This is a genomic window from Pseudomonas sp. FP1740 (genome assembly GCF_030687165.1).
GTDB lineage: Bacteria > Pseudomonadota > Gammaproteobacteria > Pseudomonadales > Pseudomonadaceae > Aquipseudomonas.
Genome location: NZ_CP117461.1, coordinates 4,382,157 through 4,497,499, shown reverse-complemented (window position 1 = coordinate 4,497,499; position 115,343 = coordinate 4,382,157). Strand labels below are relative to the sequence as shown.

At 60.6% G+C, this 115,343-nt stretch carries 82 protein-coding genes, 1 other RNA gene and 6 pseudogenes (2 of these 89 cut by a window edge); 40 read left to right on the top strand and 49 right to left on the bottom strand.

The window, feature by feature from the left end; all coding sequences use genetic code 11:
* From PSH69_RS19970 to PSH69_RS19945, 6 genes and pseudogenes are all read right to left on the bottom strand, one after another.
* A protein-coding gene (locus PSH69_RS19970) for a hypothetical protein (RefSeq protein WP_305409549.1) crosses the window boundary here: on the bottom strand, positions 1-652 show its start. The gene continues 791 nt to the left of window position 1, outside the view; 652 of the gene's 1,443 nt are visible here — the first part of the coding sequence; the start codon lies at positions 650-652; its stop codon lies beyond the left edge, outside the window.
* A gap of 338 nt (positions 653-990) precedes the next feature.
* Positions 991-1,137: a hypothetical protein gene (locus tag PSH69_RS19965; protein WP_305409548.1), complete on the bottom strand. Its 147-nt coding sequence runs from the start codon at positions 1,135-1,137 to the stop codon at positions 991-993.
* Positions 1,121-2,668 (bottom strand): hypothetical protein, encoded by a 1,548-nt coding sequence (locus PSH69_RS19960; RefSeq protein ID WP_305409547.1) that lies wholly within the window; start codon positions 2,666-2,668, stop codon positions 1,121-1,123. The genes PSH69_RS19965 and PSH69_RS19960 overlap by 17 nt, the downstream gene beginning before the upstream one ends.
* A gap of 462 nt (positions 2,669-3,130) precedes the next feature.
* Complete coding sequence (locus PSH69_RS19955; RefSeq protein WP_305409546.1) at positions 3,131-4,540, bottom strand: hypothetical protein; 1,410 nt, start codon at positions 4,538-4,540, stop codon at positions 3,131-3,133.
* Between the two features lie 582 nt (positions 4,541-5,122).
* Positions 5,123-5,260, bottom strand: a pseudogene (locus PSH69_RS19950) (IS630 family transposase); the annotation flags it as partial.
* 294 nt (positions 5,261-5,554) lie between these two features.
* Entirely contained in the window at positions 5,555-6,994 is a 1,440-nt protein-coding gene (locus tag PSH69_RS19945) for a hypothetical protein (RefSeq protein WP_305409545.1), read from the bottom strand.
* An 837-nt stretch (positions 6,995-7,831) separates the two neighbouring features.
* Here PSH69_RS19945 and PSH69_RS19940 point away from each other — a divergent pair.
* Positions 7,832-8,047 (top strand): annotated as a pseudogene (locus PSH69_RS19940) (IS3 family transposase); the annotation flags it as partial.
* On the opposite strand, the pseudogene PSH69_RS19935 reads toward PSH69_RS19940, so the two are convergent.
* Positions 8,036-8,774 (bottom strand): annotated as a pseudogene (locus PSH69_RS19935) (IS5 family transposase). The pseudogenes PSH69_RS19940 and PSH69_RS19935 sit on opposite strands and share 12 nt — an antisense overlap.
* Before the next feature lie 501 nt (positions 8,775-9,275).
* Here PSH69_RS19935 and PSH69_RS19925 point away from each other — a divergent pair.
* The gene (locus tag PSH69_RS19925; RefSeq protein ID WP_305409544.1) at positions 9,276-9,650 is read left to right on the top strand and encodes a hypothetical protein; all 375 of its coding nucleotides are present in this window, start codon (positions 9,276-9,278) and stop codon (positions 9,648-9,650) included.
* Positions 9,651-9,705: 55 nt separating this feature from the next.
* Positions 9,706-9,990 carry a 50S ribosome-binding protein YggL gene (locus tag PSH69_RS19920; RefSeq protein WP_305412856.1) on the top strand — a complete coding sequence of 95 codons (285 nt, stop codon included), beginning with the start codon at positions 9,706-9,708 and terminating at the stop codon, positions 9,988-9,990.
* A gap of 50 nt (positions 9,991-10,040) precedes the next feature.
* On the opposite strand, the gene PSH69_RS19915 is transcribed toward PSH69_RS19920, so the two are convergent.
* Complete coding sequence (locus PSH69_RS19915; protein ID WP_305409543.1) at positions 10,041-11,231, bottom strand: benzoate/H(+) symporter BenE family transporter; 1,191 nt, start codon at positions 11,229-11,231, stop codon at positions 10,041-10,043.
* 260 nt (positions 11,232-11,491) lie between these two features.
* Between PSH69_RS19915 and PSH69_RS19910 the strand changes: the two genes are divergently transcribed.
* Complete coding sequence (locus tag PSH69_RS19910; protein WP_105339602.1) at positions 11,492-12,256, top strand: GntR family transcriptional regulator; 765 nt, start codon at positions 11,492-11,494, stop codon at positions 12,254-12,256.
* 164 nt (positions 12,257-12,420) lie between these two features.
* Here PSH69_RS19910 and guaD read toward each other — a convergent pair whose 3' ends face one another.
* The 4 genes from guaD to xdhA form a co-directional block, all read right to left on the bottom strand.
* A complete protein-coding gene (gene guaD, locus PSH69_RS19905) occupies positions 12,421-13,719 on the bottom strand; it encodes a guanine deaminase (protein ID WP_305409542.1) in 1,299 nt (432 codons plus the stop codon).
* A gap of 61 nt (positions 13,720-13,780) precedes the next feature.
* A complete protein-coding gene (gene xdhC / locus PSH69_RS19900) occupies positions 13,781-14,626 on the bottom strand; it encodes a xanthine dehydrogenase accessory protein XdhC (RefSeq protein WP_019579882.1) in 846 nt (281 codons plus the stop codon).
* A gap of 124 nt (positions 14,627-14,750) precedes the next feature.
* Positions 14,751-17,147, bottom strand: a complete 2,397-nt coding sequence (gene xdhB / locus PSH69_RS19895) for a xanthine dehydrogenase molybdopterin binding subunit (protein ID WP_305409541.1) — start codon at positions 17,145-17,147, stop codon at positions 14,751-14,753.
* Positions 17,140-18,594 (bottom strand): xanthine dehydrogenase small subunit, encoded by a 1,455-nt coding sequence (gene xdhA / locus PSH69_RS19890; RefSeq protein WP_305409540.1) that lies wholly within the window; start codon positions 18,592-18,594, stop codon positions 17,140-17,142. Before xdhA ends, xdhB begins: the two co-directional genes overlap by 8 nt.
* Before the next feature lie 266 nt (positions 18,595-18,860).
* Between xdhA and PSH69_RS19885 the strand changes: the two genes are divergently transcribed.
* The 6 genes from PSH69_RS19885 to ffs all read left to right on the top strand — a co-directional run bounded on the left by PSH69_RS19885 (position 18,861) and on the right by ffs (position 28,232).
* Positions 18,861-19,520: a GntR family transcriptional regulator gene (locus tag PSH69_RS19885; protein WP_305409539.1), complete on the top strand. Its 660-nt coding sequence runs from the start codon at positions 18,861-18,863 to the stop codon at positions 19,518-19,520.
* 2 nt (positions 19,521-19,522) lie between these two features.
* A complete protein-coding gene (smc, locus tag PSH69_RS19880; RefSeq protein WP_305409538.1) occupies positions 19,523-23,011 on the top strand; it encodes a chromosome segregation protein SMC in 3,489 nt (1,162 codons plus the stop codon).
* A gap of 258 nt (positions 23,012-23,269) precedes the next feature.
* The gene (zipA, locus tag PSH69_RS19875; RefSeq protein ID WP_105339596.1) at positions 23,270-24,118 is read left to right on the top strand and encodes a cell division protein ZipA; all 849 of its coding nucleotides are present in this window, start codon (positions 23,270-23,272) and stop codon (positions 24,116-24,118) included.
* A 213-nt stretch (positions 24,119-24,331) separates the two neighbouring features.
* The gene (gene ligA, locus PSH69_RS19870; protein WP_305409537.1) at positions 24,332-26,689 is read left to right on the top strand and encodes an NAD-dependent DNA ligase LigA; all 2,358 of its coding nucleotides are present in this window, start codon (positions 24,332-24,334) and stop codon (positions 26,687-26,689) included.
* A 127-nt stretch (positions 26,690-26,816) separates the two neighbouring features.
* Complete coding sequence (locus tag PSH69_RS19865; protein WP_305409536.1) at positions 26,817-27,980, top strand: putative zinc-binding metallopeptidase; 1,164 nt, start codon at positions 26,817-26,819, stop codon at positions 27,978-27,980.
* A gap of 155 nt (positions 27,981-28,135) precedes the next feature.
* Positions 28,136-28,232: signal recognition particle sRNA small type (ffs, locus tag PSH69_RS19860), an RNA gene on the top strand.
* Positions 28,233-28,417: 185 nt separating this feature from the next.
* Here ffs and PSH69_RS19855 read toward each other — a convergent pair.
* The gene (locus PSH69_RS19855) at positions 28,418-28,732 is read right to left on the bottom strand and encodes a helix-turn-helix domain-containing protein (protein ID WP_007933342.1); all 315 of its coding nucleotides are present in this window, start codon (positions 28,730-28,732) and stop codon (positions 28,418-28,420) included.
* Positions 28,733-29,140: 408 nt separating this feature from the next.
* Between PSH69_RS19855 and PSH69_RS19850 the strand changes: the two genes are divergently transcribed.
* Positions 29,141-30,841 (top strand): bifunctional diguanylate cyclase/phosphodiesterase, encoded by a 1,701-nt coding sequence (locus PSH69_RS19850; RefSeq protein ID WP_305409535.1) that lies wholly within the window; start codon positions 29,141-29,143, stop codon positions 30,839-30,841.
* Positions 30,842-30,871: 30 nt separating this feature from the next.
* On the opposite strand, the pseudogene PSH69_RS19845 reads toward PSH69_RS19850, so the two are convergent.
* A pseudogene (locus tag PSH69_RS19845) lies at positions 30,872-31,395 on the bottom strand (hypothetical protein).
* 145 nt (positions 31,396-31,540) lie between these two features.
* On the opposite strand from PSH69_RS19845, the gene dnaX reads away from it, so the two are divergent.
* From dnaX to recR, 4 genes are all read left to right on the top strand, one after another.
* Complete coding sequence (dnaX, locus tag PSH69_RS19840) at positions 31,541-33,628, top strand: DNA polymerase III subunit gamma/tau (protein WP_305409534.1); 2,088 nt, start codon at positions 31,541-31,543, stop codon at positions 33,626-33,628.
* 67 nt (positions 33,629-33,695) lie between these two features.
* Positions 33,696-34,034, top strand: coding sequence for a YbaB/EbfC family nucleoid-associated protein (locus PSH69_RS19835; RefSeq protein WP_018925290.1), 339 nt, complete (start codon positions 33,696-33,698; stop codon positions 34,032-34,034).
* A 276-nt stretch (positions 34,035-34,310) separates the two neighbouring features.
* A complete protein-coding gene (locus PSH69_RS19830; RefSeq protein WP_305409533.1) occupies positions 34,311-35,348 on the top strand; it encodes an NADP-dependent oxidoreductase in 1,038 nt (345 codons plus the stop codon).
* A gap of 74 nt (positions 35,349-35,422) precedes the next feature.
* Complete coding sequence (gene recR / locus PSH69_RS19825; RefSeq protein ID WP_007933351.1) at positions 35,423-36,025, top strand: recombination mediator RecR; 603 nt, start codon at positions 35,423-35,425, stop codon at positions 36,023-36,025.
* Between the two features lie 36 nt (positions 36,026-36,061).
* On the opposite strand, the pseudogene PSH69_RS19820 reads toward recR, so the two are convergent.
* The 8 genes and pseudogenes from PSH69_RS19820 to ccoG form a co-directional block, all read right to left on the bottom strand.
* Positions 36,062-36,610: pseudogene (locus tag PSH69_RS19820) on the bottom strand (adenine phosphoribosyltransferase).
* 79 nt (positions 36,611-36,689) lie between these two features.
* Positions 36,690-37,424: a fumarate/nitrate reduction transcriptional regulator Fnr gene (gene fnr, locus PSH69_RS19815; protein ID WP_258670165.1), complete on the bottom strand. Its 735-nt coding sequence runs from the start codon at positions 37,422-37,424 to the stop codon at positions 36,690-36,692.
* Positions 37,425-37,517: 93 nt separating this feature from the next.
* Entirely contained in the window at positions 37,518-38,900 is a 1,383-nt protein-coding gene (hemN, locus tag PSH69_RS19810) for an oxygen-independent coproporphyrinogen III oxidase (protein WP_305409532.1), read from the bottom strand.
* A 117-nt stretch (positions 38,901-39,017) separates the two neighbouring features.
* Positions 39,018-39,701: a sulfite exporter TauE/SafE family protein gene (locus PSH69_RS19805; protein ID WP_007933361.1), complete on the bottom strand. Its 684-nt coding sequence runs from the start codon at positions 39,699-39,701 to the stop codon at positions 39,018-39,020.
* Positions 39,694-39,912 carry a cbb3-type cytochrome oxidase assembly protein CcoS gene (gene ccoS, locus PSH69_RS19800; protein ID WP_019579896.1) on the bottom strand — a complete coding sequence of 73 codons (219 nt, stop codon included), beginning with the start codon at positions 39,910-39,912 and terminating at the stop codon, positions 39,694-39,696. The genes PSH69_RS19805 and ccoS overlap by 8 nt, the downstream gene beginning before the upstream one ends.
* A gap of 22 nt (positions 39,913-39,934) precedes the next feature.
* Positions 39,935-42,385, bottom strand: a complete 2,451-nt coding sequence (locus tag PSH69_RS19795; RefSeq protein WP_305409531.1) for a heavy metal translocating P-type ATPase — start codon at positions 42,383-42,385, stop codon at positions 39,935-39,937.
* 147 nt (positions 42,386-42,532) lie between these two features.
* Entirely contained in the window at positions 42,533-43,072 is a 540-nt protein-coding gene (locus PSH69_RS19790; RefSeq protein WP_105339584.1) for a FixH family protein, read from the bottom strand.
* Between the two features lie 11 nt (positions 43,073-43,083).
* On the bottom strand, positions 43,084-44,499 hold the full coding sequence (ccoG, locus tag PSH69_RS19785) for a cytochrome c oxidase accessory protein CcoG (RefSeq protein WP_007933370.1): 1,416 nt from the start codon (positions 44,497-44,499) through the stop codon (positions 43,084-43,086).
* A 486-nt stretch (positions 44,500-44,985) separates the two neighbouring features.
* Between ccoG and PSH69_RS19780 the strand changes: the two genes are divergently transcribed.
* The gene (locus PSH69_RS19780; RefSeq protein WP_305409530.1) at positions 44,986-45,990 is read left to right on the top strand and encodes a metallophosphoesterase; all 1,005 of its coding nucleotides are present in this window, start codon (positions 44,986-44,988) and stop codon (positions 45,988-45,990) included.
* Positions 45,991-46,045: 55 nt separating this feature from the next.
* Here PSH69_RS19780 and ccoP (PSH69_RS19775) read toward each other — a convergent pair whose 3' ends face one another.
* The 8 genes from ccoP (PSH69_RS19775) to ccoN (PSH69_RS19740) form a co-directional block, all read right to left on the bottom strand.
* Positions 46,046-47,029 (bottom strand): cytochrome-c oxidase, cbb3-type subunit III, encoded by a 984-nt coding sequence (gene ccoP, locus PSH69_RS19775; RefSeq protein WP_018925300.1) that lies wholly within the window; start codon positions 47,027-47,029, stop codon positions 46,046-46,048.
* Complete coding sequence (locus PSH69_RS19770; protein ID WP_003175465.1) at positions 47,026-47,211, bottom strand: CcoQ/FixQ family Cbb3-type cytochrome c oxidase assembly chaperone; 186 nt, start codon at positions 47,209-47,211, stop codon at positions 47,026-47,028. The genes ccoP (PSH69_RS19775) and PSH69_RS19770 overlap by 4 nt, the downstream gene beginning before the upstream one ends.
* Before the next feature lie 5 nt (positions 47,212-47,216).
* Entirely contained in the window at positions 47,217-47,825 is a 609-nt protein-coding gene (gene ccoO / locus PSH69_RS19765; protein WP_018925301.1) for a cytochrome-c oxidase, cbb3-type subunit II, read from the bottom strand.
* A complete protein-coding gene (gene ccoN, locus PSH69_RS19760) occupies positions 47,825-49,267 on the bottom strand; it encodes a cytochrome-c oxidase, cbb3-type subunit I (protein ID WP_019579901.1) in 1,443 nt (480 codons plus the stop codon). Before ccoN (PSH69_RS19760) ends, ccoO (PSH69_RS19765) begins: the two co-directional genes overlap by 1 nt.
* Before the next feature lie 482 nt (positions 49,268-49,749).
* On the bottom strand, positions 49,750-50,703 hold the full coding sequence (ccoP, locus tag PSH69_RS19755) for a cytochrome-c oxidase, cbb3-type subunit III (protein WP_111454685.1): 954 nt from the start codon (positions 50,701-50,703) through the stop codon (positions 49,750-49,752).
* Positions 50,700-50,900 (bottom strand): cbb3-type cytochrome c oxidase subunit 3, encoded by a 201-nt coding sequence (locus PSH69_RS19750; RefSeq protein WP_018925303.1) that lies wholly within the window; start codon positions 50,898-50,900, stop codon positions 50,700-50,702. Before PSH69_RS19750 ends, ccoP (PSH69_RS19755) begins: the two co-directional genes overlap by 4 nt.
* A 3-nt stretch (positions 50,901-50,903) precedes the next feature.
* Positions 50,904-51,512: a cytochrome-c oxidase, cbb3-type subunit II gene (gene ccoO / locus PSH69_RS19745; RefSeq protein WP_007942211.1), complete on the bottom strand. Its 609-nt coding sequence runs from the start codon at positions 51,510-51,512 to the stop codon at positions 50,904-50,906.
* Positions 51,513-51,522: 10 nt separating this feature from the next.
* A complete protein-coding gene (ccoN, locus tag PSH69_RS19740; RefSeq protein WP_007942213.1) occupies positions 51,523-52,947 on the bottom strand; it encodes a cytochrome-c oxidase, cbb3-type subunit I in 1,425 nt (474 codons plus the stop codon).
* A gap of 111 nt (positions 52,948-53,058) precedes the next feature.
* On the opposite strand from ccoN (PSH69_RS19740), the gene PSH69_RS19735 reads away from it, so the two are divergent.
* Positions 53,059-53,733 (top strand): alpha/beta family hydrolase, encoded by a 675-nt coding sequence (locus PSH69_RS19735; RefSeq protein ID WP_305409529.1) that lies wholly within the window; start codon positions 53,059-53,061, stop codon positions 53,731-53,733.
* Positions 53,734-53,846: 113 nt separating this feature from the next.
* Here the strand turns inward: PSH69_RS19735 and PSH69_RS30320 are convergent.
* The 6 genes and pseudogenes from PSH69_RS30320 to acnA all read right to left on the bottom strand — a co-directional run.
* Positions 53,847-53,951, bottom strand: a pseudogene (locus tag PSH69_RS30320) (aerotaxis receptor Aer); the annotation flags it as partial.
* Positions 53,952-54,046: 95 nt separating this feature from the next.
* Positions 54,047-54,379: a type II toxin-antitoxin system YafO family toxin gene (locus tag PSH69_RS19730; RefSeq protein ID WP_305409528.1), complete on the bottom strand. Its 333-nt coding sequence runs from the start codon at positions 54,377-54,379 to the stop codon at positions 54,047-54,049.
* A gap of 6 nt (positions 54,380-54,385) precedes the next feature.
* The gene (locus tag PSH69_RS19725; protein WP_007942217.1) at positions 54,386-54,532 is read right to left on the bottom strand and encodes a hypothetical protein; all 147 of its coding nucleotides are present in this window, start codon (positions 54,530-54,532) and stop codon (positions 54,386-54,388) included.
* Between the two features lie 235 nt (positions 54,533-54,767).
* Complete coding sequence (locus PSH69_RS19720) at positions 54,768-56,333, bottom strand: PAS domain-containing methyl-accepting chemotaxis protein (RefSeq protein WP_018925305.1); 1,566 nt, start codon at positions 56,331-56,333, stop codon at positions 54,768-54,770.
* A gap of 104 nt (positions 56,334-56,437) precedes the next feature.
* Positions 56,438-57,232, bottom strand: a complete 795-nt coding sequence (locus PSH69_RS19715) for a CPBP family intramembrane glutamic endopeptidase (RefSeq protein WP_305409527.1) — start codon at positions 57,230-57,232, stop codon at positions 56,438-56,440.
* A gap of 185 nt (positions 57,233-57,417) precedes the next feature.
* Positions 57,418-60,159: an aconitate hydratase AcnA gene (acnA, locus tag PSH69_RS19710; protein ID WP_305409526.1), complete on the bottom strand. Its 2,742-nt coding sequence runs from the start codon at positions 60,157-60,159 to the stop codon at positions 57,418-57,420.
* 222 nt (positions 60,160-60,381) lie between these two features.
* Here acnA and rlmM point away from each other — a divergent pair, with 222 nt between their 5' ends.
* On the top strand, positions 60,382-61,455 hold the full coding sequence (gene rlmM, locus PSH69_RS19705) for a 23S rRNA (cytidine(2498)-2'-O)-methyltransferase RlmM (protein ID WP_305409525.1): 1,074 nt from the start codon (positions 60,382-60,384) through the stop codon (positions 61,453-61,455).
* A gap of 77 nt (positions 61,456-61,532) precedes the next feature.
* On the top strand, positions 61,533-61,784 hold the full coding sequence (tusA, locus tag PSH69_RS19700) for a sulfurtransferase TusA (protein WP_007907805.1): 252 nt from the start codon (positions 61,533-61,535) through the stop codon (positions 61,782-61,784).
* A gap of 48 nt (positions 61,785-61,832) precedes the next feature.
* Here the strand turns inward: tusA and PSH69_RS19695 are convergent, their stop codons facing one another.
* The gene (locus PSH69_RS19695; protein WP_230174135.1) at positions 61,833-63,242 is read right to left on the bottom strand and encodes an MATE family efflux transporter; all 1,410 of its coding nucleotides are present in this window, start codon (positions 63,240-63,242) and stop codon (positions 61,833-61,835) included.
* 209 nt (positions 63,243-63,451) lie between these two features.
* Between PSH69_RS19695 and pdxB the strand changes: the two genes are divergently transcribed.
* Positions 63,452-64,594, top strand: coding sequence for a 4-phosphoerythronate dehydrogenase PdxB (gene pdxB / locus PSH69_RS19690; protein WP_305409524.1), 1,143 nt, complete (start codon positions 63,452-63,454; stop codon positions 64,592-64,594).
* Between the two features lie 91 nt (positions 64,595-64,685).
* Here the strand turns inward: pdxB and PSH69_RS19685 are convergent, their stop codons facing one another.
* On the bottom strand, positions 64,686-64,865 hold the full coding sequence (locus PSH69_RS19685) for a PA1571 family protein (RefSeq protein WP_305409523.1): 180 nt from the start codon (positions 64,863-64,865) through the stop codon (positions 64,686-64,688).
* Between the two features lie 268 nt (positions 64,866-65,133).
* Between PSH69_RS19685 and PSH69_RS19680 the strand changes: the two genes are divergently transcribed.
* A complete protein-coding gene (locus PSH69_RS19680; protein ID WP_370695212.1) occupies positions 65,134-66,918 on the top strand; it encodes an ABC transporter transmembrane domain-containing protein in 1,785 nt (594 codons plus the stop codon).
* 78 nt (positions 66,919-66,996) lie between these two features.
* Here PSH69_RS19680 and PSH69_RS19675 read toward each other — a convergent pair whose 3' ends face one another.
* Positions 66,997-68,925 (bottom strand): transglycosylase SLT domain-containing protein, encoded by a 1,929-nt coding sequence (locus PSH69_RS19675; protein ID WP_305409520.1) that lies wholly within the window; start codon positions 68,923-68,925, stop codon positions 66,997-66,999.
* A 213-nt stretch (positions 68,926-69,138) separates the two neighbouring features.
* Here PSH69_RS19675 and PSH69_RS19670 point away from each other — a divergent pair, with 213 nt between their 5' ends.
* Complete coding sequence (locus PSH69_RS19670; protein ID WP_305409519.1) at positions 69,139-71,061, top strand: ATP-binding cassette domain-containing protein; 1,923 nt, start codon at positions 69,139-69,141, stop codon at positions 71,059-71,061.
* A 78-nt stretch (positions 71,062-71,139) separates the two neighbouring features.
* Here the strand turns inward: PSH69_RS19670 and PSH69_RS19665 are convergent, their stop codons facing one another.
* Entirely contained in the window at positions 71,140-71,577 is a 438-nt protein-coding gene (locus tag PSH69_RS19665; RefSeq protein WP_105339564.1) for a universal stress protein, read from the bottom strand.
* 104 nt (positions 71,578-71,681) lie between these two features.
* Between PSH69_RS19665 and PSH69_RS19660 the strand changes: the two genes are divergently transcribed.
* The 7 genes from PSH69_RS19660 (at position 71,682) to PSH69_RS19630 (ending at position 80,107) form a co-directional block, all read left to right on the top strand.
* On the top strand, positions 71,682-72,119 hold the full coding sequence (locus tag PSH69_RS19660) for a hypothetical protein (RefSeq protein WP_305409518.1): 438 nt from the start codon (positions 71,682-71,684) through the stop codon (positions 72,117-72,119).
* A gap of 514 nt (positions 72,120-72,633) precedes the next feature.
* The gene (fadB, locus tag PSH69_RS19655) at positions 72,634-74,781 is read left to right on the top strand and encodes a fatty acid oxidation complex subunit alpha FadB (RefSeq protein WP_305409517.1); all 2,148 of its coding nucleotides are present in this window, start codon (positions 72,634-72,636) and stop codon (positions 74,779-74,781) included.
* 30 nt (positions 74,782-74,811) lie between these two features.
* The gene (fadA, locus tag PSH69_RS19650; RefSeq protein WP_007933190.1) at positions 74,812-75,987 is read left to right on the top strand and encodes an acetyl-CoA C-acyltransferase FadA; all 1,176 of its coding nucleotides are present in this window, start codon (positions 74,812-74,814) and stop codon (positions 75,985-75,987) included.
* A 99-nt stretch (positions 75,988-76,086) separates the two neighbouring features.
* Positions 76,087-76,323: a DUF1653 domain-containing protein gene (locus PSH69_RS19645; RefSeq protein ID WP_007933188.1), complete on the top strand. Its 237-nt coding sequence runs from the start codon at positions 76,087-76,089 to the stop codon at positions 76,321-76,323.
* A gap of 114 nt (positions 76,324-76,437) precedes the next feature.
* On the top strand, positions 76,438-79,065 hold the full coding sequence (gene topA / locus PSH69_RS19640; protein WP_018925317.1) for a type I DNA topoisomerase: 2,628 nt from the start codon (positions 76,438-76,440) through the stop codon (positions 79,063-79,065).
* Positions 79,066-79,207: 142 nt separating this feature from the next.
* Positions 79,208-79,732: a DUF6586 family protein gene (locus tag PSH69_RS19635; protein WP_105339558.1), complete on the top strand. Its 525-nt coding sequence runs from the start codon at positions 79,208-79,210 to the stop codon at positions 79,730-79,732.
* Between the two features lie 141 nt (positions 79,733-79,873).
* A complete protein-coding gene (locus PSH69_RS19630) occupies positions 79,874-80,107 on the top strand; it encodes a hypothetical protein (protein ID WP_007933173.1) in 234 nt (77 codons plus the stop codon).
* Positions 80,108-80,201: 94 nt separating this feature from the next.
* Here the strand turns inward: PSH69_RS19630 and sulA are convergent, their stop codons facing one another.
* Positions 80,202-80,675, bottom strand: a complete 474-nt coding sequence (sulA, locus tag PSH69_RS19625) for an SOS-induced cell division inhibitor SulA (protein WP_018925320.1) — start codon at positions 80,673-80,675, stop codon at positions 80,202-80,204.
* Positions 80,676-80,685: 10 nt separating this feature from the next.
* Positions 80,686-81,294, bottom strand: a complete 609-nt coding sequence (gene lexA / locus PSH69_RS19620) for a transcriptional repressor LexA (protein WP_007933171.1) — start codon at positions 81,292-81,294, stop codon at positions 80,686-80,688.
* A 229-nt stretch (positions 81,295-81,523) separates the two neighbouring features.
* Between lexA and PSH69_RS19615 the strand changes: the two genes are divergently transcribed.
* The 4 genes from PSH69_RS19615 (at position 81,524) to PSH69_RS19600 (ending at position 84,584) form a co-directional block, all read left to right on the top strand.
* Positions 81,524-82,231, top strand: coding sequence for a TetR/AcrR family transcriptional regulator (locus PSH69_RS19615; protein ID WP_018925321.1), 708 nt, complete (start codon positions 81,524-81,526; stop codon positions 82,229-82,231).
* Between the two features lie 158 nt (positions 82,232-82,389).
* Positions 82,390-83,400: a beta-N-acetylhexosaminidase gene (gene nagZ / locus PSH69_RS19610; RefSeq protein ID WP_305409516.1), complete on the top strand. Its 1,011-nt coding sequence runs from the start codon at positions 82,390-82,392 to the stop codon at positions 83,398-83,400.
* 12 nt (positions 83,401-83,412) lie between these two features.
* Positions 83,413-84,150 (top strand): S-methyl-5'-thioinosine phosphorylase, encoded by a 738-nt coding sequence (locus PSH69_RS19605; RefSeq protein WP_105339555.1) that lies wholly within the window; start codon positions 83,413-83,415, stop codon positions 84,148-84,150.
* Positions 84,151-84,329: 179 nt separating this feature from the next.
* Positions 84,330-84,584: a DUF1652 domain-containing protein gene (locus PSH69_RS19600; RefSeq protein ID WP_305409515.1), complete on the top strand. Its 255-nt coding sequence runs from the start codon at positions 84,330-84,332 to the stop codon at positions 84,582-84,584.
* A 48-nt stretch (positions 84,585-84,632) separates the two neighbouring features.
* On the opposite strand, the gene PSH69_RS19595 is transcribed toward PSH69_RS19600, so the two are convergent.
* Positions 84,633-84,989, bottom strand: coding sequence for a hypothetical protein (locus tag PSH69_RS19595; protein ID WP_019579919.1), 357 nt, complete (start codon positions 84,987-84,989; stop codon positions 84,633-84,635).
* Positions 84,990-85,350: 361 nt separating this feature from the next.
* Positions 85,351-85,752 carry a lysozyme inhibitor LprI family protein gene (locus PSH69_RS19590; protein ID WP_305409514.1) on the bottom strand — a complete coding sequence of 134 codons (402 nt, stop codon included), beginning with the start codon at positions 85,750-85,752 and terminating at the stop codon, positions 85,351-85,353.
* 208 nt (positions 85,753-85,960) lie between these two features.
* Between PSH69_RS19590 and PSH69_RS19585 the strand changes: the two genes are divergently transcribed.
* Complete coding sequence (locus PSH69_RS19585) at positions 85,961-86,449, top strand: SRPBCC family protein (RefSeq protein WP_018925328.1); 489 nt, start codon at positions 85,961-85,963, stop codon at positions 86,447-86,449.
* 561 nt (positions 86,450-87,010) lie between these two features.
* Here PSH69_RS19585 and PSH69_RS19580 read toward each other — a convergent pair.
* Positions 87,011-88,336, bottom strand: coding sequence for a PLP-dependent aminotransferase family protein (locus PSH69_RS19580; protein WP_305409513.1), 1,326 nt, complete (start codon positions 88,334-88,336; stop codon positions 87,011-87,013).
* 89 nt (positions 88,337-88,425) lie between these two features.
* Here PSH69_RS19580 and PSH69_RS19575 point away from each other — a divergent pair, with 89 nt between their 5' ends.
* A complete protein-coding gene (locus tag PSH69_RS19575) occupies positions 88,426-89,055 on the top strand; it encodes a LysE family translocator (RefSeq protein WP_305409512.1) in 630 nt (209 codons plus the stop codon).
* Between the two features lie 26 nt (positions 89,056-89,081).
* Entirely contained in the window at positions 89,082-89,411 is a 330-nt protein-coding gene (locus PSH69_RS19570; protein WP_305409511.1) for an antibiotic biosynthesis monooxygenase, read from the top strand.
* 37 nt (positions 89,412-89,448) lie between these two features.
* Here the strand turns inward: PSH69_RS19570 and inhA are convergent, their stop codons facing one another.
* Positions 89,449-90,135 carry an isonitrile hydratase gene (gene inhA, locus PSH69_RS19565; RefSeq protein WP_305409510.1) on the bottom strand — a complete coding sequence of 229 codons (687 nt, stop codon included), beginning with the start codon at positions 90,133-90,135 and terminating at the stop codon, positions 89,449-89,451.
* 90 nt (positions 90,136-90,225) lie between these two features.
* Between inhA and PSH69_RS19560 the strand changes: the two genes are divergently transcribed.
* The gene (locus PSH69_RS19560) at positions 90,226-91,218 is read left to right on the top strand and encodes a GlxA family transcriptional regulator (RefSeq protein WP_305409509.1); all 993 of its coding nucleotides are present in this window, start codon (positions 90,226-90,228) and stop codon (positions 91,216-91,218) included.
* Here PSH69_RS19560 and PSH69_RS19555 read toward each other — a convergent pair.
* From PSH69_RS19555 to PSH69_RS19545, 3 genes are all read right to left on the bottom strand, one after another.
* Positions 91,187-92,077 (bottom strand): alpha/beta fold hydrolase, encoded by an 891-nt coding sequence (locus tag PSH69_RS19555; RefSeq protein WP_305409508.1) that lies wholly within the window; start codon positions 92,075-92,077, stop codon positions 91,187-91,189. The two genes, PSH69_RS19560 and PSH69_RS19555, sit on opposite strands and share 32 nt — an antisense overlap.
* Before the next feature lie 59 nt (positions 92,078-92,136).
* Positions 92,137-92,526 carry a hypothetical protein gene (locus tag PSH69_RS19550; RefSeq protein WP_305409507.1) on the bottom strand — a complete coding sequence of 130 codons (390 nt, stop codon included), beginning with the start codon at positions 92,524-92,526 and terminating at the stop codon, positions 92,137-92,139.
* A 507-nt stretch (positions 92,527-93,033) separates the two neighbouring features.
* Positions 93,034-94,857 (bottom strand): glycoside hydrolase family 15 protein, encoded by a 1,824-nt coding sequence (locus PSH69_RS19545; RefSeq protein WP_305409506.1) that lies wholly within the window; start codon positions 94,855-94,857, stop codon positions 93,034-93,036.
* Between the two features lie 192 nt (positions 94,858-95,049).
* Between PSH69_RS19545 and PSH69_RS19540 the strand changes: the two genes are divergently transcribed.
* The 3 genes from PSH69_RS19540 to PSH69_RS19530 all read left to right on the top strand — a co-directional run.
* Positions 95,050-95,787, top strand: coding sequence for a thioesterase II family protein (locus PSH69_RS19540; RefSeq protein ID WP_305409505.1), 738 nt, complete (start codon positions 95,050-95,052; stop codon positions 95,785-95,787).
* A 183-nt stretch (positions 95,788-95,970) separates the two neighbouring features.
* A complete protein-coding gene (locus PSH69_RS19535; RefSeq protein WP_305409504.1) occupies positions 95,971-108,342 on the top strand; it encodes a non-ribosomal peptide synthase/polyketide synthase in 12,372 nt (4,123 codons plus the stop codon).
* Positions 108,342-115,343, top strand: partial view of a non-ribosomal peptide synthase/polyketide synthase gene (locus PSH69_RS19530; RefSeq protein WP_305409503.1) — the 5' portion only. Its footprint extends 6,516 nt past the window's final position; 7,002 of the gene's 13,518 nt are visible here — the first part of the coding sequence; it begins with the start codon at positions 108,342-108,344; the stop codon falls past the right edge of the window. The genes PSH69_RS19535 and PSH69_RS19530 overlap by 1 nt, the downstream gene beginning before the upstream one ends.

The following is a 115,343-nucleotide window of genomic DNA, read 5'->3' as shown; positions in this document are numbered from 1 at the left end:
TCGCCCGGGACTTTTGCCAGTCTTCGGCCAGGCCGAGGGCGGCGGTGACCAGAGCCTGCTGCTGCGACTCGATCAGGTGCTCCAGCCCGGCGCCCAGTCCGGCGATCGCCTGGGTCTTGTCCGAGTCGTAGGCCAGGCCGAGGGCGGCGGTGACCAGCTCCTCGCGCTGCGACTCGCTCAGGTGCGCCAGCCCGGCAGCCAACCCGGCGATCGCCTCGGACTTTTGCCAGTCGTCGGCCAAGCCGAGGACGGCCGTGACCTGCTCCTGGCGCTGTTTAGGCCCCATCAACGCCAACATGTGGCTATTTATCCGGTGAATCGCCAGCTGGGGTTTGAGCGCTTTGAAGGCGCCGATCAACGGTTGCAGAAAAAGGTAATGCTCCTTGACCGACGTCTCAGCCAATACTGACGCCTTTAAATACTTGTTGCTCAACATGATGGCATGCAGCCCCGCGGCCGCATCACCCGCTGAGCCACTGGCGACCTGACGGCTAATAGCCTGTAGCAACTCCACGGGAAGGTCCTGGAATCCGCTCTTGGGCGATGTGCCCGATCGATCAAGGGCCGCCTCAAGGGCCGCCTGGGACAACGAAGTTTTTTGTGAGGCGCTGCCCGCCTGAATCAGTGCCCCGTTCGCATCCGTGCGATCCATACGCTTCTTGGGTGGCTCTGGTGTCGCTGTCGTTGAAGTCGAAATGGGGGCGACTGCAGAGGGTGTCGTGTCTACCTCCACAGGGCCGGGTGACCAGCAGCAGCTTAAAATAGAGAGTTTCATCGATATAGACCCTTATTGGAGACGGCCGGGCACACGGAAGCCGGTAGCGTAACCGTGGATTGACTCACGGCCCTGTGTGTCGAGAGTCTTGAGTGGTCTGAGCGCGGTTTGAGTTCCGGCTACAGCTACCCGACCCATGGGGAAATCACCCTGGCTCATGAAGCGCAGGGGCGAATGTATGGGGTCGTCATGAACTGAATACTGGCGAGGGCTATTTACGCGTCGTCGCGCAAATAGCCTTGAGGGGTGGTGTTCGCCAGGCGCCCGCGGAGGGTATCGCCCTTGTTCATGAAGCGCAGAAGTGGATGTATTGGCGCCAGCTTGCGCAGGGTATCGGTCAGCCCCTCAGCGAAGATAGCCACGAACCCTCGAAGCTTGATAACCATTGACCAGCCCGGCGATCGCCCGGGCCTTGTGCCACCCATCGGCCAGTCCGAGGGCTGCCGTGACCAGCGCCTGCTGCTGCGACTCGCTCAGGTGCGCGAGCCCGGCGCCCAGCCCGGCGATCGCCCAGGTCTTTTGAAACCCTTCGGCCAGGCCGAGGGCGGCCGTGACCAGCTTCTGCTGCTGCGGCCGTTCGAGAGCCGCCAGCCCGGCGCCCAGTCCGGCGATCGCCTGGGCCTTTAGAAGCTCGCTGGTCAGGTCGAAGGCGGCCGTGACCAGCGCCTTTTGCTGCGACTCGCTCAGGTGCGCCAGCCCGGCACCCAGCCCGGCAATCGCCTGGGCCTTGCGCCCCTCGTCGGACAGGCCGAGGGCGGCCGTGATCAGCTCCTCGCGCTGCGACTCGCTCAGGTGCGCCAGCCCGGCACCCAGTCCGGCAATCGCCCCGGCCTTGCGCCCCTCGTCGGACAGGCCGAGGGCGGCGGTGATCAGCTCCTCGCGCTGCGACTCGCTCAGGTGCGCGAGCCCGGCGCCCAGCCCGGCGATCGCTTCGGCCTTGCGCCCCTCGTCGGCCAGGCCGAGGGCGGCCGTGACCAGCTCCTCGCGCTGCGACTCGCTCAGGTGCGCCAGCCCGGGGCCCAACCCGGCGATCGCCTCGGACTTTTGCCAGTCTTCGGCCAGGTCGAGGACGGCGGTGACCAGCGCCTCCTGCTGCGACCGTTCGAGAGCCGCCAGCCCGGCACCCAACCCGGCGATCGCCTGGGCCTTGTTCCTGCTGCTGGTCAGGCCGAGGGCGGCCGTGACCAGATCCTCCTGCTGCGACCGTTCGAGAGCCGCCAGCCCGGCACCCAACCCGGCGATCGCCTGGGCCTTGTTCCTGCTGCTGGTCAGGCCGAGGGCGGCCGTGACCAGATCCTCCTGCTGCTTCGGTTCGAGAGCCGCCAGCCCGGCACCCAGTCCGGCGAGCGCCCAGGCCTTGTGCCTCTCGTCGGTCAGGCCGAGGGCGGCGGTGACCAGTGCCTCCTGCTGCGACCGTTCGAGAGCCGCCAGCCCGGCGCCCAACCTGGCGATCGCGTAGGCCTTTTCAAGCTCGTGGGCCAAACCGAGGACGGCCGTGACCTGCTCCTGGCGCTGTTTAGGCCCCATCAACGCCAGCATCTGGCTATTTATCTCATGAATCGGCAGTTGGGGTTTGAGCGCTTTGAAGGAGCCTATCAACGGTTGCAGAAAAAGGTAATGCTCCTTGACCGACTTCCCATTCAATACCGACGCCTTTAAAAACCTGTTGCTCAACATGAGGGCGTGCAACCCCGCGGCCGTATCACCCGCCGAGCCACTGGCGACCCGACGGATAATCTCCTGTAGCAACTCCGCGGGAAGGTTCCGGAGCCCGGTCTTGGTCGATGTGCCCGATCGGTCAAGGGCCGCCTCAAGGATCGCCGAGGACAACGAAGTTTTTTGTGAGGACTTGCCCGGTTTGATCGGTGTCCCTGTCGCATCCGTACGATCCATGCGCTTCCCGGGTGGCTCTGGTGTCGCTGTCGTTGAAGTCGAAATGGAGGCGACTGCAGAGGGTGTTACATCTGGCACAACAGCGGGTGGCGGCGGGCTGGCAAAGGAAATACGCGTCATTGGTTATAGATTCCTTGCGGTACAGTTGACGGCCGGCACACGGAAGCCGGCAGCGTAACGGTGGATTGACTCACGGCCCTGTGTGTCGAGTGTCTTGAGTGGTCTGAGCGCGGTTTGAGTTCCGGTCACAGCTACCGACCCGAGGGGAAATCACCCTGACTCATGAAGCGCAGGGGCGAATGTATGGGGTCGTCATGAACTGAATACTGGCGAGGGCTATTTCCGCGTTGTCGCGCAAATAGCCTTGAGGGTCGGTGTTCGCCAGACACCCGCGGAGGGTGTCGTTCTTTTCGCGGACCCAGTGATTAACCGGCGTGTCCTCGCCTGGGATCGGCCAGCCCCTCAATGAAGATAGTCACGAACCCTCGAGGCTTGATAACCATTGACCAGTCCGGCGATTGCCTCGGCCCTGGGCAACCCGAGGGCCAGGCCGAGGGCGGCGGTGACCAGCGCCTGCTGCTGCGGCTGTTCGAGAGCCGCCAGCCCGGCACCCAGCCCGGCGATCGCATAGGACTTGTACCCCTCGCCGGCCAAGCCGAGGGCGGCGATGACCAGCGCCTGCTGCTGCGGCCGTTCAAGAGCCGTCAGCCCCGCGCCCAGCCTGGCAATCGCATAGGCCTTGGGCCCCTCGTCGACCAGGCCGAAGGCGGCCGTGACCAGCGCCTGTTGTTGCGACCGTTCGAGAGCCGCCAGCCCGGCGCTCAACATGGCGATCGCGTGGGCCCTGTACCCCTCGCCGGCCAGACCGAGGGCGGCCGTGACCAGCGCCTGCTGCTGCAACCGTTCGAGAGCCGCCAACCCGGCGCCCAAGCCGGCGATCGCATAGGCCTTGTGCCACTCGTCGGTCAGGTCGAGGGCGGCCGTGACCAGCGCCTGTTGCTGCGGCCGTTCGAGAGCCTCCAGCCCGGCGCCCAGTCCGGCGATCGCCAGGGCCTTGTCCTCTTCACCGGCCATGCCGAGGGCGGCCGTAACCAGCGCCTGCTGCTGCAGCCGTTCGAGAGCCACCATCCCGGCACCCACCCCGGCGATCGCCAGGGCCTTGTTCCAGTCGCCGGCCAGAGCGAGGGCGGCCGTGACCAGCGCCTGCTGCTGCGTCCCTTCGAGAGCCGTCAGCCCGGCACCCAGCCCGACAATCGCCTTGGTCTTGTACCCGTCGTCGGCCAGGCCGAGGGCGGCCGTGACCAGCGCCTGCTGCTGCGACCGTTCGAGAGCCGCCAGCCCGACACCCAAGCCGGCGATCGCCCGGGCCTTGTCCCCCTCGTCGGCCAAGCCGAGGGCGGCCGCGACCAGCGCCTGCTGCTGCGACCGTTCGAGAGTCCCCAGTCCCGTGCCCAACGCGACGATTGCCGTGGCTTTCATCGTCTCGGGCAGGCCGAGGGCGGCCGCGACCAGCACCTGCGGTTGCGGTCGTTCGAGAACCCCCAGACCGGCGCCTAACGCGACAATCGCTTTGGCCTTGTTCCAGGAGTTGGACAGGTCGAGGGCGGCCGTGACCAGCTTCTGGCGTTGTTTAGGCCCCATCAACGCCAGCATGTGGCGATTCATCTGGTGAATCGCCAAGTGGGGTTTGAGCGCGTTGAAGGCGCCCATCAACGGTTGCAGAAATTCGTAATACTTCTTGACCGACTGCTCACCCAATACCGACGCCTTTAAAAACTTGTTGCTCAACATGAGGGCACGCAGCCCTCCGGCCGCATCACCCGCCGAGTCATTGGCTGCTACCTCACGGATAATACCCTGTACCAACTCCACAGGAAGGTCCCGGAGTCCGGTCTTGGGCGAGGTGCCCGATCGGTCAAGGGCCGCCTTAAGGGCCGTCTGGGACAACGAAGTTTTTTGTGAGGCGCTGCCCGCCCGAATCAGCGCACCGTTCGCATCCGTACGTTCCGGATTGCGGGGAGTCAAGGTGTGTGTGGGTGATGTGGGCGCAGAGGCAGGTGTCGGTTGTGACACTGTGGAGAGAGACGCCATGAACTCAGGCCTCATTATGTCTCGTGAAATACAGCCACCCATTTATATCCCCTTGCATTTGATATCAAATGGCTTTAACTGCCATAAATGGTGATAACCGGGTTGATGTTAAAATTTCAAAGTGGTTACTTGGTTTAGTGCTGCTTCCAGCCAGCCTGGTTCCCATACGCTTGAGCTTTCATCAACATGAATGGCTACAGCAGGTTATTGGGCAGCCCTATAAATCCGTGATCACCGTATCCGTCTGGCCAAGGCACTTAGTGTGCCGTTCTCGAAATAATCTACCCATTAGTTTGTAAGGCCATTGCCTCACGGGCGCGCTGAATTGTATTCAAGATTTTCGCCTTTTGCGTTCCAGAGATACTGAATGCTGCTGATCAAGCGTTCCTGAAGATAGTTCAGAGCCATGAACAGCGTGATGCTGCCGTGGCGCATATAATCGTGCGACTTCGTGCGGGTATGACCGATCCCCAGCGGCAACCCCGGCTGGGTACGTTCAATGCGCGACGACCGTCGCGCTGGTTGATGGTGAACGTACACGCCGGCTTAGTTCGGCCTGTTTCTGGGTTAAGGACAATGTCGAGTGCGTTCACCTTCGTCTCTCCAAACGCTGGATTCGAGAACAGCACACTAGCTGCCTGACGGCATATCCTACTAAGTGGGCATTATACGTTTCACAACGACGGCAAAGTGATCGACCCTGGAGGCACTTGTGGCCGGGGTTAAATCTGGGATGACGGAATTTTCTGGGGGCCGGCTTAGTCCCCCAGCTTGCGCGGGGCATCGGCCAGCCGCTCAACGAAGATAGTCACGAACCCTCGAAGCTTGATAACCATTGACCAGTCCGGCGATCACCAGGGCCTTGTACCCGTCGTCGGCCAAGCCGAGGGTGGCCTTGACCAGCGCCTGCTGCTGCGACGGTTCGAGAGCCGCCAGCCCGGCGCTCAGCCCGGCGATCGCCAGGGCCTTGTACCCCACGCTGGCCAGGTCGAGGGCGGCCGTGACCAGCGCCTGCTGCAGCGGTGGTTTGAGAGCCGCCAGCCCGGCACCCAACCCGGCGAGCGCCCTGGCCTTGGCCCCCTCGTCGATCTGGCCGAGGGCGGCCGTGACCAGTGCCTGCTGCTGCGTCCTCTCGAGAGCCGTCAGCCCGGCACCCAATCCGGCGATTGCCTCGGCCTTGTGGCTGTCGTCGGCCAGGTTGAGGGCGGCGGTGGCCAGCGCCTGCTGTTGCGACCGTTCGAGAGCCGTCAGCCCGGCGCCCAACCCGGCGATAGCCCAGGCCTTGTGCCAGTCGTCGGCCAGGTTGAGAGTGGCCGTGACCAGCGCCTGCTGCTGCGTCCTCTCGAGAGCCGCCAGCCCAGCACCCAGTCCGGCGATCGCCTCGGCCTTGTAGTCGTCGTCGTCCAGATTGAGGGCGGCCGTGATCAGCGCCTCCTGCTGCGACTGGTCGAGAGCCGCCAGCCCAGCACCCAGTCCGGCGATCGCCTCGGCCTTGTAGTCGTCGTCGTCCAGATTGAGGGCGGCCGTGATCAGCGCCTCCTGCTGCGACTGGTCGAGAGCCGCCAGCCCGTCGCCCAACCCGGCGATAGCCTCGGCCTTGTGCTCCTCGTCGTCCAGGCCGAGGGCGGCCGTGATCAGCGCCTCCTGCTGCGACCGGTCGAGAGCCGCCAGCCCGGCGCCCAGCCCGGCGATCGCCTCGGCCTTGTAGTCGTCGTCCAGATTGAGGGCGGCCGTGATCAGCGCCTCCCGCTGCCGCGGTTCGAGAGCCGCCAGCCCGGCGCCCAACCTGGCGATCGCCTCGGACTTTTGACGCTCGTCGGCCAAGCCGAGGACGGCCGTGACCTGCTCCTGGCGCTGTTTAGGCCCCATCAACGCCAGCATCTGGCTATTTATCTCATGAATCGGCAGGTGGGGTTTGAGCGCTTTGAAGGCGCCTATCAACGGTTGCAGAAAAAGGTAATGCTCCTTGATCGACTTCCCATTCAATACCGACGCGTTTAAAAACCTGTTGCTCAACATGAGGGCGTGCAACCCCGCGGCCGTATCACCCGCTGAGCCACTGGCGACCCAACGGCTAATCTCCTGTAGCAACTCCGCGGGAAGGTTCCGGAGTCCGGTCTTGGGCGATGTGTCCGATCGATCAAGGGCCGCCTCAAGGACCGCCGAGGACAACGAAGTTTTTTGTGAGGACTTGCCCGGTTTGATCAGTGTCCCTGTCGCATCCGTACGATCCATGCGCTTCTCGGGTGGCTCTGGTGTCGCTGTCGTTGAAGTCGAAATGGAGGCGACTGCAGAGGCTGTTACGTCTGGCACAACAGCGGGTGGCGGCGGGCTGGCAGAGGAAATACGCGTCATCGGTTATAGATTCCTTGCGGTTCAGTTGACGGCCGGCACACGGAAGCCGGCGGCGTAACCGTGGATTGACTCACGGCCCTGTGTGTCGAGAGTCTTGAGTGGTCTGAGCGCGGTTTGAGTTCCGGCTACAGCTTACCCGACCCATGGGGAAATCACCCTGGCTCATGAAGCGCAGGGGCGAATGTATGGGTTTGTCATGAACTGAATACTGGCGAGGGCTATTTCTGCGTTGTCGCGCAAGCAACCTTGAGGGACGGTGTTCGCCAGATACCCGCGGAGAGTGTCGCCCAGCCCCTCACCGAAGATAGTCACGAACCCTCGAAGCTTGATAACCATTGACCAGTCCGGCGAGCGCCCCGGCCTTGTTCCCCGCGCTGGCTAGGTTGAGGTCAACGCCAGCTTGTGGCTATTCATCTGGTGAATCGTCAGGTGGGGTTTAAGCGCTTTGAAGGCGCCTATCAACGGTTGCAGAAAAACGTAACGCTCCTGACCGACTTCCCACCCAATACCGACTTGTTAAAAAAACTGTTGCTCAACGGTTGGCTGATTCCATTCTTAGTGAAGAGGATTCTGATCGAAGTGAAAAGCCATAGCCGGTTCTCTCCGCCGGAGGGGCGCATGTCGACGCTTGCCAAGGGATGTTGCTCATTTGGATCAATAAGTTGTCAGTTACGGTCATTAGGCAACCCTCGTGTCGATGGTGCAGGAATACGGCGAGAAATCGGACGGTTCAAGGTACGTGGCTTGATGCGGGAGCTTGAATTAGTCAATAAACAACCTGGCTCACATGCCTAAAAACAAGCAACGGTCGAGCACCCAGATATTCCGAGTATATTGAATCGAGAGTTTGAGGTGCCGACACTCAATCTAGTGTGGTGTGGCCACATCACCTACATCTGGGCGCAGGGGAAATGGCATTACCTAGGCACTGTACGAAAAGTAATGTCGTAAACACCGCATGGCACAAGCCAGTGAGACCATCGCCGCATAACTTTTCGCGAGCTTGTCGAAGCGCGTAACGATGCGGCGGTCTCCGGTTGCATCCGGTAGCGGTCGCAGTAACGACGTAGAGCCTCGGCGTCATAGCCCTTGTCGGCCAACAACCAACGGCAGCGTTTGCGGGGACGCCCGCGCAGGCTTAGGACGTAAGCCTCATCCAGCAGCGGTTGAGCATAGGCGATATCGCTGGCCTGACCGCCTGAAAGCAGGAAGTGCAAAGGCACGCCATTGGCATCGCACAGCATGTGAATCTTGGTTGTCAGGCCACCCCGGCTGCGTCCGAGCGCGTGGTCTTGCGGTTCTTCAGCCCCCCTTTTTTCCCAGCACCAGAAGAGGCCTGGGTTGCGCGTACCGCCGTGGAGTCAATCATCCAGGTATCCAGATCAATCAACCCTGGCTCGTTCAACCTGATGTGAAGCCGTTTGAGCATCAGGTTGAATGCCCCGCGATTATGCCAATCTCGAAACCGCTGATAGACCGTGGACCATGGGCCAAAGTACTCGGGCATATCGCGCCAGGCGGCTCCCGAGCAGAGCACCCAGAGTATGCCGTTGAGCATCAGGCGATCATCTGCGCGAGGCCGGCCGTTTCGACGACTTTCCATAAAGAGATCAGCGACCAAATCCCAGGCCGCATCGGAGAGTTCATACCGCTTTGCCATCCATGGATTCCTTTCCTTCAATGGCTGCGAACTCTACCGAATCTCAGCGCCCAAGAGCCCTCCGTGAGATTTCAAGGGATTTCGTACAGTACCTAGCTAATGTCTTGGATCTCTGTACACGACGAATTGTCGGCTGAGCGTTGTCGAGCCGGATGCGGATCTGGTCATCAAGGCGCCGGGAATGGCTTACGAGTTGCGTGACAGACCTCAAGGACTGCTGTCCCAGGTAGTCGAACATATAGTTCCATTCAGCGCGAAAAGCCTTGGCTCTATTGCGGTAATGCATCTCTAGGGCACGATATATCTTTTTAACAAAATCCTGCTCATAAGGCTTGACCAGTTGTGCCAGTCGAAGATGGATGCCGGGATGTCTCTGCCACTGAATCGTCCACCCCTTCCAATACCACCGGTGAAAGTCGCTAGCTGCTGCCATCTTGGTATATTCGGTCGCACTTGGAGCGAACATTGAGGATTCCCACTCAACGATGCGGGCGCGGGCAGATGGGTCTGCGCCATAGCAAGGGCCTGAAAAAGGTGTCTGTAGTGCACCCTAGACAGGTCGCCTTTCAGTTCCACAAATTCCTTCCCAGCCATCGCAGCAGTAAAGCCGCGGAGAACTCTCTCGATGGCAGGAGTCTTAAGCGTGTCCATGCTTATCCTCTGGCCCGTGATATCGCAATAGGCTTCAAGTATCTGCAGTGGGGGACGGATGGCATGGTTCGCCACGCCGCAGATGAGCTGATGTTCAGCGGCGCCTTTAATGATCAGATCCGCCACGTTTTCGTCGATCGCAGTGAGCGGATGGTGACGTATAGAATAAGTGTTTTTGATAATTGTCATTTCTTATTTTGCTTGCCATTAGATTTAGATGGCTGAAATAGAGCTATGCAAGCGATAGTGACAGTCGTCGCTAAATAGTCAAAGCAAGGAGCTGGGTTTCGAACTGAACCTGTATTTCAAAGAAGATTTGGCTGATGAAGCCATTGATGCTTTCCTCGACGCGTTCCTGAAAGAAGCCATGGAAGCCAACGGTCTGGGTTATGTAGGCGGCGATGACTTCGGTCTGGTTTGCCTGCAGAAGCGTGGCTCGGTGACCGAAGCACAGCGTGCCGCTGTTGAAGCCTGGCTCAAGGGCCGTAGCGGATTGACCAGCGCTGAAGTCAGCCCGCTGATCGACGTCTGGTACCCGGAAAAGCCGATCAATCCGGTAGCCTGATGTTCTAAAAAACGGCGACCCCAAGGGTGCCCCAAGGGTCGCCGTTTTTTTCAGGCCTTGCGCCAATTCAGAATCACCAGCGTCAACACCCCCGCGACAATCCCCCAGAACGCCGAACCGATGGAAAACAGCGTCAGCCCCGATGCCGTCACCATAAAGGTAATCAGCGCCGCTTCCCGTTCCTGCACTTGCGCCATGGCAATGCTCAGACCGTTGATGATCGAGCCGAACAGCGCCAGCGCGGCAATCGACAGCACCAGTTCTTTAGGCAACGCGGCAAACAACGCCGCCAGTGTCGCGCCGAACACTCCGGCAATCCCGTAGAAAATCCCGCACCAGACCGCTGCCGTGTAGCGCTTGTTGCGATCCTCATGGGCGTGCGGCCCGGTGCAGATCGCTGCGCTGATGGCAGCCAGGTTGATCCCGTGGGAGCCGAACGGTGCCAACAGCAGCGAGGCGATGCCGGTGGTGGTGATCAGCGGCGAGGCCGGCACGTTGTAGTCGTCGGCGCGCAAAACGGCGATGCCCGGCATGTTCTGCGAGGTCATCGCCACCACGAACAACGGGATGCCGATGCTGATGGTCGCGGCCAGGGAGAAATGCGGCGTGGTCCAGACCGGCGTCGCGACTTCCAGGTGAAAGCCACTGAAATCCAGCAACCCCATGAAACCGGCCAGCGCGGTGCCGATCAACAGCGCCGCAAGCACGGCGTAGCGTGGCGACAGGCGCTTGACCAGCAGATACGTGAAGAACATCCCCAGGACCAGCGCGGTGCGGTGCTGGGCGGCGACGAAAATCTCGCTGCCGATCTTGAACAGAATCCCCGCCAGCAACGCCGCCGCCAACGAGGCCGGAATCTTTTTCACCAGCCGTTCGAAACTGCCCGTCAGGCCGCACACGGTCACCAACACTGCACAAGTAATGTAGGCGCCGATGGCCTCGCCGTAGCTGACACCGCCCAGGCTGGTGATCAGCAACGCCGCGCCGGGGGTCGACCAGGCAATGGTAATCGGGGTGCGATAGCGCAAGGACAGGCCGATCGAGCACACCGCCATGCCGATGGAGATCGCCCAGATCCACGACGAAATCTGCCCGCTGCTCAGGCCCGCCGCTTGCCCGGCCTGGAACATCAGCACCAGCGAACTGGTGTAACCGGTCATCATGGCGATGAACCCGGCGACGATGGCCGAGGGCGACGTGTCGGTCAGGGGACGAAGCTGTGTGTGCGTGGCGTCGGTCATGACAGCTGTGTTCCTTGTTCTGATAAAGATGTCCGTAGCAACACCACCCACATGTAGGAGCTGCGGATTCTGCGTTCAAGCCTAAACTGAAACGTAACCGGTCGTTGCGATACAGCAAAGGCGACAAACAGCCGTACAGTCGTGTTGCCACCCGCCATTGTGTACAATTGCAGTGTTTTTTACGCGATACTTGCCAGCGACCCACTGTGCCGTATTACAGTCACGGTCAATTCGCCGCAGTTCTCCCGACTCGAGTGCCCATGAACGAACAGTTGCAACCCCTCAAGAAACAACCGCGAGCAGGCAAAGCCGGCCGTAGCGGTACCCAGGACGATATTGTCTACGCGCATATCTTCGAGGCCATCCTCGAACAGCGTCTGGCGCCCGGCACCAAGTTGAGCGAAGAAGCGCTGGGGGAAATTTTCGGGGTCAGTCGCACCATCATTCGCCGCGCGCTGTCGCGTCTGGCCCATGAAGGCGTGGTGTTGCTGCGTCCGAATCGCGGCGCTGTCGTTGCCAGCCCGAGTGTCGAGGAGGCTCGCCAGGTGTTCATGGCGCGGCGTCTGGTGGAGCGGGCGATCACTGAACTGGCGGTGCAGCACGCTACTGCCGAGCAGATTGCCGACTTGCGGCAGATGGTCAACGACGAGCGCGACAGCTTCTCCCGTGGCGATCGCGGTGCCGGTATTCGTCTGTCGGGCGAGTTCCACTTGAAACTGGCCGAAGCGGCGAAGAACGCGCCGCTGATCAGCTTCCAGCGCAGCCTGGTGTCCCAGACATCGCTGATCATCGCCCAGTACGAGAGCGGCAACCGTTCCCACTGTTCCTACGATGAACACACCCAGCTGATCGACGCCATCGAAGCACGGGACGCGACGCTGGCAGTGGATTTGATGATGCATCACATGGACCACATCGACAGCAAACTCAACCTCGACGAAGAAAGCGCGTCGGATGATTTGCATGCGGTGTTTTCGCATTTGTTGCAGACCAAGAAACCGGGGCGGCCTGTCGCCAAACTCTGATTTGTTGGGGCCGCCGAAAAGATCGCAGCCTTCGGCAGCTCCTACATGGGAATGCGTACATCTGTAGGAGATGCCGAAGGCTGCGATCTTTTGTGATTCTGACAGGCGATAAAAAAATCCCCCGCAACCAACGATTGCGGGGGATTTTTTATGCCCGGAAGATCTTAACGCTGATGCACCAGATTCCCCGCCGCATACGTCTGCAATACCGTCCGGTCATCCCCCAGCGTCATCAACACAAACAACGTCTCGGCAATGTTATTGGCCTGCTTCAGGCGATAACTCAGCAACGGCGTCGCGTTGTAGTCCAGCACCAGGAAGTCCGCGTCGGTGCCCGGATGCAGGGTGCCGATCTGGTCTTCCAGCCGCAGCGCGCGGGCGCCGCCGAGGGTGGCGAGGTACAACGACTTGAACGGGCTCAGCCGCGCACCCTGCAGCTGCATGACCTTGTACGCTTCGTTCAACGTTTGCAGCAGCGAGAAACTGGTGCCGCCGCCGACGTCCGTGCCCAGTCCGACATTCAGTTTGTGCTTCTCGGCCATCGGCAGGTTGAACAAGCCGCTGCCGAGGAAGAAGTTCGAGGTCGGGCAGAAGGCGATAGCCGAACCGGTTTCCGCCAGGCGCGCGCATTCGTCGTCGCACAGGTGCACGCCATGGGCGAACACCGAGCGCTCGCCGAGCAGTTGGTAGTGATCGTAGACGTCCAGGTAGCCCTTGCGCTCCGGGAACAATTCCTTGACCCACTCGACTTCCTTGAGGTTTTCGCTGATGTGGGTCTGCATGTACAGATCCGGGTATTCGCTGAGCAACTGGCCGGCGAGGGTCAGTTGCTCCGGGGTGCTGGTCGGGGCGAAGCGCGGGGTGACGGCGTAATGCAGGCGGCCCTTGCCGTGCCAGCGCTCAATCAGCGCCTTGCTTTCGACGTAGCTCGATTCGGCGGTGTCGGTCAGGTAGTCCGGCGCGTTGCGATCCATCATCACCTTGCCGGCGATCATCCGCAGATCCAGTTGCTCGGCCGCCTCGAAAAACGAGTTCACCGATTGCGGATGCACGCTGCCGAAGACCAGTGCGGTGGTGGTGCCGTTGCGCAGCAGTTCCTTGATGAAAATATCCGCCACTTCGTCAGCGTGAGCCTTGTCGGCGAACTGGCTTTCGCACGGGAAGGTGTAGGTGTTCAGCCAGTCCAGCAGTTGCTCGCCGTAGGCGCCGACCATGCCGGTTTGCGGCAGGTGAATGTGGGTGTCGATGAAACCGGAGGTGATCAGTGCGTCCTGGTAATGGGTGATCTCGATGTCGGCCGGCAGCGCTGGCAGCAATTCGCTGGCGTGGCCGATGGCGTTGATCTGGCCGTTCTCGACCACCAGCAGGCCGTCTTCGAAATATTCGTAAGAGGCTTCGATGCCCACTTCGGCAGGGTCGGCGATGCTGTGCAAAATGGCGGCGCGGTAGGCTTTGCGAGTCATTGGCTTGGGTTCTCAATTAGTTCGAAGCTTTTCAATTCGAGGCTTTTCAATTCGAAGCTCTTCAGTTAGAAGCTTGGCTGCGGCGCGAAGCAGGCAGCAGTTTGGCGATCGACGATCCGGCGCTGGCGGTGTGCTGGCCGAAATTCGCGTTATAGGTGGCGATGATTTCGCCAGCGATGGAGATGGCGATTTCCACAGGTAACTTGCCTTTGACTTCGCCCAGCCCCATCGGGCAGCGCATGCGTTGCAGCACGGCGCTGTCGAAACCACGATCACGCAGGCGGTGTTCGAACTTCACCCGTTTAGTCTTCGAACCGATCAGGCCGAAGTAGGCGAAGTCATTGCGCTTGAGGATCGCGGCGGTGAGTTCGAGGTCGAGCTGGTGGTTGTGAGTCATGACAATGCAGTAGCTGCCAGCGGGCAGGTCATCGACTTCATCCAGCGGTTCTTCGGTGACGATTTTGCGCACACCGTGGGGGATCTGTTCGGGGAATTCGGCTTCCCGCGAATCGATCCAGCGCACCCGGCAGGGCAGGCTGGCGAGCAGTGGCACCAGCGCCCGACCGACGTGGCCGGCACCGAATACAGCAATCTGCGCTTGCACCTGGCCCATCGGTTCGAACAGCAACACGGTCACGCCGCCGCAGCACTGGCCCAGGCTGGCGCCGAGGCTGAAGCGCTCCAGATGGGTGTCCTGCCGGCCGCTGGCAAGCATCTCGCGGCCGATCTGCATGGCCTTGTATTCCAGATGCCCGCCACCAATGGTGTCGAACGTTTGCGTGGCGCTGATGACCATCTTCGAGCCGGCATTGCGCGGCGTCGAGCCGAGCTCTTCGATGATGGTCACCAACACACAGGGTTCACCCCGGTTTTGCAGGTCGGCGAGGGCGTCGATCCAGTTGTACATGTTCACCTCTCAAGATCGTTCCCACGCTCGGTGTGGGAGTGCATCTCTGGACGCTCCGCGTCCGCTGTTCACAATGCGACGCAGAGCGTCGCGGGCTGCATTCCCACGCCGAGCGTGGGAACGATCAAACCACTACCTCCGACTCAGTTTCGACGGCCTTCACCGCCTTCAACTGACGCATCTGCTCACAGCCCCACAACACCCGCTCCGGCGTCGCCGGCGCGTCGATTTTCGGTTGATGCCGGTAGTCGCCCAAACTCGCCACGGCGTCCTTGATCGCGCACCAGACGGCGATGCCAAGCATGAACGGCGGCTCACCCACAGCCTTGGAATGGAACACCGTGTCTTCCGGGTTCTTGCGGTTTTCCACCAGCTTCACCCGCAGGTCCAACGGCATGTCTGCCACGGCCGGGATCTTGTAGCTGGCCGGGCCGTTGGTCATCAGTTTGCCTTTGTCGTTCCACACCAGTTCTTCCATGGTCAGCCAGCCCATGCCCTGGATGAAGCCGCCCTCGACCTGACCGATGTCGATGGCCGGGTTCAGCGAAGCGCCGACGTCGTGGAGGATATCGGTGCGCAGCATCTTGTACTCGCCGGTCAGGGTGTCGACGATCACCTCGGCGCAGGCCGCGCCGAAGGCGTAGTAGTAGAACGGCCGGCCGCGAGCCTGACTGCGGTCGTAGTAGATTTTCGGAGTCTTATAGAAGCCAGTGCTCGACAACGACACCTGGGCGAAATACGCCTGCTGGATCAGCGCTTCGAACGTCAGGATGTGATCGCGAACCCGCACATGCCCGTTGTGGAATTCCACGTCTTCTTCGCTGACCTTATATTGCCGCGCGGCAAATTCCACCAAGCGTTTCTTGATGATTTCCGCGGCGTTCTGTGCGGCTTTACCGTTGAGATCGGCACCGCTCGAAGCAGCTGTCGGCGAGGTGTTCGGCACTTTGTCGGTGTTGGTCGCGGTGATCTGCACCCGGTCCATTTCCACCTGGAATACTTCAGCCACGACTTGCGCAACTTTGGTGTTCAAACCCTGGCCCATCTCGGTGCCGCCGTGGTTCAGGTGGATGCTGCCGTCGGTGTAGACGTGGATCAGCGCACCGGCCTGGTTGAGGAAACTGGCGGTGAAGGAAATACCGAATTTCACCGGGGTCAGCGCCAGGCCTTTTTTCAGGACCGGGCTGTTGGCGTTGTAGCGACGGATCGCTTCGCGGCGCTCGGCGTACTGGCTGCTGGCTTCCAGTTCGGCGGTCATTTCCTCGAGCATGTTGTGCTCGACGGTCTGGTAGTAATGGGTGACGTTGCGCTCGGTCTTGCCGTAGTAGTTGGCTTTGCGCACCGCCAGCGGATCGAGGGCCAGATGACGGGCGATGGCGTCCATCACTTCTTCGATCGCAACCATGCCTTGCGGGCCACCGAAGCCACGGTAAGCGGTGTTCGACGCGGTGTTGGTCTTGCAGCGGTGACCATTGATGGTCGCATCGCCCAAGTAGTACGAGTTGTCGGCATGGAACATCGCACGGTCGACAATCGACGCCGACAAATCCGGCGAGCAACCGCAGTTACCGGCCAACTCCAGGGCGATACCGTGCAGGCGGCCGGTGCTGTCGAAGCCCACGTCGTACTCAACGTAGAACGGGTGACGCTTGCCGGTCATCAGCATGTCTTCAACACGCGGCAGGCGCATTTTGGTGGGTTGACCGGTCAGGTGCGCGATCACCGCGCACAGGCACGCCGGGCTTGCCGCCTGGGTTTCCTTGCCGCCGAAACCACCGCCCATGCGGCGCATGTCGACGACGATCTTGTTCATCGACACGTCCAGCACTTCCGCCACCAGTTTCTGCACTTCGGTGGGGTTCTGGGTCGAGCAGTAAACGATCATCCCGCCGTCTTCAGTCGGCATCACCGAAGAGATCTGGGTTTCCAGATAAAAGTGTTCCTGGCCGCCGATGTGCAGCGTGCCCTGGATACGATGCTCGGCAGTGGCCAAGGCGTTGGCCGAATCGCCGCGCTGGTGGGTATGGCTGTCGAGCACGAAATGGCGTTTGCGCAGGGCTTCGACCACGTCCAGAACCGGTTCGAGGTCTTCGTATTCGATGATCGCCGCCATCGCGGCTTTGCGCGCGGTTTCCAGGTCTTTCGCCGCGACGGCGAGCACCGGTTGACCGACGAACTGCACATCATCGATGGCCAGCAGCGGATCGCCCGGCAACAGTGGGCCGATGTCTTTCAGGCCCGGCACGTCTTCGTGGGTGATGGCGATGCGCACGCCTTCAAAGGCGTAGCAGGGCTTGGTGTCGATGCTGATGATTTTCGCGTGGGCGCGGTCCGAAAGCCGTGCATAAACGTGCAGCTGATTGGGGAATTCCAGCCGATCGTCAATGTACTGCGCTTCTCCGGACACATGCTTGGCGGCGCTGTCGTGCTTGACGCTGCGGCCGACGCCGGTGGTCAGGTCCTTGGCGAACAATTCAGCCAGTTCGGCTTGGGTCTTCTCTACGGCGTGATGATTAGACATAAGCGGTCACCCGAGTCTCGATGTGCGGTGTTTGCAGTTCGATGAAGTATTTGCGCAGCAGGTTCTGCGCGCTGAGCAGGCGGTATTCCTTGCTGGCGCGGAAGTCCGAGAGCGGTGTGAAATCTACGGCCAGCGCGGCGCAGGCGCGTTCAATGGTGGCGTTGTTGAACGGTGCGCCAACCAGCGCGGCTTCGCAGTTCTTTGCGCGTTTGGGGATGGCCGCCATGCCGCCGAAAGCAACGCGGGCGTCGGCGACTACGCCATTGTCGATGCGCAGGTTGAAGGCTGCGCAGACTGCGGAAATGTCGTCGTCCAGACGCTTTGACACCTTGTAGGCGCGGAACAGTTGTTCAGCGCTGGCGCGGGGCACGATGATCTTCTCGATGAACTCGCTTTCCTGGCGCGCGGTGACCCGGTAATCGATGAAGTAATCTTCCAGGGCCAGGGTGCGGCGAGTCTCGCCTTTGCACAGCACGATCTGCGCGCCAAGGGCGATCAGCAGCGGTGGAGAGTCACCGATCGGCGAGGCGTTGCCGATGTTGCCGCCGAGAGTGCCCTGGTTGCGAATCTGCAACGAAGCGAAGCGCTGCAGCAATTCGCCGAAGTCCGGGTACTCGGCCTTCAAAGCGTCGTAACAGTCGGAGAGGGCGGTGGCGGCGCCGATTTCCAGGCGATCGTCGAAGCGTTCGATGCGCTTCATTTCGGCGACGTTGCCGACGTAGATCATCACCGGCAAGGTGCGGTGGAATTGCGTGACTTCCAGCGCCAGGTCGGTACCGCCGGCCAGCAGGCGGGCCTGTGGATAAGCGTCGTAGAGGTCGGCCAGATCGGCCACGGTCAACGGCACCAGGCAGCGTTTGTCGCCACTGTTGAGTTCACCGATGTCGGTGGGGGCGATGGCTTTCAGGCGAGCGATGGTTTGCGCTTCGCGAGCATCGAACTGATCCGGTTGCTTGTCGCAGCAGGATTGCTCGGCGGCGGCCAGGATCGGCCGATAACCGGTGCAGCGGCAGAGGTTGCCGGCCAGGGCTTCGTGGGCCTTGTGGGAGTCCGGTTGATCGCTGTTCTTTTGCAGGGCGAACAGCGACATGACAAAGCCCGGTGTGCAGAAGCCGCATTGCGAGCCGTGGCACTCGACCATGGCTTTTTGCACGCTGTGCAGTTGGCCTTGGTGCTTGAGGTCTTCGACGCTGATCAGTTGCTTGCCGTGCAGCGACGAAACAAAGGTCAGGCACGAGTTGAGGCTGCGATAGCGAATGTGTTCGCGGCCGCTTTCGTCTGTTTGCAGTTCGCCGACCACCACAGTGCACGCGCCACAGTCACCGCTGGCGCAGCCTTCTTTGGTGCCGGGCTTGCCCACATGTTCGCGTAAGTAATTGAGCACAGTCAGGTTCGGGTCCAGGGCGTGCTCGCTACGGAGTTCCTGGTTGAGTAAAAACTGGATCACGGATGGCCTCGCAAACTCATTATTGTTGTTAACCGACATGAGCCGAATTTATCAGGTCTGACTTTTCGGTCAATGATTTTCTGACTTAAAGGTCAGGAAATGGCATTTTGTCGATCAACGACTCGTTCCTTCATTATTGACCCTCACGGGATAGCCTGCTTTCTGCTTGAATCGTGCCAAAAACCGCTGGGTGGGCACTCCGCCATGACGCCTCAATTGCGCTACACTGCGCCGCTTGTGCAGATCGAAGAGTTTGAAGGACAACCATGACGTTCAAGGCGCCGGACAGCCTCGCCGAGCAAATCGCTCACCACCTCGCCGAACGTATCATTCGCGGCGAAATGAAGCCGGGGGAGCGCATCCAGGAACAGAAGGTCACGCTGGCCCTCAATGTCAGCCGCGGTTCAGTCCGTGAGGCCTTGCTGATCCTCGAACGCCGCCACTTGATCGCGATTTTGCCGCGACGTGGCGCCCACGTGACCGAACTGACGGCGCATAAGGTGAAGAGCCTGTGCACGCTGATGAGCGAGTTGTACATCTTGCTCGGCAACGCCGTGGCCAGCGGTTGGCAAGTCCAGGCCGACATGGCGCCGTTCGTGCAGATCCAGCAGCGCCTGACCGCCAGCTACGAACGCCAGGACATCCGCACGTTCGTCGACGACAGCTTCAGCGTGATGCGTGCCGCGTATCCGTTCGCCAACAACCCGTACTTGCAGGAAACCGTCGAGAATCTGCAGCCGGCCATGAGCCGCGCGTATTTCCTCGCGCTGGACCAACGCAAGGCCTCGATGAGCGAGTTCCTGGAACTGTTCGAACGCCTGCTGGCCGCCGTGCTGGCCCGTGATTTTGCGCAGATCCGCGTGGTGCTGACGGCGTATGCCCAGCGCAGTTGCGATCTGGTGATTTCTGCCCTGACGGTCGCTTAAGCGTGCGCCTCAAGTGCATCAAGCTGGCGGGGTTCAAATCCTTCGTCGACCCGACCACGGTGAACTTCCCCAGTAACATGGCGGCGGTGGTCGGGCCCAATGGTTGTGGCAAGTCGAACATCATCGACGCCGTGCGTTGGGTGATGGGCGAGAGCTCGGCCAAGAACTTGCGCGGCGAGTCGATGACCGACGTCATCTTCAATGGCTCCACCAGCCGTAAGCCGGTGAGCCAGGCGAGCATCGAGCTGGTGTTCGATAACTCCGACGGCACCTTGCTCGGCGAATGGGCGGCCTATGCGGAAATTTCCATTCGCCGCAAAGTGACCCGCGACAGCCAGACCACCTATTACCTCAACGGCACCAAATGCCGCCGCCGCGATATCACCGACATTTTTCTGGGTACCGGCCTCGGACCGCGCAGCTATTCGATTATCGAGCAGGGGATGATCTCCAAGCTGATCGAATCCAAGCCCGAAGACCTGCGCAATTTCATCGAAGAAGCCGCCGGTATTTCCAAGTACAAGGAGCGCCGGCGCGAAACCGAAAACCGCATCCGCCGCACCCACGAAAACCTGGCTCGCCTGACCGACCTGCGCGAAGAGCTCGAGCGTCAGCTTGAACGCTTGCACCGCCAGGCCGAGGCTGCCAAGAAGTATCAGGAATACAAGGGCGAAGAGCGTCAGCTCAAGGCTCAGTTGTCGGCCCTGCGCTGGCAGGCGTTGAACGAGCAGGTCGGCCAGCGCGAGGCGATCATCGGCACTCAGGAAATCACCTTCGAAGCCCTGGTAGCCGAGCAGCGCAATGCCGATGCGGCCATCGAACGCCTGCGTGACGGTCATCATGACCTGTCCGAACGCTTCAATCTGGTGCAGGGGCGCTTTTATTCGGTCGGCGGCGACATCGCCCGGGTCGAGCAGAGCATCCAGCACGGTCAGCAGCGCTTGCGTCAATTGCAGGACGACCTGAAAGAAGCCGAGCGTGCTCGACTGGAAACCGAGTCACACCTGGGCCACGACCGCACCTTGCTGCTGACCTTGGGTGAAGAGCTGGACATGCTCACGCCGGAACAGGAGGTCACCAGCGCCGCCGCCGAGGAAGCCGCCGCCGCGTTGGAAGAGTCCGAAACCACCATGCACGGCTGGCAGGAGCAGTGGGACACCTTCAACCTCACCGCCGCCGAGCCACGTCGTCAGGCTGAAGTTCAGCAGTCGCGGATCCAGCAGCTGGAAACCAGCATGGAGCGATTGGCCGATCGTCAGAAGCGTCTGGCCGAAGAGCGCGCGCTGCTTTCGGCGGACCCGGAAGACGCGGCGATCATGGAACTCAGCGAGCAGTTGGCCGCGTCCGAGGCGACGCTGGAAGACTTGCAGGCCAGTGAAGAGGCGCAAGTCGAACGTCTTGAGCAACTGCGCCAAGAGTTGCAGCAAGCGTTGTCGGCGCAGCAGCAAGCCCAAGGTGATTTGCAGCGGCTCAACGGTCGGCTGGCGTCGCTGGAAGCCTTGCAGCAAGCCGCGCTCGATCCGGGCACCGGCACCGCCGAATGGCTGCGCGAGCAGCATCTGGCGGATCGTCCGCGCCTGGCCGAAGGCCTGAAAGTTGAAGCGGGTTGGGAGCTGGCGGTGGAAACCGTGCTCGGCGCCGACCTGCAAGCGGTGCTGGTGGACGACTTTGGCGATTTCGATCTGGCCGGGTTTGCCCAAGGCGATTTGCGCCTGCTCAGTCCGGCCAGCGATGGCGTGCGCATGCCCGGCAGTTTGCTCGACAAGGTCGAGGCGCAGATCGATCTGTCGCCATGGCTGGGGCAGGTCAAGCCGGTCGGCAGCCTTGAACAGGCCTTGGCCTTGCGCGGGCAATTGGCCGTCGGCCAAAGTCTGATCAGCCGCGACGGTTACTGGGTCGGCAGGCACTTTTTACGCGTGCGTCGGGCCAGTGAAGCGGAAAGCGGCGTGCTTGCTCGCGGCCAGGAAATCCAGCGCCTGGGCCTTGAGCGCGAAGAGCGCGAAGCCACGGTCGAAACCCTGGAAACCCAGCTTCAGAATCTCAGGGCGCAACAGCGTCAGCAGGAAAACGGCCGCGAACACTTGCGCCGTCTGCTGCAAGACGAAGCGCGTCAGCAGGGCGAACTGAAAGCCCAGTTGTCGGCCGGTAAAGCCAAGGTCGAACAGTTGACCCTGCGCCGCAGCCGTCTGGATGAAGAGCTCACCGAGCTCAGCGAACAGCGTGCCCTGGAGCACGAAAACATCGGCGAAGCGCGCCTGCAATTGCAGGAAGCCCTCGACAGCATGGCGGTGGATACCGAGCAGCGCGAGTTGCTGCTGGCCCAACGCGACAGCCTGCGCGAACGCCTCGACCGGGTGCGCCAGGAAGCCCGGCAGCACAAGGACCATGCGCATCAATTGGCGGTGCGCATGGGTTCGCTGAAGGCGCAGCACGATTCCACCCGTCAGGCCCTTGAGCGGCTGGAAATGCAGGCAGAGCGCCTGACCGAGAAGCGCGAACAACTGAGCCTCAATCTGGAAGAGGGCGAGGCGCCGCTGGAAGAGCTGCGGCTGAAGCTCGAAGAGTTGCTCGACAAGCGCATGACCGTCGACGAAGAGCTCAAGACCGCGCAAATCGCCATGGAAGACGCCGACCGCGAACTGCGCGATGCGGAAAAGCGCCGCACCCAGGCCGAGCAGCAATCCCAGTTGATTCGCAGCCAGCTCGAACAGCAACGCATGGAATGGCAAGCGTTGACGGTGCGGCGCAAGACCTTGCAGGATCAATTGCTTGAAGACGGCTACGACCTCAATGGCGTGCTCGCCACCCTGGTGGCCGGAGTCAGCGAGAAAGACGCCGAAGAAGAACTCGAGCGTATTGCCGCGCGGATTCAGCGCCTCGGCGCGATCAACCTCGCGGCCATCGACGAATACCAGCAACAATCCGAGCGTAAACGTTATCTGGATGCCCAGAACGACGATCTGGTGGAAGCACTGGACACTCTCGAGAACGTGATTCGCAAGATCGATAAGGAAACCCGAAACCGCTTCAAAGATACCTTTGATCAGATCAATGGCGGTTTACAGGCCCTTTTTCCAAAAGTTTTCGGTGGAGGACGCGCGTATTTGGAACTGACGGGCGAAGATCTACTCGATACAGGGGTAACGATCATGGCGCAGCCGCCTGGAAAGAAGAACAGCACCATCCATTTGCTCTCCGGTGGCGAAAAAGCCCTGACCGCATTGGCCCTGGTATTTGCCATCTTCAAGTTGAATCCGGCGCCGTTCTGCATGCTCGATGAAGTTGACGCGCCATTGGATGACGCTAACGTTGGACGCTACGCGCGGCTGGTCAAAGAGATGTCGCAGACGGTGCAGTTCATCTATATCACCCACAACAAGATCGCCATGGAAATGGCCGATCAGTTGATGGGGGTGACGATGCACGAACCGGGTTGCTCGCGTCTGGTGGCAGTGGATGTGGAGGAGGCGATGGCCATGGTGGACGCCTGAGTCATTGGGTGTAGGGCAAGTAATTTTGAGCTGTAGGGCTTTTTTACCTGCCTTGATTTGATGGCTAATCGACATATTCGCGCCAGCCAATGTGACAGACGGTGTAAAGTTATCTTTGGTCGTGCTAGTTTAATGTCAATTTTTCGTATACGTGGGCAAAACGCCTGTCAGAACATAGAGTTGGCGCCACGTTTTAAAGCGGTTTACACAATGTAAACCCCTTATTTTTCAGCATTTTTTATAGAGGCACGGGATTACATGGAAATCGGTCTGCGCGAGTGGCTGATCGTCATCGGCATTATTGTCATTGCCGGTATTCTTTTCGATGGCTGGCGTCGCATGCGCGGCGGCAAGGGAAAACTGAAATTCCGTCTCGACCGAAGTCTGTCCAACCTGCCGGACGAGGACACCAGCGCCGAGCTGTTGGGCCCGCCCCGCGTGCTGGACACCCAGAAAGAACCGCAACTGGACGAGCACGACCTGCCGTCGGTGAGCATGCCTGCCCGTGAACCGCGCGAGTCGGGTTCCAAGCGTGGCAAGCGTGGCCATGGCGAGCCGTCGCAAGGCGATATGAACCTCAGCCTGGACCTGGACGGCGGCCCGAGCTTCAGCAGCCGTGACGATTTCCCGGATGACACCAAGTCCGCCAGCCCTGCCGACAAAGAGCAGCCGCAAGCCGAAGAAGTGCTGGTAATCAGCGTGATCTGCCGCGACCCGGCCGGCTTCAAGGGCCCGGCGCTGCTGCAGAACATTCTGGAAAGCGGTCTGCGTTTCGGCGAGATGGACATTTTCCACCGCCACGAAAGCATGGCTGGTAACGGCGAAGTGCTGTTCTCGATGGCCAACGCGGTCAAGCCGGGCGTCTTCGATCTGGACGATATCGATCATTTCAGCACTCCAGCGGTGAGCTTCTTCCTCGGTCTGCCAGGCCCGCGTCATCCGAAGCAAGCCTTCGACGTGATGGTGGCGGCGGCGCGTAAACTGTCCCAGGAGCTGAACGGCGAGCTGAAAGACGACCAGCGCAGTGTGCTGACCGCTCAGACGATTGAGCACTACCGTCAGCGTATCGTTGAGTTTGAACGCCGCGCATTGACCCAGAAGCGCTAAACGAATGACTGGGGCAGGCTTCTGTGGCGAGGGAGCTTGCTCCCGCTGGGCAGCGAAGCAGCCCCATCCAGATGCACCGCATTCACTGGTTTTACGACGGCTTCGCCGCCGAGTGGGAGCAAGCTCCCTCGCCACCGTGTCCACAGCTTTGCGCTACCGTATTTAAAAGATTGAGCAGCCTCGGCTGCTCTTTTGCTTTATGAGAGAACACCCATGACTGCCGCCGAAACCCGCATTCTAGAGCTGCGCGCCGAGCTCGATCAGCACAACTATCGCTACCACGTGCTGGATGAACCGAGCATTCCGGACGCCGAATACGATCGCTTGTTCCATGAGCTCAAGGCGCTCGAAGCAGCCCATCCCGAACTGATCACCAGTGACTCGCCGACCCAGCGCGTCGGCAGTGCGGCGCTGTCGGCGTTCACTCAGGTGCGTCATGAAGTGCCGATGCTCAGCCTTGGCAACGCCTTCGAAGAAACCGACATGCGCGAGTTCGACCGTCGGGTGACGGAAGGTCTGGACCTGCCGGTCGGCGACCTGTTCGGTGGCGGCGCAGCGGTGGAATACAGCTGCGAACCCAAGCTCGATGGCCTGGCGGTCAGCCTGCTGTATCAGGACGGTATGCTGGTGCGCGGCGCCACTCGCGGCGATGGCACCACGGGCGAAGACATCAGCGTCAACGTGCGCACCGTGCGCAATATCCCGCTCAAGCTGCATGGCAGCGGCTGGCCGGCGACCCTGGAGGTGCGCGGCGAAGTGTTCATGTCCAAGGCCGGTTTCGAGCGGCTCAACTCCACGCAACTGGAAATGGGCGGCAAGACCTTCGCCAACCCGCGTAACGCAGCGGCAGGTAGCTTGCGGCAGCTGGATTCAAAGATCACCGCCAACCGTCCGCTGGAATTCTGCTGCTACGGCATCGGCCAGGTTTCCGCCGATATCGCCGACACGCACATTGGCAATCTGCAGCAACTCAAAGCCTGGGGTATGCCGATCAGTCATGAGTTGAAATCGGCTCGTGGCATCGATGAGTGCCTGGATTACTACCGCGACATCGGCGAACGCCGCAATGCGCTGCCCTATGAAATCGACGGCGTGGTGTTCAAGGTCAACAGCATTGCCTCCCAGCGCGAGTTGGGTTTCCGTGCCCGCGAACCGCGTTGGGCCATCGCGCATAAATTCCCGGCGATGGAAGAGCTCACCGAGTTGCTCGATGTGGAGTTTCAGGTCGGTCGCACCGGTGCCGTGACGCCGGTGGCACGCTTGAAACCGGTCAAGGTCGCGGGGGTCACCGTGGCCAACGCGACCCTGCACAACATGGATGAAGTCGCGCGCCTGGGCCTGATGATCGGCGATACGGTCATCATCCGTCGTGCCGGTGATGTGATTCCGCAAGTGGTGCAAGTGGTCATCGAGCGTCGTCCTGAGGATGCACGACCGGTACAGATTCCCGAGCAGTGCCCGGTCTGCGGTTCGCATGTCGAGCGTACGCAGCTGGTGAAACGCAGCAAGGGTCGCGAGACTGTCAGCGAAGGCGCGGTGTATCGCTGCGTCGGCCGTCTGGCCTGCGGTGCGCAACTCAAGCAGGCGATCATTCACTTCGTTTCGCGTCGCGCCATGGACATCGAAGGGCTGGGCGAGAAGAGCGTCGAGCAATTGGTGGATGAAGGCCTGGTGAGTTCGCCGGCCGATCTCTATGCCCTGACGTTCGAGCAGATCGTCGATCTGGAAGGCTTTGCCGAGCTCTCGAGCAAGAACCTGCTCAGCGCCATCGAAGACAGCAAACGACCGAGCCTGGCGCGGTTCATCTACGCCTTGGGCATTCCTGATGTCGGCGAAGAGACGGCCAAGGTGCTCGCGCGTTCTCTCGGCTCGCTGGAGCGTGTTCAGCAGGCGTTGCCGCAAGTGCTCACGTACCTGCCGGATGTCGGGCTGGAAGTGGCTCACGAGATTCACAGCTTCTTTGAAGACCCGCATAACCAGCAGGTGATTGCCAATCTGTTGAAGCACGGCCTGCAGATTCAGGATCAGGGGGCGTTGGGTGCCGAATTCGCTGCAAGCACCACGCTTGGCGGTTTTCTCGACAAGCTGAACATTCCTTCGGTCGGGCCGGGCGGGGCGCAGAAGCTCGCCGACAAATTCGGCTCGCTTGAAGCGGTGATGAATGCTGATTGGCTGGACATGCGTCAGGCGTTGCCGGAGAAACAGGCGACCTCGGTTCGAGAATTCTTTGCAGTGACGCAAAACCGTCAACTCGCCGAGGCGGCCGAAAAGCAGCTGAGCGATTTCGGCATGCATTGGCAGAGCGAGAAGAAAGTCGTCGAAGGATTGCCGCTGGCTGGGCAGACCTGGGTGCTGACCGGTTCGCTGGAACTGATGAGTCGCGATATCGCCAAGGACAAGCTTGAAAGCCTCGGGGCCAAGGTGGCTGGTTCGGTGTCGGCCAAGACCCATTGCGTGGTCGCGGGACCGGGTGCGGGTTCGAAGTTGACCAGGGCCAATGAGCTGGGGTTGAAGGTGCTGGATGAAGAGGCGTTTGTCGAGTTTCTTCGCAAGCACAATATCTCGGTTTAACTGAGCGTTCCCACGCTCTGCGTCACAGCGGACGTGGAGCGTCCGGGGCGGCATTCCCACGCAGAGCATGGGAACGATCATGTCTGAGCAATGATCTAGTCTTGGCAGGCCCCAGGGAGAGATCGCCATGTACCGCTTTTTCGAACAGCTCAGTTCACGCATCGCCGCGCCCTTCATGGGTGAGCGTTCGCGCAACAGCAAGGTCTGGCATTGTCGCTGCGGGCAGTCGCTGTTCTTTCACAACAGTCAGTGCCTGGCCTGTTCGGCGGCGCTGGGTTACCAGCCGCAGCAGAGTCGCTTGTCATCATTGCAACCCGGCCCGCAGGCGGATACCTGGTGGCTCGATGCCGACCCTGACGTCGGTATTTTCCGCCGTTGCGCCAATCTCGATTCCCCGGCTGCGTGCAACTGGTTATTGCCGGCCAATCATCATGATGGGTTGTGCATCGCCTGTAGCCTGAACCGCACCATCCCCGACCTGTCGATTCCCGAGAACCACGAGCGCTGGCGCAAAGTGGAAACCGCCAAGCGTCGTCTGGTGGCGCAGTTGCTCAGCCTGGGCTTGCAGGTCATTCCCAAAACGGTGGACGAAGAGGCTGGTCTGGCCTTCGATTTCATCGGTATCGACCTCGAAGGCAAGCCGCCGACCACCGGGCACGCCAACGGCCTGATCACCCTCGATATCAAAGAAGCCGACGACGCCCACCGCGAGCAGGTTCGCGTGCAGATGCACGAACCCTATCGCACGCTGCTTGGTCACTTTCGGCACGAGACAGGGCATTACTACTGGGACCGACTGATCGCCAACAGTGCCTGGCTGGAACCGTTCCGCGGCCTGTTCGGCGACGAGCGTGTCAGCTACGCCGAGGCTCTTGAACAGCATTATCAACAAGGTGCGCCGCTCGACTGGCAGCAACATTACGTCAGCGCCTACGCCACCATGCACCCTTGGGAAGACTGGGCGGAAACCTGGGCTCACTACCTGCACATGATGGATGCGGTGGACACCGCCCTGGGTTTTGGCATGAGTGCCCAGGAAATGGATTTCGACTATCAGCCGTTTCCGCCCAGCACGCTGTTCGATCCGCAGCACCCCGGCGGTCCGGCGTTCCTGTCGTTCGTCAATGCATGGATCGAGCTGGCCGGCATGCTCAACGAACTGTCACGCAGCATGGGCCAGCCGGATTTCTATCCGTTCGCCTTGCCGCCGGCGGTGATCGCCAGGCTGCACTTCATTCACTTGGTGATCCAGCAAGAGGGCGGCCGGGCGGATGAAGTGTTGGTGCAATAGGATCAAAAGATCGCGGCCTGGTCGCGATCTTTTGAAGGCCAGCGCATGTCCTTGAAGCAGCTCATGTTTTTTAATCCGCCCGAACGGTTGTAACTTCGTCTCAGATAGGTACAATGGCGCGGCTCGCCGTCAGGTGAGCGTCGTTATGGTGACCCCATCGGTCCCCCCGCAACGATTACCCGTGAACCTGGTCAGATCCGGAAGGAAGCAGCCACAGCGGGAACATTGTGTGCCGGGGTGTGGCTGGTGGGGTTGCCTCCATAACGCAACACGAACCCTCTTTCGTGTTTTCTATCTAAAAATACTGTTTTGCTTTCCCTGCCATGGAGCTCATCCAGGGCGGCTTTTCGTCGTTTCCGAATGAAACAGCGGGATATAAAAAAGGAGGCCGATCTGTCGTATTCGACAGGTCGGCCTCCTTTTTTTGATTGTAAGCATCAAGGCTTGGACAAGGCCTGGTCAACCGCTGCGATCAGCTTTCCCAGATCCTTCGGGGTGGCTTTGTGTATGACGCTGAACAGGTACGCTCGCTGTTCATCCTCGTCGCCTAGATCTGCGAAAAAGGCTTTCAGCTTCACACCCAGCACGTCGGCAAGCAGGAACAATGCTTCCACGCTGGGGGTATAGGTGCCAGTTTCGAAGCGGCTGATGGTTTTGGGGTCAAAACCGGTTTTTTCGCCGAGTTCAGCCTGAGTAAGCCCTGCGACCTTGCGGTAGCGTCGGATGGCTGGACCCAAACTTGAAATTTGCATCGCTCAATTCCCATTTAGAATCAAGAACTTAACGATAGATTTTTGCATTAGGCAACTGCATGATCCATCACCTTGCTTTGCAAAATGTGATGCATTTCGTAGAATCGCCGCTTCGGAGGGGGTTTTGGTGATCTGCTGTCTGAAGTTTAGGCGATATGAAACAGCCAGCATTGTCTTCCCTTGCCGGGTGTGCAGAGAAGTCGTTGGCGGTCTGAAACCCTCGCGAAATGTTACCAGAGTCGGTGTTGCTACCTTGCCCGAGACTAGTTGATCTTCGGCGGTCCAGGGGCCATCAAATGCTGTTCATGGAGTGATAACGTGTCTCTGCGCTGTACGTCTCAAAACATCTCTTCCGGGCATCTTGCACTGGTCGAGCGGTACCTCCGCTAGCGACAGTGAGCCTCACTCATGGATGAGAAATACCGCAGGGCCGTGGATGCCGCCGCAATTTTTTCCGAGACTGATCTCAACGGCCGGATTACTTACGTCAACGATCAGTTCTGCGTCGTGTCCGGCTACAGCCGCGAGGAATTGCTGGGGCAAAACCATCGCCTGCTGAACTCCGGCCTGCATTCCGCCGATTTCTTCGCTGCCATGTGGCGCACCATTGCTCTGGGCAATGTCTGGAAGGGCGAAATCTGTAATCGCGCCAAGGATGGCAGGTTGTATTGGGTCGACAGCACCATGGTGCCGGTGCTCGACGACACCACCGGGCTCGTCGACCGATACCTCTCGATTCGTTTCGACATCAGCGAAAAACGTCAATTACTGCAATCCCTGCAATGGCGGGTCGGGCATGACGTGCTGACCGGGCTGCCCAATCGCGCGTTCCTGTCGGATTTGCTGGATCAGGCGCTGGAGTTTTCCCGGCAGGAAAACATTCCGCTGGCAGTGTGCATGCTTGACCTCGACGGGTTCAAAGCGGTCAACGACGGCTACGGTCACGCCAGTGGCGATATGTTGCTGGTGGAAGTGGCCAAGCGTCTGCGTGACATTGTGCGCGGCGAAGATGTGGTGGCGCGATTGGCCGGTGACGAGTTCGTGCTGGTGTTGCGTTACGTGCGTGATGTGCCGGAATTGCGCGCGGCGTTGAGTCGCGTGCTGGGGGCGATCTCGGCGCCTTACACACTGCACGGCAAGGACATCAATGTGTTTGCCAGTATCGGCGTCACCCTGTTTCCCCATGACAACGAAGATGCCGAAACCCTGCTGCGCCACGCCGACCAGGCGATGTATGTGGCCAAGCAGCGCGGGCGAAACCGCTTTCATCTGTTCGATGTGTCCCGGGATCAAGAGGTCAAAGCCACGCACCAGACCGTCGAGCGGGTGCGTCAGGCGCTGGTCTCCGGTGAATTTCGCCTGCACTTTCAGCCCAAGGTGAACATGCGCCGTGGTGAGGTCGTGGGTTTCGAGGCCTTGTTGCGGTGGCAGCACCCGCAAAACGGCATGGTGCCGCCCCGGGAGTTTTTGCCGCTGGTGGAGGATACCGACCTGATCATCGATATCGGCGAATGGGTGATGGACCAGGTGCTGGCGCAGTTGCACCGCTGGCAACAAGCGGGGCAGGGCTGGCCGATCAGTATCAACATCGCGGCGCGACATTTTCAGCGCGCGGATTTCGTCGACCGGCTCAGACAGGTACTCGCTCGGCATGCTCAGGTTGCCCCGCGGATGCTCGACCTGGAAATCGTCGAGTCGGTGGCGATCGAGAATATCCAGCATGTCAGCGCCTGTTTGCAGGCCTGTCAGGCGTTGGGGGTGCAGTTTTCCCTGGGTGATTTCGGCACCGGTTATTCGTCCCTGAGTTATCTCAAGCGTTTACGCACCCAGACTATCAAGATCGACAAGTCATTTGTGCGTGACATTCTGAATGACCGGGATGACCTGGCCCTGACCACGGCGGTGATTGGCCTGGCCCGGGCATTCGGTCGGCAGGTGATTGCCGAGGGGCTGGAAAGCCTTGAGCACGGTGAGTTGTTGTTGCGGCTGGGGTGCGAAGTCGCTCAAGGCTATTTCATCGCCCGTCCGATGCCGCCCTCCGAGGTGCCGGCCTGGGTGGCGGGGTTTGTTGCCCCGTCGCAATGGCAGGCACTCGATCAAATAGCCTGACTCGCTCTATATGGCAGCCTTCGGCAGTTGCTACGGGGTCGGGTTACCGGTATAGAGCCGGATGGTCACTGATCTCCCCCGACGTTTTCATTTGCTGCAACGTACGCAAAATGCGTTGTACCGGCACTTTCGGGTCATTGCGCACGTAACAACTGATAGGCTGTTCCTGCACCAGCGCTACGCTTTTCAGTTGCTGGTCGGGCAGCAGGCGCTGGTTGAACCAGTCCAGGGTCCATCGGTTGCTCACCGCGTAGCGATAGCGTCCAGCCAGCAGCTTTTCCAGCACCTGTTCCTGATTGCGTGCGTCCTCGCGGTGCAGCCGGTCGGCGTCGAACAGCGGTTGCAGGGTCGGGTAGCTATAGCCGAGCACGGTGCCGATCGACTGTTGTGGCAGGTCCGTTGGATTGACAGAGTCGGGTGGGCCTTGCCGGCCGGTCGCGCTCGATTTGCACCAAGGGCATGGCCCAGCTGTCCGGCACGACAAAGCGCAACGGCACTTCGGCGGCCGCGACGCTCAGGCTGACTAATAGCAGTGCCCCCAAGGCAAAGTGCATAAATGCTCCGGTACGGCTCAAACCTGAGCTGATAAAAGCTCCTCAAAGTGCAGCTTAGCCAGAATAGACGAGCGCACCGGATGCAATTTTGGCCTTGCTCCGCTAGCATTAGCCGCTTCTGCTTCCTTCGCTGCGACGGTTTTCGATGAGTTATCAGGTTCTTGCACGTAAATGGCGTCCGCGCTCGTTCCGCGAAATGGTCGGCCAGACCCATGTGCTCAAGGCTCTGATCAATGCCTTGGACAGCCAGCGGCTGCACCACGCCTACCTGTTTACCGGTACCCGCGGGGTTGGCAAGACCACCATCGCGCGGATCATCGCCAAATGCCTGAACTGTGAAACAGGTATCACTTCGACGCCCTGTGGCGAGTGCTCGGTGTGCCGCGAAATCGATGAAGGCCGCTTCGTCGACCTGATCGAGATCGACGCCGCGAGCCGGACCAAGGTCGAAGACACCCGCGAACTGCTCGACAACGTGCAGTACGCGCCGAGCCGCGGGCGCTTCAAGGTCTACCTGATCGACGAAGTGCACATGCTTTCCAGCCATTCCTTCAATGCGCTGTTGAAAACCCTCGAAGAGCCGCCGCCCTACGTCAAGTTCATCCTGGCTACCACCGATCCGCAGAAACTTCCTGCAACGATTCTCTCGCGGTGCCTGCAGTTCTCCTTGAAGAACATGACCCCTGAGCGGGTGGTCGAGCATCTGAGCCATGTGCTGAGCGTCGAGAACGTGCCGTTCGAAGACGATGCGCTGTGGCTGCTGGGTCGCGCCGCCGACGGTTCGATGCGCGATGCCATGAGCCTGACCGACCAGGCCATCGCCTTCGGTGAAGGCAAGGTTCTGGCCGCCGACGTGCGGGCGATGCTCGGCACCCTCGATCACGGCCAGGTCTATGACGTTCTGCATGCGCTGATCGAAGGCGATGCCAAGGCATTGCTTGAGGCCGTGCGCCATCTGGCCGAGCAAGGCCCGGACTGGAACGGCGTGCTCTCGGAAATTCTCAACGTGTTGCACCGTGTTGCCATCGCCCAGGCCCTGCCTGAAGGCGTCGACAACGGCCATGGCGACCGCGATCGCGTATTGGCGCTGGCCCAGGCCCTGCCGGCCGAAGATGTGCAGTTCTATTACCAGATGGGCCTGATTGGTCGCCGGGATTTACCGCTGGCACCGGATCCGCGCGGCGGTTTCGAAATGGTCCTGCTGCGAATGCTCGCATTCAGGCCGGCAGACACCGAGGACGCTCCGAGGCAACCGCTAAAGCCAGTGGGGATCAGCCAGGCCACAGTTGATTCCGCAAACTCAGTGGCTGCCGCGCCGATTGTTGCGCCGGTAGTCGCTGCGGCCGTGGCACCGGTTCCAGTGGCGCCCGTGGTTGCACCAGTACCTGTCCCGGCCGTTGCGCCTGAGCCCGTCGCGCCGGTGGCGGTGCCTGAGCCCGAGCCAGTGGTCGAGCCCGTAGCGGTCGAAGAAGTCGTCGATCTGCCCTGGAACGATCCGGTAGAGTCTGAGGTTGTCCAGCTGCCCGCCGTCGAGCCGATGCTGGAGACGGCCGGCGAACAACCCGAATTACCACCGATGCCCATGCCGACACCGGACAGCGTGGTGCCGGATGCGCCTGAGTGGGCCGCTGCGCCGATTCCGGAACCGTCCGTGGCCGAAGTCGATGCCGCCACGCCAGGCATCGACCTGGATGACGAGCCGCCGCTGGACGAGGACTATATCGAGCCGGACATGGATTCGGCCTACAGCTACCTCGACGATCTGGCCAGTGAGCACACCGCCGAACCTGCGGCGCAGCCCGAGCCTGAACCGGCCGCGATGCCGGCCACCGGCCTGGCCCTGCAATGGCTGGAATTGTTCCCGAAACTGCCAGTGTCTGGCATGACCGGCAGCATTGCCGCCAACTGCACGCTGATCGCCGTCGATGGCGACAATTGGCTGTTGCATCTGGACCCGGCTCACAGCGCCCTGTTCAACGCGACGCAACAACGTCGCCTCAACGATGCGCTGAACCAGCACCACGGGCGCACGCTGACCCTGAGCATCGAGCTGATCAAGCCTGAGCAGGAAACCCCGGCCCAGGCCGCGTCCCGGCGTCGGGCCGACCGTCAGCGCGAGGCCGAGGAGTCGATCCATGGCGATCCGTTCATCCAGCAAATGATGCAGCAGTTCGGGGCGGTGGTCCGTCACGATACTATTGAACCTGTCGAGGCCCTGGTCAGTCAGGGCTAATAACTGAAGGCGCTTGGCCGCACTCGCCGGGCGCTGTTTTTATCCAAGTACTTTTGAGGTGATTCCCATGATGAAAGGTGGCATGGCCGGCCTGATGAAGCAGGCGCAGCAGATGCAGGAAAAAATGGCCAAGATGCAGGAAGAGCTGGCCAACGCCGAAGTCACCGGTAAAGCCGGTGGCGATATGGTCACCGTGGTGATGACCGGTCGTCACGACGTCAAGCGCGTGACCATCGACCCAAGCCTGGTCGAAGGCCTGAGCGAAGACGACAAAGAGATGCTGGAGGCTGTATTCGCCGCCGCCGTCAACGACGCCGTGCGCAAGATCGAAGCCAACAGCCAGGAAAAAATGGGCAGCATGACCGCTGGCATGCAATTGCCACCGGGTATGAAACTGCCATTCTGATTCGCCAGCGCGCATCGGATGGGTTAAAAAAATGCCAGGCATCGCGCCTGGCATTTTTGTTTCTGGCTGGTTTTTGCCAATCCCTGTGGCGAGGGAGCTTGCTCCCGTTGGACTGCGCAGCAGTCCCCCTCTTTTCAGGTAGAGAGTGGGGCCGCTACGCGCCCCAGCGGGAGCAAGCTCCCTCGCCACAGTGAAAAGTAGAAACATCGAACGCGCCATCCCCACAACGGTCTGCTCCCTATACCGCCGAAATTCATCGATCAAGGAGACGCTCACATGCCACAAGCATTGACCCTCAACCAACGAATCGTCCTGGTGTCTCGCCCGGTGGGCGCGCCGACACCGGAGAATTTCCGTCTGGAACGGGTAGCGTTGCCGGATCTGGCCGACGGTCAGGTGCTGCTCAAGACGCTGTATCTGTCGCTGGATCCCTACATGCGCGGTCGTATGAGTGACGCACCGTCCTACGCGGCACCGGTAGAAATTGGCGAAGTAATGACCGGTGGGGCTGTCAGTCGTGTCGAGCGTTCGCTGAATCCGAAATTCCAGAAGGGCGATCTGGTGGTCGGCGCCACGGGATGGCAGAGCCACAGCATCAGCGACGGGCGCAACATCATTCCGGTCCCGTCCGGGCTGCCAAGTCCATCGATGGCGCTGGGGGTGCTGGGCATGCCTGGCATGACCGCCTACATGGGGCTGATGGACATCGGCCAACCCAAAGAGGGCGAAACCCTGGTAGTGGCGGCCGCGTCCGGCGCGGTGGGTTCGGTGGTCGGCCAGGTGGCGAAGCTCAAAGGCCTGCGGGTGGTTGGCGTGGCCGGTGGTGCGGAAAAATGTCGCTACGTGGTCGAGGAGTTGGGCTTCGATGCCTGCATCGACCACAAGCGCCCGGACTTCGCCGACGAGTTGGCGCTGGCCTGCTTCAAAGGCGTCGACATCTACTTTGAAAACGTCGGTGGCAAAGTGTTCGATGCGGTGTTGCCGCTGCTCAACCCCAAGGCGCGGATTCCTCTTTGTGGTCTGATCGCTTCCTACAATGCCCATGAAGCGCCGACCGGGCCGGATCGCTTGCCACAATTGCAGCGCACGCTGCTGACCAAGCGTGTGCGGATTCAGGGGTTTATTGTGTTCGACGACTACGGCGACCGTCAGCCAGAGTTCATCAGCGCCATGGCGCCTTGGGTGCGTGACGGCAAGGTGAAATTCCGTGAAGATGTGGTCGACGGCCTGGAGAACGCGCCCGAGGCATTTATTGGCCTGCTGGAAGGACGCAACTTTGGCAAGCTGGTGGTGCGGGTGGCGCCGACTGAGTAATTGGCGCTGCTATTTGACGCTAAACAGACGCGCGGGTATAAACCGCGTCTCGTTGTTATGTCGGACTTTTCCCCATGAGCTTCAGCCCTTTGATTCGCCAACTGATCGATGCCCTGCGAATTTTGCCGGGTGTGGGTCAGAAAACTGCCCAGCGCATGGCGTTGCAACTGCTTGAGCGCGATCGCAGCGGCGGTTCGCGACTGGCCCAGGCGCTGAGCCAGGCCATGGAAGGGGTGGGCCACTGCCGTTTGTGCCGCACGCTGACCGAAGACGATCTGTGCCCGCAATGCGCCGATCCACGCCGCGACGACACCTTGCTGTGTGTGGTGGAAGGTCCGATGGATGTGTACGCGGTGGAGCAGACCGGTTTTCGCGGTCGCTACTTCGTGCTCAAGGGCCACTTGTCGCCTCTGGACGGGTTGGGGCCGGAAGCCATCGGCATTCCACAACTGATGGCGCGGATCGAAGAGGCGGGCACGTTTACCGAAGTCATCCTCGCCACCAACCCGACGGTGGAAGGCGAGGCCACGGCGCATTACATCGCCCAGTTGCTCAGCAACAAGGGCCTGATTGCCTCGCGCATTGCCCACGGCGTACCGTTGGGTGGCGAGCTGGAACTGGTGGATGGCGGGACATTGGCGCATTCGTTTGCAGGGCGTAAGCCGATTTCGCTGTAACGGTGCTGTCTGGGCTGACGCCTTCCAGGCGCTGCCTTACTTATCGCTCAACGCAAACTGCGTCAGACAGAAAGTAGCAATCCCCATGTCTTCCAGCCGTTGCGAACCACCCAGCTCCGGCAAGTCAATGATCGCCGCCGCTTCATGCACCCGCGCGCCCATGCGCCGAACCAGGTTGGCCGCCGCAATCAGCGTGCCGCCGGTGGCGATCAGGTCATCGAACAGCACCACCGAATCCCCCTCGCACAGGCTGTCGGCGTGGACTTCAAGGAAGGCTTCGCCGTATTCGGTCGCGTAACCTTCGGCCAGCACATCGGCGGGCAATTTGCCCTGCTTGCGGAACAGCACCAATGGCTTGTTCAGCTGATACGCCAATATCGAACCGATCAGGAACCCGCGCGCGTCCATGGCGCCAATGTGGGTGAAGTCGGCCTCGACGTAGCGATGGGCAAAGCTGTCCATCACCAGGCGCAGGGCCGTGGGCGACTGGAACAGCGGGGTGATGTCGCGAAAGATCACGCCCGGCTAGGGAAAGTCGATCACGGGGCGGATCAGGGATTTGATGTCGAAGGAGTCGATGACCATCGTCGAAGTGTCCTGGCGGGCTGCAAACGTCGCAGTATAACGGCGGCTGAACCGTTTCGCTCAGCCGCCGTCGCGAGGATCAGCCTTCGATCGAGCCACCGGCCAGGGCGCAGAGCTGGATCGGGTCGAGGATGTGCACTTCCTTACCCTCGGCGGCGATCAGTTCGTTTTGCTGGAAGCGCGTGAACACCCGAGACACGGTTTCCACCGCCAAGCCCAGGTAATTGCCGATTTCGTTGCGCGACATGCTCAACCGGAACTGGTTGGCCGAGAAGCCCCGGGCGCGGAAACGGGCCGAGAGGTTGACCAGGAAGGTGGCGATGCGCTCATCGGCGGTCTTCTTCGACAGCAGCAACATCATTTGCTGATCGTCACGAATCTCGCGGCTCATCACGCGCATCAACTGGCGGCGCAGTTGTGGCAGTTGCAGGGCCAGTTCGTCGAGGCGCTCGAACGGGATCTCGCACACCGAAGTGGTTTCCAGGGCTTGCGCCGAGACCGGGTGCTTTTCGGTGTCCATGCCCGACAGACCGACCAGTTCACTCGGCAGATGGAAGCCGGTGAGTTGTTCTTCGCCGCCATCGCTCAGGCTGAAAGTCTTCAGGGCGCCGGAGCGTACTGCATAAACGGAATCGAACGTGTCGCCCTGGCGAAACAGAAATTCGCCTTTTTTCAGCGGGCGACCACGTTTGACGATTTCGTCCAGCGCATCCATGTCTTCCAGATTCAGAGAAAGTGGCAGGCAGAGAGGGGCCAGGCTGCAATCCTTGCAATGGGCCTGGTTATGAGCGCGCAGTTTAACTGGCTCGGACATTTCTTTGATCCTTGTGGGAAAACACACATAAGCCGTAAGGGTAACCCACGGGAGGACGTTCGGGCCAGCCTGCGACAATTTAACCGCAAGGCATTAGATCACTCGTGAAAAGCGCTGGCGATTGGTGTGTTCCAAGTATGCATCGAACACCATGCACACCGAGCGCACCAGCAGTCGGCCTGCGGGGAGTACGGTGATCCGTTCATTGTCGAGCTCGATCAACCCGTCCTTGGCCATGTCCTGCAGCTGTGGCCAGAGCTCGCCGAAGTAACCCCGAAAATCGATGTTGAAGGCTTGCTCGATTTCCGCGAATTCCAGGTCGAAATGGCAAATCAGTTGCTGAATCACCGCCCTGCGCAAGCGATCGTCGGCATTGCACAGCAGGCCACGGTTGGTGGCCAGTTGCGCGGACGCCAAAGCGTTCTGGTACTGACTCAGGTCGCTGCTGTTCTGGCAGTACAGGTCGCCGATCTGGCTGATGGCCGATACCCCCAGACCAATCAGATCGCAATGACCGTGGGTGGTGTAGCCCTGGAAGTTGCGTTGCAAGGTCGACTCTTCCTGGGCAATCGCCAGTTCATCATCGGGCAGGGCGAAGTGGTCCATGCCGATGTAGCGGTAACCGGCGACCGTCAGTTGTTCGATGGTGCGCTGGAGCATTTCCAGTTTCTGCGCCGGTGCCGGCAGATCGTTGCTGTTGATCCGCCGTTGCGGCATGAAGCGCTCTGGCAGATGGGCGTAGTTGAACACCGAGAGCCGGTCCGGTTGCAGGCTGATGACTTCGTCGACGGTGCGGGCGAAGTTCTCGGGCGTCTGCTTCGGCAAGCCGTAGATCAGATCGATGTTGATCGAGCGATATTGCAGAGTCCGGGCGGCGTCGATCACCGCGCGGGTTTCTTCCAGGCTTTGCAGGCGATTGACCGCCCGCTGTACCGCCGGGTCGAGATCTTGCAGGCCGATGCTGACCCGGTTGAAGCCCAGTTCCCGGAGCAACCCCATGGTCGACCAGTCGGCCTCGCGCGGGTCAATCTCAATGCCGTAGTCGCCGGAATCGTCGTTCAGCAGATTGAAATGCTTGCGCAGCCGGGCCATCAGCTGACGCAGTTCATCGTGACTGAGAAAGGTCGGTGTGCCGCCGCCAAAATGCAGTTGCTCGACTTTTTGCATGGGGTCGAGGTGGCAGGCGATCAGCTGGATTTCCTGTTCCAGGCGCTGCAAATAGGGCAGGGCACGGCCACGGTCCTTGGTGATGACTTTGTTGCAGGCGCAGTAGTAGCAGATGTTCGCGCAGAACGGCACGTGCACATACAGGGATAACGGTCGCAGCGCCTTGCGGCTGTCGCGCAGGGCATGAAACAGGTCGAAGGTGCCGACCTGGCTGTCGAATTGCACGGCCGTCGGATACGAGGTATAGCGTGGCCCCGCCAGGTCGTAACGGCGGATCAGATCTGTGTCCCAACGAATGGCGTCGAGCATGCGGGCATTCCCCCGGATAGGCTGGCAGTGTCGGCGAGTCTAGGGGGTGCGGCTGATGGGCATCTTGATTTGCATCAACGGTGATTGGCGATAGCGATAGTTTTTGTGGCGAGGGATCTAATGCCCCATGAGCCAATGCTGATGCGGCCCCGGCAAGGTCCAGATGCCGAAGACCATCACCAACAAGCCGCCGGTCATGCGCACGCTGCGTTTACGCAACAACGCCGTGACCCGCTCGGCCGCCAGGCCTGTGGCGAGCAGCACCGGCCAGGTGCCCAACCCAAACGCCAGCATCAGCAACGCACTGTCCAGCGCATTCCCCTGACTCGCCGACCACAGCAATGTGCTGTAAACCAGCCCGCACGGCAGCCAGCCCCACAGCGCGCCGAGCAGCAAGGCGCGGGGCAGGTTCGACACTGGCAACAGTGTGTTGGCCACCGGCTGGATATGCCGCCACAGGCCGCGACCCAGACTTTCGATGCGGGTCAGGCCGCTCCACCAGCCGGCCAGGTACAACCCCATGGCGATCAGCAGCAACCCGGCGAGGATGCGCATGAACATCGCCGCCGGGCTATTGGCCACGGCCCAACCAGCCAGGCCGATCAGTAGGCCGGCCGCGGCGTAGCTGAGAATCCGCCCCAGGTTGTAGGCCAGCAGCAAGCGGAAGCGTCGGCTGCGCTGTTCCTTGGGGATCGCCAGGGTCAGCGCGCCCATCAAACCGCCGCACATGCCCAGGCAATGGCCGCCACCGAGCAGGCCGAGGATCAGCGCAGAGACCAGCAGTGGCGCCAACTCAAGCATGGGGTGGCGCCTTGTCGTCCGGCTTGGCCGGATGGCCGCTGGCCTCGTCGACCGCTGCCGTATGCTTCGGGTCCTGGTCGTCGAACAGGATGCTGTGGGCCGGGCCGTCGAGGTCGTCGTACTGACCGCTGTCGACCGCCCAGAAGAAGATGTAGACAGCGATGGCCACGATCAGCAGCGCGGCCGGGATCATCACGTAGAGAGCTGGCATCTGGACTCCATGCCCGCACGGCTCAGGCCGGCAGCGGGCGGGTTTCTGGCGTGGCGCTGGTGGCTGGCGCGCTCGGCAGGCGAGTCAGGCGCAAAGCATTCAACACCACGGTCAACGAACTGATGGACATGCCGACCGCGGCCCACACCGGAGTGATCCAGCCGAGGGCGGCGAATGGCAACATGAGGCCATTGTACAGCGCTGCCCACAGCAAGTTCTCGATGATGACCCGACGGGTGCGACGGGCCAGGCTGAAAGCTTGCACCAGCGCGTCGAGGCGGTTCGACAGCAACACCGCGTCGGCACTGGTTTTTGCCAGATCGGTGGCCGAGCCCATCGCCACGCTGATGTCGGCGGCGGCCAGCACCGGCACGTCGTTGACCCCGTCACCGAGCATCAACACCTTGCGACCTTCCTGGTGCAGTTGTTGCAGCACCTGCAATTTATCGTCCGGACGCAAACCGCCACGGGCCTCGTCGATGCCCAGTTCGGCGGCGACGCTGGCGACCATCGGCGAGCTGTCGCCGGACAGCAGCAAGGTGCGCCAGCCGCGAGCCTTGCAGGCCGCCAGCAGGGCGGGGGCGTCGGCGCGCAAACGGTCGTCGAGGACGAACCATGCCAGTGGTCCCTGGCTGTCGCCGAGCAGCAGCCATTGGCCGGGCTCATCGGGCATCATCGGCACTTGAGCACCGCTGAGCTCGCAGACAAAACCCGGTTGGCCAATGCGCAGGCGTTGCGCGCCGACCAAGCCTTCAAGGCCCAGGCCCGGCGTGCTGTGGACTTCTTCGGCAGCCAGCGGCGCACGGCCAAAGGCCCGGGCGATCGGGTGTTCGGAACGGTTTTCCAGGGCGGCGGCGAGGCCCAGGCATTGATCGCTGGCCAGTGCCCCAAGCGGCCGGATAGAACGCAAGGCCAGTCGACCTTCGGTGAGGGTGCCGGTCTTGTCGAAAATCACCGTGTCGATTTGGTTCAAGCCTTCCAGTACATGGCCGCGCGTCAGCAAAAGCCCCAGTTTGTGCAGCGTGCCGGTGGCGGCGGTAAGGGCGGTCGGCGTGGCCAGGGACAAGGCGCACGGGCAGGTCGCAACCAGCATCGCCAGGACAATCCAGAACGCTCGCGATGAATCCAGCTCCCACCAGAGCAGGCCGATGGCGGCCACTGCGATAAGCGTCAGCAGCAAGAACCACTGCGCGGCGCGGTCGGCGATTTCCGCCAGCCGTGGCTTTTCGGCCTGGGCGCGATCCAGCAGGCGGACGATGGCCGACAGGCGCGTGTCCTGACCCAGCGCCAGGACTTCCACGGTCAACGCACCCTCGACGTTCAAGGTGCCGGCGGTGACAGCGTCGCCCTGGGTCCGTGGTTGCGGCAGGTATTCGCCGGTGAGCAGGGATTCGTCGATGCTCGACTGACCGTCGAGGATCTTGCCGTCGGCCGGCAGGATCGCACCGGGGTGCACCAACACCTGATCGCCCACGCGTAACTCGCTGAGCAGAATCCGCTCGCTCTGGCCGTCGGCACTCAGCCGCAGGCAGGAGGCGGGCAACAGATTAACCAGTTGTGCGGTCGCGGCGGCGGTTCGTTCCCGGGCGCGGCGTTCCAGGTAGCGCCCAGCCAGCAGGAACAGCGCAAACATTCCCACCGCATCGAAATACAGCTCGCCGACCCCGGTGATCGAGGTCCAGATCCCGGCGATATAGGCACTGCCAATTGCCAGCGACACCGAGACGTCCATGGTCAGGTGCCGGGTGCGCAGATCGCGCATCGCCCCTTTGAAGAACGGCGCGCAGCTGTAGAACACGATCGGCGTGGTGAGAAACAACGCGACCCAACGCAGGATGGTGTGCAGTTCGGGGCTGAGGTCAATGTTGAATTCCGGCCAGGTGGCCATCGTCGCCATCATTGCCTGGAACCAAAGCAACCCAGCGACCCCGAGTTGGCGCAGGGCCAGACGGTTTTCGCTGGCCAGTTGTTCGCTGGCACGGTCGGCCTGATAAGGGTGAGCTGCGTAACCGATGTGGCGCAATTCGCTGAGCACCTGGCTTAACGGCAATTGCGCGTCGGCCCAGCGCACGTGCAGGCGATGGTTGGACAGGTTCAGGCGCGCCTCGGCCACTGCCGGCAGGCTGCGAAGATGTTTTTCGATCAGCCAGCCGCAGGCGGCGCAACTGATGCCTTCCATCAACAGGGTGGTTTCGGCGAGTTCGCCTTCGTGGCGGACAAAGGGTTGCTGCACATCGGCGCGATCATACAGCGCCAACTCGTCGACCAACTGCACCGGCAAGGCTTCGGGGTTGGCCGAGGCTTCGCTGCGATGCTGGTAGTAACTTTCCAGCCCACCGGCCACGATGGCCTCGGCCACCGCCTGGCACCCCGGGCAGCAGAACTCGCGGGTATCCCCGAGGACGGCGGCGGTGAAGCGGCTGCCGGCCGGCACGGGCAGGGCGCAGTGGTAGCAGGGGGTTGGAGTGGTCATGGAGCTTTCACAGTGTATGGTCCGATGATCGTTCCCACGCTCTGCGTGGGAATGCCTCCCCGGGCGCTCCGCGTCCGCTTCGGCTGGGACGCGGAGCGTCCCTGGCTGCGTTCCCACGCAGAACATGGGAACGATCAGAGGTCTGGTTTACTTCTTCAGGTCTTCGGCGCCTTGCAGCGGCTCATCACCCAGCAACAGATCCTTGGCATGGCTGACCTGTTCTTCCTCGAACATGCGCCAGGTCTTGTCGTCCTGCACACCCAACAATTCAACAAAGCGCCGGCCTTCAACCTTGTCGCTCAGCTGGCCGATGTAGCGGCCCTGTTCGGTTTCGCTGCGGGCCAGGGTGATCTTGCGATCCTTCTCCGGCTGGGTCGGCGAAATCAGGTTCAGTTCAAGGGTTGCAGGTGTGCTGTTGCCGCTCAGGCGCAGGTCGACTTCGCCGGTCAGCTCATCCAGATGCACGCTGGCACGCAGCTGCAGAGTCTGGGCCAGCAGTTCACGGTCCAGGGAGCGGTTGATGCCTTTGCCGGCCTCGTAATAGTTGTCGTTGACCAGGTTGTCCGGGTGATTCACCGCGATGGTCACCATCGACAGGGTCAAGGTCACCGAGCAGGCCAGGATGGCGATGATGATCCACGGCCAAAGGTGCTTGTACCAGGGACTTGCGGCAGTTGCTGCGGGCATGATCACTTCTCTCAACGAATTTGTGGGCCGATGAATCGGCTCTTGGCTTCAACGTGGACGCTGGCGTCATCGGCATCCTTGAGGATGAATTTCACCTCGTTGGTGCTCGACGGCAGTTGCTCCGGTGAGCTGGACAACTCGACCGGCTGGCTGAAAATTTCCCCGGCCGCGACTTTGATCTCGCGCTTGCCTTGCAGTTTGAGGTCCGGCAGACCGGTGGCTTCGAGCACGTAGGTGTGGTCGCGCTGGTCCTTGTTCATGATCTTCAGGCTGTAGACGTTTTCGATCCGGCCTTCGGCGTTCTCACGGTACAGCACGCGGTCTTTGCTGACATCGAAACCGACCAGCGAGCGCATGAAGAACGCGGTCACCAGCAACGCGATCATGGTCAGCAACACCAGGGCATAGCCGATCAGGCGCGGGCGCAGTTTATGGGTTTTTTGCCCCGACAGGTTGTGCTCAGTGGTGTAGCTGATCAGGCCGCGCGGGTAATCCATCTTGTCCATGATGCTGTCGCAGGCGTCGATGCAGGCCGCGCAGCCGATGCATTCGATTTGCAGGCCGTCGCGGATGTCGATGCCGGTGGGGCAGACCTGGACGCACATGGTGCAGTCGATGCAATCGCCCAGGCCCTGAGCCTTGTAGTCGATGCCTTTCTTGCGCGGGCCACGGCTTTCGCCACGGCGCGGGTCGTAGGAGACGATCAGCGTGTCCTTGTCGAACATCACGCTCTGGAAGCGTGCATACGGGCACATGTAAATGCACACCTGTTCGCGTAACCAGCCGGCGTTGCCGTAGGTGGCGAGGGTGAAGAAACCGACCCAGAAATACGACCAGCCATCGGCTTCACCGGTGAAGAAGTCGATCACCAGTTCACGAATCGGCGAGAAGTAGCCGACGAAGGTCATGCCGGTCACGAAACCGATCAGCAGCCACATCGTGTGCTTGCTGAATTTGCGCAGGAATTTGTTGGCGCTCATCGGCGCCTTGTCGAGCTTGATGCGCTGGTTGCGGTCGCCTTCGGTGACCTTTTCGCACCACATGAAGATCCAGGTCCAGACGCTTTGCGGGCAGGTGTAGCCGCACCAGACCCGACCGGCATACACGGTAATGAAGAACAGGCCGAAGGCGCTGATGATCAGAATGCCCGAGAGCAGGATGAAATCCTGGGGCCAGAAGGTCGCGCCAAAAATGAAGAACTTACGCTCCGGCAGGTTCCACCAGACGGCCTGATGACCGCCCCAGCTCAGCCACACCGTGCCGAAATACAGCAGAAACAGTGCGGCACCACCCGTCATCCGCAGGTTGCGGAACAGGCCGGTGAAGGCGCGGGTGTAGATCTTTTCTCGAGAGGCGTAGAGGTCGACGCTGTTGTTCGCGTTCTTGGCAGGTGGAGTGACGTCGTGTACCGGAATCTGATTGCTCATCATTGCATCCCACGGCAGTGGAAAAATGCCCCGGTCAGTACGTGCCGACCGCGGTCAAAAAGAGGTGTTGCAGTGGCGCAATGATACGCCTGTAGCTCTAACTCAAGGGTGCGACCTTTGGTCACGTTGGTGGAAATCAACTGACAGTGTAATGACTTGAATCAATTGACTTGTGAATTATGGACGGTTTTGAGGGGGCGGCGAGCTCATTCGAGCGCTACGGTGGCATCGACCGGCAAAATCCTGGCATCGAAGGCGGTATGACGCGGTGGCGCTTCAGCCGGGCGCGCATTACGTTTCCCTGTACGGGAGTCCTACGCTCCTGGCGAAAGCAACGCCGTCAGTTGTTATAAGCAAGTCGGAAATATATTAACTGAATTGCCCACTGTTTGATGTTTGCGGTTTTTTATTTTCTGGAATAAGTTGTTCTGGCGTGTCGTTGTTAAATAACGGCGTGCCTATCTAATATTACGGGAATGGAATTCTATGAGCATTGTAAAAGGTGCGAAGTTATTCGCATGCATGTGGATCCTGTCGCTGGCATCTATCGCACATTCAAATGAAGGTACACCTATTCATATGGTCTTCGCGTCTGATCCGCAGTATCCGTGGACGGATAAAACGGACAGTGAGGAATATGAATCCGACAAAGAGTTTGAACAGCGTGCCAAATGGCTGGTGGAGACCCAGTTCGCGAGTATTGCGGATTTCAGAAGCAAGATGGGCGGTCAGTCGCAGGTGCCGTTGATGATCAACGGTGACATGACGGCGTTTGGTCACGGTTGGCAGCGTTCGTATATCAATTCGACGCTGCAGAAGTACTTTAATAAAGACTATCTGTACGGCTTGGGTAATCATGACTATCAGAATAATGTCGATGATTGTTTTACTAATAGTTGTGCGGCGGGCAGTATTGTTGAATATCAAGAGCATCATGCCGGCAAGGTAGATGACTTCGATTTGAAGATTACGGGCTTTTTGTTCGATAAGACGTATTCGGGCAGTCTTGCCTATTCCAAAAATATAGGGGAGGTTCATCTGGTCCAGCTTAATAATGAGCCGACTTACTCAACCAAAATTTCCCATCCCCTGAATCCTACAACTTTTAATATTACCGCTGCACTGGATTGGCTTGAAAATGATTTGCGAACCGCCCGGGTCCAAGGTTATGCGATCATTATCAACATGCATAAACCCTATGACTGGCAGGGTGACTGGAGTCAGGAAAGTCGTTTCAGGGATATGATCGCAAAATATGAGGTGACGGCCATATTCGCCGGTCATCTTCATGAAAACGGCGGCTCCATGTCCTATAGGGGGAACGTGCCCGTTTTCCTCAGTGGCAGCGCTTCCCAGGAGACCTATCTGATTGCCAGTTTTTCCGCGGATCGCAAGCAACTGCAGGTCGATCTGGTCGAAAACAACCAGTGGCATAACCGCAAGCTTGTAGCGAAAGTGCCGGTGAAATCAATTTTCGCCAGTCGCCCATGAAAAAGGCCCCGCCAGATCACTGGCGGGGCCTTTTTTGTTGCATCGAGCGTTTGCCTTACTGGGCGTCTGCCACCGGCGCTTTCTCACCGTGAGAGAGGCTGTAGACGTAAGCGGCCAGCAGGTGAACCTTGTCGTTGCCTTGCAGCTGTTCCTGCGCAGGCATCTGGCCCTGACGGCCGTAACGGATGGTCTGCTGCAGTTGAGCGAAGCTCGAACCGTAGATGAACGCTGCCGGGTGAGTCAGGTTAGGGGCGCCCATGGCTGGGGTGCCTTTGCCTTCCGGACCGTGGCAAGCCACGCAGTTGGCGGCGAACAGCTTCTGGCCGGCAACCGGGTCAGCCTTGGCGCCTTCCGGCAGTTTGCGGCCATCGAGGCTGGTCAACACGTAAGCGGCAACGTCGCTGACGCCTTGTTCGCCGATCACTTCGGCCCAGGCCGGCATCACGGCGTGACGGCCGCCCATGATGGTGGTCTTGATGGTTGCCGCTTCACCGCCCCAGCGCCAGTCGGCGTCGGTCAGGTTAGGGAAGCCATAAGCGCCCTTGGCGTCGGAACCGTGGCAGACCGAGCAGTTGGAGGCGAACAGGCGGCCACCCATCTTCAGGGCTTGAGGGTCCTTGGCGACTTCTTCGATTGGCATGGAAGCGAACTTGGCGAAGATCGGGCCGAACTTGGCGTCCGACCTGGCCATTTCCTTTTCCCACTCGTGGACGCCGGTCCAGCCGGTCTGGCCGTTGGCGAACGCGGTCTGCTTCTCGTTATCCAGGTAGTTGTAACCTGGCAACAGGCCTTTCCAGTTACCCAGGCCCGGGTACAGGACCAGATAGCCAAGGGCGAAGATGATGGTGCCCACGAACAGCATGAACCACCATTTCGGCAGTGGGTTGTCGTACTCCTCGATCCCGTCGAAGGAGTGGCCGACCGTCTCGTCGGTCTGCTCGGCGCGCTGGCCCTTGCGGGTGGACAGCAGCAGCCAGGTCAGGGCGAAGATGGTGCCGAGACTGAGGACTGTGACGTACAGACTCCAGAACGTAGTCATTCTTTGTTACTCCTAGAAGCTTGCTCGACGTGCTTGATGGCTTCGGGATCATCCGCGAAAGGCAGCAAGGTCGCGTCTTCAAACTCCGACTTGCGCTTGGGGCTGAATACCCACAACGCCAGACCGATGAAGGCCACCATCACAACAACGGTGCCCAGGCCACGAATCATCCCGATATCCATCCAAATCACCGTTTGCTTTTGATGATGGTGCCCAGGCCTTGCAGATAGGCCACCAGCGCGTCCATTTCGGTTTTGCCCTTCACGGCATCCTTGGCGCCGGCGATGTCTTCGTCGGTGTAAGGGACGCCGAGCGTGCGCAAGACTTCCATTTTCTTGGCGGTGTCTTTGCCGTCGAGCTTGTTTTCCACGAGGAACGGGTAGGCCGGCATTTTCGACTCGGGCACCACGTTGCGCGGGTTGTACAAGTGCGCACGCTGCCAGTCATCGGAGTAACGACCGCCGACACGGGCCAGGTCCGGACCGGTACGCTTGGAACCCCACAGGAACGGGTGATCCCAGACGCTTTCACCGGCGACCGAGTAGTGGCCGTAGCGTTCGGTTTCAGCACGGAACGGGCGGATCATCTGCGAGTGGCAGCCGACACAACCGTTGGCGATGTAGATGTCGCGGCCTTCCAGTTCGAGGGCGGTACGAGGCTTCATGCCCTCGACCGGCTTGTTGGTAACGTCCTGGAAAAACAGCGGAACGATCTGGGTCAGGCCGCCGATGCTGACGGCGATAACCATGAAGAAGGCCAGCAGGCCAATATTCTTCTCGACTGCTTCATGCTTCATCAGTGAGCTCCAACTACAGCAATCTTGGCGGCGGCTTCAGCTTCAGCCGGGTCCGAGGCACGAACGGTACGGAACACGTTGTAGGCCATCAACAGCATGCCGCTGGCAAAGAACGCGCCGCCCAGGGCACGAACGATGAAACCAGGGTGGCTGGCTTGCAGCGCTTCCACGAACGAGTAGGTGAGGGTGCCGTCGTCGTTGATTGCACGCCACATCAGGCCCTGGGTGATGCCGTTGACCCACATCGAAGCGATGTACAACACGGTACCGATGGTCGCGAGCCAGAAGTGCGCGTTGATCAGACCGGTGCTGTGCATTTGTGCACGGCCGAACAGTTTCGGGATCATGTGGTAGATGGCGCCGATCGAGATCATCGCTACCCAGCCCAAGGCGCCGGCGTGTACGTGGCCGATGGTCCAGTCGGTGTAGTGCGAGAGCGAGTTGACGGTCTTGATCGCCATCATCGGGCCTTCGAAGGTCGACATGCCGTAGAACGCCAGCGACACGACCAGGAAACGCAGGATCGGGTCGGTGCGCAGCTTATGCCAGGCGCCCGACAGGGTCATCATGCCGTTGATCATGCCGCCCCAGCTCGGAGCCAGCAGGATGATCGACATCGCCATGCCCAGGGACTGAGCCCAGTCCGGCAGTGCGGTGTAGTGCAGGTGGTGCGGACCGGCCCAGATGTACAGGGTGATCAGCGCCCAGAAGTGCACGATCGACAGGCGATAGGAGTAGATCGGACGCTCGGCCTGCTTCGGCACGAAGTAGTACATCATCCCCAGGAAGCCAGTGGTCAGGAAGAAGCCCACGGCGTTGTGGCCGTACCACCACTGGATCATCGCGTCGGTCGCACCCGAGTAGGCCGAGTAGGACTTGAACAGGCTGACCGGCAGCGACATGTGGTTGACGATGTGCAGCATCGCAGTCACGACGATGAAGGCACCGTAGAACCAGTTACCGACATAGATGTGCTTGGTCTTGCGCTTGACGATGGTGCCGAAGAACACCAGACCGTAGGTGACCCAGACGATAGCCAGCAGAATAGCCAGGGGCCATTCCAGTTCCGCGTATTCCTTGGTGGTGGTGAAACCCATCGGCAAGGTCACGATCGCGCCGACGATCACCGCTTGCCAACCCCAGAAGGTGAAGGCCGCGAGGCTGTCGGAGATCAGTCGCGTTTGGCAGGTTCGCTGCACGACGTAATAAGAAGTGGCAAACAGAGCACAACCACCGAAGGCGAAAATCACCAGGTTGGTGTGCAACGGGCGTAAGCGTCCAAAAGTCGTCCACGGCAGACCGAAGTTCAATTCCGGCCATACGAGCTGTGAGGCGATGAAGACACCAAGCCCCATGCCAAGGATCCCCCAGACCACCGTCATGATGGCGAACTGGCGGACTACCTTATAGTTATAAGCAGTCGGACTGATTGCTGTGCTCATTCTAAGGTTCCACGGTTTGGGTGTTTTATTAGGAGTAAAAATCGGCCGCAAGTATGGAGAAAGCGGGGGGTCATTGCAACGCGCCATGACCTGGGTCAATGCTTTCAAAACCTGATTCTGCGGCCTTTCCATGCGCCGCGTAAGGACAAAATTGCCCTCTGACAAAATGTCGCAGCGGATGAAAAAGGCGAGGGGTTCAAGTCAGATGTAACGGGGTGTGTTCAAACGCAACGATCGAGGGACAGACGGCAATTTGCGCGACAGCCGGTATCTACCAGCCTTTGCGGCCTGTCATCGAACAGAATCGTCGAACACATCGGGTAAAATCGACCTGGAACCGACTCATGCCAGTCCGCACCGAGGAAGCTTAGACCCGAATCTGGTGAACCGAAAGGAAGGGGAACGGGAGGGTGCGACAATGGGTCGCAAAGAGGCAGGGAACTGCCGCATTCCGCAGAATGCGGCAGCAGAGCGGTGAAAAATTATTCGCTTTTGCCTTGTGCCTGCAAACGCTCGGTGCCGACTCCGTGGGACAAGCTGTACACATAAGCGGCCAGCAATTGCACCTTGTCGTTGCCCAGCAATTCGTTTTGCGCCGGCATATGGCCCTGGCGGCCATGGCGAATAGTCTGTTGCAGTTGCGCCAGGCTGGTACCGTAGATAAAACCGGCCGGGTGCGTCAGATTCGGCGCGCCCATGGCTTCAGTGCCCTGGCCGTTTGCCCCATGACAGGCTACGCAGGTGGTGCTGAACAGTTGCTGTCCGGCTTGCACATCGGCGCCACTGTCGGCTGGTAGCGGCAGGCCGGCCAATTCGTGACGCACGTACGCGGCGACGTTTTTCACGCCAGCTTCACCGAGGATTTCCCCCCAGGCCGGCATGGCCGCCATGCGACCGCCCATGATGGTGGTCTTGATGGTCTCGGCATTGCCGCCCCAGCGCCAATCGCTGTCAGCCAGGTTGGGAAAACCGAACGCGCCCTTGGCATCCGAGCCGTGGCACACCGAGCAGTTGGAGGCGAACAGGCGTCCGCCCATTTTCAGCGCTTGCGGGTCTTTCGCTACTTCTTCCACCGGCATTGCCGCGAATTTGGCGAAGATCGGCCCGAATCTGGCGTCCGCCTTGCTCATCTCCTTTTCCCATTCGTGCACGCCGGTCCAGCCGTTTTCATAACCGGGCAGGATGCCTTTCCAGTTGCCCAGGCCCGGATAAAGAATCAGGTAGCCGACCGAGAACACCAGGGTGCCGGCGAACAGCATGAACCACCACTGCGGCAGCGGGTTGTCGTACTCCTCGATGCCGTCGAAGCTGTGGCCCATGGTCTGGTCGACGCTGCCTTTGGTTTCGCCCCGGCGGGTGCCGATCAGCAGCCAGGTCAGGCCGATCAGGCTGCCGATGGTCAGTACGCAGATCCACGCACTCCAGAAGGTGGTCATGGCCGGGCACTCCTTGTTGTTGCAGATTCTTGGGTAGTTTCGGGTTGCGGCTCGTCAGCGAATGGCAGCAGGCGCGCTTCGGCGAATTGCGGATTGCGCTTGCTGTTGAACACCCACAGTGTCAGGCCGACGAAGGCCACGAACACCACGACTGTGCCGAGGCCGCGGATCAGGCCTGTGCTCATATCAATGACCATGACTCACCTCTTGCTCTTGATGGCAGTGCCGAGCACTTGCAGGTAGGCAACCAGCGCATCCATCTCGGTCTTGCCCTTGAGCGAAGCGACTGAGCCTGCAATGTCTTCGTCGGTGTACGGCACGCCGAGGGTGCGCATGGCGCGGATCTTGGTTTCGGTGTGGCTGCTGTCGAGCGGGTTGGCCACCAGCCATGGATACGCCGGCATCTTCGATTCCGGCACCACGTTGCGCGGGTTGTACAAGTGCGCGCGGTGCCAGTCTTCGGAGTAGCGCCCGCCGACTCGCGCCAGGTCCGGCCCGGTGCGCTTGGAGCCCCAGAGGAACGGGTGATCCCACACGCTTTCCCCGGCCACCGAGTAATGGCCGTAGCGTTCGGTTTCGGCGCGGAACGGGCGGATCATCTGCGAGTGGCAACCGACGCAGCCTTCGCGGATGTAAATGTCGCGACCTTCCAGTTGCAGCGCGGTGTAGGGCTTCATGCCTTCCACAGGTTTATTGGTCACGTCCTGGAAGAACAGCGGGACGATCTGGGTCAGGCCGCCGATGCTCACGGCGAACACCATCAGCAACATCAGCAGGCCGACGTTTTTCTCGATTGTTTCGTGTTTCATGGCGGACTCCTCAGGCGATCTGCGCGGCAGCGACGGCTTCGGCAGGCTGCGAGGCCCGCACGGTGCGCCAGGTGTTGTAAGCCATCAGCAGCATGCCGCTGAGGAAGATCGCGCCGCCCACCAGTCGCACGATGAAGCCAGGATGGCTGGCCACCAGGGTTTCGACGAAGGAGTAGGTCAGCGTGCCGTCCTCGTTGACTGCGCGCCACATCAGGCCCTGGGCGATGCCGTTGACCCACATCGAGGCGATGTACAGCACGGTGCCGATGGTGGCGAGCCAGAAGTGCGCGTTGATCAGGCCGATGCTGTGCATCTGCTCGCGGCCGAAGACTTTCGGGATCATGTGGTACAGCGCACCGATGGAAATCATTGCCACCCAGCCGAGCGCGCCGGCGTGAACGTGGCCGATGGTCCAGTCGGTGTAGTGGGAGAGGGCGTTGACCGTCTTGATCGCCATCATCGGCCCTTCGAAGGTCGACATGCCGTAGAACGCCAGGGACACCACGAGGAAACGCAGGATCGGGTCGCTGCGCAACTTATGCCAGGCACCCGACAGGGTCATCATGCCGTTGATCATCCCGCCCCAGCTGGGCGCCAGCAGGATCAGCGACATCACCATACCCAGCGACTGTGCCCAGTCCGGCAGCGCGGTGTAGTGCAAGTGGTGGGGACCGGCCCAGATGTACAGGGTGATCAGCGCCCAGAAGTGCACGATCGACAAGCGATAGGAATACACCGGGCGTTCGGCCTGTTTCGGCACGAAGTAGTACATCATTCCGAGGAAACCGGCGGTGAGGAAAAAGCCTACGGCGTTGTGGCCGTACCACCACTGCACCATGGCATCGGTCGCACCGGAGTACAGCGAGTAGGACTTGGTCAGACTCACCGGCAATTCCAGGTTGTTGACGATATGCAGGATTGCCACGGTGATGATGAATCCACCGAAGAACCAGTTACCGACATAGATGTGCTTGGTCTTGCGCTGCATGATCGTGCCGAAGAACACGATGGCGTAAGCCACCCAGACGATGGTGATCAGGATGTCGATCGGCCATTCCAGTTCGGCGTATTCCTTGGAGCTGGTGTAACCCAGCGGCAGGCTGATCGCCGCCAACAGGATCACCAGTTGCCAGCCCCAGAAGCAGAACGCGGCGATTTTCGGCGCAAACAATCGAGTCTGGCAGGTACGCTGTACCGAGTAGAACGAACTGGCGAACAACGCGCAGCCGCCGAAGGCGAAGATCACCGCGTTGGTGTGCAGCGGGCGCAACCGGCCGAAACTGGTCCATGGCAGATTGAAGTTGAGTTCGGGCCAGACCAACTGGGCGGCGAGAAAAACCCCGAGCCCCATGCCGACGATGCCCCACACCACCGTCATAATGGCGAATTGGCGGACCACCTTGTAGTTGTAGGCGGTACTGATAGAAGTGTTCATGGTTCCCCATCCACGGTTCAGCCGAAGTGAGGGCCCGTCTTTGCGAGTAAGCCGCGCAAGGCAGACGCTCCCTTCGTCTGGAGTTATAGGCAGACTAAAAGCGAGGCAAGCATGGACAAACAGCACAAGGCCAGTATTGACGGGGATCAATGGGCGCAGTGCGTGCGGGATCACGGATGGCTGTGGAATGCCGCCTCGGTGCCGGCCTCGGCGACACTGATTCTCGCCCATGGCGCCGGTGCGCCGATGGACAGCGGCTGGATGAGCGACATGACTGCGCGCCTTGCCGCACAAGGCGTCAACGTGCTGCGCTTCGAGTTTCCGTACATGGCGCAGCGGCGAGTGGACGGCGGCAAGCGCCCACCGAACCCGGCGCCGAAACTACTGGAATGCTGGCGCGAGGTGTACGCCGTGGTGCGACGCCATGTCACTGGGCGTCTGGCCATTGGCGGCAAGTCCATGGGCGGGCGGATGGCCAGTCTTTTGGCCGATGAGCTGGAAGCGGATGCGCTGGTGTGCCTCGGTTATCCGTTTTATGCCGTCGGCAAACCGGAGAAACCTCGGGTTGAGCATTTGGCTGCGCTAAAGACACGGACGTTGATTGTGCAGGGCGAGCGCGATGCGCTGGGCAATCGTGAGGCGGTCGATGGTTATGCGTTATCGCCGAGCATCGAGTTGTTGTGGCTGGCGTCGGGGGATCATGATTTGAAGCCGTTGAAGGCTTCAGGGTTTACGCATGAGCAGCATTTGGACGCGACAGCGAAGAGGGTCGCCGGGTTTCTGTGAGAAGCAAGATCAAAAGATCGTCCGAACGCGGCCAGAGCCTTCGTCAGCTCCTACAGGGTGTATGTCGTTCGAATGTAGGAGCTGGCGCAGCCTGCGATCTTTTGACGTTGTTGTCAGCGGTTAAACCGCTCCACCAACGAATACTGGGTATTCGCGGTCTTGGTCAGTTCTTCACTCAGCAGCGCCGAGTTTTGTGCCTGTTCCGAGGTCTGGTCCGTCATTTGAATCAACAGTCGTCCAGGTCGGGAAAGATGAATTTACCCACTACCCAAGGCCCAACGATTTCACAATGCACAGTGCGCAGGAATGAACCCTACTCACTTCGGTTATGGGCATCAGGGCCGGTGACAGTCAGCAAAAGGTATTCATCCCGAAAGGCGTCAAAGGCATAGATCAGCCAGAAGTCATTGTCGGGATCTTCAACCAGAGCGGTTCGGTAATACTGGCGGTCGATTTTTGCCCATCGGGCTTGAATCGCTTGAGTGCTTGCCAGGTGGATGTGGTGCATATCGCTGAGGTCGAGCCGTTCGTCTCGCCCGAAAATAGTCGGCAGTTCGCCGCACACTTTGTAGTTGTAAAAGTGTGCGGCGAAGTTTTGCCAATTGTTTATTTGTTCAAAAAGTGCAGAGATTTTGACAGCTGGCATCCATGGCTACTTTCTAATAGGTAGCTTGCCAGTGATCACAAATTTATCGAACGCTTTTTGCCCATCACGCGCGGCTTGCTGAACATCAAGGAACGTCAGTTCATCGCGAACGACCTTTTTGTCGGGCTTGCCGATCTTTCTAGTGGTGGCCATCGGAGCCTCCGAAGGAGATGTATTCATGCTGACCAGCTTAAGTGATTGAGTTTTTACCGGCAAACAATAGAGTCGGACTCTGAGGTGGACAAGTCGGGGGATTCTGGGCCGGTTGTAGGCAGGGGCGCATAGATGTGTAATCTGAGGCGGCGGTCTCGCGGCACCAGACCTTTCAGAATGACAATAAAAAACCCGGAAGCTTTCGCTGTCCGGGTTTTTTGTTTTTCGACCACGATCAGCGGTTAAACCGCTCCACCAACGAATACTGGGTATTCGCGGTCTTGGTCAGTTCTTCACTCAGCAGCGCCGAGTTTTGTGCCTGTTCCGACGTCTGATCAGCCAGTTGTGAGATGTTACTGATGTTGCGGCTGATTTCTTCGGCCACCGAACTTTGCTCTTCGGTCGCGGCAGCGATTTGGGTGGTCATGTCAGTGATGTGGGCCACCGCTTCGCTGATGCCCACCAGCGCCTGATCCGCTTCCAATACCCGCGCAACACCTTCTTCAGCCTGGCGATGACCGGCCTCCATGGTTTGCACCGCCGTGCTGGCGGTTTGTTGCAGCTTGGCGATCAGGGCGTGGATCTGCCCGGTGGATTCGCTGGTGCGCTGCGCCAATTGGCGCACTTCGTCGGCCACCACCGCAAAACCACGGCCCATCTCACCAGCACGGGCGGCTTCGATCGCAGCGTTCAAGGCGAGCAGGTTGGTCTGGTCGGCAATGCCTTTGATCACGTCGACCACGCCACCGATTTCGTCGCTGTCCTTGGCCAGTTGTGTAACGGTCAGGCCGGTTTCACCGACCACCACCGACAGGCGTTGGATGGCTTCGCGGGTTTCACCTGCGATGTCGCGACCGCGACCGGTCAGGCGATTGGCTTCCTGAGTGGCGTCGGCGGTGCGCTGCACGTGACTGGCGACTTCCTGAGTGGTAGCGGCCATCTGATTGACGGCGGTCGCCACTTGCTCGGTTTCGACGCGCTGACGTTCCAGGCCGGTGGAGCTGTTGTGAGCCAGCGTGTCGGACTGTTTCGCTTGTTCGTTCAGATGCTCGGCGGTGTCTTGCAGGCGCGTCAGGCAGGTTTTCAGGCGAGCTTCCTGGCTGAGAATGGACATTTCCAAGCGTGCCTGGGCACCGCGGCTGTCGGTGTACATCTGCGCGATCAGAGGGTCGGACGTGGTCTGTTCGGCCAGGCGCAGCAAGCGCTTGATACCGCGCTGTTGCCAGCTCAAGCCCATCAAGCCCAACGGCACCGAAAGACCGGCGGCGAGGGCGAAGCCCCATTGCGACGTCAGGGTGGCGCCGATCATGAAGCTCAACTGGCTGACCAGAATGAACGGCAGCCAGTCCTGAAGCACCGGCAACCACTTATCCCTTTGAGGAACGGCGGACTTGCCCTGATTGATGCGTTGGTAGAGCGCTTCGGCACGGCGGATCTGCTCGGCGGTGGGCTTGACCCGCACCGATTCGTAACCGATCACCTGATTGCCTTCGAACACCGGTGTGACATAGGCGTTAACCCAGTAGTGGTCACCGGTCTTGCAGCGATTCTTGACAATGCCCATCCATGGCAAGCCTTGTTTCAGTGTGCCCCACATGTGCGCGAACACCGCAGACGGGACGTCGGGATGACGAACCAGGTTATGCGGCGCACGGATCAGTTCCTCACGCGAAAACCCGCTGATTTCGACGAAAGCATCGTTGCAGTAGGTGATCATGCCCTTGGCATCGGTGGTGGAAATCAACCGTTGCTGCGCCGGGAAGGTCCGTTCGCGTTGTGTGATGGGCTGGTTGTTACGCATGGCTTTTTCAATCCGCAAGGCTTTGATGATGTATCGGCATCGTCGGGCATTTATTGAAGTTTTTTTTCAATAAATCAGTAACGCGTCGCAAAACGACCGCTGCGTCATCGTCCCGCGAGCATCGGATACGTGAACAAGCCGAAATGCAGCAGATTCAAACCAAAATGGGTGGCGATGGCCGCACCCAACCCACCGAAACGGTAAGCCAGGCCATAGCCGACACCGGCCAGGCTGGCCAGCAACACCCATTGCCAGCCAGCGCCCAGATGAACGAGGCCAAATAGCAATGATGCGAGCACCAGCGCGAGGCTTTCGCCATAAGGCAGGTGTTTAAACTGCCGGCTCAGACCGCCCTGGATGTAGCCGCGAAACAGCGCTTCTTCCACCAGCGTCACCAGCAACAGATTGTTCAGCATCCACAGCCAGGCCTGATCCGGCCATTTCGGTGCCCAACTGATCACGCCCAGCAACAGCGCACCACCCAGGGCCAGTGCGGCACTCACGGTCAGGGCGAGGGCGGTGGCATAAACAGACAGGCGCAGGGAGCGCCGGCCGACAATCCATGGGCAGACCAGTAACAGCCAGAAGCCGATCAGGGGTTTGTCCAGATTCAGGTACATGGCGAACCGCACGGCATCGTCGGTGAAACGCAGGGGATCGATAGCGCGACCGTTGTAGAAACCGGGAAGCCAGTGTGTCGCCAGCGCCACCGCCAGGACGATGAACAAGCCGTGGCCGAGGTAGCGGCCGAGGGGAATCTGTTGTTGGCGAACGGCGAAACCGGCGATCAGCAGTAACCCGAAAGAAATGGCAGCCAGCCAGCCGAGATGGCCGTAGATCAAAGCCAGGCTGTAGCCGAGCGAGAGAAGTGCCAGATAGATCCATGGCAGAGCGATCATTTGAAGTCCTTGTTTCAGAGATGCTGCAGGTTGCCCGGCCTATGTGGGAGCCCCCTCGCCACAGGTCGCTCCCACATTGGTCATGTGTTGTACACAACACCTATGCAATTGGCACGCGATTATAGAGACATACACCGCCCAAACAAAAACACCGCCCGAAGGCGGTGTCGTTGTCAGCGGAGGCGTTACGAGGCAATCAACTGCCGCAACACGTAATGCAAAATCCCTCCGGCCTTGAAGTACTCCACTTCGTTCAGAGTATCGATCCGGCACAATACCTCGACCTTCTCCTGGCTGCCGTCTTCACGGGTGATGACCAGCGTCAGGTTCATCCGCGGAGTCAGTTCAACGCCCGTCAGGCCAAGAATGTCCAGGGTTTCCTTGCCGGTGAGGTTCAGGCTCTTGCGGTTCTGATCCAGCTTGAACTGCAGCGGCAACACGCCCATGCCCACCAGATTTGAACGGTGAATCCGCTCGAAGCTTTCAGCGATGACGGCTTTGACCCCCAGCAGGTTGGTGCCCTTGGCCGCCCAGTCACGGCTTGAGCCGGTGCCGTATTCTTGCCCGGCGATCACCACCAGCGGCGTGCCCGAGGCCTGGTAACGCATGGCCGCGTCGTAGATCGGCAGCTTTTCCCCGGTCGGAATGTAAATCGTGTTGCCGCCTTCTTCACCACCGAGCATTTCGTTGCGAATGCGGATGTTGGCGAAGGTGCCGCGCATCATCACTTGGTGGTTGCCTCGACGCGAGCCGTAGGAGTTGAAGTCCCGCGGTTCCACCCCTTGTTCACGCAGGTAACGGCCGGCAGGGCTGTCGGTCTTGATGTTGCCGGCGGGGGAGATATGGTCGGTGGTTACCGAATCGCCGAGCAGTGCGAGGATTTTCGCCCCTTCGACATCCTTGACCACCGGCGCAGGGCCGCCAATGTCATCGAAGAAGGGCGGGTGCTGGATATACGTCGAATCGTTGTTCCAGACATAAGTCGCTGCCTGCGGCACTTCGATGGCTTGCCACTGCTCGTCGCCGGCGAACACTTCGGCGTACTCCTTGTGGAACATCGCGGTGTTCACCTGAGTCACGGCGTCGGCGATTTCCTTGGTGCTCGGCCAAATGTCTCGCAGATAAACCGGGTGGCCGTCCTTGTCGTGCCCCAAGGGCTCGCTGCTGATGTCGATGCGCACCGTGCCGGCCAATGCATAGGCGACGACCAGGGGCGGGGAGGCCAGCCAGTTGGTTTTCACCAGCGGATGCACGCGGCCTTCGAAGTTGCGGTTGCCCGACAGCACCGAGGCGACGGTCAGGTCGGCTTTCTGGATGGCTTTTTCAATCGGCTCCGGCAGCGGCCCGGAGTTGCCGATGCAGGTGGTGCACCCATAACCGACCAGGGCAAAGCCGAGTTGGTCGAGGTAGTGGGTCAGGCCGGCTGCCTTGTAGTAGTCGGTGACCACTTTCGAACCGGGGGCCAGCGAACTCTTGACCCAGGGTTTGCGCTTGAGGCCTTTTTCCACGGCTTTTTTTGCCAATAGTCCAGCCGCCATCATCACGCTGGGGTTGGAGGTGTTGGTGCAGGAGGTGATCGCGGCAATCACCACCGCACCGTTTTTCAGCCGATGCGTATGGCCTTCGTGGGCGTAGTCCGCTTCACCGATCAGATCGGCGTTGCCCACCGCGACGCCTCCGCCGCCCTCACTTTCAAGGCGACTCTCTTCCTTGGTGGAGGGTTTGACTTGCAGGCCGAGAAAGTCAGTGAACGCTTGCGCGACATCCGGCAACGAGACACGGTCTTGTGGGCGCTTCGGCCCGGCGAGGCTGGCTTCGACGCTGCCCATGTCCAGGGCCAGGCTGTCGGTGAACACCGGCTCCTTGCCGGGCAGGCGCCACAGGCCTTGAGTCTTGCTATAGGCCTCCACCAGTTTCACGGTTTCCGTGGTGCGGCCGGACAGGCGCAAGTATTCCAGGGTCACCTCGTCCACCGGGAAGAAGCCGCAGGTGGCGCCGTATTCCGGGGCCATGTTGGCAATGGTCGCGCGGTCGGCCAGCGGCAGGTCGGCGAGGCCGTCGCCATAGAACTCGACGAATTTGCCGACCACGCCTTTCTTGCGCAGCATCTGGGTGACGGTCAGCACCAGGTCGGTGGCGGTGATGCCTTCCTTGAGCTTGCCAGTGAGTTTGAAGCCGATCACTTCCGGAATCAGCATCGACACCGGTTGGCCGAGCATCGCCGCTTCCGCTTCGATCCCACCGACGCCCCAGCCGAGTACGCCGAGGCCGTTGATCATGGTGGTGTGGGAGTCGGTGCCGACCAGGGTGTCCGGGAAGGCATAGGTGCGGCCGTCCTCATCCTTGGTCCAGACGGTGCGACCCAGATATTCAAGGTTGACCTGGTGACAGATGCCGGTGCCCGGCGGCACCACGCTGAAGTTGTCGAAGGCGCTCTGGCCCCAGCGCAGGAAGGCGTAACGCTCGTGGTTGCGCTGCATTTCGATGTCGACATTCTGTTCGAAGGCGCTTGAGCTGGCGAATTTGTCGACCATCACCGAGTGGTCGATCACCAAGTCCACCGGCGACAGCGGATTGATGCGCTGTGGGTCGCCACCGGCCTTGGCCATGGCGGCGCGCATGGCGGCCAGGTCGACCACGGCCGGGACACCGGTAAAGTCCTGCATCAATACCCGCGCGGGGCGGTATTGGATTTCGCGGTCGGAGCGACGCTCCTTGAGCCAGGCGGCAATCGCCTTGAGGTCGGCGCCGGTGACGGTTTTCTCGTCCTCCCAGCGCAGCAGGTTTTCCAGCAGCACTTTCAACGACATGGGCAGCTTGTCGAGGTCACCCAGGCTCTTGGCGGCTTCGCGCAGGCTGAAATAGTGGTAGGTCTTGTCGTCGACTTGTAAGGTTTTAAGGGTTTTCAGGCTATCGAGGGACGGCATTGAAATGACTCCTTTAAGTCCGCACGGCTACGGACGGAGGGAAGGGCAGAGGTTTAAACCTAGTCCTGTTTGGTGCTTAAGGCTAATAACTGGACCCTAAGGGCAAGTCCAAGGTTCCGAACTCGGCTATCATGCGCCGGTTTTCGTGACAGGCTTTGCTTCAACGCAAGCCTGGGCATCGCGCAGTGGCGCAATTTTTTCGCCAACTGCCCAGGAGTAAGAATGAACACCCTCTTTATGCATTGCCGACCGGGCTTCGAAGGCGAAGTCTGTTCCGAGATTTCCGAACATGCCGCGCGGCTGAACGTGGCCGGTTATGCCAAGGCCAAAACCGCCAGCGCCTATGCCGAATTCATCTGCACCGAAGAAGACGGCGCCGAACGCCTGATGCGTGGCCAGCGTTTCGCCGACCTGATCTTCCCGCGCCAGTGGGCCCGTGGGATCTTTATTGATCTGCCGGAAACCGACCGCATCAGCGTGATCCTCACCCACATGGCGGACTTCCCGCTGTGCGGCAGCCTGTGGCTGGAAATGGTCGACACCAACGATGGCAAAGAGCTGTCGAACTTCTGCAAGAAGTTTGAAGTGCACCTGCGCAAGGCGTTGATGGCGGCCGGCAAGCTGGTGGAAGACCCCAACAAGCCGCGTCTGCTGCTGACCTTCAAGAGCGGCCGCGAAGTGTTCATGGGGCTGGCGGAGTCGAACAACTCGGCGATGTGGCCGATGGGCATTCCACGCCTGAAGTTCCCCCGTGAAGCGCCGAGCCGTTCGACGTTGAAGCTGGAAGAGGCCTGGCATCACTTCATTCCCCGCGACCAGTGGGATGAGCGTCTGCACAGCGACATGACCGGTGTCGACCTCGGCGCCGCCCCTGGCGGCTGGACCTGGCAACTGGTCAACCGCGGCATGCTGGTGACCGCCATCGACAACGGCCCGATGGCCGAAAGCCTGATGGATACCGGTCTGGTGCAGCACTTGATGGCCGACGGTTTCACCTTCAAGCCCAAGCAGCCGGTGGACTGGATGGTCTGCGACATCGTCGAGAAGCCGGCGCGCAACGCGGCGATGCTGGAAGAATGGATTGGCGAGGGGCATTGTCGGGAAGCAGTGGTCAACCTCAAGCTGCCAATGAAACAGCGTTATGCTGAAGTGAAGCGCTTGCTGGAGCGTATTGCCGAGGGGTTCAAGGCGCGGGGCATTCGGGTTGAAATCGGCTGCAAGCAGCTGTATCACGACCGTGAAGAAGTGACCTGCCATTTGCGCCGGCTTGACGTGAAAAAACCGAAATCCCGCTGATTCACACGGTCCTGCTCCCACAGGTGACCGAACACCCGGCAATGCGCGACAATGCCGGCAAGTTTCAGGAGTAAACCATGAGTGAAATGATCGATACGCCGGTTGACGGCACCCTCGATGCCACCGGCCTCAATTGCCCGGAACCGGTGATGATGCTGCACCAGCACATCCGTGACCTGGTGCCTGGCGGCCTGCTGAAGGTGATCGCCACCGACCCGTCGACCCGTCGCGACATTCCCAAGTTCTGCGTGTTCCTCGACCACGAGTTGGTGGCGCAGCACGAAGAGGCAGGCACCTACCTGTACTGGATCCGCAAGAAGCTCGCTTAACGGGCACAAAAAAGGCCTGCATGTGCAGGCCCTTTTTTTTGCGCTCGCTTAACCGGCCGAACGGCTGATACGGATCCGCTTGCGTGCGCTGCGCGCCAGGCGGATCGACAGCATCAGCGCCGCGCAACTCAAGCCGACGATCAAACCCTGCCACAGCCCGCTCGGGCCGCTCGGCGCGCCGAACCAATCGGTCAGGCCCAAGGCGTAACCCACCGGCAAACCGATGCCCCAATAAGCGAACAGCGTCAGGATCATCGTCACTCGCGTGTCTTGATAGCCTCGTAGCGCGCCGGCCGCCGTCACCTGGATCGCATCGGAAAACTGGAACAGCGCCGAGTACACAATCAGCATCGCGGCCACGTGAATCACCGTCGGGTCGGCGGTGTAGATCGCGGCGATGGGTTCACGCAGCAACAGCATCATGCTTGCGGAAATGCACGCATAAGCCAGTGCCGTGCCCATACCGACCCCGGCGGCGAAGCGAGCTTCGCGTGGTTCTTCACGGCCCAGTGCCTGGCCGACCCGCACGGTCACGGCCATGCCCAGGGAGTAGGGGATCATGAACACCAGTGAGCTGAAATTCAGGGCGATCTGGTGCCCGGCGACCACCGTGGCGCCGAGGCTGCCGATCAGCAGGGCGATCACCGCAAAGATGCTCGACTCGGCGAACACTGCGATGCCGATTGGCAGGCCGATGCCCAGCAAACGTTTGATCACCGCCCACTGGGGCCAGTCGAAACGGCTGAACAACTGGCTCGACTGATAGGCCGGCGCCCAGCGTTCCCAGCCGGCCATCCCCAGCGCCATCACCCACATCACGATTGCCGTGGCCCAGCCGCAGCCGACACCGCCCATCGCCGGCACACCAAAGTGGCCATAGATGAAGATGTAATTGAGCGGAATGTTCAGCGCCAGCCCGCACAAGCCAAGGACCATGGCCGGACGTGTGCGACCCAGGCCATCACTGAAACAGCGCAATACGTGATAGAACGCGACGGCGGGCAGGCCGCTGGCGATGCCGTGCAGGTACTGCATGCACGGGCCGATCAGCTCGGGATCGACCTTCATGATATGCAGGATCGGTTCGGCGCTGAACAGCAGGCCGGTCGCCATCAAACCCACCACCAGCGCCAGCCACAAGGCCTGACGCACGATCGGGCCAATCTCGCTGTGAGTGCCGGCACCGAAGCGCTGGGCGACTTTCGGGGTGGTGGCCAGCAGCGTACCGGTCATCAACAGAAACACCGGCACCCAGATCGAGTTGCCCAGCGCGACGGCCGCAAGATCGCGAGGCCCGACCCGTCCCGCCATCACCGCATCGACGAAGCCCATGGCGGTGGTCGCCAGTTGCGCGATCATGATCGGCAACGCCAGGCCGAGCAGGTTTTTCAGCTCCAGGCGAACCCGGGCCGGGCGGTTGAGGGAAATAGCGGCGGTGGGGTCAGTCACGGAATTCAAGGCGAAACGTCCAAAGGATTTTGATGCGCGAGGCGGCGCATTCTACGCCTTGACGCAATGGTCAGGAAAAATCCTGTGTTGCGGATTTGTAATCAGTTTTACGGGCATCCCCACTCCCTCGCCACAGGGGGGCAACTAAGGTGCTTAATACCTGCTGGCCCATCACCTCCATCTGCGCCTAAACTGCCGGTCCGCCAAAGGAGCCTGCCATGTTGATTGTTGCCGACGAAAATATCCCGCTGCTCGATGCCTTCTTCGAAGGTTTCGGTGAAATCCGCCGAGTGCCGGGACGTTCCATCGACCGCGCCACCGTCGAACAGGCCGATGTGCTACTGGTGCGCTCAGTGACCAACGTCAATCGCGCATTGCTCGAAGGCAGCAACGTGCGCTTTGTCGGCACATGCACCATCGGCACCGATCATTTGGATCTGGACTACTTTCAGCAGGCCGGTATCACCTGGTCCAGCGCGCCAGGCTGCAATGCCCGGGGTGTGGTCGATTACGTGCTGGGCAGCTTGCTGACCCTGGCCGAAATCGAAGGTGCCGACCTGACTCAGCGCACTTACGGCGTGGTCGGCGCCGGCGAGGTGGGCGGGCGGCTGGTCAAGGTTTTGCAAGGTCTGGGCTGGAATGTGCTGGTTTGCGATCCGCCACGGCAAGCCACTGAAGGGGGCGATTACATCAGTCTCGAGCAGATCGTCGAGCAATGCGATGTCATCAGCCTGCACACGCCGCTGGACAAACAGGGCCCTCAGGCAACCTGGCATCTGTTCGATAAAAACCGTTTGAACCAACTCAAACCCGGCACCTGGCTGATCAACGCCAGTCGTGGCCCGGTGATCGACAACGCCGCCCTGCGTCAGGTGCTGTTGCAACGTGAAGATCTGCAAGCGGTGCTGGATGTCTGGGAGGCTGAGCCTGAAGTCGATGTAGCGCTGGCGGAGTTGTGTGTCATCGCGACGCCGCACATTGCCGGCTACAGCCTCGACGGCAAACAGCGCGGGACGGCGCAGATCTATCAGGCGTTTTGCAAATTTCTTGGGCAACCGGAACAGGTCAGCCTGAACGATTTGCTGCCAGCGCCATGGCTGTCGGCTGTTACGTTGAATGCTGGCACCGATCCGGCCTGGGCGCTGGCGATGTTGTGCCGTGGCGTGTACGACCCGCGCCGTGACGACGCGGATTTCCGTCGCAGCCTTGTAGGCAATGTGAGTGAACAGCGTGCGGCGTTCGATGCGCTGCGCAAGCATTACCCGCTGCGGCGTGAAATCGATGGGTTGAAAGTGCGGATTGACGGGGATTCGCCGGCGTTGCAGCGGATCGTGGCGGCCTTAGGCGCAATCTCGGCCTAGAAAACTGACCGGATTCCTACAAAAGCCACACAAAACAGGCACCGATAAAAAACCCGGCCAACAGGGCCGGGTCAAGAAGACAGTGGCTATATCACTCTTGTTCGGCAGGCTTGACCAATCGCTTTTCCAGTTCGCGGCAAGCGTCCTGGATCATGCTCTCAGTGATCGGTACTTCACGCCCATCCTCATCGATAATCGAGCAACCCAGAGACTGGTCTGGCTGTGTGCGGATCACTTGAATCTTGTCATCGCTGCTGTTTTGCAAGGACATGGCCTGTCTCCTCATCAGGTTGTGCGCTTACTGTAAAACCGCCAGGTGACCGGTCTGTGACAATTCCTTGCGATCTTTCAGGTCGGCCTCTTCAGTCCATCAGAAATACCCTGACGTTTCCACCCGGACTTTAGACCAATAACCTCTAGCCACTAGTCTTGGTGGTCATAATTAACGTTACTCATTGTGATTTACAGCGTTCAAGCCGATTGACCGGTGTAGGCTTGATCGGGTCAAAACCCATTGGTTGCATCATCGGATGATCTTCATGCTCTCTGCCCGTCACCGCCGCGCCATTCGCCTGGCCAGCCGTTTCATCACGCCTTATCGCTGGCCGGCCTTAGGCGCCTTGCTGGCGTTAATTGTCACTGCCGGCATCACCTTGTCCATGGGGCAGGGGATTCGCCTGTTGGTGGATCAGGGTTTCATGACCCAGTCCACGCATTTGCTCAATCAATCCATCGGCCTGTTCATGTTGCTGGTGATCGGTCTGGCGATCGGCACTTTTGTGCGCTTTTACCTAGTGTCGTGGATCGGCGAGCGCGTTGTCGCGGACATCCGCCGTCGGGTGTTCAATCACCTGGTCTATCTGCATCCGGGCTTTTATGAAGACAACCGCAGCTCCGAGATCCAGTCACGACTGACTGCCGACACCACGCTGCTGCAATCGGTGATCGGCTCTTCGCTATCGCTGTTCCTGCGCAACGGGCTGATGGTGATCGGCGGGATTGTCTTGTTGTTTATCACCAACCCCAAGCTGACCAGCATCGTAGTGGTCGCGTTGCCGTTGGTGGTCGCGCCGATTCTGATCTTTGGCCGCCGGGTACGCACTCTGTCGCGCCAGAGCCAGGATCGGGTTGCCGATATCGGCAGTTATGTTTCCGAAACCCTGAGTCAGATCAAAACCGTGCAGGCCTACAACCATCAGGTGCAGGACGAGCAGCGTTTTGCCGCGACCGTGGAAGAGGCTTTCAATACCGCCCGCAAGCGCATTTTCCAGCGAGCCTGGTTGATTACCCTGGTGATCCTGCTGGTGTTGGGCGCGGTCGGGGTGATGCTCTGGGTCGGCGGCATGGACGTCATCGCCGGGCGGATTTCCGCGGGTGAGTTGGCAGCGTTCGTCTTCTACAGCCTGATCGTCGGTGGCGCCTTCGGCACATTGAGTGAAGTGATCGGCGAACTGCAGCGAGCAGCAGGGGCGGCCGAACGGATTGCCGAATTGCTGCGATCGGAAAACATCATTCAGCCCCCGACCCATGGGCTGGTGACCTTGCCTGAGCGGGTGAAGGGCGATCTGGTGCTGCAAGATGTGCGCTTTTCCTACCCGTCGCGTCCTGATAGCTATGCCGTCGATGGTTTGAGCCTGACGATCAATGCCGGCGAAACCCTCGCCCTGGTCGGGCCGTCAGGTGCCGGCAAATCGACGGTGTATGACCTGCTGTTGCGCTTTTACGACCCCGCTGAAGGACGCATCCTGCTGGACGGTTTGCCGCTGACCCAACTCGACCCTCTGGACCTGCGCCGCTGCTTCGCCCTCGTCTCGCAAACCCCGGCGCTGTTCTTCGGCAGCATTGAAGAGAACATTCGTTATGGCCATCCGACGGCGACGTCGGCGCAGGTCCAGGAGGCCGCGAAAATTGCCTACGCCCACGAATTCATCGAACAAATGCCCAATGGCTACCAGACCCACCTCGGCGACGCCGGGCTCGGTTTGTCCGGCGGGCAACGCCAACGTCTGGCCATCGCCCGGGCACTGTTGGTGGACGCGCCGATCCTGCTGCTGGACGAAGCCACCAGCGCCCTCGATGCACAAAGTGAACACCTGATCCAGCAAGCCCTGCCCAGCCTGATGGAAAACCGCACCACACTGGTCATCGCCCATCGACTGGCGACAGTGAAAAACGCTGACCGAATCGCGGTGATGGACCAAGGGAAACTGGTGGCGGTGGGGACGCATCAGGAGTTGATTGCGAGCAATGCGTTGTATGCGCGATTGGCGGCGTTGCAGTTTAGTGATGGGCGCCATGCCCCAACCGACCAAGTAACCGACTAAGTAACCGACCAAGTCGAGCACCCAAAAAAATGCCCGCATCAATCGATGCGGGCATTTTTTCAGTGTTTCAAAGCAGGCTCATTGATCGTCAAAGTAACGTTCATGCCAATCCACCAGCGGCTGCGGTGAATTGAGCTTCTGGCCGTAGATTACCGAATATGACAGCACGTTCTGCACGTACTGGCGGGTTTCGTCGAACGGGATGCTTTCCACCCACACATCGAAGCTCAGGTGGTCGGCGCCGCGCAACCATTGACGCACGCGGCCGGGGCCGGCGTTGTAGGCGGCGGAGGCGAGCACGCGGTTGCCGTTGAACTGGCTGTGGACCTGGCTCAGATAAGCGGCGCCGAGCTCGATGTTTTTGTCCGGATCGAGCACTTGCTGCGGCGAGGCCAGGGGAATGCTGAACTTGCGAGCGGTTTCCTTGGCAGTGCCGGGCATCAGTTGCATCAAGCCGCTGGCGCCAACGCCGGAACGGGCGTCGTCCATGAAGGCGCTTTCCTGACGAGTGATCGCGAACACCCAGCTCGAGTGCAGGCCACGGACCTTGGCTTCACGCACCAGGGTATCGCGGTGAGCCATCGGGAAGCGGATGTCCAGGTCGTCCCAGTACTGCGCCTGACTGATGGTGCGGATCGCCGGGAAATACCATTTCAGGTCGTAAGCCAGTTTCGCCTGGGCAACCATTTCATCACGGCTGAAGTGCCGGCTGACGTGGTACCACTCGCGTCGGCCGTCGACGATCTGTCCGCGTGCATGGAACTCCAGCGCGCGGCGCACACCGGGGGTATTGCGCACCTTGTTGATCAGCGCCTGGCTGAGCACCAGCGGCTTGTTGATCAGCGAATAGGGCGACTGCGAACGGTCGGCCGCCAGGAAACCGTAAAAGTCGCGCTCGCGAGCCAGGCCCTTGTAAAGCGTTTGCGCTTGCGGATTCTGTGGCTGCGCCAGTTCCAGGCTGCGAGCCTGCCAGTAACGCCAGCGGTTGGTGGTAGCCAGATCCTGAGGCAGGCGGCGGGTCAACTGATAGGCATCGTCCCATCGGGCCAGGCGCAACAACAGGCGCAAGCGCCATTCGGAAACGGTGTTGTCCCGCAGTTCCGGGTCGTATTTGGTCATCACGTCCAGCGCGCGGCTGTCAAAACGACGTGCGAGAGTCAGGCCGATTTCCCGGGCAATCGCGACTTTCTCGTCCCGGGAGAAGTGCATGCTGCTGGCGTAGCCGTCGAGCAGGGCCATGGCCTTGTCCGGATCCTGACGGGCCAGGCGGCGCAGGCCAAGGCTGACGATGTCGGACATCGGCTCATCGGCTGGAATGAAGCGCGACGGCTGGTTCAGCAACTCGGGTTTCTGCGCCACATCCACCAGCAGGCGGCCGCGCGGGGCGAGGGTCGTCAGGCCATTGATCAGGCTGTTGGCCAGCGGGTAGTTGCGGACGTGGGCAGCGAGCTTGGTGCGTTCCCAGCGTTTCTGTTCAGTCAGTTGACCATCGGCGGCCCACATGCCGAACACCGCGTCGCATGCCTCGGGCTGGGTTTTGCCGCTCAGCCAGAGTTTTTCGGCGTTGGCATAGCCTTCGACCTTACGGTTATGGCTGATCAGATACTGCGCGTTCAGGCAGTCCAGTTCGGTGAAATTGAGCTTGGGGTCATAATATTTGACGAAGGTCGCCCAATCGCCGCGTTCGGCCAGCCAGCGCAGCCAGCGCAATTTCATCCAGTTGGCTTGGGGCAGGTCACCGTGTTCGGCGAGGAAATTCTCGATTTCGGTGTTATCCGCGGTTTTCAGTCGCGCGGTCAGTTCGTCATAGGCCAGGTAGGGTGTCAGCGGATAATCGCTGAGCGCCTGGCTATAACGGAAATAGGGGCCGGAATCGCCCTTGGCCAAGGCACGCTTGGCTTCGTCGTAATATTGTCGTTGGGTAGACAGGTCTACCGCCTGGGCGGATTGAACGGCAGCGGCTGTAAGAAGCAAGCATGAAAAAAGACTGAAAAGGCGACTGCGCATGAGACATCCGGGCAGAGAAATCATGACAAGTGCCGATAAAACCGGCACCTAATTATCTGTAGCTTAGCCTTTTGCCAGCAACGGGCGAAAGCTTTGCCGACATGCCAGCATAAGTTCGCAACAATTGTTGTGCAGAGTGCTTCGACATTGAAATTGCCGGCCTTCTGTAGCCTCAAGTCAGGTAGAATGCGCGCCCGGTTTTTGGAGAAGCTCATGACCCTGCTCAAATTCAGCGATGTGTCCCTTGCTTTCGGCGCTATGCCGTTGTTGGACAAGGTGTCCTGGCAGATCGCCCGTGGTGAGCGGGTGTGCATCATCGGCCGCAACGGCACTGGCAAGTCCAGCATGATGAAGCTCGTCAAGGGCGACCAGAAGCCCGACGATGGCTCCGTTTGGCGCGCACCCGGCCTCAAGATTGGTGAATTGCCGCAAGAATTGCCGGTAGCCGACGAGCGGACCGTGTTCGACGTGGTCGCCGAAGGCCTCGACGGCGTTGGCGCGTTGCTTGCCGAATATCACCATCTGAGCCAGAACATCGTCACTGACGCCGATCTGGACAAACTGATGCACGTCCAGCATGACCTCGAAGCCCGAGATGGCTGGCGCTTGCAGCAACTGGTCGACAGCACCTTGAGCCGTCTGCAGTTGCCTGCCGACAAGACCCTCGCCGAATTGTCCGGCGGCTGGCGTCGTCGCGTCCTGTTGGCCCAGGCCCTGGTTTCCGAACCGGACCTGCTGCTGCTCGACGAACCGACCAACCACCTGGACATCGGTGCCATCGCCTGGCTTGAAGAAGCGCTGAAGGATTTCCAGGGCGCCGTGCTGTTCATCACGCACGACCGTTCATTCCTGCAGAACCTTGCAACCCGTATCCTGGAACTGGATCGCGGCGGCTTGATCGACTGGAACGGCGATTACGCCAGCTTCCTCGTGCACAAAGAGGCCACACTGGCCGCTGAAGAAACCGCCAACGCGCTGTTCGATAAAAAACTGGCCCAGGAAGAAGTCTGGATCCGCCAGGGCATCAAGGCGCGTCGCACCCGTAACGAAGGCCGTGTCCGTGCACTGAAAGCCCTGCGCGTCGAGCGTAGCGAGCGTCGTGAGCGTACCGGCAAGGCCAACATTCAGCTCGATACCGCCGACAAGTCCGGCAAGCAGGTGATGGTGCTCGAGAACGTGAGTTTCGCTCACCCGGGCGGCCCGTTCCTGATCAAGGATTTCTCGATGGTCCTGCAGCGTGGCGACCGCATCGGTCTGCTCGGCGCCAACGGTACCGGCAAGACCACGCTGTTGAAGCTGATGCTCAACGGTCTGCAACCGACCAGCGGCACAGTGGAAGAGGGGACGCGCATCGACGTGGCCTATTTCGACCAGTTGCGCCATCAGTTGGACCTGGAAAAGACCGTGATCGACAACGTCGCTGAAGGTCGCGACTTCATCGATATCGATGGCCAGAGCCGTCACGTGCTGAGCTACCTTGGCGACTTCCTGTTCAGCCCGCAGCGTGCCCGCACGCCGGTCAAGGCGTTGTCCGGTGGTGAGCGTGCGCGTCTGCTGCTGGCCAAACTGTTCAGCAAACCGGCGAACCTGCTGGTGCTCGACGAACCGACCAACGACCTCGACGTGGAAACCCTCGAACTGCTGGAAGAGGTCCTGCTGACCTTCAACGGCACTGTGCTGATGGTCAGCCACGACCGGGCATTCCTCGACAACGTGGTCACCAGCACCCTGGTCTTCGAAGGTGAAGGCAAGGTTCGCGAATACGTCGGCGGTTATCAGGACTGGCTGCGTCAGGGTGGTTCGCCGCGCCTGCTGGGTGTGACCGAGAGCAAGTCCGGCAAAGCCGACCTGAATTCGGCTGTCGTGACGGCCGAACCTGCACCGGTTGCTGCAGTGGAAACGCCAGCTCCGGTGGCGAAAAAGAAACTCAGCTACAAGTTGCAGCGTGAGCTGGAAGCCTTGCCTGGCCAGATCGAAGCCATGGAACAGCAGATCGCGGTAGTTGAAGCGCAGATGGCGGACGCCGGGTTCTATCAGCGTCCTCCTGCCGAGACGACTGCAGTGATCGCTCAGCTTGAGCAGTTACAGACTGAACTCGACGTGATGGTCGAGCGCTGGGCCGAACTGGATGCCTGACTGATCCGGCTATAAAAAAGCCCGGCTTCACTCGTGTGAATGCCGGGCTTTTCGTAAGGGGTTTATTGTTGCTTGTTGTCAGCTTTTTTGCAGGCGCACGGCAAGTACATCGCAAGGTGCGCCGTGCAGCACGTCATTGGCAGTGGAGCCGAGCAACAGTGCCAGGCCATGCCGGCCATGACTGCCCACCACGATCAGGTCGCACGTTTGCTCCTTGGCGAGGTGGTGAATCTCCTGGCGCGGCTGGCCGTAGGTCAAGTGGCTGTATTCCTTGGAGAGCTCCGGGTATTTCACGATCAACCGTTCAAGGCGCTCCTTGGCCTGATCGAACTGTTGCTGTTGCAATTGGGAAAGGTCCATCGGCACGTCGCCGCCAAAGGCCATGGCCATCGGCTCGACAATATGCACCAGAGACAGCTTCGCACCATTGCTCACCGAGAGTTCGCGAGCGCGGTGGATTACAGGATCGCACTCTTCGGTTAGATCTACAGCGACCAGAATGTGGTGGTAGGGCATGAGGTGCTCCTCCTGAGGATTGCAACATTGGTAAGTATGGCTGGTTTCAAGCGCATTGGTTTCAAAGTGACTCAATGGGCTCATCAAGAATCGGGAGTACAGATATGACGGTCTGGATAGTGGTGTCAATCCTGCTGGTGGTGCTGAGCCCGCTGGCCTGGTTGCGACCGTCTCGTGTCCAGAGCGGTCGCATGGCCCTGCGCATGGAGGCGCGGCGCATCGGCCTTGCCATGCAATTGTCGCCCCAGGAGTGGCCGCACTGGCTGAGCCAGGAGCCGCCAAGCCCTTGCGCCCAGTACCACCGACCGCGCCGCGGCACTCAGCCGGCATGCTGGAGCTATTGGCAGAAGGCGCCGGGTGTGTGGGTCAATCAGTGGCAGGAAGTCTGCGAGGATGGAGTGCTGCTGAATCATTTCGAAAAATTGCCTGCCAACGTCTTTAAGGTCGAGGCAGACAAGCAAATGATTGCCCTGTATTGGGGCGAGAAGGGCGAAGCCGAGGTTCTGCAACAGATCGACGCTACGCTCAAGGCACTCGCCTGAGCCCCGATCTGCAACAGAAGGCAATAAAAAGCCCGACATCATCATCGGGCTGGGGTTGGCCAGGCAGGCCGGTAATTCTTTGTGGCACAGATCTTACGCTGGGCATTCGTCAAAGCGTTCAAATTTTTTCTTCAGGGTCCCGCCAGCGTAGCCTGTTAAACACAGGTTGCCGCGAATTAGGGCGACTTTTCTAACTATTGATTCTATGAATGGCCTCACATGCATCCGCGTGTTGCAGGGCTTCGTGGTACGGAAGTGACCGGAAAGTCGCGTTTCAACCTAGTATTTTGGGCGATTGACAATTGCCGGAAATTCCGTGAAGGTGACACACCCAAATCAAACGGGCGTATGAATTGAGCGTTTGTATTACAGACAGCTCCTACAGAATCCCGACTATCGCGTTGGCGGGTGTGCCGGGTGAGTTGGCGTTAGCATTGACAATAAACGTCCCTGCCGAGCCAGCTGCCTGCGTCCGACGTGTACTGTTCAGCTTCCATATCGTGGAGATCAGTTGATGATTTACGAAGGTAAAGCCATCACGGTTAAGGCTCTTGAAAGTGGCATCGTCGAACTGAAGTTCGACCTCAAGGGTGAGTCCGTCAACAAGTTCAACCGTCTTACCCTGAACGAGCTGCGTCAGGCTGTAGACACCATCAAGGCAGATGCTTCGATCAAGGGTGTGATCGTCAGCAGTGGCAAGGACGTATTCATCGTCGGCGCCGACATCACCGAATTCGTCGACAACTTCAAGCTGCCGGATGCCGAGCTTGTTGCTGGCAACCTCGAAGCCAACAAGATTTTCAGCGATTTCGAAGACCTCAACGTCCCGACTGTCGCCGCGATCAATGGCATTGCGCTGGGCGGCGGTCTGGAAATGTGCCTGGCGGCGGATTTCCGCGTCATGGCCAGCACCGCCAAAATCGGTCTGCCGGAAGTCAAGCTGGGCATCTACCCAGGCTTCGGCGGTACCGTGCGCCTGCCGCGCATCATCGGTGCCGACAACGCCATCGAGTGGATTGCCGCTGGTAAGGAAAACCGTGCTGAAGACGCACTGAAAGTCGGTGCCGTCGACGCGGTGGTCGACTCGCAGAAGTTGCACGAAGCGGCGCTGAACCTGATCAAGGGCGCCATCTCCGGCGAGTTTGACTACAAGGCCAAGCGTCAGCCGAAGCTCGAAAAGCTCAAGCTCAACGCCATCGAACAAATGATGTCGTTCGAAACCGCCAAAGGTTTCGTGGCCGGTCAAGCAGGCCCGAACTACCCGGCGCCGGTCGAAGCGATCAAGACCATCCAGAAAGCCGCGAACTTCGGTCGTGACAAGGCGCTGGAAGTCGAAGCCGCCGGCTTCGTCAAACTGGCCAAGACTTCTGCCGCGCAGAGCCTGATCGGTCTGTTCCTGAACGATCAGGAACTGAAGAAAAAGGCCAAGGCCTACGACGAAATCGCCAAGGAAGTGAAGCAGGCCGCCGTATTGGGCGCCGGCATCATGGGTGGCGGTATCGCTTATCAGTCGGCCTCCAAAGGCACGCCGATCCTGATGAAGGACATCAACGAGCACGGTATCGAGCAAGGTCTGGCCGAAGCCGCCAAGCTGCTGGTTGGCCGCGTTGATAAAGGTCGCATGACCCCGGCGAAGATGGCCGAAGTGCTCAACGGCATTCGTCCGACCCTGTCCTACGGCGATTTCGGTCACGTCGACCTGGTGGTCGAAGCCGTGGTCGAGAACCCGAAGGTCAAGCAAGCCGTTCTGGCCGAAGTCGAAGACAAGGTTAAAGAGGACACCATTCTGGCGTCCAACACCTCGACCATTTCCATCACCTTGTTGGCCAAAGCCCTCAAGCGTCCGGAAAACTTCGTCGGCATGCACTTCTTCAACCCGGTGCACATGATGCCGCTGGTTGAAGTGATCCGTGGCGAGAAGTCCAGCGAAGTGGCCGTTGCCACCACCGTTGCCTACGCCAAGAAAATGGGCAAGAACCCGATCGTCGTCAACGACTGCCCGGGCTTCCTGGTCAACCGCGTGCTGTTCCCGTACTTCGGCGGTTTCGCCAAACTGGTCAGCGCCGGCGTGGACTTCGTTCGCATCGACAAGGTCATGGAGAAATTCGGCTGGCCAATGGGCCCGGCATACCTGATGGACGTGGTCGGCATCGACACCGGCCACCACGGTCGTGACGTCATGGCTGAAGGCTTCCCGGATCGCATGAAGGACGATCGCCGTTCGGCCGTCGACGTGCTCTACGAAGCCAAGCGCCTGGGCCAGAAGAATGGCAAGGGCTTCTACGCCTACGAAACCGACAAGCGTGGCAAGCAGAAGAAAGTCGCCGATCCGTCGGTGCTGGAAGTGCTCAAGCCGATCGTGTTCGAACAGCGCGAAGTCACTGACGAAGACATCATCAACTGGATGATGATCCCGCTGTGCCTGGAAACTGTACGTTGCCTGGAAGACGGCATCGTCGAAACCGCCGCCGAAGCCGACATGGGGCTGGTCTACGGTATTGGTTTCCCTCCATTCCGTGGCGGTGCGCTGCGCTACATCGATTCCATCGGTGTTGCAGAGTTCGTTGCCCTGGCTGACCAGTACGCTGATTTGGGCGCGCTGTACCACCCGACCGCGAAGCTGCGTGAAATGGCCAAGAACGGTCAGAGCTTCTTCGGTTAAGCGCCCACACTAGAGCGAGAGTGAACGTATATGAGCTTGAATCCTAGAGACGTCGTGATTGTCGACTTCGGTCGTACGCCGATGGGCCGCTCCAAGGGCGGCATGCACCGCAACACCCGCGCCGAAGACATGTCGGCACACCTGATCAGCAAATTGCTGGAACGCAACGTCAAGGTCGACCCGAGCGAAGTCGAAGACGTGATCTGGGGCTGCGTTAACCAGACCCTGGAGCAGGGCTGGAACATCGCCCGCATGGCGTCCCTGATGACTCAGATTCCACACACCTCGGCCGGCCAGACCGTCAGCCGTCTGTGTGGCTCGTCGATGAGTGCGCTGCACACTGCCGCGCAAGCAATCATGACCGGCAACGGTGACGTGTTCGTCGTTGGCGGCGTCGAGCATATGGGGCATGTGAGCATGATGCACGGAGTCGATCCGAACCCGCACATGTCCCTGTACGCGGCGAAAGCCTCGGGCATGATGGGCCTGACCGCAGAAATGCTCGGCAAAATGCACGGCATTACTCGCGAACAGCAGGACGCCTTTGGCGTGCGCTCCCACCAACTCGCCCACAAGGCGACCGTGGAAGGCAAGTTCAAGGACGAAATCATCCCGATGCAGGGCTACGACGAGAACGGTTTCCTGAAACTGTTCGACTACGACGAAACCATTCGTCCGGAAACCACTCTGGAAAGCCTGGCGGCTCTGAAGCCAGCGTTTAATCCGAAGGGCGGCACCGTGACCGCTGGTACTTCGTCGCAGATCACCGATGGTGCTTCGTGCATGATCGTGATGTCGGCACAGCGGGCCCAGGACCTGGGCATCCAGCCGCTGGCGGTGATTCGCTCGATGGCAGTGGCAGGTGTGGACCCGGCGATCATGGGCTATGGTCCAGTACCGGCAACGCAGAAAGCATTGAAGCGCGCGGGCCTTGGCATCAACGATATCGACTTCTTCGAGCTCAACGAAGCTTTCGCCGCACAGGCCCTGCCAGTGCTGAAAGATTTGAAAGTGCTCGACAAGATGAACGAGAAGGTTAACCTGCACGGCGGCGCGATCGCCCTGGGTCACCCGTTCGGTTGCTCCGGTGCACGTATTTCGGGCACCTTGCTGAATGTGATGAAGCAGAATGGCGGCACCTTCGGGGTGGCTACCATGTGCATTGGTCTCGGCCAAGGCATCTCCACCGTCTTCGAACGCGTTTAAGCGTTTCGTCGATGGAAGCCGGGGCCAAGTGCCCCGGTTTTTGTTTTTCCGGATTTATTTTTGTTTTTATTTTGAAAAAATTTGAGTGAGGGCCAAAGCATGCCGATACAACCTGGGCTCTACCAACATTACAAAGGTCCGCAGTACCGCGTATTCAGTGTTGCGCGGCATTCGGAGACCGAAGAAGAAGTGGTCTTCTACCAAGCCCTGTATGGCGATTACGGCTTTTGGGTACGCCCCTTGAGCATGTTCCTGGAGTCGGTCGAGGTTGACGGCGAACAGGTGCCACGCTTTGCTTTGGTGCAAGCCGAACCGAGCATTTTTCCTCAGCCATAAGGGGAGTGCGCGCAGAACCCTGCGCTTGACCTCACCTTGTAGCCACTATATATAGCGGTGCCGCGTCAGGCGCCAACCGCCTTTCACTTCTAGAATTCAGGAATTTTCTGATCCATGGGCAAATCGCTGGTCATTGTGGAATCCCCGGCTAAGGCCAAGACCATCAACAAGTATCTGGGTAACCAATACGTGGTGAAGTCGAGTATCGGCCATATCCGAGACCTGCCCACCAGCGGTTCGGCTAGCGCCAGCAAAGAGCCTGCCGCCAAGCGTGGCAAGGCCGCCGCAGGTGAAGGTCCGGTGCTCACGCCGAAAGAGAAAGCGCGCAAGCAGCTGGTCTCGCGCATGGGTGTCGATCCCGATCATGGCTGGAAAGCCAAGTACGAGATCCTCCCGGGCAAGGAAAAGGTTATCGAAGAGCTGCGCCGGCTCGCCAAAGATGCTGACACCATCTATCTCGCAACCGACTTGGATCGCGAGGGGGAAGCCATTGCCTGGCACCTGCGCGAAGCCATCGGTGGTGACGACAGCCGCTACAAGCGCGTGGTGTTCAACGAAATCACCAAAAAAGCGATCCAGGAAGCTTTCTCCCAGCCGGGCGAGCTGGACATCGATCGCGTAAACGCTCAGCAGGCGCGTCGCTTCCTCGACCGCGTGGTGGGTTACATGGTTTCGCCGCTGCTGTGGGCCAAGGTTGCTCGTGGCCTGTCCGCCGGTCGCGTGCAATCGGTTGCCGTGAAGCTGGTGGTTGAGCGTGAGCGCGAAATCCGCGCGTTCAACCCGGAAGAGTACTGGGAAGTTCACGCTGACCTCGGCACCGCCAAGGGCGCGACTGTGCGGTTCGACGTGGCTCGCGAGAAAGGCGAAGCCTTCAAGCCGCTCAACGAAGCCCAGGCCATGGCCGCGCTGGAGAAGCTCAAGGCTTCCAGCTACAGCATCGTCAAGCGCGAAGACAAACCGACCAGCAGCAAGCCGTCGGCACCGTTCATCACCTCCACCCTGCAGCAGGCCGCGAGCAACCGCCTGGGCTTCGGTGTGAAGAAAACCATGATGATGGCCCAGCGTTTGTACGAAGCCGGCTACATCACTTATATGCGTACCGACTCCACCAACCTCTCGGCCGATGCCGTGACGATGGCGCGTACTTATATTGAAGGCGAATTCGGCAAGAAGTACCTGCCGGAAACCCCGAACGTCTACAGCAGCAAGGAAGGCGCACAAGAGGCTCACGAAGCGATTCGTCCGTCCGACGCCAATACCGAGCCAAGCAAGCTGTCGGGCATGGAGCGTGATGCCGAGCGGCTTTACGAGCTGATCTGGCGCCAGTTCCTCGCCTGCCAGATGCTGCCGGCCCAATACCTGTCGACCACAGTCACCGTCGGTGCCGGTGACTTCGAGTTGCGCGCCAAGGGCCGCATCCTGAAGTTCGACGGTTACACCCGCGTCATGCCGCAAATCACCAAGCCTGGCGATGACGACGTGCTGCCGGACATGGCCCAGGGCGATGCGATGAAGCTGATCAAGCTTGATCCGACCCAGCACTTTACCAAGCCGCCGGCGCGTTACTCGGAAGCGAGCCTGGTCAAGGAAATGGAAAAACGCGGTATCGGTCGTCCTTCGACCTACGCGGCGATCATTTCGACCATCCAGGACCGCGGCTACGTGGCGCTGCACAACCGTCGTTTCTATTCGGAAAAGATGGGCGACATCGTCACAGAGCGTCTGGCCGAGAGCTTCTCCAATCTCATGGACTACGGCTTCACCGCCGGCATGGAAGAGAATCTCGATGACGTGGCCCAGGGCGAGCGCGACTGGAAAAACGTGCTCGACGAGTTCTACGGCGACTTCAAGAAGAAACTCGAAGTAGCCGAAAGCGCTGAAGGCGGCATGCGCGCCAACCAGCCGGTAATGACTGATATTCCATGTGTGGTGTGCGGTCGTCCGATGCAGATTCGTACTGCATCGACCGGCGTGTTCCTCGGTTGCTCGGGCTACAGCCTGCCGCCGAAAGAACGCTGCAAGGCCACCGTCAACCTGGTGCCGGGCGACGAAATCGCTGCGGACGACGAGGGTGAGTCGGAGTCGCTGGTTCTGCGCGGCAAGCACCGTTGCCCGATCTGCAGCACGGCGATGGACGCTTACCTGCTCGACGAGAAGCGCAAGCTGCACATCTGCGGTAACAACCCGGATTGCGCAGGCTACGAGATCGAAGAGGGCGCTTACCGCATCAAGGGCTACGAAGGTCCGAGCCTGGAATGCGACAAGTGCGGCAGCGAGATGCAGCTCAAGACCGGCCGTTTCGGCAAGTTCTTCGGTTGTACCAACGCAACCTGCAAGAACACCCGCAAGCTGCTGAAAAGCGGTGATGCGGCGCCGCCGAAGATGGATCCGGTGAAGATGCCTGAGCTCAAATGCGAAAAGGTCAACGACACCTATATCCTGCGTGACGGTGCTTCCGGCCTGTTCCTGGCGGCCAGCCAGTTCCCGAAAAACCGCGAGACCCGTGCGCCATTGGTCGTCGAGATCGTGCCGCACAAGGATGAGATCGATCCGAAGTACCACTTCCTCTGCGAAGCACCGAAGAAAGATCCTGACGGTCTGCCAGCAGTGATCCGTTACAGCCGCAAGACCAAAGAGCAATACGTGCAGACGGAAGTCGACGGTAAGCCGACTGGCTGGAAAGCGTATTACGATGGTGGCAAGTGGACGGTTGAAGACAAGCGTCCAGCAGCCAAGGCTTAAAAGCCGCTGCACATAAAAAGGCCGCATGACAACCCTCGGGTTTTCATGCGGCCTTTTTGTTTTGGGCTTGCGGTGAGCTTGGGTGATCCACGACACTGTCAGACCTGCGTGAAGCAATTATTTCGTTGTGGAGGCTGCCGTCATGGCCCACGAACTCTATACCCGTACCAATCAGAAAATTTATTTCGCCGGCTTGTCGCTGGAAGCGCTCGCCAAGGCCGAAGAGGGGCGGGCGATGAACTCCCTGGCGCTGATTCAGGCCGGTCGCGAATCGGCGTTGTTTCACCTGTACGGAGCGCTGTTGGGGCTGTGCCATGAAATCGCCGGTTTCTATCGCTTGCCTCAGGCCAATGCGCCGCGGGCAGAGATGCTGCTGACCCGCGAAGTACTCGAAACCATCGCTATTCCGGAAATGGCCGAGATGGTCGAGTTGGCGCAAAACCCTGAAACCTGGCTGGCCAAGCTGCTGTCGGCTTATGCCGCACTGTTTCAACCGCCTCGTGCTCCACACAAGCCCAAGGGGGATGTGACGCAGCCGCTTATTCTGGCCGTCAACCTGGACGAAGAAGAGGCGCCTGAAGAGCTGAGCCGGGAAGAACTGGAGAGCTGGCGCCAGAATCTGAAAAGCTTGGCGATCCGGTTTCGCGACGGGCTGAACGAGTGCTGAAAGATTGAGTGCTCGGTGAATGGTCCGCTCAAGGAAGCGTGATGTCAGAAATTTCTCTTCGTGATGGCATCTGGTCAAGATCCTGAGCGAAGCTTGGCCGATGCCTATATAATCCCTGCCTTTCGTGGAGAACAGTCCTTTATGCCAACGTCCTTTCTAGAAATTGTCGAGTTACCAGATGGCCGAATCGAGCTGCGTAGGGCCGAGGACGAGGGTTCTCTGGTTACTTTGGATTTCTCCGAGGATGCCAAGGCTTTCCTGCAAGGCCAGCACGTGGAAGTCGCCAAGGCGATGTTGAGCGTCGGTGTTCAGATGGCAGGACGCCTGGTTGAAGGCGAATTTGATAAGGAAGAGGGGCCACGGGTTCTTCATTGATCCCGCCCGTCGGATTTTGCGGATACCTCTACAGACCGGCTTCTCTATCCTTGGAGAAGCCCCGCGCTGTTCAGTGCAAACAGTGTTTTGTCAGTTAACCCAGTCGAATATTCAGACTTTGCGCATCCCCGGTACGGGCGGCGCTGATCAGCTGTTGCCGCGACGATGTGCTCAACGGGTTTAGCCAGCTGACGACCGTATGGCTGCGGCCAAGTCGCAAAGCTTCACAGGTCAGCTGCTGAGCGCTCTGTGTGCCACGTGGTTGCAGCAGCAGAATGCGTTCACGGTTCAGGCCGGCGTCTCGCAGCCAGGCCTGGGTCAGGCTGGCGGGCGGGGCGATCAGAGTCAGCCAGCGAGCGTCCTGATCCTGGCTCAGCTCCCTGAGGATTGGCGCCAGAAGGTTCAGGCAGTTCCCGGCCGCGCCACGCAATGACAGCTCGCTGAAGACTTCGGGCTCGGCGCTCCAGGGCGACTCGACCACTTCTTTCAGGATCGGCGCTAGCGGCTGCGCCATGAATGCCTCGAACAACGGCAGTTGGGCTTGCTGTGAAGTGTGTGGGAACTGCATAAAGCCTCCTTTAGCGGCGAATCACGCCGACGCTCAAGCCTTCGATCACCAGTTCCTGATCTTTCAGGTTGACTTCGATAGGGGCGAATTCAGGGTTTTCGGCAATCAGCCAGACTTTGCTGCCGTCGCGCTTGAAGCGCTTGACGGTCACTTCGTCGCCAATCCGCGCCACCACGATCTGACCGTTACGGGCTTCGCGGGTGGTATGGACGGCCAGCAGGTCTCCGTCGAAAATGCCGACGTCCTTCATGCTCATGCCATGGACCCGCAACAGATAGTCAGCGCGAGGGTGGAAGAACGAAGGGTTGATGTTGCAGGATTCTTCGATGTGCTGCTGGGCGAGGATCGGAGCGCCCGCTGCCACTCGGCCGATGATCGGCAGGGTAGATTCGTCGGCCTTGGCTTCGAAGCCGGGGATGCGAATGCCGCGGGAGGCGCCCGGGGTCATCTCGATCGCGCCCTTGCGGGCCAGTGCCTTGAGGTGTTCTTCCGCCGCGTTGGGCGACTTGAAGCCCAGTTCCTGAGCGATTTCCGCGCGGGTTGGCGGGTAGCCGTTGTCTTCGAGGCAGCGTTTGATGAAGGCCAGAATCTCTGCTTGGCGTGGCGTCAGCTTTAGCATATTGATCGCTCTGTCTTTTTATACAGTGACTGGGATTATATACAGTGAACCGGTCTTGGCAATGCCCCTTTTTTTGCCGGCCGCTGGACGGTCATTCAGCTCGCCGATTGAAGCGACAATGTTGTATGGTTAAATAGCTGACCGACCATTCCCAAAACGAACCGCCAGACTTGACAAGGCCTGGGCTGAAACGTATGTTTCAAACAAGTGTTTGTCAGGCGGAGTAGCCATGGCCCAGTCGGAAACCGTTGAACGCATTCTCGATGCTGCCGAGCAATTGTTCGCGGAAAAAGGTTTCGCTGAAACCTCGTTGCGTCTGATCACCAGCAAGGCCGGTGTCAATCTGGCGGCGGTGAACTATCACTTCGGATCGAAGAAGGCGCTGATTCAAGCGGTCTTCTCGCGTTTTCTCGGGCCGTTCTGCCTCAGTCTCGATAAAGAGCTGGAGCGCCGTCAGGCCAAACCCGAGAACAAACCGACCCTCGAAGAATTGCTGGAGATCCTCGTCGAGCAAGCCCTGGTGGTGCAACCACGCAGCGGCAACGACCTGTCCATCTTCATGCGTTTGCTGGGGCTGGCTTTCAGTCAGAGCCAAGGGCACTTGCGTCGTTATCTGGAAGACATGTACGGCAAGGTTTTCCGCCGCTACATGCTGCTGGTCAACGAAGCCGCGCCACGCATTCCTCCGATCGAACTGTTCTGGCGCGTGCACTTCATGCTAGGTGCCGCGGCATTCAGCATGTCGGGGATCAAGGCCTTGCGCGCGATTGCCGAGACCGATTTCGGTGTCAACACTTCCATCGAGCAAGTGATGCGTCTGATGGTGCCATTCCTGGCTGCGGGCATGCGTGCCGAAACCGGCGTCACCGACACCGCCATGGCTGCCGCACAGTTGCGTCCACGCAGCAAATCGACCCCGGTGGCCGCCAAGGTTTAACCGCACACGGGTGGGCGCGGCAGCTGACATCCGCTAAGCTAGCCGCCCATGCCGACTCTCGTTCTGAACCCGCTCCTCATTGATATCGCCGACCTGCCAGGCCCAGCCTTTGGCGGCGAATTCGTGCGAGCCGGGTTTACCGTAATCAAGGAATTTCCATGACTGCTGGCCTGCAAGGCTCGTTGATGGTGGACGTCGCCGGTACCTGGCTGACGTCTGAAGATCGCCAATTGTTGCGCCAGCCCGAAGTGGGCGGCCTGATCATTTTTGCCCGCAACATCGAACACCCGCGTCAGGTGCGCGAATTCAGCGCCGCGATCCGCGCCATTCGTCCCGATCTGCTGCTGGCGGTCGACCAGGAGGGCGGTCGGGTTCAGCGACTGCGTCAGGGCTTCGTGCGACTGCCCGCCATGCGCGCCATCGCCGACAACCCGAATGCCGAATACCTGGCCGAACAGTGCGGCTGGATCATGGCGACCGAAGTGCTCGCGGCCGGCCTCGATCTGAGTTTCGCCCCGGTGCTGGATCTGGACTACCAGCGCAGTGCGGTGGTTGGCACCCGTTCATTCGAAGGTGATCCCGAGCGCGCAGCCTTGCTCGCCGGTGCATTCATCCGCGGCATGAACAGCGCCGGGATGGCTGCCACCGGCAAGCATTTCCCCGGTCATGGCTGGGCCGAGGCCGATTCCCACGTTGCGATTCCCAACGACGAGCGCAGCCTCGAAGAGATCCGCGCCAACGACCTGGTGCCATTCGCGCGATTGAGCAAGCAATTGGCCGCCGTCATGCCGGCCCACGTTATTTATCCACAAGTCGATTCCCAGCCTGCCGGTTTCTCCCGTCGCTGGTTGCAGGACATCCTGCGCGGCGAGCTGCAGTTCGATGGCGTGATCTTCAGTGACGACCTGTCGATGGCCGGTGCGCATGTGGTGGGTGATGCCGCCAGTCGCATCGAAGCGGCATTGACCGCCGGTTGCGACATGGGCCTGGTGTGCAACGACCGCGCGGCTGCCGAGTTGGCTTTGAGTGCCGCCCAGCGGTTGAAGGTCAAGCCTTCGGCGCGTATCGCGCGGATGCGTGGGCAGGCGTACGCCAGCACCGAATACCGTCAAGACCCGCGCTGGCTTACGGCCGTCGGCGCGCTTAAAGAAGCTCAATTGATTGATTAAGGACTTTTCGTTATGACGGTTTACGCGATTATCGGTGGCACCGGCCTGACTCAACTCGAAGGCTTGAGCATTCGTCAGTCATTGGCGGTGGACACTCCTTACGGTGCGCCTTCGGCCGAGGTGCAGATCGGTGAGTACGCCGGCAAGGAAGTGCTGTTTCTCGCACGTCACGGCCACCCACACCGCTTCCCGCCGCATCAGGTGAACTACCGCGCCAATCTGTGGGCCTTGAAGCAGGCCGGTGCCGAAGCGATTCTCGCGGTCAACGCCGTGGGCGGGATTCATGCCGCGATGGGCACCGGGCATTTCTGCGTGCCCCATCAATTGATCGACTACACCAGCGGCCGCCAACACACCTATTTCGCCGATGACCTGGAACAGGTTACACACATCGACTTCAGCTATCCCTACAGCGAATCCCTGCGTCAGCAATTAATCGCGGCGTTGGCGGCTGAAGGCGTCGGCTATAGCAGTCATGGCGTGTACGCCTGCACCCAGGGGCCGCGTCTGGAAACGGTCGCTGAAATCGCGAAGCTGGAACGTGACGGTTGTGACATCGTCGGCATGACCGGTATGCCGGAAGCAGCATTGGCACGCGAGCTGGAACTGGATTATGCCTGTCTGGCGTTGGTGGTAAACCCGGCGGCGGGCAAATCGACGGCGGTGATTACCATGGCCGAGATCGAACAGGCATTGCATGATGGGATGGGCAAAGTGAAGTCGACGTTGGCGCGGGTATTGAAAGGTTAAGCTCGACACTCCCCAGTTTCAGTCATTATCGGATCGTGAAAACAAGCGCCAGCCCGATGAGACGACGAGCAACCTGTCACAGCCTTGAGACACCCGCTATTGAGGATTAGAATTTTCAGGCTAAAGGGTGAAATGACGGAGCATTTGCCCGGCATCCATCTGGCGTGAGGGAGGTAGCGATGTTCCTATCACCCCTGGAAATCCAAAACATCATCGAGCAAAGTTTTCTGCCCGCCGTGTGCACCTGCAGCATGGAGGCGGACCAGTCCCTGACGATTCGGGTCTGCGATTGCATGACCGGCAAAGTGGATCTGGTGGCCACTCACATTCCAGTGTGGACACTGGACAGCCCCTATGCAATTGCTTCGCTGGTGGCTGATATGCGGTTGGAAATCGAGGCTCACAAAGGCGTTCACCCGACGTTCTACAGCTGAACCGATGTCACGCCGCACCCGTCGGTGGTGCGGCGTGCGTCTGTCATGTCAGGACGGGATTTTTCGGGAAATCTCATCGAACGTGTCGCTGTCTACAGCTGCCAGCAACCTTCTTCCATCCTTGAGTGTGGCCAGAAAGGTTACCTCGGTTTCCTTGCCAGCCAACATGAAGCCGGCAATTGCGCCGATAGGCCCCAGCAACATGGCCCCCGCCACGCCGAAGCCGATGACATCCTTGATGTTGTTGATCGAATCCTCGTTGGCCACTTCTACACTCTTGAACAATGAGAGCGGGAGGGTGATGCCGGGCCACGGGTGAAGCGACGTCCTGAGCGTGAAAACGCCGTCTGTGTACTCTCCATCACCCTGCAGAAAGTCCCCCGCCAGGACCGTTATGCTTGCCATGTTCTTACCCTCTGACTGGCAATCGGTGAACCCTCATTTCGCGCCTGCACTGGAGCATCGTCAATCGCTGGGCGATGAAGTGTTCCGGCCGGGAGCCTCTATGCTGGTCTCACACTGCAACAGGTGTCGCGATATTAGACGCGGGCGATCTCGTTCAGACGCGCCCATAGCCAGTTATTTCAAGTAACTGATTGATTTTTATAGTGATCGTTAAGCTGGCACGCGGTGCCTGAAAGGTCGCCTTCGCGGGCAAACCTCGCTCCTACATCGGATTTTGGTTGGATACACAATTTATGTACCGTCGAAGACCCCTGTAGGAGCGAGGCTTGCCCGCGAAGAGGCCCTCAAGAACACCGCAGCATCAAGCCCCAGGCACTGGACAACTCATATCGCCTTCCTCACACGTGAGGTAGCGTTTGAAGGTTTCGACGCGGGCCTTGGTCAGGTTGGTGTTGCACAGGCTGTAGATCAGCGGATACACACTGCCACCCGACACCGTAGAGGTCGAAAATTCACACTCGGCATCACGAAACGCCACCCAGTTGCGTTGCGCGCTGACCAGCAGCTTCTTGGCATCGGGATTGTCTTTCAATCGTTTGGTGATTTGCTGGTAAAGCGTGTTCAGCTCTTTATCAGCCGCTTTGTATTGCTCAGCAGCGCACTGATTCATGGTGCCCTGGTCGTTCGCATTGGCACAGTCCACGGCATGCACCATGGTGGTGAACAGCAGTGGCGTCAGTGGCAGGAGAAAACGTGGGGGCATGGTGGGCTCGCAGTGGTGATGAAAATTGAGCTGCAGTGTAGCGAAGATGGAGGTTTCAGCTTGTAACGAGGTACTTTCAGCCCAGAACTTATGGCCAAAATCGAGGCCGAATATTTCAGGTACGGTTGATTGCATCAGCCGTTTGATACAACTTTTAGGTTGGTCTTCTGGTCTTTACGGGCCTACTGTTCAATACAGGAGGTGACTTATGAACCCAGCATCAGATCGCATCGAAAGGAAGATCCTGCTCAAGGCGCCGCGTTCGCGGGTCTGGCGCATGCTGGCCAATGCCGAAATGTTCGGACAATGGTTCGGCGTGGCACTCGAAGGCAAGCGCTTTGTTGCCGGTGAGTGGACCCAGGGGCAGATTACGTACCCTGGTTATGAGCACTTGTTGTGGAATGTACTGGTGGAGCGGGTCGAGCCGGAGCGGGTGTTTTCGTTTCGCTGGCACCCGTATGCGGTGGAGCCGGAAGTCGATTACTCTCAGGAGCCCACCACGCTGGTGAAATTCGAACTCCAGGACATGGACGAAGGCACGCTGTTGACGGTCGTCGAGTCCGGTTTCGATCACGTTCCCCAGTCGCGCAGGCTCAAGGCTTTCCGCATGGACAGCCGTGGCTGGGATGAGCAGATGAACAACATCGAACAGTTTCTGGCAGAAAACACCAAGGCCCACGAGCGTCAGGGAAGTTGATGGCTGCAAGCCGCGAAATTCGCGGCTTCGGCCCATGATGGTGGATACGTCTAAGGGTTTTCGGAAGGGCAGTTATAGCGAATGTCTTACACACGGTAGTAGCTATGTCGTCTATTGCTGATTGGATCCGAAGCGTAATCTAGCCCCATCAACTGAAGCACAGGAAGTGCTCAGGGTCACGGATGATCGACCATAAGCAAGGATTGCTGCCGACAGGGAGTCGATATGGTCTTGGAAAACCCGCTTCGGCGGGTTTTTTTTCGTCTGCAGGAAACTGCAACCGATCGCCGGACCCGTACCTCTACTTGTAGCAGCAGCCTTCGGCAGCTACTACAAGGGCTGTTTTTAGGCGCTGAGTGGTCAATGGCTTACACGCAGCCGCTGTTATGTCGTCTTTTGAAGCTTCGCCGATGTGTTTAATCTGGATCCATCAACTGAACACAGGACGTGTTCAGGATCACGGATGATCGACCATACGCCAGGATGGCTACCGACAGGATGTCGTAATGGTCTTGAGAAACCCGCTTAGGCGGGTTTTTTTATGGGTGTCAGAAAAGTCAGTCAGATGTCCACGACTTCACGCAGAGTCTCCAGGGCGCGCTTCAACACGTCGAGGCTGATCGATCCCATGGCCACCCGCAGTGCAGGAGGCACATGAGTGGTCGTGGCAAAGGGATCGGCGCTGGTCACCTGCACGCCTTTACGTTCCAGTTCGGCAACCACCGTTTCGGCCCGCAAGCCTCCGGGCAATCTGAGCCAGAGGTAGTAGGAAGCGGGATGCGCCATCAGTTCGCAGTTTTTCAGGATTTGCCGAGCCAGATCCTGTCGCTGCCGGGCGTCCAGGCGCTTTTGCTCTTCGAGGTTGTCGACTTCGCCGCTATCGATCCAGCGGCAGGCCAGTGCGACGGTCAGCGACGGGGTGCTCCATGTCGACACGCGGATGGCTTGCTCCAGCGCCGGCATCATCGCTTTCGGTGCAACGATGAAACCGATGCGCAGGCCCGAGGCAACGCTTTTCGACAGGCCGCTGATGTACAGCGTGCGCTGCGGGGCCAGGGTAAACAGCGGTTTGGGTGCCGGTTCTGCGAGGAAGGCATAGGCGCCGTCTTCGATGATCAGAAAGTCGTATCGCTCGGCCAATTGCACCAGGCGTTCACGGTCGGCGATGGACATCACCGTCCCCAGCGGATTGTGCATCGTCGGCATGCTGTAGAGCGCCCGCACGGGGCGCCGCTTGCACAGCGCTTCCAGGGCGTCGAGGTCGGTGTGCCCGGCGATTTGCGGGAGGGCTTCGAGGTCCAGCCGATGGGCCTGGGCCAGGGTTTTCAGGCCGGGGTAGGTGAGGGCGTCGAGGGCCAGAATATCTCCCGGCTTGAGCAGTGCCATCAGCGTCACGGCAAGACCTTGCTGGGCGCCGTTGACGATCAGCACCTGATCGCCCCCCACCCGAATGTCCCGATTGCGTAAATGCCGGGCCGCCGTCTGCCGTTCATGCGGCCGCCCACCCTGAGGCGCGGAATGCAATAGCGCATCGATATCCCCGGAGGCGGCGATCGCTCGCAAACCCTCGCGCAATAACTCGTCCTGACCGGGTACCGACGGGTAATTGAAGGTCAGGTCCACCATGCCGACGCCCAGTGGTTGCTGTTCCAATCCCAGACCGCGTGGCAAGGATGTGTCGCGCACAAAGGTGCCACGGCCGGTCTCGCCGACCACCAGGCCGATCGCTTCCAGCTCGTGATACACCCGCAATGCCGTGGCCAGGGCGATCCGTTCGCTCTGCATCAACGCGCGAATGGTCGGCAATTGCGTGGCGGGTGGCAGTTCACCGCTGCGAATCTTCCCGGCGAACTGATCCACCAGGCGTTTGTAGCGAATACGGGTCATGGGCGGGCGCTCTTTGTATCTGGATCAATTTTTTGTTTGTATCAGATTGGCGCTCTAATCTACAGGCTTTCCAGGACGGAGACTTCGCAGTGATTGACCCTGCGACCTTATCGATTTTCGTCGGCGCGGTGATGCTGTTGCTGTTGTCACCGGGACCGAACATGGCCTTCGTAATCAGCCATGGTGCCAGTTATGGCTGGCGCGGCGGTGTGGCGTCGGGATTGGGCATTGGCCTGGCCGATCTGATCCTGACCGCGCTGACCGCGATGGGCGTTACGGCACTGGTTGCCAGTTGGCCGCCGGCCTTCGACCTGATCCGTTATGCCGGCGTTCTGTACCTGCTGTGGCTGGCGTTCAAGGCGTTGCAAAAGCCATCGGCCAGCGGCACGTCGGATGTTGCGCAGGTGCCGCTCAAGACCCTGCTGATCCGGGCGATGCTCAACAGCCTGCTGAACCCCAAGGCCTTGCTGTTTTTCATGGTGTTCCTGCCGCAATTCGTTAACGCGCAACGAGGCTCGATTGCCGTACAGCTGGTGCTGCTGGGCATGGTGCTGACCCTGGTCAGTGGCGTGTTTCACACCCTGCTCGGGGTTTTCGGCAGCTCGGTCAGCCGGCGTATTTCCAGCACGTCGACATTCGCCAAATGGCAGTCATTGGGGCTGGCCGCGGTATTGCTGTTGCTCGCCGTCCGGCTGGCCCTGATGACTCGTCCGGCCTGACTCATTCACTGAAAAGGAACCTCTGCATGTACATCGCATCGTTTATCTACAAACCCGGGCAACGAGACGAGGAGTTCAACCTGTTGAGCGCGTTGATCGACGAAGCCGCGATCAGCATCGAAGGGTTCGTCGGTACCCAGTCCTGGTGCTCGGCCGATGGCGAACTGGTCAACGCCAGTTACTACTGGCAGGACGAAACCTCTATCCGGGAATTCGCCAGCCACCCCAGGCACCTGGAGGCCAAGCGTCAGTACCACAAGTGGTATGCGGGTTATCAAGTGGTGATCGCTAAAGTGGAGCGGGCTTATGGCGATGACTCGTTCGAGCTGTTTGTGCCGAACGGCCGGCGTGAGTGACTGGCTGCGGGGGGATAGCCCCCCGCGGCCATCTCTTTCACTGGAGGTCGAGTTTCGCCGCTGCACGTTCGGTGATTTCCGTACGTAATTTCAACGACCCGGCAGCACGTTTACGGGCTTCCTCCAGTACGCCGGCTGGCGCTGTCTCGGGGCTGCCCGAAGCAAACGGCGGTGCCGGGGCGTATTCCAGCTGCAATTGCACCAGCTGCGCGGTGTCCTTATCGAACAATTCAGCGGCCAGGGTCAGGGCAAAATCGATCCCTGCGGTGATCCCGCCACCGGTCAGCAGATTGCCGTCGCGCACCACCCGATCCTTCACCGGGGTCGCCCCCAGCAGCCCGAGCAATTCGTGATACGCCCAGTGAGTGGTGGCGCGCTTGCCCTTGAGCAACCCCGCCGCGCCAAGCACCAGGGCGCCGGTGCAGACCGAGGTGACATACCGCGCCGTGGCGGCCTGAGTCTTGATGAAGGCCAGGGTTTGTTCATCCTCCATCAATGGGCCGACGCCGCCACCTCCGGGAATGCAGATCACATCCAGCGGCGGGCAATCGTCGAAGGTGATGGTCGGTTTCAACACCAGCCCGGTACTTGCGGTGACGGGCACCAGGTCCTTCCAGATCAGGTGCACCTTCACGTCCGGCAGCGAGGCCAGCACGTCATAAGGGCCGGTCAGGTCCAGTTGTTGAACCTGTGGAAACAACAGTAAACCGATCTGCAACGTCATGGCGTTTTTCTCCTGATTGGGGTGGACGGCTTCACTGTAGGCTCGTAGGATTTGGCGAATACGCCAATAACCCCACGAATTACGCCAATCATGCCGAACCACCCGAAAACCATTCATGTGCTGGCCTTCGCCAACGTGCAAGTGCTCGACGTTACCGGGCCGTTGCAGGTGTTTGCCTCGGCCAACGACATTGCCCGCCAGCAAGGTCTGCCGCCGCCCTATGCGCCGTCGGTGATTGCCAGCGGTGGCGGGGCGGTGATGTCGTCGGCGGGGTTGGCACTGTTGGCGGAGCCGCTGACGGATCGGGGCAGCGACACCTTGATCATTGCCGGTGGCTGGGGCGTTTACGCAGCGGCGCAGGACGAGTCGCTGGTGGCTTGGGTACGTGAGCATGCGATCGGGTGTCGGCGGGTGGCGTCGGTGTGTACCGGGGCGTTTTTGCTGGCGGCCAGCGGCTGGCTTGATGGTCGACGGGTGGTGACGCACTGGACCCGCTGCGAGCAATTGGCGCAGCAGCATCCCAAACTGCAGGTCGAGCCCAACCCGATCTTCATCAATGACGGCCCGGTCTGGACCTCGGCCGGGGTCACCGCGGGCATCGACCTGGCCCTGGCCATGGTCGAACAAGACCTTGGCCGGACCATGGCCCTGGATGTCGCCCGGCAATTGGTGGTGTTTCTCAAGCGTCCGGGGGGCCAATCGCAGTTCAGCGTGACCTTGTCTTTGCAAAAGGAAGGCAATCGATTCGACGAGCTTCACGCCTGGATCAGCGAAAACCTCACCAAAGACCTCGGCATTCCGACCTTGGCCTTGCAGGCCGGCATGAGCGAACGCAGCTTCGTCCGTCACTACCGCGCCGACACTGGCCAGACCCCGGCCCGAGCCATCGAACTGATTCGGGTCGAGACCGCGCGACGACTGCTCAGCGACACCGGCGTACCGATCAAACGGGTCGCGGTGCAATGCGGGTTTGGCAGCGAAGAAACCCTGCGCCGCAGTTTTCTGCGGGCCTTGGGCGTGACACCGCAAGCCTATCGCGAGCGGTTTTCCGTCAGCCCTCCAGCAGATCCAGTATTGCCTTGAGCGTCGCCTCGGGTGCTTCCTCGGGAATGTTATGCCCGACGCCCGCCAACACTCGGCGTTCGTAGGGGCCGGTAAAATACTCGGCGTCTTCATCGACTTCAGGCGCGGGCCCCACACCGTCATCGGCACCGCACAGGGAAATTGTCGGTACGCTGATTGCCGGTTGTCGGGTCAGCGCTTCTTCCATCCACTCCAGCGCCGGGTCGCCAGGCGCATACATGAACCGGTGCCGGTACGAGTGAATTACTACGTCGACGAAATCCGGATTATCGAAGGCTGGCGCGCTCAAGGGATATCGTTCGGCATTTTGCGCCCAGGTCGGTGACCACAGGCGCCAGAGCAGTTCGCACAGGGCCCGGCGATTTTGGGTCAAGCCTTCCACGCCGCGCGGGGTGTGGAAGTAATACTGATACCAGAGACGATGTTCAGTCTGCGGATCCAGAGGCTGGGTGGAGCGGGGAATGTTCTGCAGGTTGTAACCGTCCCCGGTCACCAGGCAGCGCACCCGCTCCGGCCTTAGCGCCGCGACAATGCACGCCGCCCGACCGCCCCAGTCATAACCGCACAGCGCGGCCTGTTCGATGGCGAGGGCGTCCATCAGGTCCAGCAAATCCTGGGCGAGGGCGGCCTGCTGGCCAGAGCGCAGGGTGGCGGGGGAGTTGAAACGGGTCGGGCCGTAGCCGCGCAGGTACGGGACGATCACACGGTAGCTCTTTGCGGCGAGGGCTGGAGCGATGTCGTCGTAGGCGCGGGGGGAGTAGGGGAAGCCGTGCAGAAGGATGACTGGGTCACCGGTGCTGGGGCCGTGTGTTTCGCAGGCAATATGGAGGTTTGGCGTCAGGACATGCTGGATCTGCATTCGATGCTCCATGGGCTGTCTATCAACGGCTGATTCAGATCGACCTGAGGCCTTGCTTCTCAGGCTTCCATGTCCGCTACCTGGTTGAAATACTTCGACCGATCCGGCGTAAATGTCACGACCATTTTGGTCCTGGAACAGGTCAGTGCCCGTTCTGCGCTCAGATCAATATCCAGATCTTCCCCGCGCAACCCCTGCCATTGGGCGAGGTATTTGAGGGAGCCGTATTTTTCAAGTTTCTTCAGGCTGCGGCTGACGCCACCTTTCCAACCCAGCACCGGGAGTTCGCCGGTGAGGCATTGGTGGGCGAGATCGGGGAAGCGGGCGGCGCGCTGACGGCCGATTTCCCAGCATTTGATCAAGCCTTTGTCGGGGCCTTCCCACAGTTCAGTCCGGTTCAGGCCCGATCGGAGTGGGGTATCAATGCTGCGATGGATGCGCTGGGTCATTCTGGTTCCTTGAATTCGGGTTTTGTTGGACAGCTCCGCTGTGCCCGTTGAGCGTGGATGGTAGGGATGGATGCAGGTGCTGGCAACAAGGTATTTCCGGATGTAGGAAAGAGTTACCGCGTGTTGATTGGGCAGGTTTGTTTAGTGTTTGTAGGGAGTTGGCCTACGCAATCCTGTGGCGAGGGGGCTTGCCCCCGTTCGGCTGCGTAGCAGTCGCTAAGCCAGTAAATACGGTGCTTCTGGAGGAATGTGGTTGAGCATTCGAGGGGCCGCTACGCGACCCAACGGGAGCAAGCCCCCTCGCCACGGGAGGTCATTCCTGCCAGGCAGAGTGTGTTTAAGTTCATCGCGGGTAGGTCTTGATCCTACAAAAAGTGTCGTAAAAGTGGATATTTCCGACGAGTTTTGGCGGTGGTCGCAACGGCGATGCCGAAGCCAGCGCCCCCCACAGTTGAACGGTATACATCTGTAGGAGCGAGGCTTGCCCGCGAAGCAGTCACCTCATTCTCAAGGCTGCCAGACGTTTTTCTCCCCGCTCAGCTTCCTGTTCAGGAAGCTCGCCGCGCTGATCAGCGCCAGATGCGTCAATGCTTGCGGAGTGTTGCCCAAGTGTCGGGCGTGGCTGTCGAACTCTTCGGCGTACAACCCCAACGGGTTGGCATACTTCAGCAATTGCTCGAACTCCAGATGCGCTTTTTCTACCTGGCCGGCCCGGGCCAGGCATTCGACGTACCAGAACGAGCAGGCGGCGAAGGCGCCTTCGGTGCCGGGCAGGCCGTCGATCTGGCTGTCGTCGTTGCGGTAGCGGTAGACCATGCCCGCGCGCACCAGGTGTTTCTCGATGGCTTCGAGGGTCGCGATCCAGCGCGGATCCTTGGCGCTGACGAAGCGCACCAGCGGCATCAGCAGCATCGAACCATCGAGGCCGGTGCCGCCGATGTGCTGGACGAAATGCCCACGTTCTTCGTTCCAGAAGTTGCTCCAGATATCGCTGTAGATCGCTTGACGGGTCTGGTCCCAACGGGCGAACGGGGCGGGCAGCGAGCGTTTGGAGGCCAGCCGGATGGCTCGATCCAGCGCCACCCAGCACATCAATCGCGAGTGCAGGAAATCATACTGCTCGCCGCGCATTTCCCAGATGCCGACGTCTTTTTGCTGCCAGGTTTCGCAGACCTGATCGACCACTTCCACGGTGTGTTTCCAACCTTCATGGGAGATGGCCTCACCGTACTTGTTGACCAGGTACACCGCGTCCATCAGCTCGCCGAAGATGTCGAGCTGGATTTGCTCGTAGGCCTGATTGCCGATGCGTACCGGCGTCGCGCCGCCATGGCCGGACAAGTGCGCCAGTTCGACTTCCGGCAACTCCTGGCGGCCATCGATGGCGTAGAGAATATTGAGTTTCATCGGTTTACCACGGCAATCACTGACCCTGCCGCGCAGCCAGCGCATGTAGGCGTTGGCTTCCTCGGCGAAGCCCAGGCGCATGAAGGCGTAGACGGTGAACGAGGCGTCGCGGATCCAGGTGTAGCGGTAGTCCCAGTTGCGTGTGCCGCCGGGTGTTTCCGGCAGGCCGAAGGTGGCGGCGGCGAGGATGGCGCCGTGTTTGCGCGAGGTCAGCAGCTTCAGCGCCAGGGCCGAGCGATTGACCATTTCCCGCCAGCGCCCGCGGTAATTGGACTGGCCGATCCAGTCGCGCCAGAACTTCAGGGTGCGCTCCAGGCACAGATCGGCGGCGCCTTCCTTGAAGCGCGGATCGTCAACGCCGCCGAGCAAAAACTCGGCGCTCTGGCCCTGTTCGAGGGTGAATTCGGCAATCGCTGCATTGCCTTCGACACGCAAGGGCTGATCCGCACACAGCTGCATGGGCGGCTGATCGGTGGCCTCGAAATACACACTGCGGCCGCGCGCCCGCGCCTTGGTGTGAGCCCGCGCATAGTCATGACGCAGGTTGCACAACATCTGAATCGTCGCTTGACCGCTGACCACGCGCACCCGGCGCATCAACATCGGCCAATCATCCTCGCTGTCGCCGATGGGCAGCAGATCGGTGACCTCGACCACCGCATGATCACTGAGCCAGCGGGTTTGCAAGACGTTGGTGTCGGGCAGGTAGATCTGCTCGCGGCGGGCGTCTGGCAGGTCCGGGGCCAGTTGGAAAATGCCGGCTTCGGGGCTGTCCAGCAGCGCGCAGAAGATCGAGGGGCTGTCGAATTCCGGCCAGCAGAAAAAATCCACACTGCCCTTGTCGTTGACCAGCGCCGCGCTGCGCATATCACCAATGATGCCGTGGGCATCGATGGCGCTTTGTCGTTCGGAATGATCAGCCATTGCCGTGGAACTCCGGGGAGTGAAGGTCTAACCAGCTGACTGGTTTAAGCCGCGGAGAGTTCATTTGACGGCGAACCGGCCTTCACACTCAACCAATAATTCGACGCTTCTCCCGGGCGGGATTTATCGGCGCCGACTAATTTGCGCCGCTTGCGGACCGTCCTCCCATACAGACGACTTTTCGAGGTAAACGTGGTGACCAAGCTGACCCTGCTGTGCCTGCCGTATTCTGGCGCCAGTGCCATGGTCTACAGCCGCTGGCGGCGCAAGTTGCCGCAGTGGCTGCAGTTGCAACCGGTGGAGCTGCCGGGGCGGGGCGCACGGTTCGGCGAACCGCTGCACACCGACATGCGCGCGCTGGCGATGCAATTGGCCAGGGAGTTGCGTTCGACGCTCAAGGCGCCTTACGCCCTGTTTGGCCATAGCCTGGGCGCCTTGCTCGCGTGTGAGCTGGCCCACGCCTTTCGTGCGTTGGGTTGCCCGGAGCCGGTGGCGCTGTTTGCCTCGGGAACGGCGGCGCCAACGATGCGCGCCGACTACGATCGGGGCTTTGCCGAGCCGAAAACCGATGCGCAGTTGATTGAGCAGCTACGCACCCTCAACGGCACCAGCGAAGAGGTGCTGGCCAATGAAGAGCTGATGAGCCTGACACTGCCGATTCTGCGTGCGGATTTTCTATTGTGCGGCCGTTTCCAGCCGGTACAGCGACCATTGCTCAAGTGCCCGGTGCATGTGTTGGGTGGCAAGGCCGACAAGGCCACCACCGAGCAGTTGATCGGCTGGAGCAGGGAAACCCTCGGCAGCTTTTCGGTGGACATGCTGGCCGGTGGGCACTTCTTCATTCATGAGCACGAAGCCAAGGTGCTGCGGGTGATCAAGGATCAGCTGGAGGCTCACCATCGGCGGCATGCCTTGGCGGCTGTCGGTTAACACGATGCTTCAGTTTGGTGATTTCTGTGTTCGGCCGTCATTTCTTCGCCGCACCGCCGATTCCAGCCGCTTCGACCTCCCTTCCTGATACTTGTTCTCAAACGCTAATTTTTCCGGTCTGCATTCGTTTCATAGGGACGACGTGCCTTTGTGCTTCCTGCCTACTGATCCGGATGCTAAGAAATGAATGCTGAAGACTCCTTGAAACTTGCTCGCCGGTTTATCGGGTTGCCCTTGGAAAAGCGCCAGATGTTCCTTGCGGCCTTGCACAAGGAGGGCGTGGACTTCGCCCGTTTTCCGATTCCGCAAGGGGTCGAGGCCGAGGACCGGCAAGCGCTGTCCTATGCCCAGCAGCGCATGTGGTTCCTCTGGCAACTGGACCCGCACAGCGGCGCCTACAACTTGCCGGGCGCGGTGCGCCTGACTGGGCAACTGAACCTGCCAGCCCTGGAGCAGGCGTTCGCCAGCCTGGTGGCGCGTCATGAAACCCTGCGCACGGTGTTCCAGCGTCAGGCCGACGAGTCCCTGCAACAAGCACCTGCCAGTGCGCCGTTGGTGATCGAGCAAATTGATTTCAGCGCGTTGCCAACCCTTGAGCGCGAACAGGCCGTGGCCGAGGCCGCCCAGCAGCAATCGTTGCTGCCGTTCGACCTTGCCGTCGGGCCGTTGCTGCGGGTCAAGCTGCTCAAACTCGCCGAGCAGGAGCACGTGCTGCTGTTGACCCTGCACCACATCGTGTCTGATGGCTGGTCGATGAACGTGTTGATCGACGAGTTCATCCGCTGCTACGACGCCCATGATGCCGGCGCGCAACCGCAGCTCGCGCCGTTGCCGATTCAATACAGCGACTACGCCTTGTGGCAACGCCGCTGGCTGGAAGCCGGGGAGCAGGCGCGGCAGCTGGAATACTGGCAAGCCCAATTGGGCTTCGAGCATCCGGTGCTGGAGCTGCCCACCGATCACCCGCGCCCGGCGATGCCCAGCTATCGCGGCACGCGTTATGAGTTCGGCGTCGACGGCCCACTGGCCGAGCAACTGCGAGCCATCGCGCAGAAGCACAACATCACCTTGTTCATGCTGTTGCTTGGTGCGTTCAACGCGTTGCTGCACCGTTACACCGGGCAGACCGACATCCGCGTCGGCGTGCCGATCGCCAACCGCAATCGCGGTGAAATCGAAGGCCTGATCGGTTTCTTCGTCAACACCCAAGTGCTGCGCACCCGGCTCGACGGCCAGACCCGCGTGGCGGATTTGCTCAGTGACATCAAGGAAACCGCCCTCGGCGCCCAGGCCCATCAGGACTTGCCATTCGAGCGGCTGGTGGAAGCGTTGAAGCTGGAGCGCAGCCTCAGCCACACGCCGTTGTTCCAGGTGATGTACAACCATCAGCCGCAGGTGGCGGACATTTCCACGGTGACCACCGCCTCGGGCCTGGAGCTGGGCGTGATCGAATGGAAAGGGCGCACCACCCAGTTCGACCTGACCCTGGATACCTACGAAAAGGCCGGCACACTGCATGCTGCGCTGACCTATGCCAATGAACTGTTCGATGCGCCGACCATCGAGCGCATGGCGCGGCACTGGACCCATTTACTGCACGGCATGGTCAACGACAGCCAGCAGCGCATCAGCGATTTGCCGCTACTTGAAACCGAGGAATACCAGCGCATCGTCCATGACTGGAACCGCGTTGACGAAGGTTTCGTCGATGATCTGTGCATCCATCAATTGATCGACCGCCAAGTCGCCGCCCAACCGGATGCGCTGGCGGCGACCTTCGCGGCCAAGCAACTGACTTACGTCGAACTCGACAGCCGCGCCAACCAACTCGCCCACAAGCTGATCGAGTTGGGCGTGGGGCCGGAAGTGCGGGTCGGCGTGGCGATGCAGCGTTCCGACAGCCTGCTGGTGGCGTTGCTGGCAGTGCTCAAGGCCGGCGGCGCCTACGTGCCGCTGGACCCGGATTACCCGGCCGACCGCGTGGCCTACATGCTCGAAGACAGTCACGCCTTGGTGCTGCTGACCGAGCAGGCTGTTGCGGCAACATTGAACGTGACGGCGGGCACCCAAGTGCTGTTGATGGACAACGCCGAGCCATGGCTGGCCACTGACCCAAGCAGCGCACCGGTGACCGGCGTCACGCCGGATAACCTGGCCTACGTGATCTACACCTCCGGCTCCACCGGCAAGCCCAAAGGCGTGGCCATCGCCCATCGCAACGTGCTGGCGCTGATCGACTGGTCGCAATCGGTGTACAGCCGCGACGATATTCAGGGCGTGCTGGCCTCGACCTCGGTGTGCTTCGACCTGTCGGTGTGGGAGCTGTTTGTCACCCTGGCCAACGGCGGTTCGGTGATCATCGCCCGCAACGCCCTGGAGTTGCCGCAACTGCCGGCCCGCGATCAGGTGCGCCTGATCAACACCGTGCCATCGGCGATCAATGCGCTGCACAGTGCCGGGCAGATCCCGCCGAGCGTGCGCATCATCAATCTGGCCGGTGAGCCGCTGAAGCAGTCGCTGGTCGACGCGCTTTATGGGCAGCCGACCGTTGAGCATGTCTACGACCTTTACGGCCCGTCGGAAGACACCACCTATTCCACCTGGACCCGCCGCCAGTCCGGCGGCAGCGCCAACATCGGCCGACCGCTCAAACACACCGCCAGCTATTTGCTCGACGCCGATCTGCAACCGGTGCCACAGGGCGTATCGGCCGAGTTGTACCTGGCCGGCGCGGGCATCACCCGGGGTTACCTGGCGCGACCGGGCATGACTGCCGAGAAGTACGTGCCGAACCCGTTCTCCAGCAACGGCGAGCGTCTGTATCGCACCGGTGATCTGACCCGCTATCAGGTCGACGGCGCGTTGCAATACGTCGGTCGCATCGACCATCAGGTCAAGGTTCGTGGTTTCCGCATCGAGCTGGGTGAAATCGAAGCGCGGCTGTTGCAGCAGGACGCGGTACGCGAACTGGCGGTGCTGGCCCAGGATGGCGTCAACGGTCAGCAGCTGGTCGCCTACATCGTGCCGACCGATGCCGCGGTGTTGGCGGACGATGCCGATGCTCAAGCGAGCCTGCGCGAAACCCTGAAAGCCGCGCTGCGCCAAGACTTGCCGGACTACATGGTCCCGGCGTATCTGCTGTTCCTCGAGCAATTGCCGTTGACCCCCAACGGCAAGCTCGACCGCAAGGCCTTGCCAGCAGTCGACGGCACTCTGCAGCAACGTGAACACGTGGCGCCACGCACGGCGCTGGAAAAGTCGCTGGCAACGATCTGGCAAGACATCCTGGCCATCGACAACGTCGGCCTTGAAGACAACTTCTTCGAGCTGGGCGGCGACTCCATTGTGTCGATGCAAGTGGTCAGCCGCGCGCGTCAGGCGGGCATCCTGTTGAGCCCCAAAGACCTGTTCCAGCACCAGACTATCCGCAGCCTGGCGCAAGTGGCCCGCGGCGGCGAACAGAACCTGATCGATCAAGGTCCGGCTGTTGGCGCGGTGGCCTTGGCGCCGGTGCAGCACTGGTTCTTCGAGCAAGCCATCCCTGAGCGTCATCACTGGAACCAGTCGCTGCTGCTGGTGCCGCGCGAAGCGCTGGATGCCGGGGCGCTGGATCAGGCGTTGGCGCAGTTGCTCCAGCATCACGATGGGTTGCGTCTGCGTTATCAACAGACCGACGCCGGTTGGCAGCAGGCCTATGGCGCAGCGTCTGTTGAGTCGGTGCTGTGGCAACGCTCGGCGCAATCGCTCGAAGAGCTGAATGCGTTGTGCGACGAAGCCCAGCGCAGTCTTGATCTGGGCAACGGCCCGTTGCTGCGAGCGTTGTCGGTGCAGATGGCCGATGGCACTCAGCGGCTGCTGCTGGTGATTCACCACTTGGTGGTGGACGGTGTGTCGTGGCGGGTGTTGCTGGAGGATCTGCAGCAGTTCTATCGCCAGGCACGCGACGGCTCGACGCTGATGACGGCGGCGAAAACCAGTTCATACCAGCGCTGGGTGGCGCGTCTGCAAAGCCACCTGCCAACGTTCCAGCACAGTGTCGATTATTGGCAGGCGCAACTGTGCGATGCAGCGCAACACGACTTGCCGTGCGACCGCCCTGACGGCGCGCTGCAAAACCGTTTCGAGCAGAAAGTCGAACTGACTTTCGACGCCGAACAAACCCGCAAACTGCTGCAACAGGCGCCGGCGGCTTATCGCACTCAGGTCAATGATTTGCTGCTGACCGCGCTGGCGCGGGCCGTGTGCCGCTGGACGGGGCAGGGCAGCACGTTGATCCAGCTCGAAGGCCACGGCCGTGAAGACCTATTCGACGATATCGATTTGACCCGCACTGTCGGCTGGTTCACCAGTCTGTTCCCGGTCAACCTGAGCCCGGTCGGCGACCTCGGCGCATCGATCAAAACGGTCAAGGAGCAACTGCGCGCGGTGCCGGACAAAGGACTGGGCTACGGCGTGCTGCGCTATCTGGGCGACTCGCAGGTTGGCGCCGCACTGGCAGCCTTGCCGCAACCGCACATCACCTTCAACTACCTGGGGCAGTTCGACCGTCAGTTCGACGAAGCGGCGTTGTTTGTGCCGTCCAGCGAAGGCAGCGGCGTGGCCCAGGATCCGTCGGCGCCGTTGGCCAACTGGCTGACGGTTGAAGGCCAGGTGTACGGCGGCGAGCTGTCGATGAGCTGGGGCTTCAGCCGCGAGATGTTCGACACCACGACCATCCAGCAGCTGGTTGATCAATACGCTGTTGAACTCAACGCATTGATCGAGCATTGCTGCACCCTTGAGGTGCCACAGGCCACGCCGTCGGACTTCCCGCTGGCGCGCATCACCCAGGCACAACTCGATGCATTGTCGGTGGCCGTCGGCCAACTCGACGACCTCTATCCGCTGTCGCCGATGCAGCAGGGGCTGTTGTTCCATACCCTGTACGAGCAGGCGGCGGGTGAGTACATCAATCAGTTGCGGGTGGATGTGCAAGGCCTCGAACCGGAGCGTTTCCGCGCCGCCTGGCAGGCCACGGTCGATGCACAAGACATCCTGCGTACCGGTTTTGTCTGGCAAGGCGAACTGGAACATCCGGTGCAGATCGTCCACAAGCAGGTGCAGTTGCCGTTCACCGTGCTCGACTGGCGTGAGCGTGGCGATCAGGTTCAGGCCTTGAGTGAGCTGGCCGATGCCGAGCGCCAACAAGGGTTCGACCTGAGCCAGGCGCCGTTGCTGCGACTGGTGTTGGTACAAACCGCAGCCGATCGCTGGCAGCTGATTTACACCCATCACCACATCCTGATGGATGGCTGGAGCAACTCGCAGTTGCTCGGCGAAGTCTTGCAGCGTTACAGCGGTCGCGTACCGATGGCCACCGGCGGGCGCTATCGCGATTACATCGGTTGGTTGCAGCGTCAGGATGTACAACTGAGCCAGGATTTCTGGCGCGAGCCATTGGCCTCCTTGCAAGAGCCGACCCGACTGGCGCGGGTGGTGTCCGGCAGCGAAACCCTGAGCGGGCATGGCGACCACTTCCAGACCCTGGACATCAGTCGCACCCAAGGCCTTGAAGCCTTTGCCCGGCAACAGAAAGTCACCCTCAACACCTTGGTGCAAGCCGCGTGGCTGCTGTTGTTGCAACGCTACACCGGTCACCAAACCGTGGCGTTCGGCGCCACGGTGGCCGGGCGTCCGGCAGACTTGCCCGGCATCGAGCAAGCGGTGGGCTTGTTCATCAATACCTTGCCGGTGATCGGCACGCCGCGTCCGGACCAAAGCGTCGGCCACTGGTTGCAAGCGGTACAGGCGCAAAACCTCAGCCTGCGCGAGTTCGAACACACGCCGCTGGCGGACATTCAACGCTGGGCCGGGCAGGGCGGCGAAGCCCTGTTCGACAACATTCTGGTGTTCGAGAACTACCCGATTGCCCAGGCGCTGCAGCAGGGCGCTGAGCAAGGCGTGGTGTTCGGCGACGTCGCCAACCTTGAGCAAACCCATTATCCGTTGAGCGTTGCTGTGACATTGGGCCAGACCCTGGCGCTGCATTACAGCTTCGACCGGGCGCATTTCTCAACGTCCGCGATCGAACGCATCGGTGCGCACCTGTTGCAACTGTTGGAGCAGTTCGCCGAGTCGGCCGAACGCAATCTTGGTGAAATTGCCCTGGCCAGCGCCGCCGAACGGGCGCAGCAACAGGCCAATAATCAGCCGCAGCCGTACCCGGTGAATGTCGCCGTGCACCAGCGCATCGCCGAACTCGCCGCCCAGAGCCCGGAGCGCACAGCGGTGATTTTCGCCGGCCAGCGGTTCAGCTATGGCGACATCGACCAACGCGCTAATCAGTTGGCCCACGCCCTGATCGCGCGGGGTGTCGGCCCGGAAAGCCGGGTCGGCGTGGCTTTGCCGCGCAGCGAAGGGGTGATCGTCGCGCTGCTGGCGGTGCTCAAGGCCGGCGGTGCCTACGTGCCGCTGGACACCAGCTACCCGCGCGAACGCCTGGCCTATCTGATCGAGGATTCGGGGCTGGCGTTGTTGCTCAGCGATTCGTCGGTTTCGGCGCAGTTGCCGGTGGATGATGCGGTCCCGGTGCTGGAGCTCGACCGTCTCGATCTGCGCAGCCAATCCCTTACCGCACCCAAGGTGCCGCTCGATCCGCAGAACCTCGCTTACGTCATTTACACCTCCGGCTCCACCGGTAACCCCAAAGGCGTGAGCGTCGCCCATGGCCCGCTGGCGATGCATTGCCAGGCCATCGGCCAACGCTATGAGATGCGTGACAGCGACTGCGAATTCCACTTCATGTCCTTCGCCTTCGACGGCGCCCATGAGCGTTGGCTGACCAGCCTGACCCACGGCGCTTCGCTGCTGATTCGCGACGACAGCCTGTGGACCCCGGAACAGACCTACAACGCCATGCGCGAACACGGCGTGACGGTGGTGGCGTTCCCGCCGGTCTACCTGCAACAACTGGCCGAACACGCCGAGCGTGAAGGCCACCCGCCGAAGGTGCGGATCTACTGTTTCGGCGGCGATGCCGTGCCCAACGCCAGTTTCGAACGGGTCAAGCGTGCGCTCGATCCGGACTACATCATCAACGGCTACGGCCCGACCGAAACCGTGGTCACGCCGCTGATCTGGAAGGCCGGGCGCGACGTACAGTGCGGCGCGGCCTACGCGCCAATCGGCAGTCGCATCGGTGATCGCAGCGCTTACGTGTTGGACGCCGACCTGAACCTGCTGCCCCAAGGCATGGCCGGTGAGCTGTACCTGGGCGGCACCGGCCTGGCCCGGGGTTACCTGAATCGTCCGGGGCTGACGGCGGAGCGCTTTGTCGCCGACCCGTTCAGCGCGGTCGGTGGCTTGCTGTACCGCACCGGCGACCTGGTGCGGCAGCGTGCCGATGGCACGTTCGATTACCTGGATCGCATCGACAATCAGGTGAAGATTCGCGGTTTTCGCATCGAACTGGGGGAAATCGAAGCGCGCCTGCAAACCCTCGACGGGGTACGCGAAGCGGTGGTGGTCGCCCAGGAAGGCACCGCCGGCAGCGGCAAGCGCCTGGTGGCTTATGTGGTCGCCGATGCGCTCAATGCCGAACAGGCTGATTTCGCCGACAGCCTGCGCGAGCAACTTAAAGTCGCGCTGCCGGCGCACATGGTCCCGGCGTATTTGCTGCTGCTTGAGCATCTGCCGCTGACCCCCAACGGCAAACTCGACCGCAAGAACCTGCCCAAGCCGGACGTCAGCCAATTGCAGCAAGCCTATGTGGCGCCGCAAAGCGTACTGGAGCAGCAACTGGCGACGATCTGGCAAGACGTGCTGAAACTCGATCAGGTTGGTTTGAGCGACAACTTCTTCGAACTGGGCGGCGATTCGATCATCTCGATTCAAGTGGTCAGCCGCGCCCGTCAGGCCGGCATCCGCTTCACGCCAAAAGACCTGTTCCAGCACCAGACCATCCAGGCACTGGCCACGGTGGCGCGGTTGGGTGAGCAGGCTCAGGTCATCGATCAAGGGCCGGTGACCGGCGAACTGGAGTTGTTGCCGGTGCAACAGGCGTTCTTCGAGCAGGCCATCCCCGAGCGTCAGCACTGGAACCAGGCGGTGATGCTCAAACCGACGAAAACTCTGGAGGCTGCGCTGCTTGAGCAGGCGTTGGGCGCACTGGTTACTCACCACGATGGCTTGCGCTTGAGCTTCGTCGAACAGGCGGACGGCTGGCAGGCACAGTACCGTGCGCTGGGCAGCCAGACCGAAGCGTTGCTCTGGGCGGTCGACGTCGCTGACGCCACTGCACTGGAAGCGGTGGCCAATGAAGCGCAACGCAGCTTGAACCTGCAACACGGGCCGCTGCTGCGCGCGGTGCTGGCGAACCTCGATGACGGCACTCAGCGCCTGTTGCTGGCGATCCACCATCTGGTGGTGGACGGCGTGTCGTGGCGGATTCTGTTTGACGATCTGCAAACCGCTTACCGTCAGCTGTTGAGCGGCGAGCCCCTGCAATTGCCGGCCAAAACCAGTGCGGCCAAGGTTTGGGCCGAGCACCTGCAAACCTACGCCCACAGTGCTGAATTGCGCAGCGAACTGGCCTGGTGGCAACACCAGTTACACGGCGCCGACGTGGCGTTGCCGGTGGACAATCCCGAGGGTGGGCAGCAGAACAAGCATGCACTGACGGTGCGCACGCAACTGAACAAGGAAGTGACCCTGCAACTGCTGCAAGACGCCCCGGCGGCGTATCGCACGCAGGTCAACGACCTGCTGCTGACCGCTCTGGCCCGCGTCATGGTGCGCTGGACCGGGACCGACAGCGCGTTGATCCAGCTCGAAGGTCATGGCCGTGAAGAGCTGTTCGACGGCGTTGACCTGACCCGCACCGTCGGCTGGTTCACCAGCCTGTACCCGGCAAAATTGACGCCGGTCGCTGACCTCGGTGGCTCGCTGAAACAGATCAAGGAACAGCTGCGCGCGATCCCGAACAAGGGTCTCGGTTTTGGTGCGCTGGCCCATCTGGGTGACGACGCTGCACGTCAAATCCTCAGCCAATTGCCGGTGCCGTGCCTGACCTTCAATTACCTGGGCCAGTTCGACGGCAGCTTCACCGAAGCCGACGGCGCCTTGTTCGTACCGTGCAGTGACGCGGCCGGTGATGAACTGGATGCTCGTGCGCCATTGGCCAACCAGTTGGCCCTCAATGGTCAGGTGTATGGCGGTGAACTGAACCTGGGCTGGACCTTCAGCCGCGAACGGTTCAATGAGTCGAGCATTCAGGCGCTGGCCGACGATTACGCCCAGGAACTGCAAGCGCTGATCGCCCATTGCTGCCGGGCCGGGCAGCACGGCGTCACCCCGTCGGACTTCCCGCTGGCGCGCTTGAGCCAGGCCCAACTGGACGGCTTGCCGCTGGCACCGCAATCGATCGAAGACCTGTATCCGCTGTCGCCGATGCAGCAGGGCATGTTGTTCCATGCCGTGTACCAGGAAACCTCCGGCGATTACATCAACCAGATTCGCCTGGACGTCGACGGGCTCGACCCCGAGCGTTTCCATCAGGCCTGGCAAGCGGCGGTGGAGGCCCACGACATTCTGCGCACACGCTTTGTCTGGCAGGGCGAACTGGAACACCCGGTGCAGGTGGTCAGCAAGCACGCGCAGATGCCTTATAGCCTGCACGATTTACGCGCCCATCCGCAGCGCGATCAGGCCTTGCAGACGCTTGCCGACACGGAACGCCAAGCCCTCAACTTGAGCGCGCCGACCTTGTTGCGGCTGGTGATTGCGCGTATCGACGACCACCGTCATCACCTGATCTACACCAACCATCACATCCTGATGGACGGCTGGAGCAACTCGCAGTTGCTTGGCGAAGTGCTGCAGCGTTACAGCGGCCAGTTCAACGCCGCACACAACGGACGTTACCGCGATTACATCGCCTGGCTGCAACGCCAGGACGCGGCTGCCAGCGAAGTGTTCTGGACCCCGGCGCTGCTGGCGCTGGAAGAGCCGACGCGCCTGGCCCAGACCGTCGCAATGCCGCAAGCGTCTACCGAAACCCAAGGTTACGGCGATCACTTCCAGGTGCTGGAGGCCGATCTGACCCTGCGTCTGGGCGAGTTCGCCCGGGCCGCGAAAGTCACGGTCAACACGCTGGTGCAGGCGGCCTGGTTGTTGCTGCTGCAACGCTACACCGGTAAGAACACCGTGGCCTTCGGCGCGACGGTCGCCGGTCGTCCGGCGGACTTGCCGGGTGTCGAGCTGCAGATCGGGCTGTTCATCAACACCTTGCCGGTGATCGCCAGCCCACGGGCCGAGCAATCGCTCACGAGCTGGCTGCAAGCGGTGCAGGCGCAAAACCTGGCCTTGCGCGAGTTCGAACACACCGCGCTGTTCGATATCCAGCGCTGGGCCGGACAGGGTGGTGAAGCGCTGTTCGACAACATTCTGGTGTTCGAGAACTACCCGATTGCCCAGGCCCTGGAGCAGGGCGCCCCGCAAGGGCTGCGTTTTGGTCCGGTGGCCAGCCGCGAGCAAACCAACTATCCGCTGACCCTGCTGGTGAGCCTCGACACGCAACTGTCGATGCACTTCAGTTATCAGCGCGGCAGTTTTGCGCCGGCGACGGTGACGCGATTGGCGGCTCATTTGCAGCACCTGTTGAGCCAGATGATCGACGCCGGTGAACGCTGTCTCGGCGAGCTGGTAATGCTGGATGAAACCGAGCAGCAACAAGGGTTGCTGGACTGGAACCGTAGCGATGAAGGTTTCGCCCAGGAGCTGTGCATTCACCAGTTGATCGACCGCCAGGTCGCCGCCCAACCGGATGCGCTGGCGGTAACCTTCGCAACCAAACAAATGACTTACGCCGAACTCGACAGCCGCGCCAACCAACTCGCCCACAAGCTGATCGAGTTGGGCGTGGGCCCGGAAGTGCGGGTCGGCGTGGCGATGCAGCGTTCCGACAGTCTGCTGGTGGCGCTGCTGGCGGTGCTCAAGGCCGGCGGCGCCTATGTGCCGCTGGACCCGGATTACCCGGCCGATCGCGTGGCCTACATGCTCGAAGACAGTCGCGCCTTGGTACTGCTGACCGAGCAGGCTGTTGCGGCAACATTGAGCGTCACGGCAGGCACTCAAGTGCTGTTGATGGACAACGCCGAGCCATGGCTGGCCACTTACCCAAGCAGCGCACCGGTGACCGGCGTCACGCCGGATAACCTGGCCTACGTGATCTACACCTCCGGCTCCACCGGCAAGCCCAAAGGCGTGGCCATCGCCCATCGCAACGTGCTGGCGCTTATCGACTGGTCGCAATCGGTGTACAGCCGCGACGACATTCAGGGCGTGCTGGCCTCGACCTCGGTGTGTTTCGACCTGTCGGTGTGGGAGCTGTTTGTCACCCTGGCCAACGGCGGCTCGCTGATCATCGCCCGCAACGCACTGGAGCTGCCGCAACTACCGGCCCGCGATCAGGTTCGCCTGATCAACACGGTGCCATCGGCGATCAATGCGCTGCACAGTGCCGGGCAGATCCCGCCGGGCGTGCGCATCATCAACCTCGCCGGTGAGCCGCTGAAGCAGTCGCTGGTCGATGCGCTTTATAGGCAACCGACCGTGGCGCATGTCTACGATCTTTATGGCCCGTCGGAAGACACCACCTATTCCACCTGGACCCGTCGCGAGGCGGGTGGCACGGCGAACATTGGTCGCCCGCTCAAACACACCGCCAGCTATTTGCTCGACGCCGATCTGCACCCGGTGCCACAGGGCGTATCGGCCGAGTTGTACCTGGCCGGTGCCGGCATCACCCGGGGTTACCTGGGGCGGCCGGGCATGACCGCCGAGAAGTACGTGCCGAATCCGTTCGCCAGCAACGGCGAGCGCCTGTACCGCACCGGCGATCTGACCCGTTATCAGGCCGATGGCGTGCTCGAGTACCGAGGCCGAATCGATCATCAGGTGAAGATCCGCGGCTTCCGCATCGAACTGGGGGAAATCGAAGCGCGCCTGCTGGAGCAGCCAGCGGTTCGCGAAGTGGCGGTGCTGGCGCAGGAAGCCCTGGGCACTCAGCAACTGGTGGCCTACGTGGTCGCTTCACCACTGGAGCTCGATGATCAGCAGTCCCTGCGCGATGAACTCAAGGCACGGCTCAGGGAGTCTTTGCCGGAATTCATGGTCCCGGCGCACCTGCTGTTCCTCGAACAATTGCCGCTGACGCCCAACGGCAAACTCGACCGCAAGGCGTTGCCGACGGTGGAGGGCGGTCATTTGCAGGGGCGTTATGTCGCCCCGCAGAGCGAGCGGGAGCAACAGGTTGCGGCGATCTGGCAGCACGTACTGCAAGTCGAGCGTGTCGGTCTGCTGGATCACTTTTTCGAACTGGGCGGCCACTCGTTGCTGGCCGTCAATGTGGTTTCACGCCTGCAACTGGAACTGGGCCTGAAACTGACCCCACAACTGATTTTTCAACACCCCGTACTCATGGATTTCGTCAGCCGTCTGGCAACCGCAGGTGAGCAGGTCGATACGTTGAAACTGAGCAAGCTGGACGCCCTGCTTGACGAAATGGAGGAAGCTTGATGGATACCAATGTCGCTTTGAAGATCGCCCGGCGCTTCATTACTTTGCCGCTCGACAAGCGCAGGGTCTATCTGCAGAAGATGCTCGAGGAGGGCGTTTCACCGGCGAACCTGCCGATTCCCGAAACACAGTCGCAGTTCGATCAGGTGCCGCTGTCCTTCGCTCAGGAACGCCAGTGGTTTCTCTGGCAGATGGACCCCGACAGCGCCGCCTACAACATCCCCAGTGCCATGCACTTGCAGGGCGAACTCAACATCGCGGCACTCGAACGGGGCTTCAACGCGCTGATTGCCCGTCATCAAAGCCTGCGCACCACGTTCCGGCAGCAGGATGAGCAAGCGGTGCAGGTGATTCATCCGCACATGAACCTGGCCGTCGCCGTGCATGAACTGGATGAACGCCCCGACGCCCTGTCGCCAGAGGCGCAGATTCAAGCGTTCGTCGCCGAACAGACCGGGCAGCCGTTCGACCTGATCAACGGGCCGCTGCTGCGCGTCAGCCTGCTGCGCCTTGGTGCGCAGGAGCACGTGCTGACCCTGACCCAGCACCACATCGCCTCGGATGGCGCGTCGATGCGGGTCATGGTCGATGAACTGCTGCAACTGTATGGCGCCTACCGCCAGGGCCATGAACTCGCTTTGCCGCCACTGTCGATCCAGTACGCCGACTATGGCATCTGGCAACGGCACTGGATGGAAGCCGGGGAGCGCGAGCGGCAACTGGACTACTGGCAGGCGCACTTGGGCGGCGAACATCCGGTGCTGGAATTGCCCACCGATTACCCGCGTCCGGCGGTGCAGAGCCTGCGTGGTGCCCGTCATGAACTGGCGTTGCCGACGGCACTGGGCGAGCGCCTGAGGGCCTTGGCCAAAAGCGAAAGCGTCACCCTGTTCATGCTGTTGCTGGCGTCGTTCCAGACCTTGTTGCATCGCTACAGTGGCCAGGCCGAGATTCGCGTCGGCGTGCCCACCGCTAACCGCAACCGGGTCGAGACCGAGCGGCTGATCGGCTTCTTCGTCAACACCCAGGTGCTCAAGACCGAGTTCGACGCTCAGGCCACGTTCACCACGCTGCTGGCCCAGGTCAAGCAGACCGCGATGGCCGCCCAGGCGCATCAGGACCTGCCTTTCGAGCAACTGGTCGAGGCCTTGCAGCCGGAACGCAGCCTGAGCTACAGCCCGCTGTTCCAAGTCATGTACAACCACCAGAGCACCGGCGCCAGCCAAAGCCGCCAGGGCACCGGCGAGTCGGCGCTGACGATCCGTCACTTGCATCAGCCCTCGCGCACCGCGCAATTCGACCTGACCCTGGAAACCTTCGACGGCCCCGAGGGCCTCGGCGCACAGCTGACCTATGCCACCGACCTGTTTGACGGCGCGACCATCGAGCGTCTGGCACGGCATTGGCAAAACCTGTTGGGCAGCATCGTTGCCGATCCGCAGCAGCGGGTGGGCGAACTGGCGCTGCTCGACGAAATCGAACAACAGCAGGTGCTGGTCGACTGGAACCGCAGCGCCGCCGAATACCCGACTGACCGTTGCATTCATCAATTGATCGAAGCCCAGGCGATGCGCACGCCAGAGGCCACGGCGCTGGTGTTCGATGGGCAATCGCTGAGCTATGCACAACTTAATCGCCAGGCCAACCAGTTGGCCCATCGGCTGATCGAACGGGGCGTCGGCCCGGATCAGTTGGTCGGTATCGCCATCGACCGCAGCCTGGAAATGCTGATCGGGCTGTTGGCGATTCTCAAGGCGGGCGGTGCCTACGTACCGCTGGACCCGCAATACCCTGAAGACCGTCTGGCGCACATGATCGAGGACAGCGGTCTGCAACTGCTGCTGACCCAGGCGCATTTGATCGGGCAACTGCCGATTCCGGCCGGCGTGCAGACTCTGTTGCTCGACCCCCAAAACGAGCACGCCCGCGGTTACAGCGAAGCCGATCCGCAGGTAGCGCTCAGCGGCGAACACCTGGCGTATGCGATTTACACCTCCGGTTCCACCGGCAAGCCCAAAGGGGTGATGGTGCGCCATCAGGCGCTGGTGAACTTCGTGGTGAGCATGGTCAAGGCGCCGGGCATCGAAGCCCAGGACCGCATGCTGTCGCTGACCACGTTCTCGTTCGATATTTTCGGCCTGGAAATCTACGGCCCGCTGCTCAGCGGTGCCCGTGTGGTGCTGGTGGACAAGCACACCGCCCAGGATCCGCAAGCGCTGCTGGAGATGATCCGGCAACAGCAAGTCACGGTGGTGCAAGCCACGCCGTCGACCTGGCGCATGTTGCTCGACCATGAACAGGCGCCCACCCTCCAGGGTTGTAAATTCCTCTGCGGTGGCGAAGCGCTGGCCGATGACCTGGCCCAACGCATGCTCGGCCTGGCGGGGCAGGTCTGGAACCTTTATGGCCCGACCGAAACCACCATCTGGTCGGCGGCCTGGCAGCTGACCCGCGAGCAGCGCCGGCCGTACCTGGGCAAACCGATTGCCAACACCACGCTGTACATTTTGGGCGACGACCTGGCACCGAACCCGGCGGGCTCGATTGGTGAACTGCTGATCGGCGGCGACGGCCTGGCCCGTGGGTATCACGACCGAGCGGCAATGACCGCCGAGCGCTTCCTGCCCGACCCGTTCGGCAACGGTGCGCGGCTGTACCGCACCGGCGACCTGGCACGCCATCGTCATGACGGCGTGCTCGAATACATGGGGCGTATCGACCATCAAGTGAAGATCCGCGGTTTCCGCATCGAACTGGGTGAAATCGAAGCGCGTCTGCTGGAGCTGCCAGCGGTCCGCGAAGTCGCGGTGCTGGCGCAGGAAGCCCTGGGCAGCCAGCAACTGGTGGCCTATGTGGTCGCGCCGCAACTGGACCTCGATGCCGCCGACGAGCAACTGCGCCTGCGCGATGAACTCAAGGCGCGGCTCAAGGAATGTCTGCCGGAATTCATGGTCCCGGCGCACCTGCTGTTCCTCGCCAGCCTGCCGCTGACACCTAACGGCAAACTCAATCGCAAGGCGTTGCCAGCGGTGGACGCGAGCCAGTTACAGGCGCGTTATGTCGCGCCGCAGAGCGAACGGCAACAGCAAGTCGCCGCCATTTGGCAGGACGTACTGAAGCTGGACCGCGTGGGCCTGACCGACAATTTCTTCGAGCTGGGCGGGCACTCCCTGCTGGTGACCCAAGTGGTGTCGCGGGTGCGTCGGGTGCTGGACATCCAGGTGCCGCTGCGCAGCCTGTTCGAGCACAGCACCCTGGAGGATTTCGTCCGGGCACTGGGTGTCGAGCCCGGTGAGCAGTCGCCGCCGATGACCCGGGTCGACCGTGGCCAACCGCTGGCGCTGTCCTTTGCCCAGGAGCGCCAATGGTTCCTGTGGAAAATGGACCCCGACAGCGCCGCCTACAACATTCCGACTGCGCTGCGGATGCGCGGCGAGCTGGACAGAAATGCCCTGCAACGCAGCGTCGAGGCGCTGGTGGAGCGCCACGAAAGCCTGCGCACGGCGTTCGTCGAGGAAGATGGCCGCACCTGGCAGGTGATCCGCCCGCAAGGTCGCGTGAGCTTTGTCGAACAACGCCTGGCTGCCAGCGATGAAGCGAGCATCAAGGCCTTCGTCGAACAGGAGACGCAACGCCCGTTCGATGTGCTCGACGGCTCGTTGGTGCGCTTCGTCCTGCTGCAGGTGGGCGAGCAGGATCACGTGCTGATTCTGACCCTGCACCACATCGTCTCCGACGCCTGGTCGTTGCAGGTGATGATCGATGATTTGATGGCCCTGTATGCGGCGATCAGCCAAGGCCGGCCGGCCGAGCTGCCGCCATTGCCGGTGCAGTACGCCGACTACGCGGTGTGGCAGCGTCAGTGGATGGCCACCGGCGAACGGGATCGGCAGTTGGCCTACTGGCGCGAGAAACTGGGCAGCGAACAGCCGCTGCTGGAGCTGCCACTGGATCGTCCGCGCCCGGCGCAGCAAAGTTTCCGCGGCGCGCGGCTACCGATCACCCTCGACGAATCCCTGAGCAATGCCCTGAAGGCCTTGGCCCGGCGTGAAAACGTCACGCTGTTCATGCTGTTGCTCGGCTCGTTCCAGACCTTGTTGCATCGCTACAGCGGCCAGGCCGATATCCGCGTCGGCGTGCCGATTGCCAACCGTCATCGGCTGGAAACCGAGCGTCTGATCGGTTTCTTCGTCAACACCCAAGTGCTGCGCGCCGAGTTCGACGGCCAGCTGACGGGCGCGCAATTGCTGCAACAGGTGAAGCAGACGGCCATGGCGGCGCAGATGCATCAGGACCTGCCGTTCGAGCAACTGGTCGATGCCTTGCAACCGCAACGCAACCTGAGCCACAGCCCGCTGTTCCAGGCGATGTTCAACCATCGCAGCGAATCGGCGTCGACGCTGGCCGAATCCTTGCCGGGCATCGAGCTTGCTCATCTCAGTTGGGAACACCGCACCGCGCAGTTCGACCTGACCCTGGACACCAGTGATAACCCGCAAGGCCTGCACGCGTCGCTGACCTACGCCACTGATTTGTTCGAGCCATCGACCATCGAGCGCATGGGCCGGCACTGGCTGAATCTGTTGCAGGGCCTGGTCGAGGATATCCACCGTCCGATCGGGCAATTGGCGTTGCTCGATGACCGCGAGCGGCAACTGACGGTGGTCGACTGGAACGCCACCGCCGTCGACTACCCGTTGCATCGTAGCGTGCAGGCGCTGATCGAAGAGCAGGTCGGTAAAACCCCGCAGGCGTGTGCGCTGGTGTTTGCCGAGCAACGCCTGAGCTACGCCGAGCTCAATGCTCGAGCCAATCAACTGGCGCACGTGCTGATCGAGCAGGGCGTCGGCCCGGATGTGCTGGTGGGCATCGCGGTCGAGCGGTCGGTGGAAATGGTCGTGGGCCTGCTGGCGATTCTCAAGGCCGGCGGTGCCTATTTGCCGTTGGACCCGGAATACCCGCAGGAACGCCTGGCCTACATGTTTGAGGACAGCGGCATCCAATGGCTGCTGACCCAGAGCCATTTGCTTGAGCAATTACCGATTCCGGCCGGCATTCGCAGCCTGGTGCTGGATCAGGACGGCGACTGGCTGGAAGGCCGCAGCGACGGCAACCCTGGCGTTGATCTCGACGGGGAAAACCTTGCCTATGTGATCTACACCTCGGGCTCCACCGGCAAACCCAAAGGCGCGGGCAACCGTCATTCGGCACTGGTCAATCGCCTGTGCTGGATGCAGCAGGCCTATCGGCTCGACGCCACGGACAGCGTGTTGCAAAAAACGCCGTTCAGTTTCGACGTGTCGGTCTGGGAGTTCTTCTGGCCGCTGTTGACCGGTTCGACCCTGGTGGTGGCCGCGCCGGGTATTCATCGTGATCCGGCGCAGTTGATCGAGCTGATCATCGCGCAACGCATCACCACGCTGCACTTCGTACCGTCGATGTTGCAGGCGTTCCTGCAAGACCCTGCGGTGCACCAATGCGCCAGCTTGACCCGGATCGTCTGCAGTGGCGAAGCCCTGCCAGTGGATGCGCAGCAGCAAGTGTTTGCCAAGCTGCCGAATGCCGGTTTGTACAACCTCTACGGCCCGACCGAAGCGGCCATCGACGTCACGTACTGGACGTGCGTCGACGAAGGGCGCGACAGCGTGCCGATCGGCCAGCCGATCGCCAACCTGGGTACTTACATTCTCGATCACGAGTTGTCGCCGGTGCCGGTGGGCGTGATCGGCGAATTGTATTTGGGCGGCGAAGGCCTGGCCCGGGGTTATCACCGTCGCCCGTCGCTCACGGCAGAGCGCTTCGCGACCAGCCCGTTCGGTGACGGCCAGCGTCTGTACCGCACCGGCGACCTGGCGCGTTATCGCGCCGACGGGGTGATCGAATACGCCGGACGCATGGACCATCAAGTGAAAATCCGTGGCCTGCGCATCGAATTGGGCGAGATCGAAGCGCGCCTGGCCGAACACGCCGAAGTCCGTGAAACCGTGGTGATCGCCCAGGACGGCACGCTGTTGGTGGCGTATGTGGTGCCGACCCGCGATGCGTTGTTGCACGCCGACGATGACGTTCGCAGTGCTTTGCAGCGCAGCCTCAAGGAACACCTGAGCCAGACATTGCCGGACTACATGGTCCCGCAGCATTGGCTGTGGCTGGAAAAAATGCCGGTCAGCCCCAACGGCAAACTGGAACGCAAAGCGTTGCCCAAGGCTGACACCACAGCCAGCAGCAAGGCTTACACCGCCCCGACCAGCGCCATCGAACAAGCATTGGTGGAGATCTGGCAAAGTGTGCTGGGGCGGCCGCAAGTAGGGATCAGCGACAACTTCTTCGAGCTGGGCGGCGATTCGATCATCTCGATCCAGGTGGTCAGCCGGGCGCGTCAGGCGGGGATACATTTCAGCCCCAAAGACCTGTTCCTGCACCAGAACGTACAAAGCCTCGCGGCGGTGGCGAAGGTCGGCGACAGCGACTTGCGCATCGACCAGGGCCCGGTCACTGGCGATACGCCGTTGCTGCCATTCCAGCAGTTGTTCTTTGAGCGCGAGATGGTCGAGCCGCACCACTGGAACCAGTCGGTGCTGCTCAAGTCCGCCAAACCACTGCACGCCGAACACCTGGAGCGTGCGTTGCAGGCACTGGTCAGCCATCACGACGCGTTGCGTCTGGCCTTCACCCGTCAGGGCGATAACTGGACCGCGCAGCATCGTTCCCTGGCCGAGCAACAGGCACTCTGGCAACAGTCGCCGCTGCTGTGGACCGCCGAGGTTGCCGATGCGGCGGCACTCGAACAGTTGGGCGAACAGGCACAGCGTAGCCTCGAACTGGCGAACGGTAATCTGCTGCGCGCGGTGCTGGCGAACATGGCCGATGGCAGCCAGCGACTGTTGCTGGTGATCCATCACCTGGTGGTCGACGGCGTGTCCTGGCGCATTCTGCTCGAAGACCTGCAACAGGCCTGCGAGCAGTTGCAGGCCGGCCAAACGCTCAAATTGCCGGCCAAG

What these genes read in the sequence shown, in the direction of transcription:
- pdxB (WP_305409524.1), top strand. Translation starts at nt 63,452, where the DNA reads ATGTTGATTGTTGCCGACGAAAATATCCCGCTGCTCGATGCCTTCTTC.
- PSH69_RS19715 (WP_305409527.1), bottom strand. Translation starts at nt 57,232, where the DNA reads ATGATCGCTCTGCCATGGATCTATCTGGCACTTCTCTCGCTCGGCTAC.
- hemN (WP_305409532.1), bottom strand. Translation starts at nt 38,900, where the DNA reads ATGCTCGACGCCATTCGTTGGGACACAGATCTGATCCGCCGTTACGAC.
- guaD (WP_305409542.1), bottom strand. Translation starts at nt 13,719, where the DNA reads ATGACTCGCAAAGCCTACCGCGCCGCCATTTTGCACAGCATCGCCGAC.
- PSH69_RS19555 (WP_305409508.1), bottom strand. Translation starts at nt 92,077, where the DNA reads ATGCAGATCCAGCATGTCCTGACGCCAAACCTCCATATTGCCTGCGAA.
- ccoO (WP_007942211.1), bottom strand. Translation starts at nt 51,512, where the DNA reads ATGAAACACGAAACAATCGAGAAAAACGTCGGCCTGCTGATGTTGCTG.
- PSH69_RS19865 (WP_305409536.1), top strand. Translation starts at nt 26,817, where the DNA reads ATGTACCGCTTTTTCGAACAGCTCAGTTCACGCATCGCCGCGCCCTTC.
- PSH69_RS19560 (WP_305409509.1), top strand. Translation starts at nt 90,226, where the DNA reads ATGCCGAACCACCCGAAAACCATTCATGTGCTGGCCTTCGCCAACGTG.
- PSH69_RS19835 (WP_018925290.1), top strand. Translation starts at nt 33,696, where the DNA reads ATGATGAAAGGTGGCATGGCCGGCCTGATGAAGCAGGCGCAGCAGATG.
- zipA (WP_105339596.1), top strand. Translation starts at nt 23,270, where the DNA reads ATGGAAATCGGTCTGCGCGAGTGGCTGATCGTCATCGGCATTATTGTC.
- xdhB (WP_305409541.1), bottom strand. Translation starts at nt 17,147, where the DNA reads ATGTCTAATCATCACGCCGTAGAGAAGACCCAAGCCGAACTGGCTGAA.
- ccoO (WP_018925301.1), bottom strand. Translation starts at nt 47,825, where the DNA reads ATGAAGCATGAAGCAGTCGAGAAGAATATTGGCCTGCTGGCCTTCTTC.
- PSH69_RS19660 (WP_305409518.1), top strand. Translation starts at nt 71,682, where the DNA reads ATGACGGTCTGGATAGTGGTGTCAATCCTGCTGGTGGTGCTGAGCCCG.
- inhA (WP_305409510.1), bottom strand. Translation starts at nt 90,135, where the DNA reads ATGACGTTGCAGATCGGTTTACTGTTGTTTCCACAGGTTCAACAACTG.
- PSH69_RS19770 (WP_003175465.1), bottom strand. Translation starts at nt 47,211, where the DNA reads ATGGATATCGGGATGATTCGTGGCCTGGGCACCGTTGTTGTGATGGTG.
- xdhC (WP_019579882.1), bottom strand. Translation starts at nt 14,626, where the DNA reads ATGTACAACTGGATCGACGCCCTCGCCGACCTGCAAAACCGGGGTGAA.
- PSH69_RS19545 (WP_305409506.1), bottom strand. Translation starts at nt 94,857, where the DNA reads ATGGCTGATCATTCCGAACGACAAAGCGCCATCGATGCCCACGGCATC.
- PSH69_RS19925 (WP_305409544.1), top strand. Translation starts at nt 9,276, where the DNA reads ATGGGTCTGCGCCATAGCAAGGGCCTGAAAAAGGTGTCTGTAGTGCAC.
- PSH69_RS19630 (WP_007933173.1), top strand. Translation starts at nt 79,874, where the DNA reads ATGCCAACGTCCTTTCTAGAAATTGTCGAGTTACCAGATGGCCGAATC.
- PSH69_RS19645 (WP_007933188.1), top strand. Translation starts at nt 76,087, where the DNA reads ATGCCGATACAACCTGGGCTCTACCAACATTACAAAGGTCCGCAGTAC.
- lexA (WP_007933171.1), bottom strand. Translation starts at nt 81,294, where the DNA reads ATGCTAAAGCTGACGCCACGCCAAGCAGAGATTCTGGCCTTCATCAAA.
- fadA (WP_007933190.1), top strand. Translation starts at nt 74,812, where the DNA reads ATGAGCTTGAATCCTAGAGACGTCGTGATTGTCGACTTCGGTCGTACG.
- PSH69_RS19735 (WP_305409529.1), top strand. Translation starts at nt 53,059, where the DNA reads ATGGACAAACAGCACAAGGCCAGTATTGACGGGGATCAATGGGCGCAG.
- PSH69_RS19580 (WP_305409513.1), bottom strand. Translation starts at nt 88,336, where the DNA reads ATGACCCGTATTCGCTACAAACGCCTGGTGGATCAGTTCGCCGGGAAG.
- PSH69_RS19750 (WP_018925303.1), bottom strand. Translation starts at nt 50,900, where the DNA reads ATGGTCATTGATATGAGCACAGGCCTGATCCGCGGCCTCGGCACAGTC.
- PSH69_RS19535 (WP_305409504.1), top strand. Translation starts at nt 95,971, where the DNA reads ATGAATGCTGAAGACTCCTTGAAACTTGCTCGCCGGTTTATCGGGTTG.
- fnr (WP_258670165.1), bottom strand. Translation starts at nt 37,424, where the DNA reads ATGTCCGAGCCAGTTAAACTGCGCGCTCATAACCAGGCCCATTGCAAG.
- PSH69_RS19855 (WP_007933342.1), bottom strand. Translation starts at nt 28,732, where the DNA reads ATGCAAATTTCAAGTTTGGGTCCAGCCATCCGACGCTACCGCAAGGTC.
- PSH69_RS19590 (WP_305409514.1), bottom strand. Translation starts at nt 85,752, where the DNA reads ATGCCCCCACGTTTTCTCCTGCCACTGACGCCACTGCTGTTCACCACC.
- PSH69_RS19600 (WP_305409515.1), top strand. Translation starts at nt 84,330, where the DNA reads ATGTTCCTATCACCCCTGGAAATCCAAAACATCATCGAGCAAAGTTTT.
- PSH69_RS19685 (WP_305409523.1), bottom strand. Translation starts at nt 64,865, where the DNA reads ATGTCCTTGCAAAACAGCAGCGATGACAAGATTCAAGTGATCCGCACA.
- PSH69_RS19670 (WP_305409519.1), top strand. Translation starts at nt 69,139, where the DNA reads ATGACCCTGCTCAAATTCAGCGATGTGTCCCTTGCTTTCGGCGCTATG.
- ccoP (WP_111454685.1), bottom strand. Translation starts at nt 50,703, where the DNA reads ATGACCACCTTCTGGAGTGCGTGGATCTGCGTACTGACCATCGGCAGC.
- PSH69_RS19795 (WP_305409531.1), bottom strand. Translation starts at nt 42,385, where the DNA reads ATGACCACTCCAACCCCCTGCTACCACTGCGCCCTGCCCGTGCCGGCC.
- sulA (WP_018925320.1), bottom strand. Translation starts at nt 80,675, where the DNA reads ATGCAGTTCCCACACACTTCACAGCAAGCCCAACTGCCGTTGTTCGAG.
- topA (WP_018925317.1), top strand. Translation starts at nt 76,438, where the DNA reads ATGGGCAAATCGCTGGTCATTGTGGAATCCCCGGCTAAGGCCAAGACC.
- PSH69_RS19915 (WP_305409543.1), bottom strand. Translation starts at nt 11,231, where the DNA reads ATGACCGACGCCACGCACACACAGCTTCGTCCCCTGACCGACACGTCG.
- ligA (WP_305409537.1), top strand. Translation starts at nt 24,332, where the DNA reads ATGACTGCCGCCGAAACCCGCATTCTAGAGCTGCGCGCCGAGCTCGAT.
- PSH69_RS19585 (WP_018925328.1), top strand. Translation starts at nt 85,961, where the DNA reads ATGAACCCAGCATCAGATCGCATCGAAAGGAAGATCCTGCTCAAGGCG.
- PSH69_RS19615 (WP_018925321.1), top strand. Translation starts at nt 81,524, where the DNA reads ATGGCCCAGTCGGAAACCGTTGAACGCATTCTCGATGCTGCCGAGCAA.
- PSH69_RS19680 (WP_370695212.1), top strand. Translation starts at nt 65,134, where the DNA reads ATGCTCTCTGCCCGTCACCGCCGCGCCATTCGCCTGGCCAGCCGTTTC.
- PSH69_RS19550 (WP_305409507.1), bottom strand. Translation starts at nt 92,526, where the DNA reads ATGACCCAGCGCATCCATCGCAGCATTGATACCCCACTCCGATCGGGC.
- PSH69_RS19780 (WP_305409530.1), top strand. Translation starts at nt 44,986, where the DNA reads ATGAGCATTGTAAAAGGTGCGAAGTTATTCGCATGCATGTGGATCCTG.
- PSH69_RS19595 (WP_019579919.1), bottom strand. Translation starts at nt 84,989, where the DNA reads ATGGCAAGCATAACGGTCCTGGCGGGGGACTTTCTGCAGGGTGATGGA.
- ccoP (WP_018925300.1), bottom strand. Translation starts at nt 47,029, where the DNA reads ATGACTACGTTCTGGAGTCTGTACGTCACAGTCCTCAGTCTCGGCACC.
- recR (WP_007933351.1), top strand. Translation starts at nt 35,423, where the DNA reads ATGAGCTTCAGCCCTTTGATTCGCCAACTGATCGATGCCCTGCGAATT.
- nagZ (WP_305409516.1), top strand. Translation starts at nt 82,390, where the DNA reads ATGACTGCTGGCCTGCAAGGCTCGTTGATGGTGGACGTCGCCGGTACC.
- dnaX (WP_305409534.1), top strand. Translation starts at nt 31,541, where the DNA reads ATGAGTTATCAGGTTCTTGCACGTAAATGGCGTCCGCGCTCGTTCCGC.
- acnA (WP_305409526.1), bottom strand. Translation starts at nt 60,159, where the DNA reads ATGCCGTCCCTCGATAGCCTGAAAACCCTTAAAACCTTACAAGTCGAC.
- ccoN (WP_007942213.1), bottom strand. Translation starts at nt 52,947, where the DNA reads ATGAACACTTCTATCAGTACCGCCTACAACTACAAGGTGGTCCGCCAA.
- fadB (WP_305409517.1), top strand. Translation starts at nt 72,634, where the DNA reads ATGATTTACGAAGGTAAAGCCATCACGGTTAAGGCTCTTGAAAGTGGC.
- ccoS (WP_019579896.1), bottom strand. Translation starts at nt 39,912, where the DNA reads ATGCCAGCTCTCTACGTGATGATCCCGGCCGCGCTGCTGATCGTGGCC.
- PSH69_RS19850 (WP_305409535.1), top strand. Translation starts at nt 29,141, where the DNA reads ATGGATGAGAAATACCGCAGGGCCGTGGATGCCGCCGCAATTTTTTCC.
- ccoG (WP_007933370.1), bottom strand. Translation starts at nt 44,499, where the DNA reads ATGAGCAATCAGATTCCGGTACACGACGTCACTCCACCTGCCAAGAAC.
- ccoN (WP_019579901.1), bottom strand. Translation starts at nt 49,267, where the DNA reads ATGAGCACAGCAATCAGTCCGACTGCTTATAACTATAAGGTAGTCCGC.
- PSH69_RS19570 (WP_305409511.1), top strand. Translation starts at nt 89,082, where the DNA reads ATGTACATCGCATCGTTTATCTACAAACCCGGGCAACGAGACGAGGAG.
- PSH69_RS19730 (WP_305409528.1), bottom strand. Translation starts at nt 54,379, where the DNA reads ATGCCAGCTGTCAAAATCTCTGCACTTTTTGAACAAATAAACAATTGG.
- PSH69_RS19605 (WP_105339555.1), top strand. Translation starts at nt 83,413, where the DNA reads ATGACGGTTTACGCGATTATCGGTGGCACCGGCCTGACTCAACTCGAA.
- PSH69_RS19885 (WP_305409539.1), top strand. Translation starts at nt 18,861, where the DNA reads ATGACGTTCAAGGCGCCGGACAGCCTCGCCGAGCAAATCGCTCACCAC.
- rlmM (WP_305409525.1), top strand. Translation starts at nt 60,382, where the DNA reads ATGAACACCCTCTTTATGCATTGCCGACCGGGCTTCGAAGGCGAAGTC.
- PSH69_RS19725 (WP_007942217.1), bottom strand. Translation starts at nt 54,532, where the DNA reads ATGGCCACCACTAGAAAGATCGGCAAGCCCGACAAAAAGGTCGTTCGC.
- PSH69_RS19960 (WP_305409547.1), bottom strand. Translation starts at nt 2,668, where the DNA reads ATGGATCGTACGGATGCGACAGGGACACCGATCAAACCGGGCAAGTCC.
- PSH69_RS19910 (WP_105339602.1), top strand. Translation starts at nt 11,492, where the DNA reads ATGAACGAACAGTTGCAACCCCTCAAGAAACAACCGCGAGCAGGCAAA.
- tusA (WP_007907805.1), top strand. Translation starts at nt 61,533, where the DNA reads ATGAGTGAAATGATCGATACGCCGGTTGACGGCACCCTCGATGCCACC.
- PSH69_RS19675 (WP_305409520.1), bottom strand. Translation starts at nt 68,925, where the DNA reads ATGCGCAGTCGCCTTTTCAGTCTTTTTTCATGCTTGCTTCTTACAGCC.
- PSH69_RS19945 (WP_305409545.1), bottom strand. Translation starts at nt 6,994, where the DNA reads ATGGATCGTACGGATGCGACAGGGACACTGATCAAACCGGGCAAGTCC.
- PSH69_RS19805 (WP_007933361.1), bottom strand. Translation starts at nt 39,701, where the DNA reads ATGCTTGAGTTGGCGCCACTGCTGGTCTCTGCGCTGATCCTCGGCCTG.
- PSH69_RS19720 (WP_018925305.1), bottom strand. Translation starts at nt 56,333, where the DNA reads ATGCGTAACAACCAGCCCATCACACAACGCGAACGGACCTTCCCGGCG.
- PSH69_RS19635 (WP_105339558.1), top strand. Translation starts at nt 79,208, where the DNA reads ATGGCCCACGAACTCTATACCCGTACCAATCAGAAAATTTATTTCGCC.
- PSH69_RS19830 (WP_305409533.1), top strand. Translation starts at nt 34,311, where the DNA reads ATGCCACAAGCATTGACCCTCAACCAACGAATCGTCCTGGTGTCTCGC.
- PSH69_RS19665 (WP_105339564.1), bottom strand. Translation starts at nt 71,577, where the DNA reads ATGCCCTACCACCACATTCTGGTCGCTGTAGATCTAACCGAAGAGTGC.
- PSH69_RS19790 (WP_105339584.1), bottom strand. Translation starts at nt 43,072, where the DNA reads ATGCCCGCAGCAACTGCCGCAAGTCCCTGGTACAAGCACCTTTGGCCG.